Annotated in this window: 107 protein-coding genes, 1 tRNA gene and 1 other RNA gene; 46 read left to right on the top strand and 63 right to left on the bottom strand. The window is 63.7% G+C overall.

The window, feature by feature from the left end; genetic code table 11:
- The first annotated feature begins 18 nt into the window (after positions 1-18).
- From OCA5_RS04315 to OCA5_RS04290, 6 genes are all read left to right on the top strand, one after another.
- Entirely contained in the window at positions 19-2,181 is a 2,163-nt protein-coding gene (locus OCA5_RS04315) for a TonB-dependent receptor (protein WP_244396089.1), read from the top strand.
- Between the two features lie 153 nt (positions 2,182-2,334).
- A complete protein-coding gene (locus tag OCA5_RS04310) occupies positions 2,335-3,486 on the top strand; it encodes an ATP phosphoribosyltransferase regulatory subunit (protein WP_013912866.1) in 1,152 nt (383 codons plus the stop codon).
- A complete protein-coding gene (gene hisG / locus OCA5_RS04305; RefSeq protein WP_012564393.1) occupies positions 3,483-4,460 on the top strand; it encodes an ATP phosphoribosyltransferase in 978 nt (325 codons plus the stop codon). Before OCA5_RS04310 ends, hisG begins: the two co-directional genes overlap by 4 nt.
- 105 nt (positions 4,461-4,565) lie before the next feature.
- Positions 4,566-5,621, top strand: coding sequence for a glycosyltransferase family 2 protein (locus OCA5_RS04300; RefSeq protein WP_012564394.1), 1,056 nt, complete (start codon positions 4,566-4,568; stop codon positions 5,619-5,621).
- Positions 5,618-6,451, top strand: a complete 834-nt coding sequence (locus tag OCA5_RS04295; RefSeq protein WP_012564395.1) for a ChbG/HpnK family deacetylase — start codon at positions 5,618-5,620, stop codon at positions 6,449-6,451. Before OCA5_RS04300 ends, OCA5_RS04295 begins: the two co-directional genes overlap by 4 nt.
- 123 nt (positions 6,452-6,574) lie before the next feature.
- Positions 6,575-7,384, top strand: coding sequence for a DUF2076 domain-containing protein (locus OCA5_RS04290; protein ID WP_012564396.1), 810 nt, complete (start codon positions 6,575-6,577; stop codon positions 7,382-7,384).
- Positions 7,385-7,518: 134 nt separating this feature from the next.
- Here OCA5_RS04290 and OCA5_RS04285 read toward each other — a convergent pair whose 3' ends face one another.
- A complete protein-coding gene (locus OCA5_RS04285) occupies positions 7,519-8,292 on the bottom strand; it encodes a L,D-transpeptidase (RefSeq protein ID WP_012564397.1) in 774 nt (257 codons plus the stop codon).
- 292 nt (positions 8,293-8,584) lie between these two features.
- Here OCA5_RS04285 and OCA5_RS04280 point away from each other — a divergent pair, with 292 nt between their 5' ends.
- Positions 8,585-9,352: a protein phosphatase CheZ gene (locus OCA5_RS04280; protein WP_012564398.1), complete on the top strand. Its 768-nt coding sequence runs from the start codon at positions 8,585-8,587 to the stop codon at positions 9,350-9,352.
- A 63-nt stretch (positions 9,353-9,415) separates the two neighbouring features.
- Here OCA5_RS04280 and OCA5_RS04275 read toward each other — a convergent pair whose 3' ends face one another.
- Both OCA5_RS04275 and OCA5_RS04270 read right to left on the bottom strand, forming a co-directional pair.
- The gene (locus OCA5_RS04275) at positions 9,416-10,621 is read right to left on the bottom strand and encodes an MFS transporter (protein WP_012564399.1); all 1,206 of its coding nucleotides are present in this window, start codon (positions 10,619-10,621) and stop codon (positions 9,416-9,418) included.
- A 134-nt stretch (positions 10,622-10,755) separates the two neighbouring features.
- Entirely contained in the window at positions 10,756-11,253 is a 498-nt protein-coding gene (locus tag OCA5_RS04270) for a hypothetical protein (protein WP_012564400.1), read from the bottom strand.
- Between the two features lie 307 nt (positions 11,254-11,560).
- Between OCA5_RS04270 and groES the strand changes: the two genes are divergently transcribed.
- The 4 genes from groES (at position 11,561) to OCA5_RS04250 (ending at position 16,628) form a co-directional block, all read left to right on the top strand.
- Positions 11,561-11,857 carry a co-chaperone GroES gene (gene groES, locus OCA5_RS04265; RefSeq protein WP_012564401.1) on the top strand — a complete coding sequence of 99 codons (297 nt, stop codon included), beginning with the start codon at positions 11,561-11,563 and terminating at the stop codon, positions 11,855-11,857.
- Between the two features lie 136 nt (positions 11,858-11,993).
- Positions 11,994-13,643, top strand: a complete 1,650-nt coding sequence (gene groL, locus OCA5_RS04260) for a chaperonin GroEL (protein ID WP_012564402.1) — start codon at positions 11,994-11,996, stop codon at positions 13,641-13,643.
- A gap of 202 nt (positions 13,644-13,845) precedes the next feature.
- Positions 13,846-15,054 (top strand): hypothetical protein, encoded by a 1,209-nt coding sequence (locus OCA5_RS04255; RefSeq protein ID WP_012564403.1) that lies wholly within the window; start codon positions 13,846-13,848, stop codon positions 15,052-15,054.
- A 38-nt stretch (positions 15,055-15,092) separates the two neighbouring features.
- Positions 15,093-16,628, top strand: a complete 1,536-nt coding sequence (locus tag OCA5_RS04250) for a phytoene desaturase family protein (protein ID WP_012564404.1) — start codon at positions 15,093-15,095, stop codon at positions 16,626-16,628.
- Positions 16,629-16,656: 28 nt separating this feature from the next.
- Here the strand turns inward: OCA5_RS04250 and OCA5_RS04245 are convergent, their stop codons facing one another.
- Both OCA5_RS04245 and OCA5_RS04240 read right to left on the bottom strand, forming a co-directional pair.
- Complete coding sequence (locus OCA5_RS04245; protein ID WP_012564405.1) at positions 16,657-17,034, bottom strand: META domain-containing protein; 378 nt, start codon at positions 17,032-17,034, stop codon at positions 16,657-16,659.
- Between the two features lie 171 nt (positions 17,035-17,205).
- Positions 17,206-18,867, bottom strand: coding sequence for an L-lactate permease (locus tag OCA5_RS04240; protein WP_012564406.1), 1,662 nt, complete (start codon positions 18,865-18,867; stop codon positions 17,206-17,208).
- A gap of 332 nt (positions 18,868-19,199) precedes the next feature.
- Between OCA5_RS04240 and OCA5_RS04235 the strand changes: the two genes are divergently transcribed.
- Positions 19,200-20,951 (top strand): ABC transporter ATP-binding protein/permease, encoded by a 1,752-nt coding sequence (locus OCA5_RS04235; RefSeq protein ID WP_012564407.1) that lies wholly within the window; start codon positions 19,200-19,202, stop codon positions 20,949-20,951.
- Between the two features lie 56 nt (positions 20,952-21,007).
- On the opposite strand, the gene OCA5_RS04230 is transcribed toward OCA5_RS04235, so the two are convergent.
- The 15 genes from OCA5_RS04230 to tolQ all read right to left on the bottom strand — a co-directional run bounded on the left by OCA5_RS04230 (position 21,008) and on the right by tolQ (position 38,337).
- Entirely contained in the window at positions 21,008-21,991 is a 984-nt protein-coding gene (locus OCA5_RS04230) for a TorF family putative porin (RefSeq protein WP_340622488.1), read from the bottom strand.
- Positions 21,992-22,535: 544 nt separating this feature from the next.
- Positions 22,536-23,012 (bottom strand): hypothetical protein, encoded by a 477-nt coding sequence (locus OCA5_RS04225; protein ID WP_012564410.1) that lies wholly within the window; start codon positions 23,010-23,012, stop codon positions 22,536-22,538.
- Positions 23,013-23,090: 78 nt separating this feature from the next.
- A complete protein-coding gene (gene glcF / locus OCA5_RS04220) occupies positions 23,091-24,440 on the bottom strand; it encodes a glycolate oxidase subunit GlcF (RefSeq protein WP_012564411.1) in 1,350 nt (449 codons plus the stop codon).
- A complete protein-coding gene (locus OCA5_RS04215; protein ID WP_012564412.1) occupies positions 24,437-25,681 on the bottom strand; it encodes an FAD-binding protein in 1,245 nt (414 codons plus the stop codon). The genes glcF and OCA5_RS04215 overlap by 4 nt, the downstream gene beginning before the upstream one ends.
- Positions 25,682-25,738: 57 nt before the next feature.
- Positions 25,739-27,232, bottom strand: a complete 1,494-nt coding sequence (locus OCA5_RS04210; RefSeq protein WP_012564413.1) for an FAD-linked oxidase C-terminal domain-containing protein — start codon at positions 27,230-27,232, stop codon at positions 25,739-25,741.
- Positions 27,233-27,506: 274 nt separating this feature from the next.
- A complete protein-coding gene (locus tag OCA5_RS04205) occupies positions 27,507-28,181 on the bottom strand; it encodes a TetR/AcrR family transcriptional regulator (protein ID WP_012564414.1) in 675 nt (224 codons plus the stop codon).
- A gap of 134 nt (positions 28,182-28,315) precedes the next feature.
- Positions 28,316-29,551, bottom strand: a complete 1,236-nt coding sequence (locus tag OCA5_RS04200; protein ID WP_012564415.1) for an MFS transporter — start codon at positions 29,549-29,551, stop codon at positions 28,316-28,318.
- 97 nt (positions 29,552-29,648) lie between these two features.
- Positions 29,649-31,565: an ATP-dependent zinc metalloprotease FtsH gene (ftsH, locus tag OCA5_RS04195; RefSeq protein ID WP_012564416.1), complete on the bottom strand. Its 1,917-nt coding sequence runs from the start codon at positions 31,563-31,565 to the stop codon at positions 29,649-29,651.
- 261 nt (positions 31,566-31,826) lie between these two features.
- Complete coding sequence (gene tilS / locus OCA5_RS04190; protein ID WP_013912863.1) at positions 31,827-32,852, bottom strand: tRNA lysidine(34) synthetase TilS; 1,026 nt, start codon at positions 32,850-32,852, stop codon at positions 31,827-31,829.
- Positions 32,818-33,837: a tol-pal system protein YbgF gene (gene ybgF / locus OCA5_RS04185; protein WP_012564418.1), complete on the bottom strand. Its 1,020-nt coding sequence runs from the start codon at positions 33,835-33,837 to the stop codon at positions 32,818-32,820. Before ybgF ends, tilS begins: the two co-directional genes overlap by 35 nt.
- A 244-nt stretch (positions 33,838-34,081) precedes the next feature.
- Entirely contained in the window at positions 34,082-34,576 is a 495-nt protein-coding gene (gene pal / locus OCA5_RS04180) for a peptidoglycan-associated lipoprotein Pal (RefSeq protein WP_013912862.1), read from the bottom strand.
- Between the two features lie 243 nt (positions 34,577-34,819).
- Positions 34,820-36,169 (bottom strand): Tol-Pal system beta propeller repeat protein TolB, encoded by a 1,350-nt coding sequence (gene tolB / locus OCA5_RS04175; RefSeq protein ID WP_012564420.1) that lies wholly within the window; start codon positions 36,167-36,169, stop codon positions 34,820-34,822.
- Positions 36,170-36,207: 38 nt separating this feature from the next.
- A complete protein-coding gene (locus OCA5_RS04170) occupies positions 36,208-37,146 on the bottom strand; it encodes a cell envelope integrity TolA family protein (protein ID WP_012564421.1) in 939 nt (312 codons plus the stop codon).
- Position 37,147: 1 nt separating this feature from the next.
- Positions 37,148-37,600: a protein TolR gene (gene tolR / locus OCA5_RS04165; protein WP_012564422.1), complete on the bottom strand. Its 453-nt coding sequence runs from the start codon at positions 37,598-37,600 to the stop codon at positions 37,148-37,150.
- 23 nt (positions 37,601-37,623) lie between these two features.
- Positions 37,624-38,337: a protein TolQ gene (tolQ, locus tag OCA5_RS04160; RefSeq protein ID WP_012564423.1), complete on the bottom strand. Its 714-nt coding sequence runs from the start codon at positions 38,335-38,337 to the stop codon at positions 37,624-37,626.
- Between the two features lie 429 nt (positions 38,338-38,766).
- Here tolQ and OCA5_RS04155 point away from each other — a divergent pair, with 429 nt between their 5' ends.
- The gene (locus OCA5_RS04155; protein WP_013912861.1) at positions 38,767-39,417 is read left to right on the top strand and encodes a DUF6498-containing protein; all 651 of its coding nucleotides are present in this window, start codon (positions 38,767-38,769) and stop codon (positions 39,415-39,417) included.
- 56 nt (positions 39,418-39,473) lie between these two features.
- Here OCA5_RS04155 and OCA5_RS04150 read toward each other — a convergent pair whose 3' ends face one another.
- The 15 genes from OCA5_RS04150 to OCA5_RS04085 all read right to left on the bottom strand — a co-directional run bounded on the left by OCA5_RS04150 (position 39,474) and on the right by OCA5_RS04085 (position 49,859).
- Positions 39,474-39,956: a DUF2852 domain-containing protein gene (locus tag OCA5_RS04150; RefSeq protein WP_012564425.1), complete on the bottom strand. Its 483-nt coding sequence runs from the start codon at positions 39,954-39,956 to the stop codon at positions 39,474-39,476.
- A gap of 97 nt (positions 39,957-40,053) precedes the next feature.
- A complete protein-coding gene (locus OCA5_RS04145) occupies positions 40,054-40,704 on the bottom strand; it encodes a TetR/AcrR family transcriptional regulator (protein WP_012564426.1) in 651 nt (216 codons plus the stop codon).
- A gap of 51 nt (positions 40,705-40,755) precedes the next feature.
- Entirely contained in the window at positions 40,756-41,280 is a 525-nt protein-coding gene (locus OCA5_RS04140; protein WP_012564427.1) for a tol-pal system-associated acyl-CoA thioesterase, read from the bottom strand.
- A complete protein-coding gene (locus tag OCA5_RS04135; RefSeq protein ID WP_012564428.1) occupies positions 41,277-41,684 on the bottom strand; it encodes an NUDIX hydrolase in 408 nt (135 codons plus the stop codon). Before OCA5_RS04135 ends, OCA5_RS04140 begins: the two co-directional genes overlap by 4 nt.
- The gene (ruvB, locus tag OCA5_RS04130; RefSeq protein ID WP_012564429.1) at positions 41,681-42,721 is read right to left on the bottom strand and encodes a Holliday junction branch migration DNA helicase RuvB; all 1,041 of its coding nucleotides are present in this window, start codon (positions 42,719-42,721) and stop codon (positions 41,681-41,683) included. Before ruvB ends, OCA5_RS04135 begins: the two co-directional genes overlap by 4 nt.
- Entirely contained in the window at positions 42,718-43,209 is a 492-nt protein-coding gene (locus tag OCA5_RS04125; protein ID WP_012564430.1) for a hypothetical protein, read from the bottom strand. Before OCA5_RS04125 ends, ruvB begins: the two co-directional genes overlap by 4 nt.
- Positions 43,206-43,823 carry a Holliday junction branch migration protein RuvA gene (gene ruvA, locus OCA5_RS04120; RefSeq protein WP_012564431.1) on the bottom strand — a complete coding sequence of 206 codons (618 nt, stop codon included), beginning with the start codon at positions 43,821-43,823 and terminating at the stop codon, positions 43,206-43,208. Before ruvA ends, OCA5_RS04125 begins: the two co-directional genes overlap by 4 nt.
- 343 nt (positions 43,824-44,166) lie before the next feature.
- Positions 44,167-44,682 (bottom strand): crossover junction endodeoxyribonuclease RuvC, encoded by a 516-nt coding sequence (ruvC, locus tag OCA5_RS04115; RefSeq protein WP_012564432.1) that lies wholly within the window; start codon positions 44,680-44,682, stop codon positions 44,167-44,169.
- Positions 44,683-44,720: 38 nt separating this feature from the next.
- Positions 44,721-46,088, bottom strand: coding sequence for a magnesium transporter (gene mgtE / locus OCA5_RS04110; RefSeq protein WP_012564433.1), 1,368 nt, complete (start codon positions 46,086-46,088; stop codon positions 44,721-44,723).
- A gap of 287 nt (positions 46,089-46,375) precedes the next feature.
- Complete coding sequence (locus OCA5_RS04105) at positions 46,376-47,122, bottom strand: YebC/PmpR family DNA-binding transcriptional regulator (protein ID WP_012564435.1); 747 nt, start codon at positions 47,120-47,122, stop codon at positions 46,376-46,378.
- Between the two features lie 167 nt (positions 47,123-47,289).
- Positions 47,290-48,117, bottom strand: a complete 828-nt coding sequence (locus OCA5_RS04100; protein WP_013912859.1) for a TIGR00282 family metallophosphoesterase — start codon at positions 48,115-48,117, stop codon at positions 47,290-47,292.
- A 6-nt stretch (positions 48,118-48,123) separates the two neighbouring features.
- Positions 48,124-48,705: a 5-formyltetrahydrofolate cyclo-ligase gene (locus tag OCA5_RS04095; RefSeq protein WP_012564437.1), complete on the bottom strand. Its 582-nt coding sequence runs from the start codon at positions 48,703-48,705 to the stop codon at positions 48,124-48,126.
- A gap of 179 nt (positions 48,706-48,884) precedes the next feature.
- Positions 48,885-49,042: non-coding RNA, 6S RNA (gene ssrS, locus OCA5_RS18660), on the bottom strand.
- Between the two features lie 71 nt (positions 49,043-49,113).
- Positions 49,114-49,497, bottom strand: coding sequence for a cell division protein ZapA (locus tag OCA5_RS04090; RefSeq protein WP_012564438.1), 384 nt, complete (start codon positions 49,495-49,497; stop codon positions 49,114-49,116).
- On the bottom strand, positions 49,494-49,859 hold the full coding sequence (locus OCA5_RS04085; RefSeq protein ID WP_012564439.1) for a DUF4164 domain-containing protein: 366 nt from the start codon (positions 49,857-49,859) through the stop codon (positions 49,494-49,496). Before OCA5_RS04085 ends, OCA5_RS04090 begins: the two co-directional genes overlap by 4 nt.
- A 329-nt stretch (positions 49,860-50,188) precedes the next feature.
- Between OCA5_RS04085 and tkt the strand changes: the two genes are divergently transcribed.
- The 10 genes from tkt (at position 50,189) to OCA5_RS04030 (ending at position 61,268) form a co-directional block, all read left to right on the top strand.
- A complete protein-coding gene (gene tkt, locus OCA5_RS04075) occupies positions 50,189-52,195 on the top strand; it encodes a transketolase (RefSeq protein WP_013912858.1) in 2,007 nt (668 codons plus the stop codon).
- A gap of 98 nt (positions 52,196-52,293) precedes the next feature.
- Positions 52,294-53,301: a type I glyceraldehyde-3-phosphate dehydrogenase gene (gene gap, locus OCA5_RS04070; RefSeq protein WP_012564441.1), complete on the top strand. Its 1,008-nt coding sequence runs from the start codon at positions 52,294-52,296 to the stop codon at positions 53,299-53,301.
- Between the two features lie 110 nt (positions 53,302-53,411).
- Positions 53,412-54,611 (top strand): phosphoglycerate kinase, encoded by a 1,200-nt coding sequence (locus OCA5_RS04065; protein WP_012564442.1) that lies wholly within the window; start codon positions 53,412-53,414, stop codon positions 54,609-54,611.
- Between the two features lie 110 nt (positions 54,612-54,721).
- Positions 54,722-55,750: a class I fructose-bisphosphate aldolase gene (locus OCA5_RS04060; protein ID WP_012564443.1), complete on the top strand. Its 1,029-nt coding sequence runs from the start codon at positions 54,722-54,724 to the stop codon at positions 55,748-55,750.
- Positions 55,751-55,875: 125 nt separating this feature from the next.
- Positions 55,876-56,565: a thiamine phosphate synthase gene (locus tag OCA5_RS04055; RefSeq protein ID WP_012564444.1), complete on the top strand. Its 690-nt coding sequence runs from the start codon at positions 55,876-55,878 to the stop codon at positions 56,563-56,565.
- Positions 56,562-57,623, top strand: coding sequence for a tetratricopeptide repeat protein (locus OCA5_RS04050; RefSeq protein WP_012564445.1), 1,062 nt, complete (start codon positions 56,562-56,564; stop codon positions 57,621-57,623). Before OCA5_RS04055 ends, OCA5_RS04050 begins: the two co-directional genes overlap by 4 nt.
- A 127-nt stretch (positions 57,624-57,750) precedes the next feature.
- Entirely contained in the window at positions 57,751-58,539 is a 789-nt protein-coding gene (locus OCA5_RS04045) for an inositol monophosphatase family protein (RefSeq protein WP_012564446.1), read from the top strand.
- A 269-nt stretch (positions 58,540-58,808) separates the two neighbouring features.
- Positions 58,809-59,816 (top strand): MotA/TolQ/ExbB proton channel family protein, encoded by a 1,008-nt coding sequence (locus tag OCA5_RS04040; RefSeq protein WP_013912857.1) that lies wholly within the window; start codon positions 58,809-58,811, stop codon positions 59,814-59,816.
- Positions 59,817-59,820: 4 nt separating this feature from the next.
- Complete coding sequence (locus OCA5_RS04035; protein WP_012564448.1) at positions 59,821-60,834, top strand: peptidoglycan -binding protein; 1,014 nt, start codon at positions 59,821-59,823, stop codon at positions 60,832-60,834.
- Positions 60,831-61,268 (top strand): GNAT family N-acetyltransferase, encoded by a 438-nt coding sequence (locus OCA5_RS04030; RefSeq protein WP_012564449.1) that lies wholly within the window; start codon positions 60,831-60,833, stop codon positions 61,266-61,268. Before OCA5_RS04035 ends, OCA5_RS04030 begins: the two co-directional genes overlap by 4 nt.
- A 191-nt stretch (positions 61,269-61,459) precedes the next feature.
- Here the strand turns inward: OCA5_RS04030 and OCA5_RS04025 are convergent, their stop codons facing one another.
- Positions 61,460-63,343, bottom strand: coding sequence for an ABC transporter transmembrane domain-containing protein (locus OCA5_RS04025; protein WP_012564450.1), 1,884 nt, complete (start codon positions 63,341-63,343; stop codon positions 61,460-61,462).
- 175 nt (positions 63,344-63,518) lie between these two features.
- Between OCA5_RS04025 and rpmE the strand changes: the two genes are divergently transcribed.
- Positions 63,519-63,743, top strand: a complete 225-nt coding sequence (rpmE, locus tag OCA5_RS04020) for a 50S ribosomal protein L31 (RefSeq protein WP_012564451.1) — start codon at positions 63,519-63,521, stop codon at positions 63,741-63,743.
- A 193-nt stretch (positions 63,744-63,936) separates the two neighbouring features.
- Here rpmE and rcdA read toward each other — a convergent pair whose 3' ends face one another.
- Together rcdA and OCA5_RS04010 are read right to left on the bottom strand one after the other, a co-directional pair.
- Positions 63,937-64,440: a protease adaptor protein RcdA gene (rcdA, locus tag OCA5_RS04015; protein WP_012564452.1), complete on the bottom strand. Its 504-nt coding sequence runs from the start codon at positions 64,438-64,440 to the stop codon at positions 63,937-63,939.
- Between the two features lie 335 nt (positions 64,441-64,775).
- Positions 64,776-64,967: a DUF1192 domain-containing protein gene (locus OCA5_RS04010; protein WP_012564453.1), complete on the bottom strand. Its 192-nt coding sequence runs from the start codon at positions 64,965-64,967 to the stop codon at positions 64,776-64,778.
- A 139-nt stretch (positions 64,968-65,106) separates the two neighbouring features.
- Between OCA5_RS04010 and OCA5_RS04005 the strand changes: the two genes are divergently transcribed.
- Positions 65,107-66,105: an NAD(P)H-quinone oxidoreductase gene (locus OCA5_RS04005; RefSeq protein ID WP_012564454.1), complete on the top strand. Its 999-nt coding sequence runs from the start codon at positions 65,107-65,109 to the stop codon at positions 66,103-66,105.
- Positions 66,106-66,214: 109 nt separating this feature from the next.
- On the top strand, positions 66,215-69,169 hold the full coding sequence (locus tag OCA5_RS04000) for an EAL domain-containing protein (protein WP_012564455.1): 2,955 nt from the start codon (positions 66,215-66,217) through the stop codon (positions 69,167-69,169).
- A gap of 158 nt (positions 69,170-69,327) precedes the next feature.
- Here the strand turns inward: OCA5_RS04000 and OCA5_RS03995 are convergent, their stop codons facing one another.
- Positions 69,328-69,960 carry a YqgE/AlgH family protein gene (locus tag OCA5_RS03995; RefSeq protein ID WP_012564456.1) on the bottom strand — a complete coding sequence of 211 codons (633 nt, stop codon included), beginning with the start codon at positions 69,958-69,960 and terminating at the stop codon, positions 69,328-69,330.
- 123 nt (positions 69,961-70,083) lie between these two features.
- Between OCA5_RS03995 and OCA5_RS03990 the strand changes: the two genes are divergently transcribed.
- Entirely contained in the window at positions 70,084-70,923 is an 840-nt protein-coding gene (locus tag OCA5_RS03990) for a protein-disulfide reductase DsbD domain-containing protein (protein WP_012564457.1), read from the top strand.
- Positions 70,924-70,987: 64 nt separating this feature from the next.
- The gene (locus OCA5_RS03985; RefSeq protein WP_012564458.1) at positions 70,988-71,473 is read left to right on the top strand and encodes a peroxiredoxin; all 486 of its coding nucleotides are present in this window, start codon (positions 70,988-70,990) and stop codon (positions 71,471-71,473) included.
- Between the two features lie 149 nt (positions 71,474-71,622).
- Here OCA5_RS03985 and rnhA read toward each other — a convergent pair whose 3' ends face one another.
- From rnhA to ispH, 3 genes are all read right to left on the bottom strand, one after another.
- The gene (gene rnhA, locus OCA5_RS03980; RefSeq protein ID WP_012564459.1) at positions 71,623-72,072 is read right to left on the bottom strand and encodes a ribonuclease HI; all 450 of its coding nucleotides are present in this window, start codon (positions 72,070-72,072) and stop codon (positions 71,623-71,625) included.
- Positions 72,069-73,049, bottom strand: coding sequence for a homoserine kinase (locus OCA5_RS03975; RefSeq protein WP_012564460.1), 981 nt, complete (start codon positions 73,047-73,049; stop codon positions 72,069-72,071). Before OCA5_RS03975 ends, rnhA begins: the two co-directional genes overlap by 4 nt.
- Positions 73,050-73,183: 134 nt before the next feature.
- Positions 73,184-74,185, bottom strand: a complete 1,002-nt coding sequence (gene ispH / locus OCA5_RS03970) for a 4-hydroxy-3-methylbut-2-enyl diphosphate reductase (protein ID WP_012564461.1) — start codon at positions 74,183-74,185, stop codon at positions 73,184-73,186.
- 298 nt (positions 74,186-74,483) lie between these two features.
- Between ispH and OCA5_RS03965 the strand changes: the two genes are divergently transcribed.
- Positions 74,484-75,185: a DUF1013 domain-containing protein gene (locus OCA5_RS03965; protein WP_012564462.1), complete on the top strand. Its 702-nt coding sequence runs from the start codon at positions 74,484-74,486 to the stop codon at positions 75,183-75,185.
- A gap of 219 nt (positions 75,186-75,404) precedes the next feature.
- Here OCA5_RS03965 and OCA5_RS03960 read toward each other — a convergent pair whose 3' ends face one another.
- From OCA5_RS03960 to OCA5_RS03930, 7 genes are all read right to left on the bottom strand, one after another.
- Entirely contained in the window at positions 75,405-76,130 is a 726-nt protein-coding gene (locus tag OCA5_RS03960) for a DsbA family protein (RefSeq protein ID WP_012564463.1), read from the bottom strand.
- 44 nt (positions 76,131-76,174) lie between these two features.
- Positions 76,175-76,435, bottom strand: a complete 261-nt coding sequence (locus OCA5_RS03955) for a hypothetical protein (protein WP_012564464.1) — start codon at positions 76,433-76,435, stop codon at positions 76,175-76,177.
- A gap of 9 nt (positions 76,436-76,444) precedes the next feature.
- The gene (locus OCA5_RS03950; protein WP_012564465.1) at positions 76,445-76,651 is read right to left on the bottom strand and encodes a DUF6494 family protein; all 207 of its coding nucleotides are present in this window, start codon (positions 76,649-76,651) and stop codon (positions 76,445-76,447) included.
- An 80-nt stretch (positions 76,652-76,731) separates the two neighbouring features.
- Positions 76,732-78,651: a propionyl-CoA synthetase gene (locus OCA5_RS03945; protein ID WP_012564466.1), complete on the bottom strand. Its 1,920-nt coding sequence runs from the start codon at positions 78,649-78,651 to the stop codon at positions 76,732-76,734.
- 31 nt (positions 78,652-78,682) lie between these two features.
- Positions 78,683-79,324, bottom strand: coding sequence for a DUF1850 domain-containing protein (locus OCA5_RS03940; RefSeq protein WP_012564467.1), 642 nt, complete (start codon positions 79,322-79,324; stop codon positions 78,683-78,685).
- Between the two features lie 7 nt (positions 79,325-79,331).
- A complete protein-coding gene (locus tag OCA5_RS03935; RefSeq protein WP_012564468.1) occupies positions 79,332-81,461 on the bottom strand; it encodes a TRAP transporter permease in 2,130 nt (709 codons plus the stop codon).
- A 151-nt stretch (positions 81,462-81,612) separates the two neighbouring features.
- Positions 81,613-82,566, bottom strand: coding sequence for a TAXI family TRAP transporter solute-binding subunit (locus tag OCA5_RS03930; RefSeq protein WP_012564469.1), 954 nt, complete (start codon positions 82,564-82,566; stop codon positions 81,613-81,615).
- Between the two features lie 86 nt (positions 82,567-82,652).
- On the opposite strand from OCA5_RS03930, the gene OCA5_RS03925 reads away from it, so the two are divergent.
- The gene (locus OCA5_RS03925) at positions 82,653-83,873 is read left to right on the top strand and encodes a hypothetical protein (protein ID WP_013912856.1); all 1,221 of its coding nucleotides are present in this window, start codon (positions 82,653-82,655) and stop codon (positions 83,871-83,873) included.
- Between the two features lie 137 nt (positions 83,874-84,010).
- Here the strand turns inward: OCA5_RS03925 and OCA5_RS03920 are convergent, their stop codons facing one another.
- Complete coding sequence (locus OCA5_RS03920; RefSeq protein WP_012564471.1) at positions 84,011-84,460, bottom strand: hypothetical protein; 450 nt, start codon at positions 84,458-84,460, stop codon at positions 84,011-84,013.
- 516 nt (positions 84,461-84,976) lie between these two features.
- The gene (locus OCA5_RS03915) at positions 84,977-85,462 is read right to left on the bottom strand and encodes a disulfide bond formation protein B (RefSeq protein WP_042200935.1); all 486 of its coding nucleotides are present in this window, start codon (positions 85,460-85,462) and stop codon (positions 84,977-84,979) included.
- Positions 85,463-85,647: 185 nt separating this feature from the next.
- On the opposite strand from OCA5_RS03915, the gene OCA5_RS03910 reads away from it, so the two are divergent.
- The 8 genes from OCA5_RS03910 (at position 85,648) to ccoS (ending at position 92,261) form a co-directional block, all read left to right on the top strand.
- Positions 85,648-85,732: transfer RNA gene (locus tag OCA5_RS03910), tRNA-Leu, on the top strand.
- An 801-nt stretch (positions 85,733-86,533) separates the two neighbouring features.
- On the top strand, positions 86,534-88,102 hold the full coding sequence (ccoN, locus tag OCA5_RS03905; protein WP_422388719.1) for a cytochrome-c oxidase, cbb3-type subunit I: 1,569 nt from the start codon (positions 86,534-86,536) through the stop codon (positions 88,100-88,102).
- Between the two features lie 12 nt (positions 88,103-88,114).
- Positions 88,115-88,846, top strand: a complete 732-nt coding sequence (gene ccoO, locus OCA5_RS03900; RefSeq protein ID WP_012564474.1) for a cytochrome-c oxidase, cbb3-type subunit II — start codon at positions 88,115-88,117, stop codon at positions 88,844-88,846.
- A gap of 11 nt (positions 88,847-88,857) precedes the next feature.
- Positions 88,858-89,016 carry a CcoQ/FixQ family Cbb3-type cytochrome c oxidase assembly chaperone gene (locus OCA5_RS03895; RefSeq protein WP_012564475.1) on the top strand — a complete coding sequence of 53 codons (159 nt, stop codon included), beginning with the start codon at positions 88,858-88,860 and terminating at the stop codon, positions 89,014-89,016.
- Positions 89,013-89,882 carry a cytochrome-c oxidase, cbb3-type subunit III gene (gene ccoP / locus OCA5_RS03890; protein WP_012564476.1) on the top strand — a complete coding sequence of 290 codons (870 nt, stop codon included), beginning with the start codon at positions 89,013-89,015 and terminating at the stop codon, positions 89,880-89,882. Before OCA5_RS03895 ends, ccoP begins: the two co-directional genes overlap by 4 nt.
- Before the next feature lie 117 nt (positions 89,883-89,999).
- A complete protein-coding gene (gene ccoG, locus OCA5_RS03885; protein ID WP_012564477.1) occupies positions 90,000-91,559 on the top strand; it encodes a cytochrome c oxidase accessory protein CcoG in 1,560 nt (519 codons plus the stop codon).
- 2 nt (positions 91,560-91,561) lie between these two features.
- Positions 91,562-92,053 carry a FixH family protein gene (locus OCA5_RS03880; RefSeq protein WP_013912855.1) on the top strand — a complete coding sequence of 164 codons (492 nt, stop codon included), beginning with the start codon at positions 91,562-91,564 and terminating at the stop codon, positions 92,051-92,053.
- Positions 92,054-92,096: 43 nt separating this feature from the next.
- On the top strand, positions 92,097-92,261 hold the full coding sequence (gene ccoS, locus OCA5_RS03875; protein WP_012564479.1) for a cbb3-type cytochrome oxidase assembly protein CcoS: 165 nt from the start codon (positions 92,097-92,099) through the stop codon (positions 92,259-92,261).
- Between the two features lie 25 nt (positions 92,262-92,286).
- Here ccoS and OCA5_RS03870 read toward each other — a convergent pair whose 3' ends face one another.
- The 3 genes from OCA5_RS03870 to OCA5_RS03860 form a co-directional block, all read right to left on the bottom strand.
- The gene (locus OCA5_RS03870; RefSeq protein ID WP_012564480.1) at positions 92,287-93,015 is read right to left on the bottom strand and encodes a GntR family transcriptional regulator; all 729 of its coding nucleotides are present in this window, start codon (positions 93,013-93,015) and stop codon (positions 92,287-92,289) included.
- 66 nt (positions 93,016-93,081) lie between these two features.
- Entirely contained in the window at positions 93,082-94,455 is a 1,374-nt protein-coding gene (locus OCA5_RS03865; protein WP_012564481.1) for an acetate--CoA ligase family protein, read from the bottom strand.
- A gap of 93 nt (positions 94,456-94,548) precedes the next feature.
- Complete coding sequence (locus tag OCA5_RS03860) at positions 94,549-95,607, bottom strand: zinc-binding dehydrogenase (protein ID WP_012564482.1); 1,059 nt, start codon at positions 95,605-95,607, stop codon at positions 94,549-94,551.
- Positions 95,608-95,743: 136 nt separating this feature from the next.
- Here OCA5_RS03860 and OCA5_RS03855 point away from each other — a divergent pair, with 136 nt between their 5' ends.
- On the top strand, positions 95,744-96,706 hold the full coding sequence (locus OCA5_RS03855; protein WP_012564483.1) for a CoA transferase subunit A: 963 nt from the start codon (positions 95,744-95,746) through the stop codon (positions 96,704-96,706).
- A complete protein-coding gene (locus tag OCA5_RS03850; protein ID WP_012564484.1) occupies positions 96,699-97,472 on the top strand; it encodes a CoA-transferase subunit beta in 774 nt (257 codons plus the stop codon). The genes OCA5_RS03855 and OCA5_RS03850 overlap by 8 nt, the downstream gene beginning before the upstream one ends.
- 228 nt (positions 97,473-97,700) lie before the next feature.
- Here OCA5_RS03850 and OCA5_RS03845 read toward each other — a convergent pair whose 3' ends face one another.
- The 7 genes from OCA5_RS03845 to OCA5_RS03815 all read right to left on the bottom strand — a co-directional run bounded on the left by OCA5_RS03845 (position 97,701) and on the right by OCA5_RS03815 (position 105,344).
- Positions 97,701-98,915: a M20 family metallopeptidase gene (locus OCA5_RS03845; RefSeq protein WP_244396090.1), complete on the bottom strand. Its 1,215-nt coding sequence runs from the start codon at positions 98,913-98,915 to the stop codon at positions 97,701-97,703.
- Between the two features lie 5 nt (positions 98,916-98,920).
- Entirely contained in the window at positions 98,921-100,141 is a 1,221-nt protein-coding gene (locus tag OCA5_RS03840; protein WP_012564486.1) for a diaminopropionate ammonia-lyase, read from the bottom strand.
- 50 nt (positions 100,142-100,191) lie between these two features.
- On the bottom strand, positions 100,192-101,811 hold the full coding sequence (gene ggt / locus OCA5_RS03835) for a gamma-glutamyltransferase (protein WP_012564487.1): 1,620 nt from the start codon (positions 101,809-101,811) through the stop codon (positions 100,192-100,194).
- Between the two features lies 1 nt (position 101,812).
- On the bottom strand, positions 101,813-102,628 hold the full coding sequence (locus OCA5_RS03830; RefSeq protein WP_012564488.1) for a putative hydro-lyase: 816 nt from the start codon (positions 102,626-102,628) through the stop codon (positions 101,813-101,815).
- A gap of 23 nt (positions 102,629-102,651) precedes the next feature.
- On the bottom strand, positions 102,652-103,470 hold the full coding sequence (locus OCA5_RS03825) for an ABC transporter permease (protein ID WP_012564489.1): 819 nt from the start codon (positions 103,468-103,470) through the stop codon (positions 102,652-102,654).
- 15 nt (positions 103,471-103,485) lie between these two features.
- The gene (locus tag OCA5_RS03820; RefSeq protein ID WP_013912853.1) at positions 103,486-104,262 is read right to left on the bottom strand and encodes an ABC transporter ATP-binding protein; all 777 of its coding nucleotides are present in this window, start codon (positions 104,260-104,262) and stop codon (positions 103,486-103,488) included.
- A 128-nt stretch (positions 104,263-104,390) separates the two neighbouring features.
- Positions 104,391-105,344 (bottom strand): ABC transporter substrate-binding protein, encoded by a 954-nt coding sequence (locus tag OCA5_RS03815; RefSeq protein WP_012564491.1) that lies wholly within the window; start codon positions 105,342-105,344, stop codon positions 104,391-104,393.
- 271 nt (positions 105,345-105,615) lie between these two features.
- Here OCA5_RS03815 and OCA5_RS03810 point away from each other — a divergent pair, with 271 nt between their 5' ends.
- The 6 genes from OCA5_RS03810 (at position 105,616) to OCA5_RS03785 (ending at position 112,888) form a co-directional block, all read left to right on the top strand.
- A complete protein-coding gene (locus OCA5_RS03810) occupies positions 105,616-106,326 on the top strand; it encodes a GntR family transcriptional regulator (RefSeq protein WP_012564492.1) in 711 nt (236 codons plus the stop codon).
- A gap of 429 nt (positions 106,327-106,755) precedes the next feature.
- Complete coding sequence (locus OCA5_RS03805; protein WP_012564494.1) at positions 106,756-107,730, top strand: ABC transporter substrate-binding protein; 975 nt, start codon at positions 106,756-106,758, stop codon at positions 107,728-107,730.
- A gap of 138 nt (positions 107,731-107,868) precedes the next feature.
- A complete protein-coding gene (xdhA, locus tag OCA5_RS03800; protein ID WP_012564495.1) occupies positions 107,869-109,368 on the top strand; it encodes a xanthine dehydrogenase small subunit in 1,500 nt (499 codons plus the stop codon).
- Entirely contained in the window at positions 109,361-111,700 is a 2,340-nt protein-coding gene (gene xdhB / locus OCA5_RS03795) for a xanthine dehydrogenase molybdopterin binding subunit (protein ID WP_012564496.1), read from the top strand. The genes xdhA and xdhB overlap by 8 nt, the downstream gene beginning before the upstream one ends.
- A 3-nt stretch (positions 111,701-111,703) precedes the next feature.
- Entirely contained in the window at positions 111,704-112,519 is an 816-nt protein-coding gene (xdhC, locus tag OCA5_RS03790; protein ID WP_012564497.1) for a xanthine dehydrogenase accessory protein XdhC, read from the top strand.
- Positions 112,520-112,630: 111 nt separating this feature from the next.
- Positions 112,631-112,888 (top strand): DUF3551 domain-containing protein, encoded by a 258-nt coding sequence (locus OCA5_RS03785; protein ID WP_012564498.1) that lies wholly within the window; start codon positions 112,631-112,633, stop codon positions 112,886-112,888.
- 7 nt (positions 112,889-112,895) lie between these two features.
- Here the strand turns inward: OCA5_RS03785 and OCA5_RS03780 are convergent, their stop codons facing one another.
- Positions 112,896-113,930 (bottom strand): GGDEF domain-containing protein, encoded by a 1,035-nt coding sequence (locus OCA5_RS03780; protein WP_013912852.1) that lies wholly within the window; start codon positions 113,928-113,930, stop codon positions 112,896-112,898.
- Between the two features lie 283 nt (positions 113,931-114,213).
- Positions 114,214-114,609 (bottom strand): hypothetical protein, encoded by a 396-nt coding sequence (locus OCA5_RS19445; protein ID WP_012564500.1) that lies wholly within the window; start codon positions 114,607-114,609, stop codon positions 114,214-114,216.
- Positions 114,610-114,802: the final 193 nt, after the last annotated feature.

The raw sequence follows: 114,802 nt of genomic DNA, 5'->3' as shown, positions 1-114,802 counted from the left end.
TAATTGCATGTAGAGACCATGATCCGAACCGCCAGCCTGCTGGGATGCGTCGCCCTGACGGTCCTCCCCACGTCCGAGGCCACCGCGCAGACGGAGCTTCCGGCCATTACGGTGGCGGACACCAAACCCACCCGGAAGAAACGGCCCAAGCCGGTCCGGCGGCCGCCCGTCCAGCCTCAGGCCGCGGCAATCCCTGCGCCCGTTCCGCCCGGCGAGACCACCCCACCTCCACCGATCCCGCCGATACCTCCGACCTTCGCCTCCCAATCACAGACAACAAACGCGCAGATCCTCAGCCGCGGCGGGGCGTCGCTCGGCGACACGCTCGGAACCACCGCCGGCGTGTCGGCCACCTCGTTCTCACCGGTCGCGAGCCGGCCGGTCATTCGCGGGCTTGGCGGCTTTCGCGTGCGCACGCAGGAAAACGGCATCGGCTCCGCCGACATGGCCAATCTCGGCGAGGACCATGCCGTCACCATCGATCCGCTGACCGCGGGAAACGTGGAGGTCATTCGCGGGCCCGGCACGTTGCGTTACGGCTCGCAGGCGATCGGCGGTGTCGTCAGCGCCACCACCGGCCGCATTCCCACCGCGGTCCCTGCGAACGGCGTTGCCTTTGAAGCGCGCGGCGGCCTCAACAGCGTCAGCCGCGGCGCGGACGGCGCGGTGCTGCTCGATGCCGGCGGCGGCAATTTTGCGATCCACGCCGACGCGTTTGCGCGGCAGGCCGGCGACTACCGCATTCCCGGCGGCGTGCAGGAAAATTCAAGCTACCGCTCGGACGGACACGCTGTCGGCGGCTCCTACATCTTCGACAGCGGCTTCATTGGCGTCGCCTATCAGGAGATGGCGATGACCTATTTCATTCCGGGGATCGATTCCGCGAAGGTGAAAAACCACATCGACCTCCATCAGTCCAAATGGACGAGCCGCGGCGAGTGGCGCATCGGCGAATACGGCCTCGACGCCATCCGCTACTGGTTCGGCGCCACCGATTACAAGCACAACGAGATCAACGGCGTCGGCGCGGCCGCGCAGATCGGCTCGCGATTCAAGAACGAGGAACTGGAATCCCGCGTCGAGGTCAGCCACCTGCCGTTCATGACGGCGCTTGGCGAGTGGCGCGGCACCGCCGGCATGCAATGGGGCCAGCGCAATCTCTCCGTTGCCGGCGCGACCGAGCCGCTGCTCGCGCTCGCCAAAGCCCGCAACATCGCGGCTTTCGCGTTTGAAGAACTGCAACTCACCCACGCGTTGCGCGCGCAGGCTGCGGTTCGTATCGAGCGAACGCAGATCGACGGCACCGGCGCGCAGTTTCCCGCATCGTTTTTGCCGCCGCCCGATCAACCGATATTATTTCCTGTCGACCGCAGCTTCATGCCGGTCAGCGTCAGCACCGGCCTGCTTTACGAATTGCCGTCCGACATCGTGGCGCGCGTGACGCTGCAGCATGTCGAGCGCGCGCCCGACCCGATCGAGATGTTCTACAAGGGCCCGCACGACACCCCGCGCACGTTCGAGATCGGCGATCCGAATATGAAACTGGAAAAAGCCGACACCGTCGAGATCGGCATCTCGCGCAAGCGTGGCGCGACGCGGTTCGATGCCTCGATCTACGCGTCGCGCTATCGGAATTTCATCTTCAAGAATTTCACCGGCGTTCGCTGCAACGAGACCTTCGCCTCCTGCGGCACGCCGGGCGCGAGCTACGACCAGATCATCTATTCGCAGCGCGATGCGCGGTTCGTCGGCGGCGAGATCGAGATCGAGCACGATGTCGCGCGGCTCTGGAACGGCGTGTGGGGCCTCGGCGGGCAATACGACATCGTTCACGCCACATTCGCCGATGGCGGCTACGTGCCGAAAATTCCGCCGCAGCGCCTCGGCGGCAGTATCTTCTATCGCGACGCGGACTGGAGCGCGCGCGTGAGCCTGCTGCACGCGTTCGCGCAGACCCATCTCGGCGCCTTCGAGACACCGACGCCTGGCTTCAACCTCTTGAACGCCGAACTGAGCCACACCCATAAATTCGTCAAAGCGGGGCTGCCAGTCACCCTGACGGTCGGCCTCAAGGGCGAGAACCTGCTCAACGCCGACATCCGGCTACACCAGTCCTACAAGAAGGACGAGGTGCTGCAGCCGGGGCGAAACGTGCGCCTGTTCGCCTCCATGAAGTTCTGATCCGGGCTCCGCTTCCCACCGGAAAGGCCGACCCGGCCCCGGAGCGGGGTCCCCGGGCGTCGATTCCTGTTAAGGCACTTTGAGTTTTCTTCATCGAAATCCGGGCTTTGCCGTGTTAAACGGCGGCAAAATGGATCGCTGACGGACTTCCCGATGAATACCCCCCTCGCCTCGCCCATGCCCGGGTCCGCCACTCGGGCGGATGCCCTGCTGTCGGCGTTTGCCGGCGCCGGCTACCAGCAGGCCGCGCCCGCGATCCTGCAGCCGGCCGAGCCGTTTCTCGACCTCTCCGGCGAGGATATCCGCAAGAACCTGTATCTGACGAGCGACGCCAACGGCGAGGACCTCTGCCTGCGCCCCGACCTCACCATTCCGGTGGCGCGCGACTATCTCGCCTCGCAAGGCGCCGGCGAGGTGCGAAACTTCTACTACCTCGGCCCGGTGTTCCGCTTCCGCGGCGGCAAGCCAAGCGAATTCCTGCAGGCGGGCGTGGAATCATTCGGCCGCGACGACCGCGCTGCCGCCGATGCCGAGATGATGGCGCTGGCGCTCGAGGCGACCTCGGCGTTTGGCGTGAGCAATATCGAAATCCGCAGCGGCGACGTCGCGCTGTTTCTGGCGCTGATCGATGCCTTGAAGCTGGCACCGGTGTGGCGGCGCCGACTGATCAAATGCTTCAGTCGCAAAACGAGTATCGCCCGCGAGGTCGAAGGCCTCACGCAAAATGACGGATCGAGCGATTATGAAGGCGTGCTTGCGGCACTCGCAGGCTCCGACCGCAAGGCGGCGCTGGCGCTCGTCACCGACCTGATGTCGATCGCGGGCACCGAGAATGTCGGCGGCCGCACCACCGCGGAAATCGCCGACCGTTTTCTCGAGCAATCGACGCTGAAGGGCGGCACGCTGTCGCGCGAGACGCTGACGCTGATCGAGCGCTTCCTTGCGATTGCCGGCGAACCCGACGAGGCGCTGGCGCAACTGCGCAGCCTCGCCGCCGACGCAAAACTCGACCTCAACGCCGCGCTCGATGCGTTCGAGAGCCGCACCGGCTTCATGGCCGCGCGCGGCATCGACACCGGCAAGATCGCATTCTCGACCTCGTTCGGTCGCGGCGTCGATTACTACACCGGTTTCGAATTCGAGATCCGGCGCAGCAACAATGGCAGCGAACCGCTGGTTGGCGGCGGCCGCTACGACGGCCTGCTGACGCGGCTCGGGGCCACGCTGCCAATTCCGGCGGTCGGCTTCTCGGTGTGGATCGACGCGCTCGCCAAAGCCGGGGACTCGACGGGAGACGCCGCATGACGACCCCGTTCGTTCTCGCCGTGCCCTCCAAGGGCCGGCTTCAGGAAAACGCCGACGCCTTCTTCGGCCGCGCGGGCCTCACGCTCGCGAAACCTCGCGGTGCGCGCGACTATCGCGGCACCATCACGGGACTCGACAATGTCGAGATCGCCTATCTTTCCGCCAGCGAGATCGCGGCGCAGTTGGCGCGCGGGCAGGTCCACCTCGGCATCACCGGCGAGGACCTCGTGCGCGAGACCATCGCCGACGCCGACAAGCGCGTGATGCTGATCGAGGGCCTCGGCTTCGGTTACGCCAACGTCGTGGTTGCGGTGCCGCAGGCGTGGATCGACGTGCGCACCATGGCCGACCTCGACGACGTCGCGACCTCGTTCCGGGTCAAGCACAACCGCCGCATGCGCGTTGCGACCAAATACATCAACCTGACGCGCCACTTCTTCGCGCTGCACGGCATTGTCGACTATCGCATCGTGGAGAGCGCCGGTGCGACCGAAGGCGCGCCTGCCAGCGGCGCGGCCGAGCTGATCGTCGACATCACCACCACCGGCGCAACACTCGCGGCGAACGGGCTGAAAATGCTCGACGACGGCATGATGCTGCGCAGCCAGGCCAACCTCGTTGCCTCACGTGCTGCCGACTGGACGCCGGAGGCGCGCGAGACCGCACGCGTGATCCTCGACCACATCGCCTCGCGTGCCCGTGCGGCGAAGTACAAGGAAGTCCGCACCTGCCTTCCGGGCTGCGACGCCGCGCTGCTGTCCGAGATCGAACAGCATTTCGGCGCGCTCGCGCCGTTCGGCACGCCACCCGCCGGTGGCATCCTGACGCTGCACTGCCCGCCGGCGCAGCTTTATCCGCTCGGCACGCTCTTGCGCGCGCGCGGCGCGGAGACGGTGAGCATCGGCTCGCTCGACTACGTGATGGCGCGCGACAATCCGCTGTTCTCGCGGCTCGAAGCTTTTCTCGGAGCGTGAACCCATGAGTGCCACGTTCATGAACGCCGCGTTCATGAGGACCTCTTGGCGGCAACGGCTCCCTATCGCCATATTAGAACGGATGCCCCAGAGGGATTGACGCGCATGTCCGTGTCCGACGTTTCCGTCTCCATTCGCGACCGGCTGCCCGCCGCGGCGCGCGGGCTGTCCATCGTTGTGCCGTTGCTCAACGAAGCGCCCGGGCTGACGCTGCTGCACGAGCGGCTCTCGACGCTCGCGGATCGTCTCAAGGAACGCTACGGGATCGCCTGCGAAGCGATCTATGTCGATGACGGCTCGACCGACGAGACACTCACGGTCGCGCGCGATCTGCCCGCAGCGAAGCTCGACGTGCAGGTGGTGTCGCTGTCGCGCAATTTCGGCAAGGAGGCCGCGCTGATGGCGGGCCTCGACCATGCCCGCTTCGGCGCCGTGCTGTTCATGGATGGCGACGGCCAGCATTCGCCCGACCTTGCGGAAGAACTGGTGCGCCACTGGATCGAGGGCGGCTACGATGTCGTCTACACCGCGAAGGCGCACCGCCAAAACGAATCCATGCTGCGGCGCCTCGCCGTGCATAATTTCTATTCGCTGGTGAACTGGGGCGCGCGCCAGAAGATTCCTGAAGATGCCGGCGACTTCCGCCTCTTGTCGCCGCGCGCAGCCAAGGCGCTGCGGATGATGCCGGAGCGCAACCGCTTCTTCAAAGGCCTGACAAGCTGGATCGGTTTCCGCCAGAAGCGCATCGATTACGAACCGGAGCCGCGCGCCCACGGCACCACGACGTTCAACGCCCGCCGCCTGCTCGGCCTGTCGATCGAGGGCATCACTTCGTTCTCGGTCGCGCCGCTGCGGATGGCAAGCATGCTCGGGATGCTGATCGCGCTGCTCGCGCTGCTGTTCGGCCTGTCGATCCTGTGGGAGACCTTCACCACCGGCAAGTCGGTGCCGGGCTATCCGTCCGTGATCGTCGGCATGATGACGCTCGGCGGCGTGCAGCTCATCGTCATCGGCGTGCTCGGCGAATATATCGGCAAGATCCTTTCCGAACTGAAAGCACGGCCGATTTATTTCGTCGCCGAGCAGACGCTGCGCACCGCGAATGAAGCGACCGCGCCGGATGGCGCAGTGTCTCCTTCGCATACGGCGGACCCCGCGTGAGCGAGACGCGCCGCATCACGCTGTGCGCCGACGATTACGGCATCAGCGACGGCGTCAACCGCGCAATCCGCGACCTGATCGCGCAGCGCCGCCTCAACGCGACCTCGGTGATGGTGGTCGGCCCTGCCATCGGCCGCGAGGATGCGGATGCGCTGCGCGCTGTCGTGGACAATAATTGCGAGATCGGCCTGCACGTCACCCTCACCGCGCCGTTCTCGCCGCTGACGATGCATTATCGCCCGCTCGACGGTGGCATGTTCTGGCCGTTGCAGCGGCTGCTGCGCGGCGCGCTGCTGCGGCGGATCGATGCCGACTTCGTCGAGTCCGAGGTCAAGGCGCAGATCACACTGTTCCGCGACCTGTTCGGCGCGCCGCCCGCCTATCTCGACGGCCACCAGCACGTTCAACTGTTTCCGGGAATCCGCGACGGCTTCATCCGCGCCGCACGGGAGACTGCGCCGGACGCGTGGGCGCGGCAGTGCCGCCGCGCGCAGGCGTCCTCCCGTCTTGGCAACCCCAAGGCAATCCTGCTCGACACGCTGAGCACGACCTTCCGCAAGCGCTGTGCCGCGAGCGGGCTTCCCACCAACACGGCGTTTGCGGGTGCCTATGATTTTCGCAAGCTGCCGGATTTCGGCTCGCTGATGCGCAGCTTCCTCGCCTCGCTGCCGGAGGGCGGGCTTGTGATGTGCCACCCCGGTTTCGTCGATGACACCTTGCGGGCGCTCGACCCGTTGACCGACCAGCGCGCGCGCGAACACGCCTATCTCGCCAGTGAGGATTTTCCCCGGCTGCTGGCCGAGCTTCAGGTCAGCCTCGCGAAAGCGTGAGGGCGCTTTGCCGCAGGCAACTTGCCACCTTGGCGAAATTTAATCTGCCGTCCCGCTTACCCCGATCCAAAACCCGCCTAGATCGTTCCTAGAATCATCCGCCTAAACGTGGAGAGGACGACCATGACCCCGCAAGAGCGCCAGTTGATCGACGACCTGTTCGGCCGGCTCGAAAAGCTTGAAGCCAACCCGCGCGAGCCCGAGGCCGAAGCTGCGATCGCGCAGGGCCTGCGCCGCGCGCCGCACGCGGTTTACGCGCTGGTGCAGACCGTCCTCCTGCAGGACGAGGCGCTGCGCCATGCCACCACGCGGATCGAGCAGCTCGAGGCCGGGCAGCATCCGGAGAAGGAAGGCAGCTTCCTTGATTCGCTGCGCGACACGCTGTTCGGCGGCGGACAGGCGTCGCAAGGTTACGCGCAGGGCTCTACGCAAGGCGGTTCAGTGCCGAACGTGCCGCCCGGCACCGCGCGCCCGTCATGGAACACTGGACAGGTGCTCGGCAATCAAGGGCTTGGCGGTGACGCGCCTGGCCGTCGCGACGCTTTCCCCGATCCGCGCGCGGCACAAGGCTACGGCACGCCGCAAAGCGGCGGCGGCGGTTCGTCGTTCCTCGGCACCGCGGCGGCGGCCGCGGCCGGCATGATCGGCGGCTCGCTTCTGATGAACAGCCTTCGCGGCCTTGGCGGCGGCAGCCAGCAGCAGAGCTTCGGCAACACCGGTTCACCCTGGAGCGGTGGCAGCAGCAACGATGCGCTCGCACGCGATGCCGGCATCAACGATATCGGCAAGACCCAGCACGGCGGCGTCGAGGATCGCCGTAACGAGCATGCGGCCTATGACGACGCATCGTCGGACTACGATGACGACGATTATGATGACGACGACGATTTCGACGATGGCGATTTCGGCAGCGATCCGTCCGACTTCGCGTAACGCAATCGACATTGAAAACGAAAACGGCCGTTGCGACAGCGGCCGTTTTTATGTGCGCGAGAACAAAGATTCTCGATTTTTATTTTGACGCGTTTTCTTTAAGCGAACCGGTTCCCGCTTCGCTTAAAACCGCTTTAGAGCACCACCACGCGAGCACCGACCTTGACGCGGCCGTAGAGATCGATGACGTCCTCATTGCGCATGCGGATGCAGCCCGAGGAGACGTTAGTGCCGATCGTCCAAGGCTCGTTCGAGCCGTGGATACGATAGAGCGACGATCCGAGATACATTGCGCGGGCGCCGAGCGGATTGTCCGGCCCGCCTTCCATGTGACGCGGCAGATCGGGGCGACGTTTCAGCATTTCCGCGGGCGGGGTCCAGTCCGGCCACTCGCGCTTGGCGGTGATGGTTTTCACACCCGCCCAGGTGAAGCCCGGTTTGCCGACGCCGACGCCGTAGCGCAGCGCCTGGCCGTTGCCCTGCACGAGATAGAGAAACTTGTTCGGCGTATCGATCACCAGCGTGCCGGCCGATTCCTTGCCGTTGTAATCGACCACCTGCTTCTCATAACGCGGGTCGAACCCCGGCTGCGCCGCTTCAACGCCGCGCTCGCGATAGCCGCGCGTCTGCGGCGCGTAAGCGTCCTGTGGCGCATAGGCCCCCTGCGGGGGTTCACGATAGGCCGGCTCGGGCTGCGATCCGCCGCCGAACAGGAACTGGATGAAGCCGCCGCCGAGATTGCCATTGTCACGATAGGAATCGCGATAGGCAACGTCGCGGGCTTGCGGGGCGTAATCGGATTGCGAGGCGTAGACGACGTGAGGATGGCCGTCCTGCGCGAGTGCGGAAAAGCTCGTGCCGATCAGGCACGCGCCGGCAACAAGGGCGAAGCGGATTTTTGCAGGCATCGACGTACTCTGTACTGTTCGTCAGGACTAAGCGCAGCGAACCGCGCTGCCTTCGCGAGCTAACAGGACAACCGCGGAAGTTTTGGTAAACGCGACGGGCCCTCGGATTCACCATGTCGCGCGGGTGCCCGCGTTGTTGCGAACAGCGTTTATTTTCGATGAAGATCGCGCCCTCATGGTTAATCGCCGTTGAGCATGTTTGCAGGATTTCGGAACCCGTGCGGTGCGCATGAACCGGGCGTTAAATGCCCGCGCGTTACATGCCTGCGCATTGAGGTTGAGGAAGAATTCCATGAATGCTCAGCGCAAACGTTTTCGTATCGAGGAATTGCAGTTCGGCTCCCTGCCGGATTTGAACGACACTGCCAGCACCGACCAGATGCACGAGCGCATCATGACGGAGTTGCGCATCATCCGCGAACAGATGGGACGCATCGCCCCCCGCTCAGGCGGACAGGCCGAGCGGGAAGCCGCCGCGCAGGACGACGCCCACGCCAAGGCCGCGCTTGAATCCTATCGTGCGCAGATCGCCCAGTGCGAGAAGCTCAAGGTCGAACTCGATCTCATCCACGAGGCGATCAATCGCACCAAGGAAGAAATCGCCGTCCTCCACGGCACCAGCTTCAACGGCGACGAAATGTCGAGGGTGACGGGCGAGCTTGGCGCCATCGTCGGCGGTACCGAGGAAGCGACCGACCAGATTCTCGCAGCGGCGGAGGCGATCGACCAGGCGGCGAGCGCGCTTGCCAAGGGTCCTTCGGCCGACCAGCAGGAGCGCATGGTCGCCGACATTTCCGAGCGCGTCATCAGCATCTTCGAGGCCTGCAACTTCCAGGACCTCACCGGCCAGCGCATCAACAAGGTGATGAACACGATGAAGTTCATCGAGCATCACATCAACGTCATGATGGAAATCTGGGGCGGCGTCGACGCCATCAAGGTTCACGCCCCGGCCATTCTCGATACCCGCGAGGGCGACGCGCGCCTGCTCAATGGCCCGAAGCTCGACGGCGACGAGGGTCACGCCTCGCAGAACGATATCGACGCGATGTTCAATTAAACACCGCGCTCGTCAACTTGCTCCCACGCCCCCGCTTCGCCGGGGGCGTTTTTTTATCGAGGGTCACACCCGCCGCAGCAGCGCGAAGCAGACCAGCGCCGTCGCGGACGTCGCAATCATGATGTCGAGCGCAACCTGATCCGACCAGCGGTCGATGATGAAGGCGAGAACGAATGGCGCGAGGGCCTGCAGGATCTGCGCGGGTCGCGAGATGCGGCCCACCACGCGGCCGTAACCGAACGCGCCGAAGGTCGCGAGCGGCAACGCGCCGCGGGCGATCGTCACCACGCCATTCCCCGCTCCGAACAGAATGGCGAAACACATCGCGGGCAGCGGCGCGATGCCGGCGATGGCGAGCACCGCGAAAGCAAGCACCATCGTCCCCATCGAGACGCGTGCGACCCAGATCGGATGCATCCGTCCCCTACTCGCGAAATCGGCAAACCGCGCCAGAACCTGCGCGGGCCCGAACATCGCGCCGATCATCACCGCGGTGCCGGCATCGATGCCACCGCGCTGCAGGATCGGCAGGAGATGTGTGGTCGCGCCCGACATGACGAACGAATGCCCGGCAAAGCCCGCCGCCATCAGGATGAACGGCAGCCCGTGCGGCGGAATGAACCGCGCCTTCGCCGGCGGCGCATCCGTCACGGCCACAGGCGCCTTCTGCACCGGGGCTTTGCGCCGCGGTAGCGCGAACCAGTACAGCGGCGCGATCAGGAACGTGAACACCGCCGCCCAGGTGTAATAGACGCTCTGCCAGCCGAAATTCTCGATCAGGAAATGCATCAGCGGCCATCCCGCCGTCGAGGCGAGGCCACCGGCGAAGGTGATGATGGTGATCGGCCCGCGCGAGGCCATCCCGTAGATTCGCGTCAACGTGGTGAAGGCGGGGTCATACAGGCAGCAGGCGGTAGCAACGCCGATCAGGAGCCAGGAGATCAGATAGACCGGATAGTTCGGCGCGAGCGGCAGCAGCACGAGGCCGAGCGCGCCGATCAGCGCGCCGCCCGCCATCACCGGATTACCACCGTACCGATCGATCAGGCCGCAGGCATAAGGCGCGCACAGCCCGGAGGTGCCGAGCGCGATCGAAAATCCGGAGAGCGCAAGCGCGAGCGACCAGCCGTGCGCCTCGGCGATATAGGTCATGGTGAGGGCGGGCGGATAGAACAGTGCCGCCCATCCCAGAATCATGGTGACGCACAGTACCGCTACCGCGCGATGGGGCCCTGCGATCAGCGCAGCCGGTCCGGCAAGAATTCTCATGTTGCTAGTGTGGTGGTTCAGAAGTTCGCGATAGAAGGTGCTGCAAGTGGGGCGAACTTCGAATTCGGGACACTGGCATGATGTCAGGATTCGCGGATTAAAGAAGTGCCGCCCGCGCAGCCGGTTTTAATTTTCTATGCGCGCGGCGCGCAGCGCACATAAACCATCGTACCGTAGCGTGTCGCAGCATCCGGATCGAGGAAGCGGGTGGTCAGCACGCGGCCGTCGAAGGACAGAATCTCACGATCCTGCGGGCTGCCGACCGGGCCTTCGGGGCCGATATAATTCTTGCCGCTCTCGCTGCCCTTGAGGCGCAGCTCCTGCGGCGTCGCTTCGTCGGCGAGATGCATGATGACACCGCCGGTCGGACCCTTGCCGATGATGTAGGGCTGGCGGCACTGGCCGCGCGCGGCGTTCTCGGTCCGCGCCCGGTCTTCCGGCTTGTGGTAGGCGGCAAGGCCCCAGCGGCCGACCAGTTCGTCGGACCGGATGGATGAGGGGATTTCGCGCGGCGCGGGCGGTTCCTGAGCCGTCGGCGTGTTACCGTTCAGGCTGAAACTGCTGCAACCACCCATCAAGGCGGCAAGAAGCGAAACGGCTGCCAATGTCGGGACGGTGCGCAGACTGACCATGAATTCTCCTACCCGCATGTCATGAACCACGTTTGCCGGCATGGCAAGCAACGACGCCCCCAATGGGACCCCGAGGGGACCCGGCGGCTTTTCAACGTGGGATCGATCAAGCATCGTATCATGACGTCACCAAGGTCTTAACCTTCGGCGTTATGCATCAGCCACGTTGCTTGACAGGGCTTCCGCCAGCCCATATTTCCCGTCCGCAACCCCTTTAGCACTCCCAAATTGGGACTGCTAATCCTCCATGGGCGTCTTCGCCCTCTCGTTCCGAACAAGGCTGCAACCCAAGCTGAAGGACATCACCATGGCCAAGACCACGTTCCGCCCGCTGCACGACCGCGTCGTCGTCAAGCGCCTCGACGCCGAAGAAAAGACCAAGGGCGGCATCATCATCCCCGACACCGCCAAGGAAAAGCCCTCCGAGGGCAAGGTGGTGGCGGTCGGCCCCGGCGGCCGCGACGAGACCGGCAAGCTGATCCCGATCGACCTCAAGGTCGGCGACCGCGTGCTGTTCGGCAAATGGTCGGGCACCGAAGTGAAGCTCGACGGCGAAGACCTCCTCATCATGAAGGAGTCCGACATCATGGGCGTGCTCGCCTAAATCGACTGAGTTCCACCGTCATGCCCGGCTTTATGCCGGGCATCCACGTCTTTTCATCAGTCCAACAACAAGACGTAGATGGCCGGGACAAGCCCGGCCATGACGATCAACAAACCCCCATCAGGAGTTACTCCCCATGGCCAAAGACGTAAAATTCTCTGGCGACGCGCGCGAACGGATGCTGCGCGGCGTCGACACCCTCGCCAACGCGGTGAAGGTCACGCTCGGCCCCAAGGGCCGCAACGTCGTCATCAACAAGAGCTTCGGCGCTCCCCGCATCACCAAGGACGGCGTCACCGTCGCCAAGGAGATCGAGCTCGAGGACAAGTTCGAGAACATGGGCGCGCAGATGGTGCGCGAAGTCGCTTCCAAGACCAACGACACCGCGGGTGACGGCACCACCACCGCGACCGTGCTCGCCCAGGCGATCGTTCGCGAAGGCGCCAAGGCGGTTGCCGCCGGCATGAACCCGATGGACCTCAAGCGCGGCATCGACATCGCCGTCACCGCCGTCATCAAGGACATCGAGAAGCGTGCGAAGCCGGTTGCGGCATCCTCGGAAGTCGCCCAGGTCGGCACCATTTCCGCGAACGGCGACAGCACCATCGGCAAGATGATCGCGCAGGCGATGCAGAAAGTCGGCAACGAGGGCGTCATCACCGTCGAGGAAGCGAAGTCGCTCGACACCGACGTCGATATCGTCGAGGGCATGAAGTTCGACCGCGGCTATCTCTCGCCGTACTTCGTCACCAACGCCGAGAAGATGACGGCCGAGCTCGAGGACGCCTACATCCTCTTGCACGAGAAGAAGCTCTCCGGTCTGCAGGCCATGCTGCCGGTGCTGGAAGCCGTCGTGCAGTCCGGCAAGCCGCTCCTCATCATCGCCGAGGACATCGAGGGCGAAGCGCTCGCGACCCTCGTCGTCAACCGCCTGCGTGGCGGCCTCAAGGTTGCCGCCGTCAAGGCGCCGGGCTTCGGCGATCGTCGCAAGGCGATGCTGGAAGACATCGCGGTGCTGACCGGCGGCCAGGTGATCTCCGACGATCTCGGCATGAAGCTCGAGAACGTCACGCTGAAGCAGCTCGGCCGCGCCAAGAAGGCGGTGATCGACAAGGAGAACACCACCATCGTCAACGGCGCCGGCAAGAAGGCCGACATCGAGGCGCGCGTCAACCAGATCAAGGCGCAGATCGAGGAAACCACCTCGGACTACGACCGTGAGAAGCTGCAGGAGCGCCTTGCCAAGCTCGCCGGCGGCGTCGCGGTGATCCGCGTCGGCGGTGCGACCGAGATCGAGGTCAAGGAGAAGAAGGATCGCGTGGAGGACGCGCTCAACGCCACCCGCGCCGCGGTGCAGGAAGGCATCGTTCCGGGCGGCGGCACCGCTCTCCTTCGCGCCAAGAAGGCAGTCGGCCGCATCAACAACGACAACTCCGACGTGCAGGCCGGCATCAACATCGTGCTGAAGGCGCTGGAAGCTCCGATCCGCCAGATCGCCGAGAACGCCGGTGTCGAGGGCTCGATCGTTGTCGGCAAGATCCTCGACAACAAGACCGAGACCTTCGGCTTCGACGCCCAGAACGAAGAGTATGTCGACATGGTCGCCAAGGGCATCATCGACCCGGCCAAGGTGGTTCGCACTGCGCTGCAGGACGCGGCCTCCGTCGCGGGCCTCCTCGTCACCACCGAGGCGATGGTTGCCGAGCTGCCGAAGGACGCCGCACCGGCGATGCCCGCCGGCGGTGGAATGGGCGGCATGGGTGGAATGGGCGGCATGGGCTTCTGAGCCCGGCCTTCCCTTTCACAATCAATCCGGAAAGCCGCCTTCGGGCGGCTTTTCTTTTGCCTTGCTCGCAGACGTGTCCCGGGCGCGATGCCTGCCGGAACAGCGGCGTTTCCCTTGCCGGGGGTGCACATTCGGCCGAGAAGCGTTTATGGTCCGCGCGCCATCTGCAATCCAATCCCGGCAAGCAGCAGGATACCCATCGATGCGCCTTTCGACCGTGCTCTGTTCAGCGCTTGTCGCCAGTCTTGTCACTTGTCTTGCCGCCACCTCCGCCGGTTTTGCGCAGACCGCCAAGGGAGCCGCGAGCGCCTCGGACAACCGCTACTTCACCGGGCTCGGCGATATCCTGGGCGATCTGCCGGTCGATGCCTTCATTCGAGAGAGCATGGACGGCGGCAAGGTGGTCTCGACTGTGCTCGACGTCTGCTATTCGGCCTCCATCACCTCGGAACGCAAGGATCGCTTTGCCATCGAGTTGAAGCCCGACGGAAAGGCTCTCACCGGCACCGGGCAGACGACGGAAGAGAAGCTGCCGGTCAGCATCAGCCTGACGCGCAAGCCCGAGAACAGGGCCATTACGTTTGAAGGCAAGATCACGATCGGCGACAAGACCTCTGAGGTTCTGTCGACCGACAACACCGAATCCGACCAGCGCGAATTCGATGCCGCACAGGCGATCGACGACAATACCGCCGACATGCCCGCGGACTTCACCGAGCTGTCGCCGCAGTCGCTTGCGGTGAAGGTGAAGCGCGAGAATTTCGCCGACCTGCTGAAGAGCCTGCGCAACGATAATGTCGAACTCACGCTCGACAGCCTCACCACCGATTGCGCGGCACTGCGCAACGGCACGCAGTTCGTCCGCTTCGATGTCGACCCTCAGCGCGCGGAAGCGCTGATTGCGCGGCTGAAGGGTCTGCCGGGCGTGGTCGCAGCCGGCTGGACCACCGGCAGCTACGAGACCGAACGCGCGATCCGCCTGCCCGCCGCGCCCTGGCACAAGGACGGCAAGCTCGACCGCGAGCGCATCGCGACCGCACTCTCCGCCAGCATTTCCAAAATCATGTCGGCACAACCTGCGGGCGCGAAATGGAGCGACACCACGGGCGAACTGACGCTCACCTTCAAACGGCCCAATACGCTCGTGCCCGCGCTCAACCTCACCGACACGCTGGAGCTCTCCGTACTGGTCGGGCCCGACAAGCCCGGCACGACCGAACGGCTGGTGGTCTGGCTCGGCGTGCCCGCCTCGATCACCCGCGACGAGGCTCCGGGGCCGCACCTTAATTTCGCCGACACTTCGCCGGGTGACGACGAGGCGGTCTACACCGATGACGATGGCCTCGTGCGCAGCGTCGCGGCCGATCTCAAGGGCCAGCGCTGGGACGCCGATCAGGCGGCGTGGAAATGATGGCCGCACTTTTTCGCTGCAATACGGTTCAACCTTAAATGCCATACGACATCATTATCGTCGGCGCCGGTCTCGGCGGCCTGACCAGTGGCGCGCTGCTCGCGCGCGCGGGCCGCAAGGTGCTCGTCATCGAGAAGAGCAACTCGGTCGGTGGCGCGGCGTCGAGCTACAAAGTCGGCGACCTGTTCGTCGAAGGCTCGCTGCACGAAACCGGAAACCCGCACGACCCGCGCGACCCCAAGCATGATACGCTGTCGCGCGCGGGTATTCTCGATACGCTGAAGTGGACCCGCGCCGACGCACTTTATGAAGTTCGCGGCGGGCCGCTGTCCGCGCCGCTTCGCGTGCCGGACGATTTCGACGGTGCGCTTGAGGCACTTAGCGAACGCTTTCCCGAGGCGCGCGATGCGATCGCCCGGTTGCTCGACGAGATGAAGCAGATCGCCTCCGCTGCCGGCGCACTGGCGCAGGGCGACGCAGCCTCGCGGCGGCCCGGTGACATCTACAACGCGCTGATGTCGGTCGCGCCTGCGATCCGCGACTGGAAGCTGCCGCTTGCGAAGAAGCTGCAGCAGGCCTTCGGCGACAACGAGGCGCTGAAGTGCGCACTTGCCGCCAACCTCTGCTACTACCACGACGATCCGGCGACGCTGTGGTGGGTGTATTTCGCGATGGCGCAAGGCGGACTGCTGCTCGGCGGCGGACATTATGTCCACGGCGGATCGCAACGGCTCTCGAGCGCACTCGCGCGCGAGATCAAGAAAGCCGGCAGCGAAACCATTCTGCGCCGCGTCGTCACCGGCATCGAGAAGGACGGCGCGCTCTTCCGCGTTCATCACACCGCAAAGGACGGCAGCGACCCGAAGACCGCAGAAGGCACGCGCGTAATCTGCAACGCAGCGCCCGCCTCCGTCGCAGCGCTGCTGCCCGCAAAGCAGGCGAAACCTTTTCTCGCCCCTTATGAATCGCGCGCGAGTTCGATCTCGCTGTTTGCGCTCACGCTCGGGCTTGCGAAGCCGCCGCGCGAGTTCGGCGTCAGCGCCTATTCCACGCAATTGCTGCCGGAATGGATGACGCGGCTCGCGGATTACGCACAGGCAACGACGCTGATGGCCGATGAGCCCGGCGAGAAAATGCCGCCGATAGCGATCGCCGATTATGCCGCGATCGATTCGGGCGTGCCTGCACCGCCTTACGTCCTGTCGGTGATCGCGCCCGACAGTCTTGCGAACTGGGACGGCCTCGACATCGACAGCTACCGCGCCAAGCGTGCGCGCTGGCAGAACGCTATTGTCGCCCATCTCGACCGCCACTTCCCCGGCCTCGCCGCAGCGGTGGTGTCGGCCTCATTCAACACGGCGGTTTCGGTGCGGCGCTATCTCGGCGCACCGGGTGGCGCGGTGTATGGCTTCGCACCCGTTCCGCCGCGCTCGCTGTTCAACGGACCGAAGCGCACACCGATGACGCCGATCGAAGGACTTTACCTTGCCTCGGCCTATGCCGGGTTCGGCGGCTATAGCGGCGTGCTGCAGGCCGCGACCGATTGCGCGGATACGATCCTACGCGAGGCGTAAGCATCGCCTCTCAAGGCTTGCGCGCGCATCAATTGGTGTTGACGTGGAAGCGTAGCGTCGATTGGCCGATCAGCAGCACGGTGTCGCCCTGGCGCTTCCAGTTCGCGACATTGGCAAGATTGGCAAGTAACGCATCATCGGCCTGCGCAAGCTGCGGCGTGCAGACGTCCGCTGTGAGTTGGCCCGGCATGAAGATCACAGTGTCACCTGCCACCGAGAACTGGCCACGGCCGGTCTTGCACCACAAATCGAGCTTCGCCTCGCCATTGTCGCCGACCTCGATGGTCGGGCGACGGCGCGCGCCGGCCATCTGCGGCACATCGAGCGTGACTTCCAGTCCGAACGGAAATTCCTGAGCCTGCGCGGCGTCAGGCATCGCCATCAACGCCGCCATCACGGCCAACATCGCAATTCTCAAATCGGCATCCTCTTCGCATCGCGTGTCTCATCGCCTTCTAGCTGCGAATGGCGGCGATGGCGAGACCCGAGGACGATGCGCACATGACCGCGCGACAGCGTTCAACAAAAAATCCCCGCGGCAAGCCGCGGGGATTTGTATGTCGCAGAGCAACGAGGCTTACTTGATGACCATCGCCGAGAACGGATGGACGTAAGCCTGCAGCATCACGAGAATGCCGACGAGGCAGGCCAGCGTGATCGAGTGCTTGAACACGAAGCGCAGGATCGAGCCTTCGTGCCCGTACCAGTTGGTCGCGGTGGAGGCCACCACGATCGACTGGGCGTCGATCATCTTGCCCATGACACCGCCCGACGAGTTCGCTGCGCTCATCAGGATCGGCGACAGGCCGAGTTGTTCCGACGTGATCTTCTGCAGGTTGCCGAACAACACGTTCGAGGCGGTGTCCGAACCGGTCAACGCCACGCCCAACCAGCCGAGCAAGGTGCCGAAGAACGGATACAGCACGCCGGTCGCGGCAAAGGCGAGACCGAGCGTCGCGTCGATGCCGGACAGGCGGGTCAGCGTGCCGATCGCCAGCATCGCGCAGATCGTGATCAGCGAGTAGGCGCAGATCTTGAGGGTCTTGGCATAGACCCGCACCAGCCCGAACGGCGAGTAGCCCAACAGGAAGCCGGAGATGATCGCCGCGATCAACATGCCGGTGCCGGTGTACGACAGCCAGGTGAAGGCGAACACTGCGCCTTCGGGTGTCGGCTTCGCCACGATCGGCGCGACCTTCATGATCAGGCCGTCGAGACCCGGCACCGCATACTTGATCGTCGCCCAGGAGTTGACGGCATTCTTGAAGTGGTCGGTGCCCCAGATCAGCAGCACGATACAGACCACGATCCACGGCATCAGCGACTTCCACATTTCGGCGCGGGTCGGCTTCACGGTGTTCTGCACCACCGGCGCCATGGTGGCGGCGGATTCGTCATGCGCACCGAGGGTCGCCGAGGTCCAGATGTGCTTCGGCTGCCAGATCTTGAGGAAGCCAATCAACGCGCCCATCGAAATCAGCGACGCACCGATGTCGACAATCCATGGGTTGATGTAGTTCGAGATCAGGAACTGCGGAACGGCGAACGAAACGCCGGTGACGAGAATCGCCGGCCAGACTTCCTTCGCGCCCTTCCAGCCCGCGAACGCCCAGATCACCCAGAACGGGACGATCAGCGAGAACACCGGCAATTGGCGGCCAACCATCGCGCCGAGCAGGAACGGGTCGAGGCCGGTGACGCTCGAGAGGCCCGCGATCGGCGTGCCAAGCGCGCCGTAGGCGACCGGTGCGGTGTTGGCGATCAGCGACAGGCCCGATGCGGCGAGCGGCGAGAATCCGAGGCCGATCAGGATCGCGCCGGTCACGGCGACCGGAGTGCCGAAGCCGGACGCACCCTCGAAGAACGCGCCGAACGAAAATGCAATCAGCAGAATCTGCAGACGGCGGTCGCGCGTGACGCCGCCGATGGTGTTCTGCAGAATTTCGAAGACGCCCTTCTCCACCGTGAGGCGATAGAGGTAGATGACGTTGAGCACGATCCAGCCGATCGGGAAGAAGCCGATCACCACGCCGAGCAGCGAGGCGCGGATCGACATGTCCACCGGCATCGTGAAGAAGAAGACCGCAACGAGGTTCGCCACGATCAGCGCGACGATGGCTGCAATATGAACCTTGACCTTGTTGGACGCGATCAAGACAAGCAGCGTGACCACCGGAATGGCCGCTGCCAGCGTCGATAAAACCTGATTGTTGAATGGGTTATAGACTTGATTCCACATCGCGATCGCTCTCCCCCTGCCGTTTGTCGTCCGGTCGCTCTGCGATTCCGGACGGGAACGGCCGCCCGGAACCCGGCTGTTTTAGGGACAGCAATGCTCACGTCGGCGCCGCGTGTGAGCGCAGAAAGCCGCCGACCTGATCGTTCCCCAATCCTGCCTTATTGCCGCATGCTAAAATGTCACATTGCGTTTATGCAAGATGGCGAGGTGCACACTTCGCCGTGACTTTCGTCTTAATCAACAGGTTATTTATATCGCATCCTGTGTTGCGCCCGTTGTCGTTTCGCCGCTCTTTTGCCGGCTGAATACGACCTATCCTCAGGAGATCATTCGTGAAACGTATCGTATCGGCGCTCGCCACGATCTGGCGGCTCGCGAGTCCCTATTTCCGTTCGGAGGACAAGTGGGCTGGCGGCGTCCTGCTTGCGACTATCGTCGCAATCGAGCTCGTCACCGTGGCAATCGACGTCCTCATCAATCAGTGGCGCAATCGCTTTTTTAATGCACTGCAAGAATACAACTGGGCCGCCTTCGTTCACGAGGCGATCTATTTCTTCATTGTCGGCGGCATCTTCATCATCATTGCGGTTTATCAACTCTACCTCAACCAGTGGCTCCAGATCCGCTGGCGCAAATGGATGACGGAACGCTATCTCGGCGAATGGCTGGATGAGGCGACCCATTACCGGATGCAGCTTGCCGGCGATGTCGCCGACAACCCCGACCAGCGTATCGCCGAGGACGTACGGATTTTTATCGAGCAGTTCCTCACGCTCGGGCTCGGCCTTCTCAATTCGGTGGTGACGCTCGTCTCCTTCGTCATCATCCTGTGGGGCCTGTCGGAAGCAGCCCCGCTGCATCTGTTCGGGCTGTCGTTCAACATTCCCGGATATCTCGTATGGGCGGCGCTGATCTACGCGATCATCGGCACGCTGCTGACGCACCTGATCGGCCGCCCGCTGATCGGGCTTGATTTCCATCAACAGCGCTTCGAGGCCGACTTCCGTTTCAACCTCGTGCGTACGCGGGAGAACTCCGAACAGATCGCCCTGCTCAAGGGCGGCGACGCCGAACACGCGCGGCTTTCGGAACGGCTCGGCGCCATCATCCGCAACTGGCACGCCATCATGATCCGCACCAAGAAGGTCACCGCCGTCACCCAGAGCTACGGGCAGGCCGCCCAGATCTTTCCGTACGTCATGGTGGCGCCGGCTTACTTCGCGCACAAAACCCAGCTCGGCGGCATGATGCAGGCGGCCTCCGCCTTCCTCAGCGTACAAGGCGCGCTGTCGTTCTTCATCGGCGCCTATCGCCAGCTGGCCGAATGGCTCGCGGTGATCGAGCGTCTCGAGGGTTTCGAGCGATCGATGGCCGCCGCCCACGCCAGGCGCCACGGCGATATCCGTCTCGCACCGCAAGCGGCGCGCGATATCACGCTGACGGATTTGGACCTCGATTCGCCGGCAGGCGTACGGCTTGTGACAGCGGAGAATCTGACCTTGCCCGCACGGCAGTCCACACTGCTGACCGGCCCTTCCGGCTCCGGCAAGTCGACGCTATTCCGCGCCATCGCCGGCATCTGGCCGTTCGGCCGCGGCACCATCACGCTTCCGGCCGGCACGACGCTGATGGCGCTGCCGCAGCGGCCGTATTTCCCGATCGGAACACTCGCCGAGGCGATCACCTACCCGATCCTCCCGGATGGATTTACGCGTGCCGACCTCACCGCCGCGCTCGCCGACGTCGGCCTGCCCGCGTTGGCCGAACGGCTGGATGAAAACGGGCACTGGAACCAGATGCTCTCCCCCGGCGAGCAGCAGCGGCTCGCCCTCGCACGCGCGCTGTTGCACAAACCGCAGGTGCTTCTGCTCGACGAAGCCACGGCTTCGCTCGATGAGGCGGGCGAGGCAAATCTCTATCGCCTGATCACCTCACGCCTGCCCGAGACAACGATCGTCTCGATCGGCCATCGCTCCACGCTGCACGCCTTCCATCCGTGCCATGTCGCGATCGTGCGGGACAAAGGCGGCGCCCGCGAGGGATATGTTCTTGCCGAACAGACTCGCCCTGCCCCGGCAGGCTAGCCCAAGACAAAAAAAGGCGGCGGATTGCTCCGCCGCCCATTCGCTCAGGAGGAGACCTACTTGATGTTGCTCATCAAGGTGAGGTCGGCAGAGAGCTTGGCAATGAAGGCCGCGCCGCACCATGTCGAGCCGAAGCCCGGCGCGGCATTGATCGACGTCACGTAGCCGGTGCGGCTTGCGGTGTAATCGCTGGTGAAGGCGTTGCAATCGCCCTTGTTAAGATCGGTGTCGGAATAACGCAGGTCGAGCGTGAACACCTTGTAGGTGAAGCCGATGCCGACATTCCAGGTGTTGTAGTCCCTGTAGTTGGTATTGCCGTAGAACGAGTCAGAGACACCGAGCCACTGGCGGCCGAACTCACCCGAGACATAGGCGCCGACGCCGTTCGGCAGGAACGTGCCAGGCGCCGTCACCTTGGCGGTGACCGAAGCATAGGTGCCGTCCGCGCCGGAGTTCAGGAAGCTCGGCGTGTAGAACACGTTGCCGCCCATCGCGAAGCTGTCGTTGAAGGTGTAGGTCGCCTTGCCGTAGACCTCATAGAAGCTCACGTCCTTCTTCAGGAAGTTGCCGTTGGCGAGCACGATCTGGCTGTCGAACCCGCACGATCCGGCAACGCCGATCGAGCCGGGGATGCCGTTGCCGACGCAGGTGCCGCCCGGATAGAGATAACCCCAGACGCCGAAGTCGAGCGCCAGTGCGCCGAAGGTCGGACGGATACCGCCGTAGATATCGACTTCCGCCGCCGCGCGGTTCGGGAACGAGATGCTCTCGAACGAGGTACCGACGTAGATCTGCAAATCCTTGGTGAAATTGTAGCGCGGCTCGAAATAGGCGGTGACCGACGGCTTGTGGTTCGACTGCGTGATGCCGCGGAATACATAGTCGCTCATGACGCCGGCGCCGAAAGCGATGTCCCACGGATCGAACGCCACCACCGGCGGCGCCTTGGTGTAAACGGTGGCCGGCAGATCGGCCGCCGCCGCAGTCTGCACCGCAAGACCGGCAATCACCGCTGCCGCGGCGGGAAAGATCAACTTCATCACGACCCCCTTTTTGAAATCCGCGAGGCGCTCAAAGGCGCGGGCCCCACGGATACGATCCATCACAGAACCTGTGCGTGCAGTGTGGAAAGGGAGCGCGAAACGGGAAAGCAAAAATGCCGGGCAATTGCCGCCTTATTGGGCGAATGCAGCCTCTGGCCTGCTGGATCAGCGCCTTTGTTGCATTTCGACAACGGCCGAGCCGCGCCTAGAGCCGGGGCGATATAATCAGGCGCCGGAATATATCGTGTCTGCTATCGCGCTCCTGAGGGACGCGGGCCCATGATACCCGTTTGAAGGGCAGGCACGTTTCGCATCAGGAAACTGCACCGGAGCAGCTTGAGAACGCACGAGTACGCGACCGGATCGAAGGCGGCTCTGTCTGCCGTGGCGGGCGAGCCCCCGCCATCGCAGCTCACACCTCTCCACCCCGCCCCGCCAGAAGGGCGCACCTGCCCCGGCCTCTCCAACGCAGCCAACGCGTCCGCCCAAAACACAAAAGCCGCGCCCGAGGGCGCGGCTTCCGTCGAAGAGCTTGCTTCGATCAGGAATGGTGGCCGTCGTTGTCCTCGGGCGTGAACCAGTTCGAGGGCGACAGCGACGAGGATTCCGAGACGTTTGCCATCGGCTCGTCGTAGGACGGCGCGGGAGCCGGCGCTGCCGGAGCGGCGGGTGCCGCACGCTTCTTTGCAGCCGGCCGCCGCGCGGCCTTCTTGGGTGCAGCCTTCTTCGGAGCCGCCGCCTTGGTTGCTTTCTTGGCGGTTTTCCGGGCGGCCTTCTTGGCAGTCTTTTTCACCGCCTTCTTGGCACCCTTCTTCGCAGGCCGCTTGGCTTTGCTCGCAGCCTTTTTGGCCGACTTTTTCGTGGCGCGCTTGGCGGCCTTTTTCGCCGAGGATTTCTTCGCTGCCTTGCGGCCCGCCTTACGGGCGGATTTCTTCACCGCCTTCTTTGCTGTCTTCTTGGCCGACTTCTTTGCGGCCTTCGCTTTAGTCGCTTTCTTCCGCTTCTTGTCTTTCGCCATACCGTCCTCCTGTCTCCCACGAAGGGATTCTCCGGCCAGTCACCCCGACGCACAGGGACGCCCCGGCCTGCGGGCCGGTCACTTGTCCTGGGGCATGGCATTGTGCGGGGAAGGACCGCCGGTCATCCAGTCCAGCAATTCGATGGTGTGAACCACGGGGATTGGCGCGCCTTCGGCATTCTTCAGTTCACTGCCGATCTGCACCATGCACCCAATATTGCCTGCCGAAACGATGTCCGGCTTGACGGATGCGATATTGGCGACCTTACGCTCGCGCAATCTCCTTGCAATCTCGGGCTGGAGGATGTTGTACGTCCCAGCCGATCCGCAACACAAATGACCTTCCGGGATATCTTTCACCACGAATCCGCTCTTGGAAAGCAATTCTTTCGGAAGCTCCCGGATTTTCTGTCCGTGCTGCAACGAACATGCGGAGTGATAGGCGACGACGATCTCGCTCTTCGGCTGCGGCCACTGCACATCGAGCGTGCCGATGTATTCGGTGATATCCCGCGCCAGCGATGAGATCCGCGCGGCTTTCTCCGCATAGGCTTTGTCTTCGCGCAGCAGATAGCCGTAATCCTTGATGGTGGTGCCGCAGCCCGAGGTCGTCACCAGAATGGCGTCGAGCCCCTTGGCGTCGGCCTCACGCACCCAGACGTCGATGTTGGCCCGCGCGCGCCGCAGCGCGTCATCATCATGACCCATGTGATGCGTCAGCGAGCCGCAGCACTGTTCATCCGCCACCAGCACGACCTCGATGCCGAGCCGGGTGAGAAGGCGAATCGCCGCCTGATTGATGTTCGGTCCGAGCACCTGCTGCGCGCAGCCCTGCAAGAGCGCCACCCGTCCCTTCCGCGTCCCCTGTGCCGGAAACACGCTGCCCCCGGCCGGACCCGGCGGCGGCAACGCCCCCGGTGCCAGTGCAAGCATCGCCCGCATCCGGTCGAACACCGTCGGCGGATGGCTCGGCTTGGCGGAGCCCGGCAGCAGGCCGACGAACGGCTTGGCGAGCCGCGCCGCCATCATGCCCATACGAAACAGGCCGGGGCGCGGCAGCACATAGGCCAGCATCGCGCGGATCAGCCGGTCGGCGAGCGGGCGGGTGTAGTGTTCCTCGACCCGGACGCGCGCCTGATCGATCAGATGCATGTAGTTCACGCCCGAGGGGCATGTGGTCATGCAGGCGAGGCAGGACAGGCAGCGGTCGATGTGTTTCACCACCTCGGCCGTCGGCTTCTGGTCCTTCTCCAGCATCTCCTTGATGAGGTAGATGCGGCCGCGGGGGCTATCGAGCTCGTCGCCGAGCAGCACATAGGTCGGACAGGTCGCGGTGCAGAAGCCGCAGTGCACGCACTTGCGCAGGATGGTGTTGGCCTCCCCGATATCCGGATCGGCAAGCTGGGTCGGTGTAAATTCGGTCTTCATGGCAAATCGTCCCGGCGCATGCGGCCGCGATTGAGAATGTGGCGGGGATCGAAGTTCTCTTTGATGCGGCGGCTCAGCGCCGCAACCCCCGGGGCCTGCGGCTGGAACACGTCGATAGCAGCACGCACCTCTTTCGGTGCACGCAGCAGCATGGCATGGCCGCCGGCCGCCGCGGCATGAGCCCGCACGGTCGCGGCATGGGCGTCGGCAGCGGGCGAAAGCGCAGCCCATACGAGCCCCCCGCCCCAGTCGTAGATCACTTCGCCGCCGGTATCGCGCTTTAGCGCAGTACCGAGCACGGCTCCCGCGGTCGGTGGGCAAACGATACGCCAGACCACATGGTTGCCGAGGGGCGATGTTGCCGCGAACGGCACCACGTCGCGCAGGGCCTGCCAGATCTCGACGGACGCCTCGGTGTCGACCGACTCGGCTTTGCCGAACGGCAGCAGCAATTCAGCGAGCGAGCGGGCACGGTTGGCAACCGAAACATCGATGCCCTCGACGCGAACCAGCGTCAGTGCCTGTACCGGCGCGCCGAGCCTGGCGAGGGCATCGCCGGGCGCGCGGGTCTCGGACACCGGCAGATGCGCCGCGCTGGAGACGTCGAAGGAGGAGCCGAGCGCCTTGGTCATCGCACGGTTGGCGGTGGCATCATCGAGGCCTCGCAGAACCAGCGTCACCTGCGACTCTGCTTTCGGCACCAGCTTGATGGTCGCCTCGGTCAGCGCCGCGAGCGTGCCCCACGAGCCTGCAAGCAGCTTGGAAATGTCATAGCCGGTGACGTTCTTCACGACGCGGCTGCCCGCGACGAAGGTGTCGCCGAAACCCGAGACGGCCTTGCCGCCGAGCAGATGGTCGCGCACGCCGCCCGAGCGGATGCGCCGCGAGCCGGCAAGACCCGCCGCAATCATGCCGCCGATGGTGCCTGCCCCTGAGCTGGTGCCGAGCAGCACCGAGGTGTCCATCGGCTCGAAGGCGAACTGCTGGTTCTTGGCATCCAGCATGGAGATCACGTCGGAGACCGGCGCGCCGGCCTGCACCGTGACGATCAATTCATGGGGCTCGTAGCCCGTCACCGCATTGAGCGCGGAGAGGTCGATGACTGTCGCCGCTTCGGTCGGCTGGCCAATATCGCGCTTGCTGGCGTGGCCGACGATATCCACCGGCTGTTCCGCCGCGATCGCCTCCCGGATCGCCCCCTCGACGTCCGCGGCATCGCGAACCTTCAACGTCTGCACCACGTCAACATCCTCTCTCACGCCACGCCTGCGGCATGCCCATCTGCATCCCCGTCATCGTCAGAACCTCGGAATGTCGGGGAATGGCAGCTTGCCGCCGTGCACATGCATCCGCCCCAGTTCGGCGCAGCGATGCAGCGTCGGGAACATCTTGCCGGGGTTGAGCAGCCCCTTGGCATCGAACGCGCACTTGATGCGCTGGTGATGAGCGAGATCGATGTCGCTCAACATTTCCGGCATCAGGTCGCGCTTCTCGACGCCAATGCCGTGCTCGCCGCTGAGGACGCCGCCGAGCTTCACGCACAGCCGCAGAATATCGGCACCGAAATCCTCCGCCCGCTGCATCTCGTCAGCGACGTTGGCATCGTACAGGATCAGCGGATGCAGATTGCCGTCGCCCGCGTGGAACACGTTGGCGCAGCGCAGGCCGTATTTCTTGCCAAGCTCGCGGATGCCGGCGAGCGCTTCCGGCAGCTTGCCGCGCGGAATGGTGCCGTCCATGCAGAGATAATCCGGCGACAGCCGACCAACTGCGGGGAACGCGGCCTTGCGCCCGGCCCAGAACAGAAGCCGCTCCTGCTCGGAGTTCGATATCTGGCAGGTGGTGGAACGGCAATCGAGCGCGATCGCCTCGACACGGCGGATCAGTTCGTCGACCTCGATGCTCGGGCCGTCGAGTTCGATGATGAGCAGCGCCTCGACGTCGAGCGGATAGCCCGCCTTCACGAACGCTTCCGCGGCATGGATCGCGTCCTTGTCCATCATCTCCATGCCGCCGGGAATGATGCCCGCGCCGATGATCCGCGCGACGCATTCGCCCGCGGCTTCCACTTCGGCGAAACCGACCATCAGCGCGCGTGCGGTTTCCGGCTTCTTGAGGATGCGTACGGTGATCTCGGTGACGACACCGAGAAGACCTTCCGAGCCCGTGATGATGCCCATCAGGTCGTAGCCGTCGTTCTCCGGTGCGCGGCCGCCGATGCGCAGAATCTCGCCGGTGATCAGCACGAACTCGCAGCCCAGCACGTTGTTGGTAGTGAGGCCGTATTTCAGGGAGTGCACGCCGCCGGAATTCTCCGCGATGTTGCCGCCGATCGAACAGGCGATCTGCGAGGACGGGTCCGGCGCATAATAGAAGCCCTCATGCGCAACCGCCTCACTCACCGCGAGGTTGGTCATGCCGGGCTCGACCACCGCGACGCGGTTGTCAAAATCGATCTCGCGCACGCGCTTGAACTTCGACAGCCCGAGCAGCACGCCGTCCGCAAGCGGGAACGAGCCGCCCGACAGCGAGGTGCCGTTGCCGCGCGGCACCACGCGGATGCCGTTGTCGTAGCAATACTTCAGGACCTGCGCGACCTGCTCAGTGGTATCGGGCAGCACCACGACCATCGGCGGCTGACGATAGGCGGTCAGTGCATCCGACTCGTAGGGCATCATTTCCCGTTCACTATCGATCACGCCCTCGCCGGGCACGATCTCGCGCAAGGCAGCGATGATCTCATCACGGCGGGCGAGAATGCCCTCATCGGGCGCAGGCATCTTGATCGTCATCGAACATCTCCGTGCGCGAGGCATCAACTTTTAATATATCAGTGATTAGGACATGATATATCTCAGGTTGACGGCATTTCCCCGCATTTCCCGACAGGCAGCTTCTTCTTTATCCTTTTGCCGCCCTGAAAGCATCACGTGCGCGCGCATGGCTTTTGCGCAATTACAGAAAGCAGCTTTTATCCGCACACGATAGACGTCGCCAATGTTTTTTGGCGACCATTTTGGTTCGTTGTTTGATGTACGACAACTTTGGTGCCGCGCAAGGCGTGCGTCAGCCGCCTGCGGCCATCCGTATCGGCAGCACCGCCTGCACCACAAGGCCCCGCGCGCGCGCATCAAGCACGCCGGCCGCGCGCAGTGCGAACAGCGAAATGTTCTGCACGGCTTCGCGCAGTTTCGCCTCGTCGCCCGTCGCATCGACTGCAAGCGGGCCGACCAGCGCTTCATGCAGCGCGCCGATCAGCGCGGTTGCCGTCAGCGCGGTATCCTGAGCGGGCAAATGCCCTGCCTTGATCGCGGCTTCGATCCGCCCCTCGATCTCGGCCGAGATCGCGCGGCGGCTCATCAGGCGCGAGGCGGTGACATCGACGTCCACCGGCTCGGCGAGAATGCCCCAGGCGAGCTTGCGGTGCGACACGACATGAACGGCGACGGTGGTGATTGCCGCCGCCAGTGCTGAGGACGGACCGGGCGCCGCATCGGCCGCGCGGCGGATCGCTATCAGTTCCCGATCGGAGACATCGGCAATCAATTCCGAGATCAGGTCGGCCTTGGAGGGGAAATAGCGATAGACCGTTCCCGCCGCGACATTGGCGCGGGCGGCGACGGGCGCGATCTGCACCGCCGCCATGCCGCCTTCGGCCGCGGTTTCGCGGGCAGCGGCCAGGATTGCGGCGCGACGCGCTTCCAGGCGCTTCACGACCTGATGTGTGCGGCGATAAACCATTGCGAGGATTGGTCTCCGAGAAAGAGTGAACACCAATTCAAATATGTTGGCAAGGATTTCCGCATACCTCCATGCAAATTTGTAGAGCGATGTTCGCCCTTTGGGAGAAGCTTTGAACGCCGAGAAGCAATGTTTCAGCGATGTGGCAGGCGGTTGCGGACCAGCACGATGCCCGCCAAGGCTGCAACGGAGAAGCCCGCACCGGCGAGAAACGTGCCCTGCGCCCCGGTCTGATCCCACAACAGCCCGGCCAGCACACTCGCCGCAAGCAGCATCACGCCACCGAGCAAATTGACGACGCCGAAGGCGGTGCCGCGCAATTCAGCCGGTGCGGTATCGGCAACGAGAGCCGCCACCACGCCTTGCGTGCAGCCCATATGCAGGCCCCACAGTGCAACGCCGAACGCAACTCCGATAAGGCTGGTCGTAAATCCAAGCACAATGTCTGCAACGACAAGCACCACAAGCCCGAACGCCAGCAGATCGACGCGACTCATCCGGTCCGACAGGACGCCGATCGGATAGGAGGTCAGCGCATAGACGACGTTCATCAGCACGAGCACGAGCGGCACCAGAAAGATCGGCATGCCGACGGCCTGTGCCTTCAGGATGAGAAACGCCTCGCTGAAGCGGGCGAGCGTGAATACGGTGCTGATCGCGACCGTGATCCAGTACGCCGCACCAAGCCGCCGCATCGCCTCGACGCTGAGTGGAGAATGAACCGCACGCGCGGTGCCGTCGCGTTCCGGATCATGAACCGCGAAAATAATCAGCAGCACCGACAGCACTGCCGGGATGACGGCAATCCAGAACACCGTCTGGAAATGGTTCGCGGTGAGCCACATCAGACCGATGGCGAGACCCGGCCCGAGAAACGCACCGATGGTGTCGAGCGACTGCCGCAGGCCGAAGCTCGCCCCTCGCAAATGGGCCGGCGCAATATCTGCCACCAGCGCGTCACGCGGCGCGCCGCGAATGCCCTTGCCGATGCGATCGATGAAACGCGCGGCGACGAGCCAGCCGACCGACGACGCAAGCGGAAAGATCGGCTTGGTTAGCGCAGCGAGGCCATAGCCGAACGCGGCCAGCCATTTGCGCTTGCCGAGCCGATCCGACAGCGCGCCGGAAAACACCTTCATGATCGAGGCGGTGGCCTCCGCCACGCCCTCGATCACACCGACCGCAAGTGCGGACGTGCCGAGCACGGTCATCAGATAGACCGGCAGCAGCGCGTGGATCATCTCCGAGGAGATGTCCATCAGCATCGAGACGAAGCCGAGCGCCCAGATCCCGCCGGGGATATCCCGCAGCCGGGTCCGCCGGGGCAAGGCGGCCGCGGACGGGCTCTCTCCCTTCAAGGGGTCGGGCATGGTGGACGCTCGGATTGGAGGAGTCGGCACAAAGAAAAAGGCGCAGTGTCATACTGCGCCTTCCTCGAATCGTATAGCGGCGAAAACGCCAGAGCACTTAGGCCTGCGGCTGCGGCTCCATCCCGGCATCGGGGCGCGGACGCGGCTTGCCGGTCGGCGGCACTGCCGAGGTGCGGGGCGTCGCCGGTTCAAGCACCGACTCGCGATTCGGCTTCTTGCCGTTGAGAAGATCGGTGATCTCGTCGCCGGTCAGCGTTTCGAATTCCAAGAGGCCCTTGGCCAGCGTTTCGAGATCGTCGCGCTTCTCGGTCAGAATTCGCGTCGCCTCGTTGTAACCTTCCTCGACGAGACGCTTCACTTCCGAGTCGATCTTCTGCGCGGTGGCCTCCGAGACGTTCTGCTGGCGATTAACCTGCATGCCAAGGAACACTTCGTCATTGTTCTCGCCATAAGCCACAGTGCCGAGTTCGTCCGACAGACCCCAGCGCGTCACCATCATGCGGGCGAGCCGCGTGGCCTGCTCAATGTCCGACGATGCACCGGACGTGACCTTGTTACGGCCGAAGATCATCTCCTCGGCGACGCGGCCGCCCATCATGATGGCGAGACGCGAGGTCATCTGCTCGAGCGACATCGACATCTTGTCGCGCTCGGGCAACTGCATGACCATGCCGAGGGCACGGCCGCGCGGAATGATCGTCGCCTTGTGGATCGGATCGGTCGCGGGCACGTTGAGGCCGACGATGGCGTGGCCGCCCTCGTGATAGGCCGTCAGCATCTTCTCTTCCTCGGACATGACGAGCGATTTGCGCTCGGCGCCCATCATCACCTTGTCCTTGGCCTCCTCGAACTCCGCCTGCGTCACCATCCGCTTGTTGCGGCGGGCCGCGGTGAGTGCAGCCTCGTTGACGAGGTTCATCAGGTCGGCGCCGGAGAAGCCCGGCGTGCCGCGCGCGATGGTCTTGAGGTTGATATCGGGCGCCAGCGGCACCTTGCGGACATGAACCTTGAGGATCTGCTCGCGGCCGACGACGTCCGGGTTCGGCACCACGACCTGACGGTCAAAGCGGCCGGGACGCAGCAGCGCGGGATCGAGCACGTCGGGGCGGTTGGTCGCGGCGATCAGGATCACGCCCTCGTTCGCCTCGAAGCCGTCCATCTCGACCAGCAACTGGTTCAGCGTCTGCTCGCGCTCGTCATTGCCGCCGCCGAGGCCGGCGCCGCGATGGCGGCCGACCGCGTCGATTTCGTCGATGAAGATGATACACGGCGCGTTCTTCTTCGCCTGCTCGAACATATCGCGGACGCGCGAAGCGCCAACGCCGACGAACATCTCGACGAAGTCGGAACCGGAAATGGTGAAGAACGGCACGTTGGCTTCGCCCGCGACCGCACGCGCGATCAGGGTCTTACCGGTGCCGGGCGGGCCGACGAGCAGCACGCCGCGCGGAATCCGTCCGCCGAGCCGCTGGAACTTGCCCGGGTCGCGCAGGAACTCGACGATCTCCTGCAAGTCCTGCTTCGCCTCATCGACACCCGCGACGTCCTCGAAGGTGACGCGGCCATGCGCCTCGGTCAGCATCTTGGCGCGCGACTTGCCAAAGCCCATCGCCTTGCCGGCGCCGCCCTGCATCTGCCGCGACAGGAAAATCCAGACGCCGATCAGCGCGATGAACGGCAGCCACGACACCAGGAGCGACACGAACCACGGCACGTTGTCGCCCTGCGGCTTCGCGGTGATCGACACCTTGGCATCGTACAGACGCTTCACCAGCGTCGGGTCGCTCGGCGCATAGGTCTGGAACGTAGTGCCGTTCGTCAGGGTGCCGTGAATCTCCGGACCTTGAATGACGACATCGCGCACGCGGTTCTGATCGACCTCGGTCAGGAGCTGCGAAAATGAAATGTCCTGGGACGCCGCGCGCTGGGTCGGGTTCTGAAACAGCGTGAACAGCGCAAGCAGCAGGAGGACGATAATGACCCACAGGCCAAAATTACGCAGGTTGGCGTTCATTCGTTATCCTTCACCGGCCCGACAGCGGACCTCCCGCTTGAGGTCCACGCCTGCCTGGGTCCGTATCTGGGCTCATATCATCCACAGTCCGGCCTGCCGGACCGCATCAATCTATGTGCCGCTGTCCCCAATGCCAAGGGAACTGGGCAAGACTATTTACCGCAATTAAGGCGTTCTTGGCGGTCCTCGAAATGATCTTCCGACGCCGATTGCCGCTGTGGTTAAGGCGCCTTTTCCGGCTCCCTATTCGGCTTTTCACTCTCACCGCGTGCGGCGCGGCGGTGCCGCGCGGACGACGAGACGACCCTTTTCGACACCCACGGTCATACCGCCGAGGCTGCGCTTGAACCTGCGGCCCTCGCGCTCCGCCTCCGCCATGCCGCGCAGCAGCGCCTCGATCTGTCCGAGTTCCGGCGCATGAACCGAGACATGGGCGGCGAGCGCACGCCGCAGCAGCCGCACCTGGATCTCCTCCGTCAGGGTCGCAAACAGCGCGGCGTCAAACCCCTCGCCGCCTCCGCCGCGCAGCCGCAGATAGCGCTCCGCGCCATCGGTCATCCGCTCGAGCGCCGCATCGGCACGCGACAGCCGCATCGCCAGCCGCGCAAAGGTGTGGGCATCCGCGCCCTCGGAGGCGAGCACCGGCATCATCGCGCGCAGCCGCGAGCGCGTATAGGCCGGGTCGTGATTGGTCGGATCGTTGGCGTAAGCGATCTTTGCGCGATTGAGCGTCGCAACGAGCCGGGCTTTCGGCACATCGAGAAGCGGACGCAGCAGCGCAACGCCGTGACGCTCCGACTGCGCTGCCATGCCGGCGAGCCCGGTGAGGCCGCTGCCACGCGTGAGACGCATCAGAATGGTTTCCGCCTGATCGTCCTGAGTATGGGCGGTCGCAATCGCAACCGCCGAGGCCGAACGCGCCGCGCGGGCGAGCAATTCGTAACGCGCCTCGCGCGCCGCCTCCGGCACGCCGGTCTTCGGCTTGGTGCCGCGCCATGTCAAAGTGCGATGGGCAATCCCGAGCGCGGAGGCCAGCCGCTTCACCTCGCGCGCCTCATGCGCCGCCGCCGCGCGCAGGCCGTGATCGACAGTGACGGCGAGAAGATCGGGACCTTTCTTCAGCGACCGGCGCCAGCGTGCCGCAAGCCACAACAGCGCCACGCTATCCGGCCCGCCGGACACGGCGAGCACCAGCGCCGGAAGGTTCTTCCATCCGGCAAAGAGCTGCCGGGCCTCCTGCGCTGAGATCGGCTCAGCAGCCGATACGTTTCTGTCCACGCGCGACACCTTGCTTCACGCCGCTCGATGCCCGCGGATATTTCCGCGCGACTTCACCGAACGCTGCACAGGCCGCATCCTTTTCCTTCAGTGCGGCGAGCGATTCACCGAGCCGCAGCAGCGCATCCGGCGCCTTGGCCGACTTGTCGTATTTCGAGGTCACGGCCAGAAACGCCTCCGCCGCCTCGCGATACTGCTTGCGCTGATACAGGCTCTCACCGAGCCAGTATTGCGCATCGCCGACGAGGCGGTCACTCGGATATTTCGTCGTAAAGTTACGCATCGTCTCTTCGGCAAGCGCGTAATCCTTACGCTGCATGTAGCCGATGCCGAGATCGAACTCGTCCTTCGGCGATTGCGTCGGCGGGGCCGTGGTGATGCTGCCACCGCCAGCGGCCGGCGGCGCGGAAGGCGCGGCCATACCGCCCGGGGATTCCAGACTCATCGGCGCACCCGGCTGTGCACCCGGTTGCGTACTCGGCTCAACGAAATTGGATTGTCCACGCATGCTGCCGAGCGGCCGTGGCGCGCCGGGCGCATTCGGATTCTGGCTCGGGTCGAATGCATCGCCGCGGTTGCCGCCGCGCGGCGATTGCACCGGGCCGTCGCTGTAAGGCGCGGACTGCGGCGCACCCTGCTCGCCCTGATACGGAGACTGCTGCGGCTGCGCCTGATACGGCTGCTGACCTTGATAAGGCTGGCCTTGATAAGGCTGCGTCTGCTGCGGCGGCTGGCTTGGGGGTGCCGGCCCACGCCCCGGGGCGGGCGCGGCACCACCCTGCAACTGGCGAAGCTGCTCTTCGAGAATCCGGTTGCGATGCTGCAACTCTTCGTTCTGGCCCGTCAGTTTGCGCAACTGATCGGACAGACGATCAATCTCCATTTGCGGATCGGTATCGTAACCCTGTGCATGCGCCATCGGCGCTGTCAGCGGCAACGCAAGCCACGCGCAGGCCAAACCCGCACCGGCAACAATTCTCAATCTCGACGACATGATGACCCGACGTTGTTTCCCGCCTCAAAACAAGGCTGCGAAGGATGAGAGATTTAGTACGCCAAAAATGTGACTGCCGACAGGGCTAGCATCTATTGTTGAGGCGCGTTTTCTTCACGCGAACCGGCCCCCATCCTCGGGTCAGGCCCGAGGACATGCTTCGCTTGAAAACGCTTCCTGCCACTCCCGACAATAAAAACGGCGCCGCAAGGGCGCCGTTTCATTCCGGAGGAGGACCGGGAGATTACGAACTCGCGTTCAGCACCGTTACAGCGCGGCGGTTCTGCGACCAGCAGGAGATGTCATTACACACTGCAACCGGCCGTTCCTTGCCGTAGGAGATCGTGCGCATGCGGCTCGGGTTGATGCCGCGCGAAGCGAGGAAGTTGCGGACCGACTGGGCACGCTTGGCACCGAGCGCGATGTTGTATTCGCGCGTGCCGCGCTCGTCGGCGTGACCCTCGATGGTGAAAGTGTAGCGGGGATACTGCTGCAGCCACTGCGCCTGCTTTTCGAGGGTGTTGATCGCCTGCTGCGACAGCTCGGTCTGGTCGCTTTCGAAGAACACGCGGTCGCCGACATTGACCACGAAATCCTGCTGGCTGCCTGGCGTTGCTGCGCCGGCCATGCCGCTGCCGTTCAAGTCGCCGTTCTTGTTGGCGCAAGCGCCGACCGACAGGGCGACGACCAGCACGGCCGCCAATTTGAATCCTTGGAGGATACGCATTTGGGAGAACATTCCGGAGCCTCCACGCTCGGGTTTTTCAGAACAGGCTTCGGTCTACGCCCGCTTGGTTAAGCGAACGTTCCGTCAACCTTGATGGGTCGTTGCCAAAGTCGGTCAAATGCCCCTGAATCGCTTAAAGCAATGGCGATGGTTAATAGGGTGTAAATGTGGCGCGACATTGAAATCAAAACCGCCGGGCGAACAAAGCCGCCCGGACCCAACCCGGCATAAGTTTCGACTGAAACCGCCCTGCCGTCAGGACAGGAGCGGCGACCAGGCAGGATCGGAGGCGAAGCCCGGCGTCGGAACCTTGAGTTCATTGCGGCCGGAAATATCCACCGTGTAGAGGTTCGGCCCGCCGCCGAGATCGCGGAAGAACATCAGCACGCGGCCGTTCGGCGCGAACGTCGGACCTTCATTATGATAGCCCGAGGTGAGGATGCGCTCGCCCGAACCGTCCGGCTTCATGATGCCGATGGCGAACTGCCCGCCGCCCTGCTTGGTAAAGGCGATATAGTCGCCGCGCGGCGACCACACCGGCGTCGAATAGCTGCCATCGCCGAACGAGATGCGCTGAGCGGCGCCGCCGTTCGCGCCCATCACATAGATCTGCGGCTTGCCGCCACGATCGCTCTCGAAGCAGATGCGCGAACTATCCGGGGCATAGGACGGCGAGGTATCGATCGCCGGCGTATCGGTGAGGCGCGTCGTCGATTTCGAGCGCAGGTCCATCACATAGAGGTTGGAGTTGCCGCCCTGCTGCAGGCTCATGATGATGCGCTGGCCATCGGGCGAGAACCGCGGCGCGAACGACATGCCGGGGAAGTTGCCGACGATCTCGCGCTGGCCGGTCTCGACATTGAACAGATAAACGCGCGGATCGCCGCCGCCGAATTCCATGTAGGTGATTTCCTGCGTGGTCGGCGAGAACCGCGGCGTCAGCACGAGGTCGGCGCCACGCGTGAGATAGCGCACGTTGGCGCCATCCTGATCCATCATCGCGAGCCGCTTGACGCGCCGGTCCTTCGGGCCGGTCTCGTCGACGAACACCACACGGCTGTCGAAGTATCCTTTCTCGCCGGTGAGGCGCTCATAGATCTGGTCGGAAATGATGTGCGCCACGCGCCGCCAGGATTCCGGCGAGGTGAAATATTGCTGGCCGGTGAGCTGCTGCGCCGCCGGCACGTCCCAAAGACGAAACTCAGCCTTGAGGCGGCCGTCGCCCTGCCGCGTCGCGCGGCCGGTGACGAGCGCCTGCGCATTAATCTGCCGCCAGTTCTGAAACTGCGGCGCGACGTCGATGTTGGAGATACGCTCGATATAGGCCGCCTGATCGATCGGCGCGAACAGGCCGCTGCGACGCAAATTGTTGGTGATGACCGAAGCGATGCCGGTGCTGACTTCGTTGTCAGCCTGTCCACCCGCGACGAAATTCGGAATCGCGATCGGGATCGGCTGGAAGTTGCCTTCATTGATGCGCACGCGCGCCTGACCGAAAGCCCGGTCGAAAGGCGCAGCCATCATCAGGCCCGCCGTTGCGGCGCCGCCAAGCATCTGCCGACGCGTCAGAATGAAAGGGGTCGGAAAAACGTCGTCGTTATTCATCGTCAAATGTTTCCCACACGGCGCAATCAAGCCGCGTCTCAAGAGGTCCGTTCGGTGAAGACCGGCTCGAAGAATTTCCATTCCTCAAAATACGCCGCCGGCAGTTTATAAGGCTGGCATTCGATAATCGCGCGCCGCGCGCTTTCCTGATAGACGCGGAAGTAAGGCGAGTTGCTGCCCGGCAGCGGCACCGGCATCGCCTCGAGCGTGCCGTCGCGCTTCAAACGGATATCGAAGCTCGCCTCGATCTGCTGCGCTTCGATGCCGCCGTAAGGCTTCTTCCAGCACCGCTCGACCTGACTCTTGAACATCGCGCCCCAGGTCGCGGAGTTATCGGCCGCGCGCCCGTGCGAGAGGCCGAGTGCCGCCTGCGAATTCAATTCCGAGCCGGTGACAGAGCGGCGCGAGGGATCGCGCTTGTCGAGCAACGCTGCGATCTTCGACTGATCGAACACGCGGTCGCGCTTCGGCTCGGGCGGCTTCGGTGGCGCGGCCTTGGCCTGCTCCTTCGGCGCGGGCTTTTTCGCCTGCTCCTTCTTCAAGGCTTCCGCGATCGGATCGACCTTGGCAGGATCGGGCTTCTTCTCAGCGGGCTTGGTTTCTTCCTTCGGCTTTTCCTGCGCGACGGGCTTCGGCGGATCGGGCTTCTTCTCGACCGGCTTCTCCACCGGCTTCGGCGGCGGCTCGGGTGCCGCGTCGGTCACGACCGTCTGCTTCTTGTCGTCGACCTTGCCGACCGGATCGTCCTGCGGCGGAGACGGCTCGGCGACCTTCTCGACGAGCGGCTTCGTCACTTCCTTCTTGCCGGTCTTGATGCCCTGCGTGACCTTGGCGAGCTGGTCGGCGGAAATGATATCGACCGGCAGGGATTCCTCCGGGCTCGTCTCGTACATCCTGGTCGAGAACGACACGAGTCCCCAGCCGATCACCAGAGCGTGCAAAGCGACAGACGCAGCGAGGGTCCGGTCGATCTTCACCTCAGCCCCCCTGCTCGACCTCGGTGACGAGAGCAACGCGCTTGAAGCCGGCCGACGACAGGCGCCCCATCACCTTCATGATGGTGCCATAGTCGGCCTTGGTGTCGCCGCGCACGAAGATGCGCTCTTCGGTGCCGCCGCGCGCCTCGGTGATCGCCTTGAGTTTGGGAATGAGTTCGTCCGTCGTGATCTCGGTGTTGTTGAGGAAGATCTTGCCGCTGACCTGCACCGACAGCGTGAGCGGCTCCTTGTCCTGATCGAGGCTCTTGGCCGCAGTCTGCGGCAGATCGAGCGGCACGCCGACCGTAAGCAGCGGCGCCGACACCATGAAGATGATGAGCAGCACCAGCATCACGTCCACCATCGGCGTGACGTTGATCTCGGCCATGACGGCACCACGCTGATGGCGACGTCGTCCGCCGCCGCCCGCTGCTCCGCCCATGCTCATGCCCATGACAGTTTGCCCGCCGTTTGACTTCAGGCCCGCTCGTCGATCTGACGAGACAGGATTGCAGAGAATTCATCGGCAAACCCTTCCAGGCGCTGGGCCTGGCGGTTCACCTCGGACGTGAACTTGTTATAGAAAATTGTCGCCGGGATGGCGGCGATCAGGCCGATCGCGGTGGCGAACAGCGCCTCCGCGATGCCGGGCGCCACCACCGCGAGCGAGGTGTTCTTCGAGGCTGCGATCGACTGGAAGCTCGACATGATGCCCCAGACGGTGCCGAACAGACCGACGAACGGGCTTGCCGAGCCAACTGTTGCCAGCACCAAAAGCCGCCGGTCCAGCCGCTCGATCTCGCGCGCGATCGACACGCTCATCACCTTGTCGATGCGCGTCTGCAATCCGGCGAAGGAACGCGAGTGGCTCTCGAACGAGCGCTTCCATTCGCGCATCGCCGCGACAAACAGCGCCGACATCGAATGCGTGGGTTTCGCCGACAGCGCGCGGTAGAGCTCGTCGATCGATTGCCCGGACCAGAACGCCTGCTCGAAGCGATCCATCGCGCGCCGCGTGCGGGCGTAAAGGAACGTCTTGTCGATCGCGATCGCCCACACCCAGACGGAGCAGGCGAGCAGGCCGAGCATCACGATCTTGACGACGATGTGCGCCTGCCAGAACAGCGCGATCAACGACACGTCGGAGGAAGCCACCGGCAAGGCGGATTGTGCCACATCGGCTGGATTCATAATTGCGGTCCTCTCCCGGCCAGCATTGCCAAAATACTCTGCACCGCGGCCCTGCCACCGGTCGGGCAAAAGCGGGCCGCTGCGCAACACGGACGCCGCCCTGAAGCCCGGTTCAATTTCGCTTGGCGTGGACGGCCGTCCCCAGGCCGCGCTCGTAACTTCCCCGCCAACATGTCAAAATGAGGGCTTCCGGACCGGCGTCCCCCGCCACACCTGACGCCGAGCATGGTTAAGACAAGGTTACCAGCAAGCCGCACAGAGCCGGAAAATATCGAAATTACAGGAATGGATGCAAATGCTTGACCGCTTCCGCAAGGTTTCGGCCCGCTCGTCCCACCCCCGCTGCAACCGCCCGGCGAGGGTTGCTGCCGGTTCCCTGCAAATCCGATGACCACCACGGCCCAGACCACCCCCACGAGAGGCGAGAGCATGCCCGGCGAAACCGCCGCCGCCTCGCTCCTGATTCTCTCCAACCTCATCCCGATCGCCGGCATCGCGCTGTGGGGATGGGACGCTTTCGTGCTGCTCTGCCTCTACTGGCTGGAAACCGCGATCATCGGTTTCTGGATCATGGTGCGCTACATCTTGCTGAGCCACCCGCCGGGCTCCCTGACGGTGCGCGCCGTGCTCGGCGCGATGGCGATCTGCAGCTTCTTCGTTTTCCATGCCAGCATCTTCATGTCGGTGCACATGGGCTTCCTGTGGGCGCTGTTCGCCGGCGACTGGGCCAAACGCATTCACACACCCACTGAAGCCGTCCACCTTCTGCTGATCGGCGAGGCTCTCTGGATTCCGCTGGCGATGGCGATCGTCGGCCAGGGCGGGATGACGCTGATCGATCTCGTCCGGCGTTTCGTTCTGCGCAGACCGGTGACGATCGACACCGCAGGTCTCGTCACCGGCTTCTACAAACGCATTTTGCTGATGCACGCCGCGATCATGATCGGGGCCTTCGTCGCGCTGAAAATCGGAAGCACCGGGCCGCTGGTGGTTCTGGTGCTGCTCAAGACCATGGTGGAATTCGTCGTGCTGTTCCGAATGCGCCGCGACACCGGCACGACCGTCACGTCAAAGAAATAGCCCGCCCGCGGATGCGGACGGGCTGGCAGGTCATAACCTGAACTGCGCCGTAAGGGTTAGCTCTGCGGCTGGTCGCCGGCCGGACGCGGACGGTGCTGCGCCATGAAGGCGTCGAACTCTTCCTTATCCTTGGCGTGACGCAGACGTTCGAGAAATTCCTTGAACTCCTTCTGCTCTTCTTCGAGGCGGCGCAGCGTCTCCATGCGATACTCGTCGAACGCGCGGTTGCCGCTCGAAGGCCCCCAGAAGCCGCGGCCATCCATGCGGCTGCGCATGCGGTCCATTTTCCACTGCATGCGCTCCATCTTGTCGGCGAAGCGTCCGTGATAATTCCAGCAACCCATTTTCCTGCTCCAGAAGGTGTAGGCGAGCGCTGCAAGACCGAGCGGCCACCAGATGATGAAAGCGGCGATGATGACGAGGATCGATGCCGGATGGCAGCCCGGACGCCAGCCCTCATGCCGCCAGGCAAAATCGTCGTGGCGCGAACCGGCAAATGCCGGGCGGCCTGATCGGTCGAAGTCTGCGGTATTTGCCATGCGAGTCTCCTCGTCGTGAATGTAAATAACATTTACATAGCTAATCCATCCCGCCGGATTGTCAAGCGCGACACGTTTGCCTGCCTGCAAATTTAATCTACGGGGCGGGTTCCAGCCGCGCCGGGAAACCGAGACCCTTGAGGTAGACAAGCACGCCTGCCTCCAGAAGATCCTCCGCCGACATCGGCAGCTTGCGCGAGGTGGCATCGCCCCGCCCGAACAGCGACGCGATGCCGTGCGAGAGCGACCAGATGTGCAGCGCCATCATCAACGCCGGCGGGCGCGGCACGTTCGGCGGCGCGAGCGCCACCAGCCGCTCGGAGGCGGCGCGGATGATCGCAAACGCGCGTTCGCCCGCGATCAGCAACGCCGGATTGTCCTGCAATGGCAGGCCGGATTCGAACATCGCCGAGTAATAGGCCGGGTGCTCGCGCGCGAAGGCGAGATAGGCCTTGCCGACCCGCGAGAACGCCGCCAGCGTATCCGGGCGGCCGTCATCCCATGCCGCGGACAACTGCTTCTCGAACAGCTCGAACCCCTGCTGCGCGATACTCGCCAGGAGTTCGTCGCGATCGCGGAAATGCCGATACGGCGCAGCCGGGCTGACGCCGGCCGAGCGCGCGGCCTCCGCGAAGGTGAAGCCCGCAGGCCCCTTTTGCGCGATGAGGTCGAGGGCCGCTTCGATCAGCGCTTCCCTGAGATTGCCGTGATGATAGCCGCCTTCCCGGCGGCCGCGGTGCCAGCTCATGTGAATGTCTTTAACATGGGCAGCGGTGCGAGCGCCAGCGCGGGCCTTTCCCTAATCGCGCGCATCCGCGTCCTGATCGGCCTTCATCAGCAGCCGCAATGCCTTCGGGATCGGCCGCGCGCGGCCTTCCGAGACGAAGGCGACCTTCACTTTTGCCGCGATGAGCAACTCGTCGCCACGCCGCACCTCCTGCGTCAGCCCCATCGAGGCACCCTTCACTTCATGCGGGACGGTGGTGACGGTGAGGATGTCGTCCATCCGCGCGGGCTTGAGAAATTCGATCTGCATCGAACGCACCACGAAGGCAAAACTGGATTTTTGATTGGTCGCGTTTTCTTCACGCGAACCGGTGCCCACTTCGCTTGAAAACGCTCCGGATGCCTCCGCACTAGCTTCCGCAAACAGCGCGCTCTGCTCGGCGCCGAGAAGGCGCAGATAGTTGGTCCGCCCGCGCTCCATGAAGCGCAGGAAGTTGGCGTGATAGACGATGCCGGAGAAATCGGTGTCCTCGTAATAGACGCGGATCGCCATCACATGGCGGCCGTTCTGAATCTCGCCATCGAGCGCGGCAGTCATCGCGCTTCCCCCAAGGCAAGAGGCATAACGTGATCGCGCGTCAGCGGCGCGAGATGCAGGTCGGTCGGCTCACGCGGATCGAGCCAGCGAATCTCGTCGATTTCCGCAGCCGGCACCACGGCGCCATCAATCTCCACGGCATAGACCGCGGCGCGCACCTTGTAGCCCGGCTCGTTCGCGGCTGGCGCCTCGAACTGCCCCATCGGCCGCACACTCTCCGGCACCACGCGGCAGCCGAGTTCCTCGTCGATCTCGCGCATCAGCGCCGCGACATCGCCCTCGTCCGGCTCGCGCTTGCCGCCCGGCTGCATGAACGCTGCCGTACCGCGCTTGCGCACCAGCAGCATCCGGCCCACCGGATCGCGCACCACGGCGGCGACAACCTCGATCACCCGCGCGCTCATTCGTCGTCTCCCGCAAACAGGCCGAACTGCCCGGGATCACGCGAGGGCTCCGCCAGCCCGAGATGCTTGAACGCATGCGAGGTGAGAAGCCGCCCGCGCGGCGTACGCTGCAGGTAGCCGCACTGGATCAGATACGGCTCGATGATGTCCTCGATGGCGTCGCGCGGCTCGGAGAGCGCTGCCGCCAGCGTCTCGACGCCGACCGGTCCGCCGCCATAGTTGAGCGCGATGGTCGAGAGATAGCGGCGATCCATCGCATCCAGCCCCGCTTTATCGACCTCGAGCGCACCGAGCGCGTGATCGGCGACCTTGCGATCGATCGCTTCGGCGTCGAGCGCGGAGGCGAAGTCGCGCACTCGCCGCAAAAGCCGCCCGGCGATGCGCGGCGTACCGCGGGCACGGCGGGCGATTTCGTTGGCACCATCCGCTGTCATGCCGACGCCGAGCACGCGCGCGCCGCGGGTGACGATCTTCTCCAGTTCATCCTCGGTGTAGAAATTGAGCCGCAGCGGAATGCCGAAGCGATCGCGCAGCGGATTGGTGAGCAAGCCCGCGCGCGTCGTCGCGCCAACCAGCGTGAACTTCGCCAGATCGATTTTCACCGAACGCGCCGCCGGTCCCTCGCCGATGATGAGATCGAGCTGGAAATCCTCCATCGCGGGATAGAGCACTTCTTCCACTGCCGGCGAGAGACGATGGATTTCGTCGATGAACAACACGTCGCGCTCTTCGAGATTGGTGAGCAGCGCCGCAAGGTCGCCCGCCTTCGCAATCACCGGGCCCGAGGTGGCACGGAAGCCGACGCCGAGTTCGCGCGAGACGATCTGCGCAAGCGTTGTCTTGCCGAGGCCCGGGGGACCTACGAACAGCACATGATCGAGTGCTTCATTGCGCTTGCGCGCAGCCTCGATGAACACCGAGAGGTTGGCGCGCGCCTGCGCCTGGCCGACGAACTCCGAGAGGTTCTGCGGCCGCAGCGACGCATCGCCGATGTCATCGGCGCGGCGCTCGGACGTGACGAGGCGGGAGTCGGTCATGAGGTTGCTCCGGCGCGGGCGCGAACAATCGTCGGCAGATCCCAGCAGCGTACGATCGTCCAACAGGCAAGCGTGGCGATAGCGCAGGTGATGCCGAGCACAGGCGGCGCGATGTCCTCGCTGACACCCCACACCGTTGTCTGTCCGAGCACGATCTCCATCAGCCCTCCGACCGCAAGCGCAGCCGCCAGCGCGAGAAGCCATCCCATCCGGCCGAAGAAAGCAAGCCGCAAACCAATCAACGCGCCCGCCACCATCGCAGGCGGAAGACCAATGAGATAGCTCAGCGGCGCTGCATAGATCAACGAGAAGGCCGTCATCAGGAACATCGAACTGGCGTCGGGCTTCCAGTCCATACCGATAAGCGCGACAGTAAGCATGAAGATCACCGCACCGACCGGCGGCCCCACGATGCCGAACACGATCACGATCGCGACGAGACGCAAAGCACGCCGGAGCAATGTGGGCTGGACGGGATCGGCGCTCACTTCGCCAGTTCCTTCAGCCCGAGCCGGATGAGTTGCGCCGTCTCCGCGCCCTCGCCCGCGTCACGCGCCACGCTCGCAATCGCCGCCGCCGCCTGCGGCTGGCCGTAGCCGAGATTGACCAGCGCGGAGATCGCGTCCTTCACCGGGCGCGGCGCGCGATCATCATCAACCGCGCCGGCAAGATGCACCACCGCCGGATCGACATTCGCGAATGCAGGCGCCTTGTCCTTCAACTCGGTGACGATGCGCTCGGCAACCTTCGGCCCGACGCCCGGCGTGCGCGCCACTGCGGCCTTGTCGCGCAGCGCGATCGCGTTGGCGAGATCGGACGGCGGCAATGTCGAGAGCACCGCGAGCGCGACTTTCGCACCAACGCCCTGCACGGTCTGCAACAGGCGAAACCATTCGCGTTCGATGTCGCTGCGAAAACCGAACAGCTTGATCTGGTCCTCGCGCACATAGGTCTCGATCGACAGCACCGCCGCCTCGCCGGACGAGGGCAACGCCTGCAGCGTGCGCGTGGCGCAATGCACGAGATAGCCGACGCCTTGCACGTCGAGAATGACGTAATCCTCGCCGTAGGAATCGATCACGCCTTTGAGCTTACCGATCATGCGCAATCACCCAATGGCGCTTTCAACCCTCTCCCCTTGTGGGAGAGGGTGGCGAGAACAAGCAAAGCGCGTTCGAACCGGGTGAGGGTAAAAGCAAAATCACACAAACCCCTCACCCGCCCTCGTTGCACTCGGGCACCCTCTCCCACAAGGGGAGAGGGGAAAAAAGAGGTCATAGCCTGAACAGCAACGACGCAAAGTAACGACGTTGTTTTCACCTCTCCCCGCGAGCGGGGAGAGGTCGGAGCTTGAGCGCACGCGAAAGCTCCAGGTGAGGGGCCCCTCACCCCAACCCTCTCCCCGCAAGCGAGGCGAGGGAGCGCGTGTACGATGACGCTGCCCGTCATAACGCCGCCACCTTCCGCAGCAGCATCGCGCTCTGGCGGTGATGCGCGTGCGTAATGGCGATGGCGAGCGCATCGGCGGCATCCGGTGTCGGTGGCGCGGCTTTCGGCAGCAGAATTTTCAGCATCACCTGAATCTGGTTTTTGTCGGCATGGCCCGCGCCGACCACGGTCTTCTTCACGAGGTTCGGCGCATATTCAGCAACCGAGATACCCGACATCGCCGGAACCAGCATGGCGACGCCGCGCGCCTGGCCGAGCTTCAGCGTGCCGGCACCGTCCTTGTTGACAAAGGTCTGCTCGACCGCGGCTTCCAGCGGCCGGTGTTCGCTCACCACCCGCACGAGCCCTTCATGAATTGCAAGCAGCCGTTCCGACAGCGGCAGGCTTTCGCGCGATTCGACCGTGCCGCAAGCGACAAAGATCAGCCGGTTGCCCTCAACATCGATCACGCCCCAGCCAGTGCGGCGCAGGCCCGGATCAATCCCCAGAATGCGAATCGTGCGCGAAATCATCGCCTCATGATAGCCGAAACCGCCGCAAAGGTCCGGTGCTACAGCAGCGTGCCGCGCAGGATCAGCAGCGCCGCGCTGAAGTAGATCATGAGCCCGGTGACATCGACCAGGGTGGCGACGAACGGCGCCGACGCGCTCGCCGGGTCGAAACCCACCCGCTGCAGCGCGAACGGCAGCATCGAGCCGACCACCGAGCCGAACGTGACGACACCGATCAGCGCCGCGGCGACAGTGAGGCCGACCAACAGCCAGTGTTCGCCATAATCATAAATGCCGAGCTTCTGCCACGCCACCACCCGGATCATGCCGATCACGCCGAGCCCCGCGCCAAGCAGTAGCCCGGTCGGCAGTTCGCGCAACGCCACTTTCCACCAGTCGGAGAGCTTCACGTCATGCAGCGCCAGCGCGCGGATCAGAAGCGAGGTTGCCTGCGAACCGGAATTGCCGCCCGAACTCATGATGAGCGGAATGAACAGCGTCAGCACCAGCGCCTTTTCGAGCTCGCCCTCGAAATGCTGCATTACGCTTGCGGTCAGCATCTCGCTGACGAACAGCACGGCGAGCCACACGCCGCGCTTGCGGATCATGTCGCCGAGCTTGATCTGCATGTAAGGCTCTTCGATCGCCTCCATACCGCCGAATTTCTGCGCGTCCTCGGTGTTCTCTTCGATGATGGCGTCGATGACGTCGTCGAAAGTAACAATGCCGAGAAGATGCGCAGCCTTGTCGACCACCGGCACCGCGAGCAGATCGTGACGCGCGATCAGACGCGCGACGTCCTCGCGGTCGGCGAGCGGCAGCGTGGTAATCGGCGTCACCGCGAGCGAGCCGATGGTCGCATGCGGCTCACCCGCGATCAGGCGGCGCAGCGACACCGCGCCGACAAGACGGCGCGTGGTCGGATGCAGCACATAGATCGCATAGACCGTCTCGCGGGTGCGCTCGACCTGACGGATGTGCTGCAGCGTGCGCTCCACCGTCCAGTCGGCGGGTGCGCTGACGAACTCGATCGTCATCATCGCTCCGGCGGTGTTTTCCGGATAGGCGAGCAGGCTCTTGATCGCGTGACGCGAGGCGGAATCGAGCCCCTCCAGCAGCGCACTGCGCGGCGGATCCTGCAACTGCTGGATGAGGTCGGCCGCCATGTCCGACGACATGCCGGCGAGCAGCGGGACCGCGACATCCTGCGGCAGCGCCTCGATGATCTCCGGCCCGAACAAGAGCTCAGGCTTGTCGAGCACTTCGATCGCGGTCTCGCGCGGCAGTAGCCGCAGCACCTCGGCCGCCTGTTCAGGCGCGAGTTCGTTGAGGATATCGACCTTATCGGCTGCGTGCTCGTCGGTCAGGCTTGCCGCGACCACAGCGGCATTGAAGCCACCCTCGGAGATTGTGTGGATGTCCGTCATGACTCACCTTCGGGATCTGCCGGCAACGGCAGCGGGTGAGCCTCAGAAGCGCTCAGACCGCACGGGCCGCTGTCGGCAAAGTACGTTGACTGTCGCTTGGCATGATTGAGGGTTTCCAGTGACGCAGCGCATGGTTGAACACCATGCGCCACCTGACGCTGACATGAGCTTTCACCTCCGCGCCGTCAAGAAAAAATAGCCGGAGGCGAACCGAAAATGAAGGACGGGGAGGGCCCGATAGAAAGAGGCGCCGTGTTTAAGTCGTTTCGCCTTTGATGAAAACGCTCTCAGCCCGCCATCTTGGCGGCGAGCGTGTCGGAGACCTCGAAGTTGGCATAGACGTTCTGCACGTCGTCATGCTCGTTCAACTGATCAAGTAGCTTGAACAGCTTCTCGCCGACCTCGTCGCTCACCGCGATATTATTCTGCGGCTTCCAGATCAGCGCCGCCTTGCGCGGCTCACCGAACTTCGCTTCCAGCGCCTTGGCCGCCTCACTCAGCGAGGCCTGCGAAGTATAGATCTCGTGGCCTTCCTCGGAGGAGGCAACATCATCAGCCCCGGCCTCGATCGCCGCCTCGAGCATATCGTCGGCCGAGGCTTTGTCTGCGTCGTATTCGATCACGCCGACGCGGTCGAACATGAACGACACCGAGCCGGTCTCGCCGAGATTGCCGCCGGACTTGGTGAAGTAGGAGCGAATGTCGGAGGCCGCGCGGTTGCGGTTGTCGGTCAGCGCTTCGACGATGACGGCGACGCCGCCCGGGCCGTAACCCTCGTAGCGGATTTCATCGTAGTTCTCACTGTCGCCCCCGGCCGCCTTCTTGATGGCGCGCTCGATATTGTCCTTCGGCATGTTCTCGGCGCGAGCGGCGAGCACGGCGGCGCGCAGGCGCGGGTTCATCGCAGGATCGGGCGTGCCGAGCTTGGCGGCCACCGTGATTTCGCGCGCGAGCTTCCCGAACACCTTGGACCTCATGGCGTCCTGTTTGCCCTTGCGGTGCATGATGTTCTTGAATTGGGAATGTCCGGCCATGCGAATGGTCTCTCCGGGCGCGAGTGCGCCTTGCCTGGAAAATTGGGGTTGGGTGGCGCGTTATAGGCCCGCACTCGCCAAATTCAAAGATACCGGAGCCATTTTTCGGGCGGTTTGAGAGGACCGTCGGGGACCTCATTGCCCTTTGGTTAAGGCCTGACCGGGGCTCAGTTCCCGCGCCAGAAGGTGGGCTTTGCGGGCTCCAGCACCGGGCCGATCCGCACCGGGGCAACGACGCGTGCAAGCCCGCTCGCATCGTCGGTTTCCACCGCGAGGCCGCTCAGCGTGCCCGGCCCCTCACCCGCGGTGAAGCGCGCCGCCGGATAGCCACGCAGGAAGCGGCCGAGCGGCTCCTCGCGGTCCATGCCGATGATGCTCTCATAGTCGCCGCTCATGCCGACATCGCTCATGTAGGCGGTGCCGCGCGGCAGGATGCGATGGTCGGCGGTCGGTACATGGGTGTGAGTGCCGATAACGAGACTGGCGCGGCCGTCGCAATGATAGGCGATCGCCTGCTTCTCGCTCGTCGCCTCGCCGTGGAAATCGATGACGATGGCATCGACCGCCTCGCGCAGCGGACAGGCGTTGAGCTCGCGGTCGAGCGCGATGAACGGATCGTCGGAGGGCGCCATGAAGGTCCGGCCGATGGCATTGATGACGAGCGCGCGCTGGCCCTTCTTGGTTTCGATCATCGCGGCACCCCGCCCCGGCGTGCCCGGCGTGAAGTTCAAGGGCCGGATCAGCCGCGGCGCGCGCTCGATGAAGACGAGCGCCTCGCGCTGGTCCCAGGAATGATTGCCGAGCGTAACGGCGTCGGCACCGGCATCGATGAATTCTTGATAGATCGCCTCGGTGATGCCGAACCCGCCGGCGGCGTTCTCACCGTTGACGATGACGAGATCGAGCGCCCAATCGCGGATCAGCGTCGGCAGGGTTTCGGTCACGATGGTCCGCCCGCTGCGCCCCACCACATCGCCGACAAACAGAATCCGCACGCTCACCTACCCCCGAAAATCAATCACGTCCCGTTCCGTTAGCACGAGATCGAGCGGCTCGTCGTGCTCATCGGCGGGTAGCTCGTCGATTTCCTGCACCGAAAATGCAAGGCCCGCGGCCGTGATGCGGCGATTGCGGCGCAGGTGCGCGAGCGTGCGGTCGTAATAGCCGCCGCCATAACCGATGCGATGGCCGCGCCGGTCGAAGGCCGCGAGCGGCACCAGCACGATGTCGGGCTCAACCTCTTCCGCATCCGACGACGGCTCGAGAATGCCGTAGAGCCCGCGCACCAGCACGGTCTCCTTCGTCCATGCGCGGAAGATCAGTGGCTCGCCACGCCCCACTGCAACGGGCAGCGAAAGCCGTGCGCCACGCACGGCCAGCGCCTGCATCAGGGCGGCAGGGTCGATCTCGCTGCGGATCGCGGAGAAGCCCGCGACCACGCAGCCCGGCCCGACCTCGAATTGCGCCGCATATCGCGCAAGCGCGCGGGCCGCAGCGGCCCGCTCGTCACCGCTCAACGCATCGCGGCGGGCGAAGGCAACGGCGCGCAGGCTGTTTTTCGATGGCTGCAAGGAATCCGGCACAGGAGATCGCTTTCTTCACCTCGCTCCGCTTGCGGGGAGAGGTCGGAGGCAAGCGCAGCAAGCCTCCGGGTGAGGGGCAGATTGCAACGATAGCATGCAAGCCCCTCACCCGCTCGCCTGAAGGCTCGCGACCTCTCCCCGCAAGCGGGGCGAGGTAAGCTCATGCCAAATGTCGGAAGTGCGAAGCCACAGTCGCCGTTGAAGCGCTCGATCCCGGAGACCTACCTAAGTAGGTGGGCACCATATGTCCGGGTCCACGGACCCGGCCAGGGACAGTTCCCTTGAGATCGATAAGGCCCCGGGGAATTATGGCTCCTGACGCGCGCCATAGCCTCGCACCACCAATGTAGCGATGATCGGGCCGCACCGCCAGCGGGGGCGATGCAGCTTCCCCGAGAGGAAAAATTCTCAGCCGAGCGCGACGTTGGCCGCCAGCGGCTTGTTCAGTTCCTGCGTCATGCGCTCGATCCGCTCCGAGGCGGAGTTGAGCGCGTTGGCAATCGCGGACTGTGTGGCGCGGGCGCGGTCGGCAGCCGCCACGCGGCCCTCGCGCAGCACCTCGATTTCTTCCTCATAACCGCGGATGCGGCGTTCGGCGTCGTGCAGTTCATCGGCGATGGTGAGCGAGGCCATCACGGTCAGGCGCTGATCACCGATCTCGCCGAACTTGCCGCGCAGATCGGTGACGCGGCTCTCCAGCATCTCCGCAAGGCGTAGCAGCCGCGTCTCCTGCCCTTCCTCGCAGGCCATGCGATATTGCCGGCCGTTGATGGTGACGTTGACGTGGGTCACGAGGCATCCTCCTCGATCACCGAGCGGATCGTGCCGATCGCAACATCAAGACGCTCCGCGATCTCGCGATTGGTGCGCTCCAGTTCGCGCGAACGCACCAGCGTGCCGTCGAGCTCGTTGGCAAGCCGCGACCGATCGATACCGAGCGCCTGAATGCGGGCGGCGAGCTCGTCGCTGCCGCGATCGTATTCGCGGCGGCGCTCAACCGCGCTCTCCATCGCATCGAGCGCGGCCGCAAGCCTGCGGGTCGCCGCCGCGATCTTGTCCGCAGGGGACATCGATCCGGTCATGGAGCCAGTCGCGGGTCCCGCTGGCTCATCCGGCTCATGCCCGGAGAAGGCATTGGGCATGCGGTCGGTCATGTACGCACCATTCCGCGTCGGGTGTTGAACCATGGAAGACTGAATGGCCGATCTCATCGGAAAATCCCGGTTCAGCAAGTATTTAGTCTATGAATCTAAAGAGCGATTCGCCCCCTTGCAACGTCGCTTTCCCGCTATGCACCGTTATGCGCCACAGTCGCGCGCGGCGGATCGTCCGGCCATCCCCGATTTCCGCCGAGCTACGGATGATTCTCTGATCGATTCTTGGACTCGCGGGAGGCGGGGTGCTATCCACCGGCCCAAGAATCCACGCAGTCATCTGACTGCAATATCCCGCCTTTTTGGAAAAATTTTTCAGGTCCCGATCCATGACGTTTCAAGCGAAGACCCCGCGTGTCGATCCGTCCCGCATGGCCAACGCGATCCGCGCGCTCGCGATGGACGCCGTGGAGAAGGCGAAATCCGGCCACCCCGGCCTGCCGATGGGCGCCGCCGACATCGCCACCGTCCTGTTCACGCAATTCCTGAAATTCGATGCCCGCGCCCCGAAATGGGCGGATCGCGACCGCTTCGTGCTGTCTGCCGGTCACGGCTCGATGCTGCTCTACGCGCTGCTCTATCTCACCGGCAACGAGACGATGACGATCGAGGAGATCAAGAGCTTCCGTCAGCTCGGCTCGAAAACGCCGGGCCACCCGGAGAACTTCGTCACCCCCGGCATCGAGATGACCACCGGCCCGCTCGGCCAGGGCATTTCCACCGCGGTCGGCATGGCGCTCGCGGAGCGTCACCTCGCGGCTGAGTTCGGCGGCGATCTCGTCGATCACTTCACCTACGTGCTCGCCTCCGACGGTGACCTGATGGAAGGCGTGAGCCAGGAAGCAATCGCGCTCGCGGGACACCTCAAGCTCAACAGGATGATCGTGCTGTTCGACGACAACGGCATTTCCATCGACGGCGCAATCTCGCTGTCGGACTCGGTCGATCAGGTGAAGCGCTTCGAGGCCGCGGGCTGGGCCGCCTGCCGCATCGATGGCCACGATCATGACGCCATCGCCGACGCCATCGCGCGCGCGCAGAAATCGGATCGCCCGACGCTGATCGCCTGCAAGACCACCATTGCGTTCGGCGCACCGACCAAGGCCGGCAGCTCGAAGTCGCATGGCTCGCCGCTCGGCGCAGACGAAATCGCGGGCACCCGCAAGGCGCTGAACTGGGACGCGCCGCCGTTTGAAATCCCTGCGGACATTCTCGACGCGTGGCGCGCGGCCGGTTCGCGCGGCGCGGCTCTGCGCAGCGCGTGGGAGAAGAAGCTCGCCGCCGTGGACGCGACGCAGCGCGCCGAGTTCGAGCGCCGCATGAAGGGCGATCTGCCGGTCAAGGCGCTCACCGATGCCGTCGCCAACATGAAGGCCGCGCTCGCCGAGGCTCCGAAGGATATCGCGACCCGCACCGCCTCCGAGCAGGCGCTGGAAGCGCTGGTCCCGGTCGTGCCCGAGATGGTCGGCGGTTCGGCCGACCTTACCGGCTCCAACAACACCCGCACCAAGGCCATGGTCGCGATCTCCGCCAACAATTACGGCGGGCGCTACGTCAATTACGGCATCCGCGAGCACGGCATGGCAGCGGCGATGAACGGCATGGCGCTGCATGGCGGCATCATTCCGTATTCCGGCACCTTCCTCGTATTCTCCGATTACCTGCGGCCGTCGCTGCGGCTCGCCGCGCTGATGGGCGAACGCGTGATCCACGTGCTGACCCACGATTCCATCGGGCTTGGCGAAGACGGCCCGACGCATCAGCCGGTCGAACATCTTGCCGCACTGCGCGCCATCCCGAACCTCAATGTGTTCCGCCCCTGCGACACCGTCGAGACGCTGGAATGCTGGCAGCTTGCACTGGAGGCGAAAGACCGCCCGAGCGTGCTGGCACTAACCCGCCAGAATTTGCCGCAGCTTCGCCGCAGCAACGACGCGGCAAACCGCTCGGCCGCCGGTGCCTACGAGATTTCACCCGCGCAGGGCGAGGCCAAGGTCTCAATCTTCGCCTCGGGCTCCGAGGTATCGCTCGCAGTCGAGGCGCAGACACAACTTGTCGCGCGCGGCATTCCGACCCGCGTGGTGTCGGTGCCCTGCATGGACCTCTTCCTAGAAGCGCCGGAAGCTACGCGCTCAGCGCTGATCGGCAATGCACCGGTGAAGGTCGGCGTGGAAGCCGCGATTCGACAGGGCTGGGACGCCATCATCGGCGCGGACGGAATCTTCGTCGGCATGAGCGGATTCGGCGCAAGTGCCCCATATAAGGAACTCTACAACCATTTCGGCATCACCGCGGAGGCGATCACCGCCGCCGCAGAGGCCCGCCTCAAGCGGTAACCCTGCACGCGTATTGCCGTTTGGGATGATTGCATCAGGGCGTCATTCGGGGCAAAACCGCCTCGAAAAACGTCAATTCAGGCTTTGAGGAGAACGGAATGACCATCCGCGTCGCGATCAATGGATTTGGCCGCATCGGCCGGAACGTGCTGCGTGCGATTCACGAGTCGAAGCGCACCGACATCCAGGTGGTTGCGATCAACGATCTCGCACCGGTCGAGACCAACGCCCACCTGCTGCGCTACGACTCGGTGCACGGCCGCTTCCCTGGCGAGGTGAAGGTGGATGGCGATACCATCGACATCGGCAACGGCAAGATCAAGGTCACTGCGGTGCGCGATCCCGCGACGCTGCCCTGGAAGGAACTTGGCGTCGACATCGCGATGGAATGCACCGGCCTCTTTACCACGCGCGAGAAGGCAGCCGCCCATCTCACCGCCGGCGCAAAGCGTGTGCTGGTCTCCGCGCCTGCTGACGGCGCCGACGCGACCATCGTCTACGGCGTCAACCACGACAAGCTGACCCGCGACCACATGGTGATCTCGAACGGCTCGTGCACCACCAACTGCCTCGCGCCGGTCGCCAAGGTGCTGAACGACACGGTCGGTATCGAGACCGGCTTCATGACCACGGTCCACGCCTACACCGGCGACCAGCCGACGCTGGACACCATGCACAAGGATCTTTACCGCGCCCGCGCGGCGGGGCTCTCGATGATCCCGACCTCGACCGGCGCGGCCAAGGCGATCGGCCTCGTGCTGCCCGAACTCAACGGCAAGCTCGACGGCGTCTCGATCCGCGTGCCGACGCCGAACGTCTCGGTGATCGACCTCAAGATCATCGCCAAGAAGCAGACCTCCAAGGACGAGATCAACGACGCCATCCGCCGCGCGTCCGAGCAGCAGCTCAAGAACATCCTCGGCGTCACCGATCATCCGAACGTCTCGATCGACTTCAACGGCGACCAGCACTCCTCGATCTTCGCGATCGACCAGACCAAGGTGCAGGGCGGCAATCTCGTCCGCGTCATGTCGTGGTACGATAACGAGTGGGGCTTCTCCAACCGCATGGCCGACACCGCCGTCGCGATTGGCAAGCTGATCTGACCATTCCCTCCGGGCGCTGCGGCGCCCGGAACCGTTTCATGCGAACGGTGGTTCAACCCGACAGGCCCTTCCGCGATAACGGTCCATCGGGTTCTGGGACAAGGAGACCCATGACCAGCCTTTTCCGCACCCTCGACGACGTCGACGTCAACGACAAGCGCGTCCTGTTGCGCGTCGACCTCAACGTCCCGATGGACAATGGACGCGTCTCCGACGCCACGCGGCTTACGCGCATCACCAAGACCATCACCGAGATCGCCGAAAAGGGCGGCAAGGTCATCCTGCTCTCGCATTTCGGCCGGCCCAAGGGCGTGGTCAATCCGAAGGAATCGCTGAAGCCGGTCGCGATCACGCTCGCCTACATGCTGCGGCGGCACGTCGAGTTCGTCGACGACTGCGTCGGCAAGAAAGCGGAAGATGCCGTCTCCTGGATGAAGCCCGGCGACATCATCTGCCTCGAGAACACCCGCTTCCACAAAGGCGAAGAGAAGAACGATCCTGCTTTTGTCGCCGAACTCGCCAAGCTCGGCGATATCTGGATCAACGACGCCTTCTCGACCGCGCACCGCGCCCACGCCTCGACCGAGGGGCTCGGCCATGTGCTGCCCGCCTATGCCGGCCGCTCGATGCAGGCCGAGCTCGACGCGCTGACCAAGGCGCTGGAAGCACCGACGCATCCGGTCGCGGCGGTGATCGGCGGCGCGAAGGTCTCGACCAAGCTCGACCTTCTGGAAAATCTCGTCACCAAGGTCGATGCACTGGTGATCGGCGGTGGCATGGCCAACACCTTCCTGCATGCGCAGGGTGTCAATGTCGGCAAGTCGCTCTGCGAAAAAGAACTGGCGCCAACCGCGCTGCGGATTCTCGAAAAGGCGGAAGCGGCCAAATGCGCCGTGATCCTGCCGGTCGATGCCGTGATTGCGCGCGAGTTCGTCGCCCATGCGCCCTCGGAAGCCTGTGGGCTCGACGCCATTCCCTCCGATGCGATGATCCTCGACGTCGGCCCGAAATCGGTCGACCGCGTGCGCGCCGCTTTTGATGCCGCCAAGACGGTGGTGTGGAACGGCCCGCTCGGCGCGTTCGAATTGTCGCCATTCGACCGTGGCACCGTGCAGGCCGCGCGCCATGCCGCGGGCCTCACCCGCGAGGGCAAGCTGATCTCGGTCGCGGGCGGCGGGGATACTGTCGCAGCCTTGAACCACGCCGGGGTCGCCTCTGACTTCACTTACGTCTCGACCGCGGGCGGCGCGTTCCTCGAATGGATGGAAGGCAAGCCGCTGCCCGGTGTCGAGGTTCTGCGGGTGAAATGACAATCCCGCCCCGTTTGGCTAGATTGCAGCCAAATGGGGTGGAACCGGCCAAACCGCCTACGACTTACACAGCCAAACCCCTCTCAATCAGCCGTTTTCAGGAGAGCTCGATGAATCTCGCTGACCTCAACAAGGTAGCCAACGCCATGGTCGCGCCGGGACGCGGTATTCTGGCTGCCGACGAATCCTCCGGCACCATTAAGAAGCGCTTCGACGTGATCGGCGTGGAGTCCACCGAGGACAACCGCCGCGACTATCGCGAACTGCTGTTCCGTTCCAAGGAGGCGATGAGCAACCACATCTCCGGCGTCATCCTCTACGACGAGACGTTCTGGCAGAAGGCGAAGGACGGCACGCCGCTCGTGAAGCTGATCGAACAGGCGGGCTCGATCCCCGGCATCAAGGTCGATGAAGGCACGCAGCCGCTGCCCGGCTGTCCCGGCGAACTCATCACCGTCGGTCTCGACAAGCTCGCCGAGCGTCTGAAGAAATATTACGAAAACGGCGCGCGCTTCGCGAAATGGCGCGGCGTGTTCGACATCGGCAATGGCATTCCGAGCTATGCCGCGATCCGCACCAACACCCACGCGCTCGCCCGCTACGCCGCGCTGTGCCAGGCCGCGCAGATCGTGCCGATCGTCGAGCCGGAAGTGCTGATGGACGGCGATCACAGCATCGACCGCTGCTACGAGGTGACCGAGTTCATCCTGAAGGAAACCTTCCAGGAGCTCTACTACCAGCGCGTGGCGCTCGAAGGCATGGTGCTGAAGCCGAACATGGCGATCTCCGGCAAGAAGGCGGCGAAGCGCGCCTCGGTGCAGGAAGTCGCCGAGAAGACCATCCGCATGCTCAAGAATACGACGCCGTCGGCGGTGCCGGGCATCGCGTTCCTCTCGGGCGGCCAGTCCGACGAGGAGGCGACCGCGCATCTCGACGCCATGAACCGGATCGGCGGGCTGCCGTGGAAGCTCACCTTCTCCTACGGCCGCGCGCTACAGGCCGCGCCGCAGAAGGCATGGTCCGGCAAAACCGAAAACGTCGCCGCCGCGCAGGCCGCGTTCGGGCATCGCGCCCGCATGAACGGCCTCGCCAGCAAGGGCGAATGGAACGCCGATCTCGAAGGCAAGAAGGCGGCGTAAGGCCGCGATCCCGCCACCGAGCGGCCTGCATTTTAGAAGGCCTGCATTTTGAAATGCGCCGCACCCGCGGCGCATTTTTGCGTGAAGGCTTGTCGCTGTCCTGATCGTCCGCTACCGGTTTCCCCATGGCGCCCTCCCGCTCCTCTGCTCCTGCCCAACCCATGCCCCGCCTCTATCTGGCGACGCCCGCGCTCGACGACACCGCGGCGTTCGCGGCATCGCTACCGCCGCTTCTCACCGCATGCGACGTCGCGGCCGTGCTGCTGCGCCTCAACGAGGCCGACGAGCGCACGCTGACTTCGCGCATCAAGACGCTCGCAGGCCCGGTGCAGGCGGCCGGCACGGCGCTTCTGGTCGAAGGACGGCAGTCGCTTGCGGTGCGCGGCGGTGCCGACGGCGTCCACGTAGAGGGTCTGGAGCAGATGGAAGACGCCGCGTCGCTGAAGGCGCAGCGCATCGTCGGCGTCGGGCAATTGCACACGCGGCACGATGCGATGCTCGCGGGCGAACGCGGCGCGGATTATCTGTTGTTCGGCGAGCCTTCGCGGAACGGCGAGCGGCCCTCGCCCGAGGCGATCTTCGAGCGGCTGCAATGGTGGGCCGAATTGTTCGAGCCGCCCTGCGTTGGCTATGCCGCGACGCTCGAGGAGGCAACGCTGTTCGCGGGCTCCGGCGCCGACTTCATCATGGCGGCCGATTTCATCTGGAACGATGCACGCGGGCCAAAAGCCGCGCTGGAAGAGGCGCAGGCCGCAATCCGCGCGCGCTTTGAAGCGACGTTCAGTGCGGCCGCGGGACAGGTCACGCGTTCATGAGCCGGCTTCGATTCCGCTTCATCCTTACGGTCGCAGTAGCCGCGTTCTGCGTTGCAGGCGGTGAGAGCTTCGCGCAACTCGCGCTCCCCTCTGCACAGCCTGCTCCTGCACCCGCGCCCAAAGCTGCGCCAAAGCCTGCGGCCCCGAAAGCGCCAGCCAAGGCCGCCAAGCCCAAGGCCGACACTGCAAAGGAGGCTCCGAAAACGGAAGAGCCCGACGATCCGAACGTCGATCTCGCTTACGGCGCATTTCAGGAAGGCCGCTACAAGACCGCGCTCGCCATCGCCACCAAGCGCGCCACCGAGAAGGGCGATCCGAAATCGATGACGCTGATCGGCGAGATCTATTCCAACGGCTTCGGCGTCAAGCGCGACGAGCCGCTCGCCGCGAGCTGGTACAAGAAGGCCGCCGACCGCGGCGACCGCGAAGCGATGTTCGCGCTCGGCATGATGCGGATCGCCGGGCGCGGCGCACCTGCCGATCGCAACGAAGGTGCGAAATTGCTCGCCGCTGCCGCGAAGCTCGGCAAGCCGGAGGCCGCCTACAATCTCGGCCTCCTCTATCTCGAAGGTCAGGTGTTCCCACAGGACGTCAAGCGCGCAGCGGAATTGTTCACGCAGGCCGCGGAGGCAGGCAATGCCGAGGCGCAATACGCGCTCGCAACGTTCTACAAGGAAGGCCGCGGCGTCGAGAAGGATCTCACCAAAGCCGCGCGGCTCCTCGGTGCGGCTGCGCTTGCCGACAATCTCGATGCCGAAGTCGAGTACGCGATTGCGCTGTTCAACGGCACCGGCGTCGCCCGCGATGAGGCGACCGCCGTTGCGCTGCTCAACCGCGCCGCACGGCAGGGCAGCCCGATCGCGCAGAACCGTCTCGCGCATGTCCTGATCGACGGCCGGGGCGCGCCGCAGAACAAGGTCGAGGGCTTCAAATGGCACCTGATCGCCAAGACCAGCGGCGCGAGCGACCCGGGGCTCGACGCGCGCATGGCCGAGCTCTCCGCTGAGGATCGCGCCAAGGCGGAAGCCGCGGCCAAGACTTGGTTCGGCATCAAGTAGCGTAAACCGCCGCCTTTCCGGCACATTTGCGCTCCTGCCCTTGACCTTATGGGCCTTTGACGCCAATACCCTCGCCTGACGGCGTTGGCCCGTTCCCCTGTCCTTTTTTACCCCCGATCGCGCCCCCATGATTCATTCCGCTCTCATCAACGTCATGGTCAAGGCCGCGCGCCGCGCAGGCCGTAGCCTCAAGCGCGATCTCGGTGAAATCGAGAACCTGCAGGTGTCCCTGAAGGGCCCCGCCAATTTCGTTTCCGCCGCCGACCGCCGCGCCGAGGAAATGCTCTACGACGATCTCACCAAGGCACGGCCGGGCTACGGCTTCCTCGGCGAGGAAGGCGGCACCCGGGAAGGCACCGACAAGGCCAACACCTGGATCGTCGATCCGCTCGACGGCACCACCAATTTCCTGCACGGCATTCCGCAATTCGCGATCTCGATCGGCCTGCAGCGTGAGGGCGTCATTATCGCCGGCGTGATCTACAATCCCGGCAATGAAGAGCTCTACATCGCCGAGCGCGGCAAGGGCGCGTTCCTCAACGACATGCGGCTGCGCGTGGCCGGCCGCAAGAAGCTCGAGGATTGCGTGATCGCCTGCGGCCTGCCGCATATCGGGCGTGGCGATCATGAGCTGTCGCGCCGCGAGATGGCCGAACTGCAGCCGCGCGTCGCCGGTCTGCGCCGCTTCGGTGCGGCCTCGCTCGACATGGCGTTCGTCGCCGCCGGACGCCTCGACGGCTATTGGGAGCGCAACTTGCAGCCGTGGGACATCGCGGCGGGCCTCATCATGGTGCGCGAAGCGGGCGGCGTCGCCAGCGGCATCGAGGGCGGCGACACTGCGCTCGCGACCGGGCATGTCGTCTGCGGCAACGAGACCATTCATCGTGAACTGGTGAAGATTCTCAAACCGCTCTGACGAGCCGCGCAGCGTCACCACGCGAAGCATCCACGCTCGCACCAATATGGTTGCGACGATTCTCGTCACACCGCTGTAATTTCTCCATCGACCTCATACCATCGCACCGCGAAGCGGCCTTGCGCGCTCCGTCATCGCCCTGCAACATTCGCAAGGGCAATTGCGCATCGACATAAGTTCCGGAAAATGTCGATCGGCGCTGTTTTCCCGGCCGAGCCATGTCATATTAAGCGCCGGTTCGGCGTTTCAATGAGGAGCAACAGTCCCGCATGGCGAAGCACCCTCCTGTGACCGCTGACGACATCGTCGTCACGAAACTGTCCTCACCACGGATCTTTCTGGTCCGCATGGTGGTGTTCCTGGTGCTGTGCGCCCTGCTCTGCGTCATCCTCTACAAACAGATCTGGGAAGCCTTTCTCGCCAATCCCGGCCTCAACGCGCTGATCGGCGGCGTGTTGCTGATCGGCACGGTGCTGTCGTTCCGGCAGGTGATCCGGCTCTATCCCGAAGTGGCGTGGGTCAATCATTTCCGCGTCTCCGATCCCGGCCTCGCACTCGACCGGCGGCCGGTGCTGCTCGCGCCGATGGCGGCGATGCTCTCCAATCGCTCGGGCCGCATGAGCATCACGCAGCAGACCATGCGGCACATGCTCGATTCGATTGCGACACGCCTCGATGAGGCGCGCGACATCTCGCGCTACATGACCGGGCTTCTGGTTTTCCTCGGCCTGCTCGGCACCTTCTGGGGTCTGATCGAAACCGTCGGCTCCGTCGGCAAGGTGATCGACGGACTGAAAGTCGGCGGCGAAGCAGGCGCAATGTTCGACACGCTGAAGGAAGGTCTCGCCGCACCGCTCTCCGGCATGGGCATTTCGTTCTCGTCCTCGCTGTTCGGCCTCGCCGGTTCGCTGATCCTGGGCTTCCTCGATCTGCAATCGAGTCAGGCGCAGAACCGTTTCTACACCGACCTCGAAGACTGGCTTGCCGGCACCGTGCGCGAATATGCAGGCGAGCCTGCAGTCGCGGGCTCTTCGTCCGATCTTGCGCCGGTGATCGAGCGGCTGCGCACCGCCATCGAAGATACGAACTCCAATCGCGCCGGCACCGCGGCGATGGCGAACCTCGCCGAGGCGATCCAGGGTCTCGTCACCCACATGCGCGAGGAACAGAACCTGATCCGCGAATGGGCGGACTCGCAAGGCGAACAGAGCACGGAGATCAAGAAGCTTCTGGAACGCATCGCCCGCGCGCCGGGCCTCGTCGAACGGGAATCCTGACGCCATGGCGACGCGCACACGCCGCGGCGGCACGGGCCTCAATTACTGGCCGGGATTCGTTGACGCGCTGTCCACGCTGGTGCTCGCCATCGTGTTCCTGCTGTCGGTGTTTCTGGTGGTGCAATTCTATCTGTCGCAGGAAGTCTCCGGCAAGGACAAGGCCTTGGAGCGGCTTAACGCGCAGATCGCCCAGCTCACCAACCTTCTGTCTCTGGAGAAAGTCTCGAGCGGCACTCTCAACGATCAGATCGCACAGTTACAGGCGAGTCTCGCCACCACCGAGGCCGAGCGCGATCGCGCCAAGGGCATGGCGGAAAGCCTCACCAGCGGGGCGGCGGGCGGCGGCGACCTCAACAAGCAGCTTGCGACCGAGAAACAGATTTCCGAGCGCGCGCTCGCGCAGGTCGAGGTGCTGAACCAGCAGATCAGCGCGCTGCGCCGCCAGCTTGCGGCGCTCGAAGAAGCACTGAATGCCTCCGAGCAGAAGGGCAAGGAATCTCAGGAGAAGATCGCCGACCTCGGCCAGCGCCTCAACGTCGCACTGGCACAGCGCGTGCAGGAATTGTCGCGCTATCGCTCCGAATTCTTCGGACGGCTGCGTGCGATCCTTGGCGACCGTCCGGACATACGCATCGTCGGTGACCGCTTCGTATTCCAGTCGGAAGTGTTCTTCGACTCAGGCAGTTCTGGATTGCTGCCCGAGGGGCGCGGCGAGCTCGACCAGCTCGCAACCGCGATCACCGAGCTTGAGAAGAAAATTCCGGCGGAAATTCCGTGGGTGCTGCGGGTCGACGGCCATACCGACGTGCGCCCGATCAACAGCCCGCAATTCAAATCGAACTGGGATCTGTCGGCGGCGCGCGCGATCTCTGTCGTGCAATACCTGATCTCGCGCGGAGTCTCGCCGCAGCGTCTCGTGGCGGCGGGCTTCGGCGAATTCCAGCCGCTCGACACTGCGACCACGGATGATGCCTACAAGCGCAACCGCCGCATCGAACTCAAGCTTACCGAGCGATGAGGCTGCGCCCCTACCGCGCAACCGACGAAGACGCGCTGATCGCGCTGTGGCAACGCACCTGGCAATACGCCTATCCGTCGATCGACTTCGCCGAGCGGCTGCCGGGATGGCGACAGCGCTGGCGCACAGAACTCGTGCCGGCTTCACGCATCACGGTCGCGGAGAATGATGAGGGCGCGGTCGGTTTCGTCACCCTCGATGGCTCGGGCTATCTCGACCAGCTTGTCGTCGCGCCGGAAGCCTGGGGCTCGGGCGCGGCGGATGCTCTGGTCGATGAGGCAAAGCGGCAATCCTCTGGTGCGATCACGCTCCTGGTCAATGCCGACAACGCCCGCGCTATCCGCTTCTATGAGCGCCACGGCTTCCGCCACACCCATGACGACGTGAACCCGACATCGGGCCGCAAGGTGCATGGCATGAAGTGGGAGAAGTAAGCTTGCTTTCTTCCCCTCTCCCCTTGTGGGAGTGGGTGGCGATGGCGAGCGAAGCGAGACAAAGTCGGGTGAGGGGTGAAAGCTTGCGGCGAGGTATACCCCTCACCCACTTCGCGGCTTTGCCGCTCAGCACCCTCTCCCACATAAGAGCGTTTATGCTCGTCTTCGTCGAGCTACGGGGAGAGGGGAAGCTAACCGCCCTCGAACTGCAGCCGCGCCAGCCGGGCATAGAGACCGTTCGCGGCAACCAGCGAGGCATGGGTGCCTTGCTCGACGATACGGCCCTGCTCCATCACCAGAATGCGATCGCAGGAGAGCACCGTGGCAAGGCGATGGGCGATGACGAGCGTGGTGCGCTGCTGCATCAATTCCTCGAGCGCAGTCTGCACCAGTGTCTCGCTTTCGGCATCAAGCGCGGAGGTCGCCTCGTCGAGCAGCAGCAGCGGCGCATCGCGCAGGATCGCACGCGCGATCGCGATGCGCTGGCGCTGGCCGCCGGAGAGCGTGACACCACGCTCGCCCAGTTGCGTCTCGAAACCGTTCGGCAGGCGGCGCAGAAACTCGGTGGCATGGGCCTGTTCGGCCGCGCGCTCGACCTCGGCATCCGAGGCATCGGGCCGGCCGAAGCGGATGTTCTCGCGCGCGGTCGCAGCGAAGATCGCCGAATCCTGCGGCACCAGCGCGATGCGCGAGCGCAGATCGTCCGGCGCGACCTCGTCGATCGGCACGCCGTCGAACGAGATCAGACCGCTCTTCGGATCGTAGAAGCGCAGCAGCAGATGAAACAGCGTGCTCTTGCCCGCACCTGACGGGCCGACCACCGCGATCTTCTCGCCCGCGCGCACGGAGAATGACACGCCATCGACCACGAACGCCTCGGGCCGCGTCGGATAGGAAAAGCGCACGCGATCGAACACGATGTCGCCGCGCGCGGGCTGCGGCAGCAGCCGCGGATTGGCGGGCACCGTGATGTCGGATTTCACATTGAGAATTTCAAACAGCCGCTCGGCCGCACCGGAAGCCTGTGCGATCTCGCCCCAGACCTGGCTCAACTCGCCGAGCGCGCCCGCGGCGAATGCCGCATAGAGCACGAACTGGCCGAGCCGGCCGGCGGTGATCTCGCCGGTGATGATGTCGTGCGAGCCGACCCAGAGGATCACCACCACGCTCGAGAAGATCAGGAAGATCACGACCGCGGTGAGCCATGCGCGCGCGCGCGTCGAGGCACGCGCGGCCTCATAAGCGCGCTCCACCTCGCCACCGAAACGTGCCTGCGCCAACAGTTCGTTGGTGAAGGCCTGCAACGTGCGGATCGCGCCGATCAGCTCAGAGGCATAGGAAGAGGCTTCCGCGAGCGTGTCCTGCGCGCCGCGCGAGAGTTTGCGCACGCGGCGGCCGAAGCCGACCAGCGGCAGCACGATCAGCGGAATCGCCGCGAGGACGAAACCGGAGAGTTTCGGGCTCGACACCACCATCATTGCCGCCGCGCCGACGAACAGGACGACGTTACGCAACGCAATCGAGACGGACGCCCCGACCGCAGATTTGATCTGCGTGGTGTCGGCGGTGAGCCGCGAGACCAGTTCGCCGCTATGAGCCGTGTCGAAGAACGAAGGTGACAGACGGGTGAGGTGGCGGAACACGTCACTGCGCAGATCGGCGACGATGCGCTCGCCGATGGTGATGACGAAGTAGTAGCGCATCGCGCTCGACGCCGCGAGCACCGCCACGACGAGGATCATGAGGCCGAAATAGCTGTTGATCATCGCCACGCTTTCGGGACTGAACCCGAAATCGATCATGCGGCGAACGGCGAGCGGCACGGCCAGTGTCGCGAGCGAGGCAATGATGAGAGCAATCAGCGCCGCGATGGCGCGGCCGCGGTAGCGGACGACGTAAGGCGCGAGCGCCAGCAGAGGACGCAGGCTCGAACGGCGCGCCTTGGTCTCTGCTCCCCGATCGGCCTCTTTGGTCAGACCGTTGGCCTGAGACGCCGGGACCACTCCTTCGGCCGTCTCACCGGCGGACGCGGGCACGGCCTGCCCCTCTGCCGGGATGCGTTCCACCACGTTCATCAAAACCCTGCCGCTATTGTCCCCGCCTTCCAATAGGCTGCAGTTAGGGCGCTGGCAAATGCCATGCTCTGCGCTGGGTCAAAGCTTGTCTGAAACCGCCTCGTGCGGTATAGACCCGCCGAATTCACCCGACAAATGATCGACCAGCCGGGCGCCGTGCGCCGAAGGATTTTCCATGAAACCCGAAATTCACCCGGATTATCATACGATTAAGGTCGTTATGACCGACGGAACCGAATACTTCACGCGTTCGACCTATGGCGCGGAAGGCGACACGCTGAACCTCGACATCGACTCCAAGTCGCATCCGGCCTGGACCGGCGGTACCCAGCAGATTCTCGACCGCGGCGGCCGTGTGTCGCGGTTCCAGAAGAAGTTCTCGGGCTTCCTCAAGAAGTAAGCCTGCTCGGATATCCCAAATCAAAAAACGCCCCGTGCTCGCGCCGGGGCGTTTTTCGTTGGAGTCTGGGTGATCGGGGCTGAGTTAGTTTTTCTATTGATCGTCCCCGCGAAGGCGGGGACCCAGTCTTTCCAAGTGTGGACTCCCCGCTTTCGCGGGAATGACGGGCAGAGAACCTGCCCATCCGAAAACTCTAGTTCTCAAACGCGGCGCGCAGCCGGTCGAGCTGCGGCATCAGCGGATTGCCGGCCACATCATCCTTGCGCTCGGCATGCATGGTGGCATCGAGGCGACGCACCTTGGTCTGCAACTCCATCGAACGCGTGATCAGTTGCTGCAGCCGCTCCGGCAGCCGCGTGATGAGATCGGCAGCACCCGGCTCGGCCGCGGTGAGCCTCACCTTGGTCTTTTCGCGGTTCGCCTGATTGAGCGTCATCTCGCCTTCGCGCACCGCACGATGCAGCAGAAGCCACGACGCAAGCTGCATTAGCCGCGTGGTGAGACGCATGCTCTCGGTCGCATAGGTGAGGCCGACCGCGCGCTCAAGCGCCTTCGCCTCGATGCGGCCGTCGCCGTCGAGATAAGCCGCCGTCTCTTCGACAAGATCCATTCCGTCGCGGAACAACTCCTGGAACGCGGGCGAATTGGTAAAGTGCTCACTGAGCAGGATGAGCCCATCCTGCGCCTGATCCGACATGGTTAACGCCTTAAGCCTGTTACGCTTGGATGCGCCTTGTGATGCAGCGCTTTCTTATAATGAACAAATCATTGCCCCTCGCGGCGCCGGAGTCCAGCCGGTCGCACGATCAAATCGGGATATGGTTTCCGTGACATCTGCGTGAACAAAAAAAGAGCCGCCGGAAACCGGCGGCTTTTGAAAGTTGATAACAGGGAGGCGTCAAACAGAGTGGACAGGAGCCACTCGGCGTCCAAACAAGGACACTCTGGTCATAAACGCGAAAGCTTAATGTGTCGTAAATGAACGAAATCGTTCACCATTCATTGGCGAATGCGACCGCCTCGATACGATGTTTACGATTTGAAGAAACTTGCCGCCGCGTCGCGCGAGGCGCGTTTCTTCGCAGCCTCCGTCTTCAGCCGTTCGATCTCGCCCTCAAGCGCGGTGATACGCTCATTCAGATCGTCAAGCGACAGAAGCGACAAATCCTGCCCGATCTGGTGAATGAGTTTCGGCCGCGGCCGGTCGTCATCGTCAATCGCCATGATCCCTCCATGTCGGTCGTCTCGCTCGCGCCGGAGCCTGCCACAAAGCCGCGCATCCGGTCGAGCCATCGGGGCTGACTCGCTTGCCGTTCGGTGGCATATCGTGCTGACCCGACGTCACCTTCCAAGGATTGTTTTCATGGACAAGCTGCCCACCCACATGACCGTGATCGCCATTTCCCAGCCGGGAGGGCCGGATGTGCTGGTGCCGGAACAGCGCGAGGTGCCGAAGCCCGCGGCCGGCGAGATTCTCGTCAAGGTGGAGGCTGCCGGCGTCAACCGGCCCGACGTGCTGCAGCGCATGGGCAAGTATCCCGTGCCTCCGGGCGCAAGCGACCTGCCGGGTCTGGAAATCGCCGGCACCGTGGTGGCGCTCGGCGAAGGTGCCCGCAAGCACAAGATCGGTGACAAGGTGATGTCGCTCACCGCCGGCGGCGGCTATGCCGAATATTGCGTCGCGCCGGATGCGCACGCGATCACCATTCCTGCCGGATTGTCGATGAAAGAAGCCGCGACGCTTCCCGAAACGGTGATGACGGTGTGGCACAACGTGTTCGAGCGTTGCGCGCTCAAGCCCGGCGAAACCTTCATGGTGCATGGCGGCTCGTCAGGCATCGGCACCACGGCGATCCAGATGGCGAAGGCGCATGGCGCCAAGGTGATCGTCACCGTCGGCTCACAGGAAAAGGCGGACGCCTGCGTCACGCTCGGCGCCGATGTTGCGGTGAACTACAAGACCCAGGATTTCGTCGCCGAGGCCAAGGCCGCGACCGGCGGCAAGGGCGTCAACGTCATCCTCGATATGGTCGGCGGCGAGTATGTCGACCGCAACTACGATGCGTGTGCGACCGAGGGGCGCATCGTCCAGATCGCGTTCCTCGGCGGGCCGAAGGCGACCGCCAATTTCGGCAAGCTGATGATGAAGCGGCTCTGGCACACCGGTTCGACGCTGCGGCCCCGCTCAAACGAGGATAAGGCAGCCATGGTTAAGGCCATCGAGGCCACCGTCCTGCCCTGGATTGTCGCGGGTCGGCTGAAGCCCCTGATCGATAGCGAGTTTTCCCTGAAAGACGCCGCCAAGGCCCATGCCCGGATGGAAAGCGGCCAGCATATTGGCAAAATTGTGCTCACGGTTTGACGGGACAAAGCGCCTGTAAAGCCTTTGATTCATCTCGCTTTCGTGTCATTGATCGCGCTCCCGCCGGGCCCCTTGAAGGGGCCCGCGCCCGACCGCGGAGAGACAGATCTTGCGCTCGATCAGATGCTATGCGCTGCTCGCGCTCAGCTTCCTGATATTGGCCGCCGCGCAGCCGGCACACGCCGTTGACGCCATCAGCGTCCGCACCGACGCGCCCGCGATCGACCTGACCGGCGTGCTGGAATTCCAGCACAGCGACACCGACCGCATCCAGGTTTCCACCGCGCCCGGTCCCGACGGCATCGTCCGCCGCATCGAGGTGCGCGCGCGCGAGGGCGGCAAGAACTGGCTGGTCTTCGCCCTGACCAACACCACCGACGAGCAGATCGACCGCCTGATCGTGGTGCCGCATTATCGGATCGTCGCATCGGGCCTGTTGTGGCCTGACCTCGGCCTGTCGCGCATCGCAACCATCACGCCTTCGGCCGGCGACCGCCCCGACCGGCAGGACAGCGCCACCGCCGACATCTTCCGCATCACGCTCGATCCCGGCGCGGTCGTGACCTACGTCGCGGAACTGCGCACCGATGCCATTCCGCAGCTCTATCTGTGGGAGCCCGAGGCCTACAAGGACAAGGTCAACTCCTTCACGCTGTACCACGGCATCGTCATCGGCATTTCCGGCCTTCTCGCCCTCGTGCTGACGATCCTGTTCGTGGTGAAGGGCAGCATCATGTTCCCTGCTGCTTCCGCGCTCGCGTGGGCGGTGCTGGTCTATATCGGCATCGACTTCGGGTTCTGGGGCAAGGTGTTCGACATGTCAGTCGACGCCGAACGGGTCTGGCGTGCCTCGGGCGAGGCGATGCTGACGGCAGCGTTCCTGGTGTTCCTGTTCGCTTACCTCAATCTGTCGCGCTGGCATGTGCGCTATTCGCATATCACGCTCGGCTGGCTCGTCTTCCTCGGCGCGCTGGTCGGCCTCGCGCTGTTCGATCCCGCGGTCGCCTCCGGCATCGCGCGCATCTCGCTGCTTCTGATCGCCGCCGCAGGCTTCGTGCTGATCGTCACGCTTTCGACGCAGGGCTTTGATCGCGCGGTGCTGCTGATCCCGACCTGGTTCCTGTTCCTGATCTGGGTGATCGCGGCCGGCATGACCGTCACCGGCGCGGTGACCAACGATATCGTCGGCCCGGCATTGCTCGGCGGCCTTGTGCTGATCGTGATGCTGATCGGCTTCACGGTGATGCAGCACGCCTTCGCAGGCGGCGCGACCACCGGCATCGTCTCCGATGTCGAACGTCGCGCGCTGGCACTCACCGGCTCGGGCGATCTGATCTGGGATTGGGACGTCTCCGCCGACAAGGTATTCACGAGCCCCGAGACAGAGGGCCTGCTCGGCCTGAAACGCGGCACGCTGGAAGGCCCTGCGGCGCGCTGGCTCGAAGTGCTGCATCCGCTCGATCAGGATCGCTTCCGCGCCGCGCTCGACAGCGTGCTCGATCAGCGCCGCGGCCGTCTCGTGCAGGACTTCCGCCTGCGCACGCCGGACGGCCACTTCATGTGGTTCGCGCTGAAGGCACGCCCGGTCGTCGGCTCCGACGGCGAAGTCGCGCGCGTGGTCGGCACCCTTTCCGACGTCACCGAGATCAAGAATGCCGAGGAGCGCATGCTCCATGACTCGGTGCACGACAACCTCACGGGTCTGCCGAACCGGCAATTGTTCATCGACCGCCTCACCGCGCTTGCGGGCTTCATCAAGACTGCGCCGAACCTGCGCCCCACCGTGATGGTGATCGACCTCGACCGCTTCAAGCAGGTCAACGATTCCGTCGGCATCGCGGTCGGCGACTCCATCCTGCTGACGCTGGCGCGCCGCCTCACCCGCATCCTCAAGCCGCAGGATACGCTGGCACGGATCGGCGGTGACCAGTTCGGCCTGCTGCTCACTTCCGAGCACGAGCCTGCGCGTATCACCGCGCTCGCCGAAACCATCCGCAAGACCATCCGCGCGCCGATCGCCTTCAACGAGCGTGAGATCTTCCTCACCGCTTCAATTGGCCTCGCGCTCAGCGACCCGCAGGCGCCGCTGACCGATGAGATCATCAAGGATGCCGAGCTTGCGATGTATCATTCCAAGCGGCTCGGCGGCGATCGTATCGACGTCTACAAGCCGCCGATGCGCTCGCGCAAAACCGACCGGTTGACGCTTGAATCCGATCTGCGCCGTGCCATCGAGCGGCAGGAGATCGCGATCCTGTATCAGCCGATCATGCGGCTCGAGGATCGCACCGTCGCAGGCTTCGAGGCGTTGGCACGTTGGGATCACCCGCGGCTCGGGCGGATGTCGCCATCCGAATTCATCTCCATCGCGGAAGAGATCGGCCTGATCGTCGATCTCGGCCTGTTCGTGATGGACGCGACTGCGAAGCAGCTCAGCACCTGGCAGCGCGCGACGCGCACCCGCGTGCCACTGTTTGCAAGCGTCAACGTCTCCTCGCGCCAGTTGCTGCGCCACGACCTGATCCACGACGTACGCGGCGTGCTGTCACGCTCGGCGGTCGCGCGCGGGTCGCTCAAGCTCGAACTCACCGAGTCGCTGGTGATGGAGAACCCCGAGCACGCCGCCCAGATGCTGCAGCGGATCAAGGAGCTCGGCACCGGATTGTCGCTCGACGATTTCGGCACCGGCCATTCCTCGCTATCCTATCTGCAGCGCTTCCCGTTCGATACCATCAAGATCGACCAGTCGTTCGTGCGCACGACGCGCAACGGCGCACGGCCGACGCTGCTGAAGTCGATCATCGCGATGGCGCACGATCTCGGCATGGAAGTCGTCGCGGAGGGCGCGGAGACGGATTCCGATGCAGTCGAGCTCTACCAGCTCGGATGCCAGTATGCGCAGGGCTTTGCCTTCGGCGAGCCGATGGACGCCGCAAGCGCCACGCGCCTTCTCACCGGCGACAAGACCGAGGCGCCGCGCGCTCGCCGCTACAGCCTGCGCACGCCACCTGCACCGGCCGCGCCTGCAGCCCCCGCGACCGCAACGCCGCAGCAAGGGCGCTAGGCTTGCGTCTTCCCAGAAAAATTTAGGCTTACAAATTTAGGCTTGCTCGGAATCGTCATGCGCGGACTTGATCCGCGCATCCATCTAAAAAAGGGTTTCTTCAAGAAGATGGATTGCCGGGTCAAGCCCGGCAATGATACCCCGGATGGCGATCCACCTTACGCATGCCCTGCGCTATTGGACAGCATGCCGAGATCGATGCCGATCTTCTGCAGCGCGCGTTGATACTTGTCGTCCATGTCGCGGCCGAACACGATGTCAGGATCGGCGGGGCAATGCAGCCAGCCGTTGTGCTGGATTTCGCTTTCAAGCTGCCCCGGCGCCCAGCCGGCATAGCCGAGCGCAAGCACCGCCCGTCGCGGCCCGGTGCCTTGGGCGATGGCTTTCAGGATATCGAGCGTCGCGGTGAGGCAGATGCCGTTGTCGATCGGCAGCGTCGCATCCTCGATCGCATAATCGGACGAATGCAGGACGAAGCCGCGGCTTGTCTCCACCGGTCCACCACGAAGAATCTTCACCGTTTCGCCATCATCGGGCAGTTGGATCGGTACGCCGTCTGCGACGATATCGAGCTGGCGAAGCAATTGCGGAAAATCGATACTGCCCGCAGGGCGATTGACGATAATGCCCATTGCACCATCGGGGGAATGGGCACAAACATAGATGACCGAGCGTGCAAACCGCTCATCCTGCATGACCGGCATCGCAATAAGGAGCTGCCCGTCGAGATAAGTCGTTCCCGAAGATGAAGCCTTTTCCGGAAGTCCATCAAGACCGATCGGCTGTGTCATGGAAGCGCGCCTCTCGTCCAACAAACCATCTCTTTGTTCTGTACCCAATCCTGATATCGGGTGTCGTCTCTGTCAATCAACACAAGCCCTTCTTCACTATTCCTGCTTATGTAAAGACGTCGCATGAATGACATTGTTCCGCTAACGCGCCGCACGCTTTTGTTAATCGCGGCCACACTCCCCGCCACGGCATCGCTGGCGCGCGCGCAGGACGCCTCGCCCTGGACGAAGGATGCGCATGCGCAGCTTCGCCTGCTCGCAGGCTCGCGCAACGGCCCCGTGCTGCTCGGCGGCATCAACATCAAGCTCGATCGCGGCTGGAAAACCTATTGGCGCACGCCCGGCGATTCCGGCGTGCCGCCGCGCTTCGATTTCTCCAAGTCCGACAATGTCGAAGCCGTCACCGTGTTGTGGCCCGCGCCGAAGGCCTTTCCCGATGGCGCGGGCGGCACCGCACTCGGCTATCATGACGAAGTCGTGATCCCGCTGCGCATCGCGGTGCGTCATCCCGAGCAGCCGACCACGCTGCATGCAGACATCCAGTATGCGGTGTGCGAAAAGCTCTGCGTCCCATCGCAGGCTGTATTGACGCTTCCCTTCACCAGCGCCGCCAGCACGGAAGACAGCACGCTCAGCGCCGCACTCGACCGCGTGCCGAAGCCCGCCAATGTCGGCGATTCCAATCCGCTGACCATTCGCGACGTCAAGCGCGTCGGCGACAAGGGCGTCGAGGTCGACACCGTCGTGCCGGAAGGCAAGACGCCCGCGCTGTTCGTCGAAGGCCCCACGCCGGACTGGGCACTGCCGGTGCCGAAACTCGTTGCGCGTCACCCGCCCGGCGTGAAGCGCTTCCACTTCGATCTCGATGGCGTGCCGCCCGGCGTCAATCCCGATGGCGCGGCGCTCAAGTTTACCTTGACCGACACCGAGCGCGCCTACGAATTCAACGTCAGCCTCAACTGAGCGAGGCGGCACTGCCGCCCGCTTTCCTTCCAACCCACCCCCACATTTTCAAAGGGAGATTCTAATGACGATTAAAGTTGGCGACCGTCTGCCGCAGGCCAAGTTCACCGTAATGACGGAGGAAGGCCCGAAGGCGAAAACCACCGACGACATTTTCAAGGGCAAGAAGGTCGCGCTGTTCGCTGTGCCGGGCGCCTACACCGGCACCTGCCACAAGATGCACATGCCGAGCGTGTTCCAGAGCGCGGCGGCGATCAAGGCGAAGGGCATCGACACCATCGCTGTGGTCGCAGTGAACGACGTGTTCGTGATGAACGCCTGGAAGCGCGACACCGACTTCAACAACGAGGCGATCTACCTCGCTGACGGCAACGCCGAATTCACCAAGGCCGCCGGTCTCGACTTCGATGGCTCGGGCCACGGCCTCGGCCTGCGCTCGAAGCGCTATTCGATGCTGGTGGAAGACGGCGTGGTGAAGAAATTCAACCTCGAAGCCAACCCCGGCAAGGTGGAAGTCTCCGGCGGCGATACGCTGCTTGGGCAGCTTTAAGAGCTCAAGTGTCCCGGACGCGGTGCAGCGTTGTTGACGCTGCTCCGCAGAGCCGGGACCGTTACAAACTTCGTATGACGCGAAGGTCCCGGATCAGCAGCGCAACGCTTCGCGCTGCGCAGCATCCGGGACACGCATCCACACCGAGACTACCTATTCTCCGCCAATCCTTCGCGCGCCAATTCATCGGCACGTTCGTTCTCGGCGTGACCGGCGTGGCCCTTGATCCAGTGCCAGCGCACTTCATGCGGCTTCAACGCCGCGTCCAGCCGCTGCCAGAGATCGACATTCTTCACAGGCTTCTTGTCAGACGTGCGCCAGCCGTTTTTCTTCCAGTTAAAGATCCAGCTCGTGATGCCCTGACGGACGTACTGGCTATCGGTGGTGAGATCGACGATGGCCGAGCGCTTCAACGCTTCGAGCGCGGAGATCGCCGCCAGCAATTCCATGCGGTTGTTGGTGGTCGGGTTTTCGCCACCCTTCAGCTCTTTTTCGATTTCACCGAAGCGCAGGATCGCGCCCCAGCCGCCCGGGCCGGGATTTCCCGAGCAGGCGCCATCGGTAAAGATCACGACGTGAGGACGCTGCGGCTCGCTCACGTCACGCTTTCCGAACGGGCAAGGCCGTAACCGGCGATCGTCCGCACGCCCTGATGAAAACGCAGCTTGCGGACATATTCGAGCGGGTCCTTCGGCTTCACCAGTGCGCCCGGTGGCACGTTGAGCCAGTCGACCAGCCGCGTCAGCAGAAAGCGCAGCGCAGCGCCCCGCGCGAGAAGCGGCAACGCTGCCTGCTCCGGCTCGCTCAACGGACGCACCTTGCCGTAGGCGTTGAGAAACGTGCTGGCCTTGGTGACGTTGAAGGAATGATCGGCCTCGAAGCACCACGCGTTGAGGCAGATCGCAACGTCATAGGCGAGAAGATCGTTGCAGGCGAAATAGAAGTCGATCAGGCCCGACAGGGTGTCGCCGACGAACAGCGCATTGTCGGGAAAGAGATCGGCATGGATGATGCCGCGCGGCAAAGCCTGCGGCCAGTTCGCTTCGAGATGCGCAAGTTCAGTGGCGAGAAAATCGCGCAGGCCCGCCTGCACGGTGTCGGCGCGCGCTACCGCCGCCTCGAACAAGGGCCGCCAGCCCGCGACCGAGAGCGCATTGGCGCGCGTCATTTTGAAATCCGCGCCGGCCAGATGCAGCTTGGCGAGTGCCTCGCCGATCGCCGCACAGTGCGGAACGCTGACCTTGCGCGGCCACACGCCTTCGAGAAAATCGATGATCGCGGCCGGCCGCCCGGCCAGCGTGCCGAGCGTCTCGCCGCCTCGGTTCGCGACCGGCTGCGGACAGGTGATGCCGCGCGCGGCAAGATGACCCATCAAGTTGAGGAAGAACGGCAGGTCCGCTTTTGCGACGCGCTTTTCATAGAGCGTCAGGAAAAAATGGCCGCGCGTGGTGTGCAGCAGGAAGTTGGAGTTCTCGACGCCCTCCGCGATGCCCTTGTAGGATAAGAGGTCGCCAAGGTCGTAACCGGAGAGGAAGTCCGCAAGCTCGTCGGCGGCAACGTCGGTATAAACCGCCATCTGGTGGTCCGATGTCCGGGGTTGAAATCATTGCCCCGACACCGCGACGGAATCAGGGGGCGGCGCGATCATATCATCGCAAGCACACCGGGTTGAAGGCGAGGCGGCGGCAAATCGGCCGCGCTCCCCTCTTGTCAGCCGGCGGCTTTCTCCGCCGCCTTGGCAGCCGCGGCAGCCTGGTTGCGCAGCGGGCGCGGCAGCGGGAAGAACTCGTCTTCCTCGGCGGCCGAGACGGTTTCGACGTGCAGCTTATAGTGCGCGGCGAACGCGTCCATGATCTCCTCGACGATCACTTCCGGCGCTGAAGCGCCCGCGGTAATGCCGAGGCGGCTGATGCCCTCGAACTTCGACCAGTCGAGTTCGGCGGCGCGCTGCACCAGCACCGAGACCTTGCAGCCCTCGCGCTCGGCGACCTCGCGCAGGCGCTGGGAATTCGAGGAGTTCGGCGAGCCCACCACGACCATGGCGTCGACCTTCGGCGCCACCTTCTTCACCGCGAGCTGGCGGTTGGTGGTGGCGTAGCAGATGTCTTCCTTGTGTGGGCCGTCGATTTCGGGGAAGCGCTCCTTCAGCACCGCGACGATTTCCTTGGTATCGTCGATCGACAGCGTGGTCTGCGTGACGAACGCAAGCTTCGAGGCATCCTTGGGCTCGAACGAACGCGCAGCATCCATGGTCTCGATCAGCACCACGGCGCCCTTCGGCAACTGGCCGAGCGTGCCCACGACTTCCGGGTGGCCGGCATGGCCAATCAGCAGGATCTCGCGGCCGCGCTTGAAGTGGATCGCCGCCTCGCGATGCACCTTGGTCACCAGCGGGCAGGTCGCGTCCAGCGTGAAGAAGTTCCGCTTGTCGGCCTGGGAGGGGATCGCCTTCGGCACGCCATGGGCCGAAAACACCACCGGGGCGTCGGTATCCGGGATTTCGTCGAGCTCGGCGACGAAAATCGCACCCTTGTCGCGCAGACTCTCGACCACATAGCGATTGTGCACGATCTCGTGACGCACATAGACCGGCGCGCCGTAGAGTTTCAGGGCGCGTTCGACGGTATCGATGGCGCGGACCACCCCGGCACAGAAACCGCGGGGGGAACAGAGCACGATCGAAAGCGGCGGTTTCTCGGTTTCCAGTGTCATTTTCCAGCCGAAACAGTGGTTTAGGGCGAACCAGACATGGCCCGACCCTCATATAGGGATGCGGCCCCGCAAGGCCAGACCACCGGACATACCAAACTAGGCGGCGAAGGAATAGGAGCCGGGCCACCCGCGCTGTCAAGGCCCGCCTTCGCAGCCCCGGATGTTGCCGCCGCAAGGCCCTATCGCCGGTTGCGCGGCAAGGTGGTGACGGATTATATAGTTGTGAATTCCCGTCATCGCCGATGACCAGACGACTTCGCCCCTGAAAAAGGCGGGCGAAGCACAAAGGAGATTTGCCATGAGCAATGCCCCGCTGATGCCGAAAGCGACGGCCGTGTGGCTCGTCGACAATACCGCGCTGTCGTTCGACCAGGTTGCAGACTTCACCAAGATGCACCCGCTCGAGGTTCGCGCCATTGCGGACGGCGACGCGGCGCAGGGCATCAAGGGCATGGACCCGATCTCCACCGGCCAGCTCACCCGCGAGGAAATCGAGAAGGGCGAGAAGGATCCGAACTACCGGCTGAAGCTGCAGGAATCCAAGGTGGTACTGCCGACGGCCGCCAAGAAGAAGGGCCCGCGCTACACGCCGGTGTCGCGCCGCCATGAGCGCCCGAGCGCCATTCTCTGGCTGGTGCGTAACCACCCTGAACTGAAAGACGCGCAGATCATGCGCCTCGTCGGCACCACCAAGACCACGATCGCGAGCGTGCGCGACCGCACCCACTGGAATGCCTCGACGCTGACGCCGATGGACCCGGTGACGCTCGGCCTCTGCACCCAGATCGAACTCGATTTCGAGGTGCAGCGCGCCGCCAAGGAAAAGCCGGCGAAGCAAGAATATGGCGGCGTCACGCTGCTGCCCGCCGCCGAGACCACACGCCGCGAGGCCGAGCACGAGGCGCCCCTCTCCGCCAAGGAGCAGGACGACATGAACGTCGACGCGGTGTTCGCCAAACTCAAGACGCTCGGCCACGACAAGAAGTCCGACGAGGAATAAGCGAGCCGCCGAGCAAGCCTCGGCTCGTCATTGCGAGCGTTAGCGGTGTTCTCCTTCACCTCTCCCCGGTGGGGAAAGGTCGCGAACGAAGTGAGCGGGTGAGGGGGCTACCAAAAGCGACTTCAGGCACCGTACGCCCTCACCCCGAGGCGTTCGCTATCGCTCCGCCTCCGACCTCTCCCCACGGGAGAGGTGAAGAAAGAAACAAGAAGCGTCGCGTTATTTCGCCGGCGCTTCTTTTGTTTTTGACGGGCTCTTTGCAGGCTTCGCCTTGCCGGAAGGCTTTGCACCGCCCTTCCCCGCCTTGTCGTCCTCTTTCGCCTTGGCGCGCGCATCGGCGATCGCGAGCTTGAATAGCTCCGGCTTCATCACGCCCGGAATGCGAAACGTGCCGACAATGAAGGACGGCGTGGAGTTGAAGCCGAGCGCTTCGGCCTGCTCGTTATTGCGCGCAAGCAATGCATCGATATCGGCCTTGTGGGCTTCGAGATCGCTTTTCGCCCGCGCCACATCGACGCCTGCCTTCGTAAGCGCCTCCTCAAGCGTGCCGCTCGTCAACCGGCCAACACGGGTCATCAACGCCTTATGCGCCGCCTCGAACTTGCCCTGATACTTCGCGGCGATCACGAGGCGCGATGCCTCCGGCGACGGCGGGCCGAGGATCGGCCAATCCTTCAGCACCAGCCGGACCTTACCGTCTTCCTTGATGATCTTTTCAAGTTCGGGCGAGAGCGTCTTGCAGTACGGACACTGATAGTCGAACCACTCGACAATGGTGACGTCGCCATCGGGGTTGCCGAGCGGCGGAATCTCCGGGTCGCGCAGAATGCGCTCACGGCTCGTGACATTGTCGTCCTGCGCAGACGCAGGCGGCGGCGCCATCGCAACCACGGCAAGCATCAGGGAAAGGGTGGCCGCGCAAAGCCCCAGCAATCGCGTCATCATGTTCCGTTCTACGGCACGCCAAGGTGCCGCGTTACGCCAAAGCCTCAGCGCCCGTTCAACATATCGTCAGCAAGATTCTTGTGGGCACGCTCGACGCCTGCATTCGAGTTGCCACGCAGCGCGCCGACATCGCGATCGCGCCGGCAGGCCACATAGGCCGATGAGCCCGGTTCGCCGCGCTGCCGGCAGATGGCATCATCATCGGTCATCGCCGCCGCCGAAGGCGCAGGCGTCCGCTCAAACTGCGCGCAGGCCGAGAGCAGAAGGCTCGCGGCCAGCCCTGCCAGGACAATCGTTGATTTCACGCGGGTCGCCTACTCCAGATTGATGTTCGCTTCCACGACATGCGACAGCCCGACGCCATCGATCGTCAGCGTCATCTTGACGGGAAGCTTCTCGTTGCCTTTCAGCTTTCCGCTCGCGAGTGCGCCGCGGATCGACTGTTCGATCTCACGCTGGCTGGTAATTCCGACTTTCTTGAGAAAGCCGCGCAGGCTGATGTTGAATGCGTCTTCGTTCATCGTAGTGGGCCCTATGCCAAGAGAGCGCCGCCACTTACGGTGGCGGTTCTCTGTCTGGCTAGGCCGGATAGCAGCGCTTCTCAAGCCTTTTCTGGCGTCTTGACCTGCAGCGCGGTGCTGATGTCGTCGAGCGCCTTGGGGTCCTCGATGGTGGCGGGCATGGTCCAGGGCTCGCCATCCGCGATCTTTTTCATCGTGCCGCGCAGGATCTTGCCGGAACGCGTTTTCGGTAGCCGCGGCACGATCACCGCCCGCTTGAATGCCGCGACCGGGCCGATCTTGTCGCGCACCATGCCGACCACCTCGCTCTCGACCTCGTTGGCGCCGCGGGCCGCACCCGATTTCAGCACCAGGAAGCCGCAGGGAATCTCACCCTTGAGATCGTCCTTGATGCCAAGCACGGCGCATTCGGCAACGTCCGGATGCGAGGCAAGGATTTCCTCCATGCCGCCGGTCGACAGGCGATGGCCCGCGACATTGATGATGTCGTCGGTGCGACCCATCACGAAGACATAACCGTCGTCGTCCTTGTAGCCGGCGTCGGAGGTTTTGTAGTAGCCGGGGAATTCGCTGAAATAGGCTTCCCTGCAGCGGTCCTCCTGTTGCCACAGCGTCGGCAGGCAGGATGGCGGCAACGGCAGCTTGACGACGATCGAGCCCGTGGTGCCCGCGGGCACGGGCTTCGCTGCCTCGTCGACGATATCGACCTGATAGCCCGGCATCGGCACCGTCGCCGAACCGGGCTTCACCGGCAACACGCCGATGCCGACCGGGTTGCCCACGATCGCCCATCCGGTTTCGGTCTGCCACCAGTGATCGATCACCGGCCGCTGCAGCCGTGCCTGCGCCCATTCCACCGTCGGAGGGTCTGCGCGCTCACCCGCAAGGAACAGCGTGCGGAAACACGACAGGTCGTATTTCTTCATCAGAGCGCCGTCGGGGTCTTCCTTCTTGATAGCGCGGAACGCGGTCGGCGCCGTGAACAGCGCGGCCACCTTGTGCTGGGAGATCACTCGCCAAAATGCGCCGGCATCCGGCGTGCCGATCGGCTTGCCTTCATAAAGGATCGTGGTGTTGCCGTGGAACAGCGGCCCGTACACGATATAGCTGTGGCCCACCACCCAGCCGATATCGGAGGCGCTCCACCACACCTCGCCCGGCTCGACGCCGTAATGATTGAACATCGACCATTTCAGCGCGACCATGTGGCCGCCATTGTCGCGCACCACACCTTTCGGCACACCGGTCGTGCCTGACGTGTAGAGAATGTAGAGCGGATCGGTGGCGAGCACCGGCACGCAGTCCGCGCGCTTGCCGGCATCGAGCGCCTTCTGGCGCAGGCTCGCCCAGTCATGATCGCGCCCGGCGGTGAGGTCGCATTCGTGCTGCGGTCGCTGCAGAATGATGCAGGCATCCGGCTTGAACGACGCGAGCCTGATCGCCTCGTCGAGCAGCGGCTTGTATTGCACGATCCGGCCCGGTTCGACGCCGCAGCTTGCGGAAAACACCAGCTTCGGTTTCGCGTCATCGATGCGGGTGGCAAGCTCCTTGGACGCGAAGCCGCCGAACACGACCGAATGGATCGCCCCGATGCGCGCGCAGGCGAGCATCGCGATCGGCGCTTCCGGCACCATCGGCATGTAAATGACGACGCGGTCGCCCTTGGTGACGCCAAGATCTTGCATCACCGCACCGAGCGCCTCGACCTCGCGCTGCAGCTCGGCATAGGTGAGCGAGGTGATCTTATCGGTCAGCGGGGAATCGTAGATGATCGCGGGCTGGTTGGCGCGGCCGTTCTTGACGTGGCGGTCGACGGCATTGAAGCAGGTGTTGACGACACCGCCTGCGAACCAGCGGCCGTAAATCCCCATCGACGGATCGAACACCTTCTTCGCCGGCTCGAACCAGTCGATCTCGCGGGCGGCCTCTCCCCAAAAACCCTGCGGGTCGCGCAGCGAGCGCTCATGGATTTCGGCATAGCGGGTTTTTGCATCACTCATCGGCGGGCCTCCAAACCTGTTCTTGCTATCTTCATTGACGGACGCAGTCCTTTATACCGGCCTCGCAGGTGGGTTTTGTATGCGGCTTTCGCACCAGCACCGCGGCAAACCGCGCAATTTGCATGGGCGCACCGGAACCGGATTGAGCCGCTCTATCCTCCCACGCAGTGGATCGCGGCGCGATTGAAAGCCCGCCGGCAAGGGACGAAGTCGGCACATGCCGGATTGCCGCATACTTTCGGACAGGTCCGTCAGAAGGCGCGATCTCGCCCTTGAGACCGCCTGCGGCCTTCGGTGGGGCCTTGTCGCACACCGTCATCACCGTCGCCTGCGCCCCGAGAGGATGCCCGATCACATCGGACAAGGTGCGACAGCCCTGATCGGTGCAGAGCCGCCACTCCCCGGCGAGGCCGGAATTGCCCAGCACCACCTCGGAAAGCGGGGCCATCGACGGCGACCACTGAAACCAGCCGTTGACGAGGCGCGCTTCCGGCGGCGGCTCCATGCCCGCGCCGGAGCCCTTCACCCTTGCGGTGACAATCTGCAGCCCCTGCGGCGTGACGTGCCAATCCTCCTGCCATTCGATCTTCTCGATCGAATGGGTCCACACCAGAGTGAACGCGGCAACCGACAGCATCTTGACGATGCCGGCGGCGGCAAAGCAAACGCCCAAAATTCCCTCACGCAGACGATTGCGGCGCAACCTCCAGCGGCGGCGCCGGCCGCTTCCGCCATTGCCAGAAGAAGACGACAAGCGCGACCGCAAAGCCCAGTTCGTCACTGTAGGTGAACTCGCCGAGCAGGAAGAGCGCCGCGATGAACGACACGATGCGTTCGATGACCGTCATGCGGGTGAACAGGAAGCCGATCGCCACCATGCCGAACAACCCGATCGCGATCGTCGCCTTGACCGTCGCATAGACGACCGCGCCGTAGAACCCGATCTTCGCTTCCATCGGGTCGCCCGTCTGCAGCATCAAGGCTGGCGAATACACCGCGATGAACGGGATGACGTACCCCGCAAGCGCGATGCGCATCGCCTCCCAGCCGATCTTGTCGGGGTTCTCCTTGGCGATCGGCGCTGCCGCGAACGCCGCGAGCGCCACCGGCGGCGAGAGATCCGCCATGATGCCGTAGTAGAACGCGAACATATGGCTGACGATCAGCGGCACATCGAGCTTCGACAGCGCGGGTGCTGCGAGCGCCGCGACGATGATGTAGGTCGGGATCGTCGGGATGCCGGTACCGAGCAGGATCGACAGGATCATGGTGAGCACCAGCGCCAAGAACAGGCTGTGCTCGCCAAGGCCGATCACCCAGCTTCCGAACACGGTGCCAACGCCGGTCTGCGTCATCATGCCGATGATCACACCGACGATGGCGCAGGCCATGCCGACGGTGAGCGACGACTTGGCGCTGTCGGCCAGCGAGTCGCGGCAAGCGACGAGCGTCGCACGGCCGCCGCGGGTGATGGCGCTGATTCCGACCAGCACGCCGACGATCGCCGCGACATAGCGGATATCGACATTGCTGCCGTTGCGGAATAGCGAGCCGACGATGAGCGCGAGCCCGATCCAGAAGATGTAGCGCAGCACCTTGTGCGGGAAGCCCGCCACGATGCTGGCGCCGAGGATCAGCGCCACGGTAAGCGCGAGACCCATGCTGCCGGCATAGAGTGGCGTAAAGCCCTCGAACAGCATGAAGATCAGCGCAATCAGCGGCAGCACCAGGAACCAGCCATTGGCCAGTGCCTTCAGCGCGCTCGGAATCTCTTCCTTCTTCATGCCGACGAGGCCGTGCTTGCCAGCCTCGAGATGCACCATCCAGAACGCCGAGGCGAAATAGAGGGCCGCCGGGATCACCGCTGCTTTCACGATCACCGCGTAATCGACACCAAGCGTCTCCGCCATGATAAAGGCGACCGCGCCCATCACCGGCGGCATGATCTGCCCGCCCATCGAGGCCGTCGCCTCAACGCCTGCGGCGAACGCGCGACGATAACCGAACTTGATCATCAGCGGGATGGTGAACTGGCCGACGGTGACGACGTTGGCGACGCCCGAGCCGGAGATGGTGCCCATCATGCCCGACGCGACGACGGCGACCTTGGCCGGGCCGCCGCGGGTGCCACCGAAAGCGCCGAGCGAGACATCGGTGAACAGCTTGATCATGCCCGCACGCTCGAGAAACGCGCCGAACAGGATGAAAAGGAAGATGTAGGTCGCCGACACATAGATCGGTACGCCGTAGAAGCCTTCGGTGCCATAGGACAGATGCGTGATGATCTGGTCGAAATCATAGCCGCGATGGTTGAACGGCGATGGCAGATACTGGCCGAAGAACCAGTAGAGTAGACACGCGCCGCACATGATCGGCAGCGCCGCACCCATCAGGCGCCGGGTGCCGTCGAAGATCAGGAGCCCAAGAATCGTACCGATAACAAGATCGAGGTTGGTCGGGTCGCCGTCACGCGCCACGAGGTCGGCGTAGTAGAGCCACTGGTAGAGGCCGCAATAGAACCCGACAGCGCCGATCGCCCAGCCGAAAGCCCGCTGCCAATTGGTCTTCGCGGTGAAGTTGGTGACGAGGCCATACGACAACAGAATGATGAAGCCGACATGGATGCCGCGCACCGCCTGGCTCGGCAGGAAGTTCCACGCCGCAATGATGATCTGAAAGGTCGCGAACGCGATGCCGATGAGATAGGCGAGATGGCCCCACCGGCCGGGGCCGAAACCATCCGGGAATCCGTGCTCGAAATTATCGAGCTCGACCTTCACATGTTCCTGCGTTCCGTATTCCTGCAGCATCGGTCTCCCCGCTTCCACTCGATGCAGCGGGCGATTCTCCGCCACGCTGTGACCCGGCTTCACGGCGCGTGACGCGCTCTTTTATCGAAGCCGAGAGATGATGGCCGGGACATCGCCCGGCCATCTGTCAGATCGGTTGCCGCAATGGCGCTTACTTCAGGACTCCCTTTTCCTTGTAGTAGCGGATTGCGCCCGGATGCAGCGGCGCCGGACTTCCGGCCGCGGCCGATTCGAGCTTGATGCTCTTGCCGGCGACGTGAGCGTTCACGAGCTCAGGCAGATTTTCGAAAATCTGCTTCGTCATCTGGTAGGCGAGGTCATCCGACACCGCCGAGCTGGTGACGAGATAGTTCACGACAGCCGCCGTCTCCACATCCGCCGTCTGGCCGGAATAGGTGTTGGCCGGGATCACAACCGCGATGAACGGAGGGCCGATCTTTTCCACGATCGCCTTCGGCACGGCCACAACGTTGATCGGGGACGAACTCGACAGGTCCTTCAGCGAGGCCACGCCGAGACCGGCCGACTGCAGGGTCGCGTTCAACTGGCGGTTCTTCATCAGGTCGACCGACTCGGCGAACGGCAGATATTCGACCTTGCCGAGATCGTTGTAGCTCATGCCCGCCGCCTTCAGGATCGCGCGCGAGTTGAGCTCGGTGCCGGACTTCGGCGCACCGACGGAGAGCGTCTTGCCCTTGAGGTCGGCGAGCGTCTTGATGCCGCTATCGGCGGTCGCGACGATCTGGATGTAGTTCGGATAGATCGCAGCCAGCGTGCGCAGCTTGCCGAGCTTCTTCTTGAAGCCCGCTTCCTCGTCGCCATCGACCGCCGCCTTCAGCGAATCGCCGAGCGTAAAGGCCAACTCGCCGCGGCCCTGCTCGATCAGGTTGAGGTTTTCGACCGAGGCCTTGGTGGCCTGGACCTGCGTCTTCACGGTCGGGATTTTCTCGCCGTAGATTTTTCCGATCGCAACGCCGAGCGGATAATAAACGCCGGAGGTGCCGCCGGTGAGAATGTTGATGAACTGCTGCGCCTGAGCTTGCGGCGGGGACACAGCCATCGCCATGGCGGCAGCGGCGAGCGCGGATACGAATTTGAACCTCATGATTCCTCCCTGGGTCTTTTTGTCGTTGCCGAAAGGTTGAACGGGCGCGCGCCTTCGGTCAACTTCTTCTAATGGCGAGGATTCGTATGCCGTTAGACATTCGTATCAGACGACACCGCCGTTCTCGCAGAGAGCACAACGTGTCCTGCGCGATACTTCGCACTGTGCCGCTGCTCGCTCTCCTGACCATCTGCAGCGCACTGCCTGCCGCCGCCCAGCCGGGTAGCCGCGCGGGGAATGTCTCCGCGCAACAAATAACCGAATATCGTCAGAAACTTGCTGCCTACGAACAGGCTCGGGCACAGTTCGAGGTCAAGGCCGAGGCGTATTGGTCGGCGATTGCCGAGAAGCGCCGAACCCGTAACGCCCGGCGCCGCGACGGGCATGCGATCGGCCCCGAACATTACGTGCTGACCCAGCCCCCGATATATTCCGGCCCCGCACGACCGATCGACCCGACCGCGCCGACCAAGCCGCCACCGGCGCGGACGCCGCTGCCGGTGGTGGCCGACTTCCTCCGCCACGCCGCGGGTGAGTTTCAGTTCACCCCACGCCGGCCGCAAAGCGAGACCGAGTTCAAGGCGGCTTATGCAAAGGTCGCGGCCGCCCATGGACTCACCCGCGAGCAGGCGGTGCGGATTTACTCCTTCGAGGCTGGTGGCAACGGCAAATACGACGTGCAGGCCGGGCTCGAATCATCCCGGCCCAATGCACGCGCGATCTCGACCGCGCTGGGTTACAACCAGCTTCTGACCGCGAACACGGTCGAGGTGCTCGCCGAACAGGGCGACGCCATCCTCTCGGGGCTGACCGCCGCGATGCATGCCGCGCCGGAGCCACGCCGCCGGCAGCTTGCAGCCAAGATTCCGACGCTGCGCAAAATGCTTGCCTTCGCACGCTCCGTGCCGAACGCATGGAGTGCGCATGTGCAACTCGCCAAGACCCCGAAGGGGCTCGCGATCCACGCGCTCAATCTCGATGTCGATATCGGCCCGTGGCTGCAGACCCATAAGCTTCTGACCTCGGTCCGCTTCGCCGCGCGCAAGGGTTACACCCGGCCGCTCACCGCCGCCGAGCTCGAAATGATGAACCTGACCGGTGACGGCAACGGTTTCGACATGGTGACGATGCCACAGGCCCTGCGTGCGCAGGTGCCGACATCGAATTTTTTCCAGCGCGGCGGCTATGAGCGCAACCCGGTCGCGATCCGCAACAATACCGTGGCGAAACTGATCGCGGCAACCGATGCGCGGATGGACAAGGAAAGCACCTTGCCCGGCGCCCGCGCGCTCGCCACCGCCTTCTGACGGGCAAGGCTCGCACCCTGCAACTCCGCGCCCTGATTATATCGGTAACCGACATTATAAGAGTGTGAGCTGAATGCCCATGTAGGGCCTGAGCCCGCATCCCCTCCCCCGCATGGCAGGGGAGGGTCGGATGAGGCCTAACCGCCCTTCAGGCGCTTGTTGCACGCGCTGTAATAGCCGCCACCCTTCTGAATCCACTTCATGCCGCCGTTGGCGTTCTTGCCCTTGTTGGCATTGAACTGGTCGACGCAGGTGTGCATGCGCGCCTTGCCGGGGGTCTCGGAGGCATATTTCGGATTGACCGCGGTGGGGAAAACCGCCCCGCCCGCAGCGGCAGTTGCAGCCGATGCCGCAGGCTTTGCCGCGGATTTCGCCGACGTCGCCGCCGTATCGTCCGTGCCGCACTTCGTCTTGCGGAAATCGTTCCAGCTTTGACCGCCGAGCGAGCCGTCCGCCTTCGCCGCCTTGTACTTCGCGCTGCATTCCTGCATCGACAGCGCGCTCGCAGGACCCGTTGCAACAAGGCCGATGAAACCCGCCAGTCCTGCAGCGGCAACGGTCAAAAGCAATTTCGATTGGAAAAACATCGCTTGCCTCCAGAAATGAAGAAACCCGATCCTAGCGCCGCGCCGGAAGGTTTCAACGAAGATGGAACAGCAACGCTCGCAATTTGTCGCGAACGCGGCAAACGGCGACATCGCCGTTCATGCGTAGTTCATCCATACAGGCTCAGGGTGATGTCAGGCTTGAGGCTAACCATGACTGCCCGTCATTGCGCTCTTGGGCCCGCGTTCGCTTGCAACTGACTTCAGCACTGGGTTTGCCGAGACAGGCCGGTTTGCCTGTCGTTCGCGAAGGCCAAGGCTGGAGTTGCGTGCCGCATTTCGCCGCCTGCTCATGGCAGGCCGACGCAGAGACGGCACCGCAGAAGCGTTACGGCAAGGAGCCGCAAGGCTTGCGCTCCCGAGTCTGCGCGCTTCCAGGTCTGCGCTCCGCAAGCCGATGCGCCTGGATCTTAGCGTTGCGTGCGTACCTCACCTGCCCTGAAACTTGAGCCGGCGGCCATACCGCCGGCTTTTTCGTAACCGCGTTCGAAAGCGGCTTTACGCGCCGCGGCGGCAGAGGGCGAACAGGCCCAGCCCCGACAGCGCCGCCATCAGCGCGGAAATCAGCGCGTTGTAGCCCGCAAGCGACAGGCCGAGAAAACGCCACTGCACCTCGTCGCAACGCACGATCTTCACGGCGTTCAGGCTTTCCAGCAACTTTCCGGGATCGCCGAAATCGACCGCCGAGCCAGTGCATTCGGTCGGGCCCGGCCACCAGCCCCATTCGACACCCGCATGAAAGACGCCGAAGGCGGCATTGAACAGGGTGGCACAGAACAGCACCGCGAAGCCCGCAACCAGCGGCGCACGCCCCGCCCCCTTTGCCGCGCCAAGCGCCACCACGGCCGCAAGCGGAATCGCAAGGTAATAGGCATAGCGTTGCTCGAGGCACATCGGGCACGGCTTGATGCCGAGCACGAGCTGGAAGAACCATGCCCCAGCGATGGTGGCGAGCGCGATCACGCAGATCGCGAGCGCGAGCATCGAGGACGCCGCATACGGCGAGCGGTCGGTCGGTGAGAGAGCGTCGGACAAGGGTCTATCTCCAGTCTAAAGCGCTCCTAGCCTGCGCTCCGCCCGGTGTCGAGATGCGTGGAGTCACAGCCGGTTGACCCGCCGTCGCCGCCCGCTATAGTCCGCCCGCTTCGCCGCGCCACCCGCGCGCAAGCGCCCCTGTGGCGGAACTGGTAGACGCGCTCGACTCAAAATCGAGTTCCGCAAGGAGTGCTGGTTCGATTCCGGCCAGGGGCACCACCCCTTATATTTCAATATCTTACATAAGATCTGACGGCATTTTGTGTCGCCGGGTCGCTCCGGGTAGCCTCAATGGCAGCCTGGATCGCCTCAGCGATTGGCCGGCACCCGTTGAGACGGGATGAGCCGAGTCGGGACCGCACAGGCTGGCGGCAACCTCAATCGAGATCGAGAGCCTTTTAAGAGCATTGGGTAAGAGCTTTGGGCTCCTGCGTATCCGCAGCGCGGGCCGGGGGCCGGCCTGTTAGCTTTCATGGGCAGATCGGGAAGCCCCGCGCATCAGCAATGGTCGCGTTTTTTTCGATTCGATACGCTGGTCGGCAACGAAGGTGCTGCAGACATCCATCGCAACGTCGTCTCACCAGTCGGGAAAACCAAGAGACACTCTCAAGGGCGAGAAAGTATCGTCTCCGCCAATACGCCATGTCGCTTTATGTCGCACCGACGCGATTCATCGCGCATCGCTGCTATATCCGCTCCGATATTTCTCCGGCTCGCAGCAAATCGGCGAACTTTCAACCGAATCCGTCAACGAACCGACGTTCTCACCCGATATATCGTATGAGCCGCGCGGACTTCCGAGACGGACGATCCATCGGCAAATGTGGATACATTCAGCCCAATGCGAGCGGGTTTTCTGCGACTTGACTTGAATCAACGCATCCGTTCGCAAAACACGAAGAACGTCGCTACAAGGTCGGCGCCTGAAGGCGCCGGCCTTCGTGAATCATGTCAGGGGACCACTCCATGAAATACGGCCAGGGGATCATCCTCGCTGGAGCGCTGTGCTACCTCACATTTATGGGCGCCGCTTTTGCGGTCGATGAGCCGTTCCAGCAGCATATGTGGATCGCGTTCTTCGTGCTCGTGGCCTTCACGATTGCTCTGATGCGCAAGACAAGCTTCACGCCGGAGCCCCCTGTCGACGATACGACCTATATGGACGAGCCGATCCGCTACGGCATGATCGCCACCGTGTTCTGGGGCGTCATCGGCTTTCTGGCCGGCGTGTTCATCGCCGTGCAACTCGCCTTCCCCGACCTCAATTTCGAGCCTTTGCTGAATTTCGGCCGCGTCCGCCCGCTGCACACCTCCGCGGTTATCTTCGCGTTCGGCGGCAACGCCCTGATCGCGACCTCCTTTTATGTCGTCCAGCGCACCTGCCGCGTCCGCCTGTTCGGCGGCGACCTCGTCTGGTTCGTGTTCTGGGGCTACCAGTTCTTCATCATCATGGCGGCGACGGGCTATTTGCTCGGCATCACGCAGTCGCGCGAATACGCCGAACCCGAATGGTACGTCGATCTGTGGCTCACCATCGTCTGGGTCGCGTATCTCATCGTGTTCATGGGCACGCTGCTGCGGCGGCGCGAACCGCACATCTACGTCGCGAACTGGTTCTACCTGTCGTTCATCATCACCATCGCGATGCTGCATGTGATCAACAACATGGCGATCCCGGTCTCGATCGCCGGCTCGAAAAGCTATTCGGCTTTCGCGGGCGTGCAGGATGCGGTGACGCAGTGGTGGTACGGCCATAACGCGGTCGCGTTCTTCCTGACCGTGCCGTTCCTCGCGATGATGTACTACTTCGTGCCGAAGCAGGTGAACCGGCCGATCTATTCGTATCGCCTGTCCATCGTCCACTTCTGGTCGATCATCTTCCTCTACATCTGGGCCGGCCCGCACCACCTGCACTACACGGCCGTGCCCGACTGGGCGCAGACGCTCGGCATGGTGTTCTCGATCATGCTGTGGATGCCGTCATGGGGCGGCATGATCAACGGCCTGATGACGCTGTCGGGTGCGTGGGACAAGATCCGCACCGATCCGATCGTGCGCCTGATGGTGGCGGCCATGGCTTTCTACGGCATGGCGACATTCGAAGGCCCGATGCTGTCGATCAAGTCGGTCAACTCGCTTTCGCACTACACCGACTGGACCATCGCCCACGTTCACGCCGGTGCACTGGGCTGGAACGGCATGATCACCTTTGCCGCCGTCTACTTCCTCGCGCCACGTCTGTGGGGCCGCGACCGGCTCTACTCGATCCGCATGGTCAACTGGCACTTCTGGCTCGCGACGCTCGGCATCGTGCTCTACGCCGCCTCGATGTGGGTGTCCGGCATCATGCAAGGCCTGATGTGGCGCGAATACGATGAGCAGGGCTTCCTCGTCTATTCGTTCGCCGAAACGGTGGCCGCGATGCATCCCTATTACGTCATGCGCGTCACCGGCGGCGTGTTCTATCTCGCCGGCGGATTCCTGATGGCGTGGAACGTCTATCAGACCATCCGCGGTCGCGTGCGCGACGAACGGCCGATGGATATGGCGCTGCCGACCCCTGGCGCCGCCGCACAGCCTGCCGAGTAAGGAATACGGTCCATGTCGATTCTGAAGAACCACTCCAAGCTCGAAAAGAACGCGACGCTGCTGCTGATCGCCTCGCTCGCCGTGGTCACGGTCGGCGGCATCGTCGAGATCGCGCCGCTGTTCTATCTGCAGAACACCGTCGAGAAGGTCGAGGGCATGCGGCCCTACACGCCACTCGAACTCGCCGGGCGCAACATCTACGTCCGCGAGGGTTGCTACGCCTGCCACTCGCAGATGATCCGTCCGTTCCGCGATGAGGTCGAACGCTACGGGCATTACAGTCTCGCGGCGGAGTCGATGTACGATCACTCCTTCCAGTGGGGATCGAAGCGCACCGGACCCGACCTCGCGCGAGTTGGCCAGCGCTATTCGAACGAATGGCATGTCCAGCACATGATCGAGCCGCGTTCGGTCGTGCCTGAATCGGTGATGCCGAGCTACGCCTTCCTCAAGGACAAGCCACTCGACACCAGCGGGATCAAGGCACACCTCGTCGCCAACAAACGTGTCGGCGTGCCCTACACCGACGACATGATCGCCAACGCCACGGCGGATATGCGAGCGCAGGCCGATCCGGATGCGGATACGAGTGGTCTCGAATCCCGCTATCCCAAGGTGAAGGCCTCCGATTTCGACGGCGACAAGAAGCGCCTCACCGAGATGGACGCGCTTGTCGCCTACCTGCAGATGCTCGGCACGCTGGTCGATTTCTCGACCTACGACGAAGCCGCCGGCTATCGCTAAAGGAGGCCGCGATGGAAACCTACACCACCATGCGGCTGATGGCCGATAGCTGGGGCCTCCTGTGCATGGCGCTGTTCTTCATTGGCGCCGTGATCTTCGCCTTCCGCCCGGGCAGCCGCGCTCTCGCCGATGACGCCGCCAGCATTCCCTTCAAGGACGACGCACAATGAGCGAAAAGCAGATCGACGAGTTTTCCGGCGTCTCCACCACCGGCCACGAGTGGGACGGCATCAAGGAACTCGACAATCCGATGCCGCGCTGGTGGCTGATCATCTACTACGCGACCATCGTGTGGGCGGGCGCGTACGTGATCGCCTATCCGGCCTGGCCTCTCATCAGCACGGCGACGACCGGCCTCCTCGGCTATTCCAGCCGTAGCGAGATGAAGGCGGAGTTCGCCGCGGCGAACGCGGCCAAGGCCGACTACATCGCGGCCATTGCGTCGAAGTCGGTCACCGAGATTCTGGCCGACGACAAGCTGCGCACCTTTGCGGCGGCGGCGGGCGCGGCAGCGTTCAAGGTCAACTGCGTGCAGTGTCACGGCTCCGGCGCACAGGGCTCGCCCGGCTATCCAAATCTCAACGACGACGTATGGCTGTGGGGTGGCAAGCCGCAGGACATTCAGCAGACCATCGCGCACGGCATCCGTTTCACTGAAGATTCCAACACCCGGGTGTCGGAAATGCCGGCGTTCGGCGACATGCTGAAGCCGCAGGAAATCACCCAGGTCGCAAATTATGTCGCCTCGCTATCGGGCAAGGCCGGCGACACCAGCGCAACCGATATCGCCGCCGGCAAGGAGCTTTACGCGCAGAACTGCAGCTCCTGCCACGGCGACGAAGGCAAGGGCAATCAAGAGGTCGGCGCGCCGAACCTGACGGATGCGATCTGGTTCTACGGCTCGACGCCGGCGGCCATCGCCGCGCAGATCAAGGCGCCGAAGCACGGCGTGATGCCAGCCTGGGGCGTACGTCTCGGCGACACCGCCGTGAAGGAATTGACCGTTTACGTCCACTCGCTCGGAGGTGGCGAATAAACGGCCATGCTAGTGCCGACACCGACACGCCCGGATTGACCGGATCGTGCCGGGTCCCGGCGTTGGCATCAGAAGTGAGACCGGCGTTTCAGAAGAGCGCTGCGGGAGACGATTGCAATGCTCGACACGCCGGAGATCGAAACATTTGACGCGACGGCCGTAAACTCGGCGCGCATGCGTCAGCCGCTCTACGCGGCTCGCAAGAAGGTCTTCCCCAAGCGAGCCGAAGGCAGCTTCCGGCGCTTCAAGTGGATCGTGATGCTGATCACCCTCGGCATCTACTATCTGACGCCGTGGCTGCGCTGGAATCGTGGTCCCTACGCGCCCGATCAGGGCGTGCTGGTCGATCTCGCCAACCGGCGCTTCTATTTCTTCCCGATCGAAATCTGGCCGCAGGAATTCTACTTCGTCGCCGGCCTCCTCATCATGGCGGGCTTCGGGCTGTTCCTCGTGACTTCGACGGTCGGGCGCGCCTGGTGCGGCTACACCTGCCCGCAGACCGTGTGGGTGGACCTGTTTCTGGTGATCGAGCGCGCCGTCGAAGGCGACCGCAACGCCCGCATCAAGCTCGATGCCGCGCCGTGGTCGGCCGGCAAGCTCATCAAGCGCGTGACCAAGCACCTGATCTGGTTGATCATCGCCGTGCTGACCGGCGGCGCGTGGATCTTCTACTTCGCGGACGCCCCGACGCTGCTGCGCAATCTGGTGACGGGCCACGCCGAGCCGGTCGCCTACATCACGATCGCGATCCTGACCGGCACCACTTACGTGTTCGGCGGGCTGATGCGCGAGCAGGTCTGCACCTACATGTGCCCGTGGCCACGCATTCAGGCAGCGATGCTCGACGAGAACTCGCTCACCGTCACTTATAATGACTGGCGTGGTGAGCCGCGCTCGCGGCACGCCAAGAAGGCCGCTGCCGCAGGACAGGCTGTCGGCGATTGCGTCGATTGCAACGCCTGCGTCGCCGTCTGTCCGATGGGCATCGACATTCGCGACGGCCAGCAGCTCGAATGCATCACCTGCGCGCTGTGCATCGACGCGTGCAACAGCGTCATGGACAAGATCGGCCGGGAGCGCGGGCTTATCTCGTACGCGACGCTCGCGGAATATCAGGCCAACATGGCGCTCGCGACCGCCGGCGGCACCTCCACGATCGATCCGCGGCGCGTGCACGACGCCAATGGCAGGCTGTCGGACAAGGTCGCCACCTTCCATCTGAAGAAGCTGATGGGTCCGCGCACACTGATCTATCTCGCGGCATGGACGCTGGTCGGACTTGGCCTTCTCTATGCGCTGCTGACGCGTGACCGCTTGCAGGTCAACGTGCTGGCAGACCGCAACCCGCAGTTCGTCGTGCTCTCCGACGGCTCGATCCGCAACGGCTACACCATCAAGCTTCTCAACATGATCCCGGAGCCACGCACGATCACCGTGACGATGCAGAACCTGCCGGGCGCGGACATGAGCGTCGTCGGCATGGATCAGCACGTGGAACGCTCCTTCGTGGTCGAGGTTGAACCGGACAAACTCAAGACGCTCAAGGTTTACGTACGCCAGCCGCGCGAGAACATCGCAAGCTCCAGGCAGCACTTCACGTTCGTGGTCGAGGACAAGTCGAGCCACGAAAGCGATCGCTATGAGGCGACCTTCGACGCACCGGAGACAGGGAAATGAACATGGCAGACCGGAAACGCGAGCTGACGGGCTGGCATGTGCTGGCCATGCTGGTGGCGTTCTTCTCGGTCGTCATCGTCGTGAACCTGACGATGGCGCTGCTCGCCCGTTCGAGCTGGACCGGCTTCGTTGTCGAAAACACTTATATCGCAAGCCAGAAGTTCAACGAGAAGGCGGCGGAGGGTCGCGCGCAGGCGGCTCTTCACTGGAAATCGGACCTCGTCATTGCCGATGGCAAGGTGAGCTATCGTCTGCTCGACAGCGTCGGCAATGTGGTTGCGGCCAAGCGCGCGACCGCGAACTTCCGCCGCCCGGCTTACGCGTCCGAAGATCAAAATGTGACGTTGACTCCGCAAGCGGACGGCTCGCTGGCCGCACCGGTCGATGTGCGCGACGGCATGTGGATCGTCGAGATCCACACCGATGTCGCGAACCGCGAACATCCCTACCGCGACACGCGCCGGCTCACGCTTCTCAACGGAGCGATCAAGTGACCGGCTGCGTGCTCATCGATCGCTCATTGATAGGAGGGAGCGCATGAACGCCCTCGTCTATCTGATCCCGGTGTCGCTGGTTTTCGGATGTGTGAGCCTTGCCGCCTTCCTCTGGGCGCTGCAGAGCGGCCAGTACGAGGACCTCGAGGGCGCGGGCGAGCGGGTTCTGCTCGACAACGACTCCGACGGCAAGGCCGGGAGCCACTGAGGCGCAGTCCCGCTCCTGTCGAAGTCTATTTAGATGACGACGACATCCGCTGAAGCTCGAGCCGCAGCACGAGCGCATTGCCGACATGCTCGCGCGCGCGCTGCCCCGCAAGCGCCGCGTCACCGGCCCGGATTGCTTCGAGAATGCCGAGATGCTCCTGACGCGCCTGCTCGATGCTGCCCTTCAGAACAAAGGATGAGTGGCGGACAAGCCCCAGCGTATCGACAACCGAATGCAGCGAGCGCAGCAGATAGCGGTTGTGTGACGCCTCATAGATCGCCGAGTGTAGATCCGAATTGATCTGTACCAGCCTGTCCGGATCGTCGGCGGACGCCGCTTCCTGCTCGGCAATTCGAAACAGGTTCTCAATCTCGGCACGCGATGCATGCATGGCGGCGAAGCTCGCTGCCGCGCCTTCCAGCACTTCGCGCACGGCATAAAGCTCGACCAGTTGCTGGTTGTCGAGTTCGGCAACCTTCGCGCCATTCCAGGGGCCCGCCACAAGGAGGCCCTCGGAGATCATGGTGTGAAATGCCTCACGCACCGGCGTGCGGCTGATTCCCAGCCAGTCCGCGAAATCGGCTTCCCGCAGATGCCCACCGGGGCGAAGCTTTCCGGTGCGGATCGCCTCGCGCAGAATCCGCGCGGCGAAGTCTCCCAGCGCCTCGCCCGGATTCCGCGCAACGCCCTCCAGCCCTTCCGGCTTGGGGCGCTCGTTTTTCTGGAAGCGGCGTTTTTGAGTTTGGACTGCCAAGGTCGTTCCTGCGATTCCCTTAGAGTAGATATCCTCATCCGGCTTCCCTGCAAACGCGTATCTTGCTCAGGCAGGCTCCTGAGCAATCAGCGACAGCGTCCGCACACCGGCCCGCACGTTCGAGAACACCGGAATTCCGGCGCCTTCGATTTCCTGGGTCCAGCGCGCCGCGGCGCTGCCATAGAGCACGAGCGCGACCGGCTTGTCGTAGGTCTCGCGCAGGCGGCGCAGCAGAGCGCCCATCTCCGGGAAGTCCGCGTTCGGCGGCGCCAACAGCGTGCACAAAACAAGGTCGACATTCGGGTCGGCGAACGCAGCCTCTAGGCCGATCTCGTGCGCCTCGCGCGGCCCCTTGACGTCGATGCCGATCCAGAAATCGAACGGATTGGCCGCTCTCAACCAGTCTGGAAACACCGTCTCCATCTTGTTGAGCGTCGCCTCACTGTACTGCGCCAGCTCGAAACCGAAATCGGACGCATAGTCGCTGGCGATGACGCCGAGCGCGCCACTTGTCGTCGCGATGCCGAGACGACGGCCCTTGGGGCGCGGCAGATAGGCCAGCGCGCGCAGCACGTTGACGAACTCCTCCTCGTCGTCGACGCGCAGGATGCCGCTGCCCTTCAGCGCGGCAGTGACCTCAGTGTCGTCGGAGGGCGGCGAACCGGTGTGACATGCAGAGGCCATCTTGCCGAACGCGGTCCGGCCCGGCTTCAGCATCACCACCGGCTTGGTGCGGCTGATCTCCTTCACCTTGGCAGCGAAGCCCGGCAGGTCGCGGATGCTTTCGATGTAGAAGCCGATGACCTTGGTGCCTTCATCCTTTTCAGCGAAGTGCAGGAAGTCGAGTTCATCGACGTCGATCTTGTTGCCGACATCGATGCTCTTGGAAATCGGCGGGCGCTGGACGTCGCTGTCCATGATCTGGCGCATCACCGCGCCGGTGAAAATGCCGGTCTGGGTGAATAGCGAAATGCCGCCCTCTTCCCAGCGCGGAAAATTGACGAAGCTGCCCATCATCCGGACATCGGTGTTGACCATGCCGATGGTGTTCGGTCCGGCCATCAGCAAACCGCCCTTGCGGCCGATCTCACGAATCTTGTCCTGCAGCGCGATGCCCTCGGGGCCCGCTTCCGCAAAGCCCGCGGTGATGATGCAGGCGGCCTTCGCCTTCGCCTCGACGCACTGGACGATGGAGCTTTCCATGTGCTGGCTCGGCAGCACGATATAAACGAGGTCCACCGGCTCCGGCACATCGGCGAGGCTCGGATACGCCTTGCAGCCCAGGATTTCCGTGGCCTTCGGATTGATCGGATAAAGCCCGCCCTTGAAGCCGCCGCTGACGAGGTTGCTGAACAGAATGCCTCCGGACTTTGCCGTATTGGTCGAGGCGCCGATCACAGCAATGGAACGGGGAGCAATGAGAGGTTGAACATCGCGCATGGCGGAAAACTTCCTGACGAGAGACGGCTGACGAAGGAGAGGCGATAACGAGACAAGCGTGGCGACCGCGAACAGCCGCCACGCTCTCTGAGGTTAATGCTCGATGCGCAGCAGGACCTTGCCGAACTGCTTCGCCGATTCGAGATAGCGATGGGCTTCCGCCGCCTCGCTCAGCGGGAACACCTTGTCGACGATAGAGCGCAGCTTGCCGCTCGCCAGCATCGGGATCATCGCGTCGAGATCGAGCTTGGTGGCACTGTTGGAGCCGACCAACTGCAGCTCCTTGTGGAAGACGTAGTTGACGTCGATCTCGCACTTGTAGGAGCGCGTGCCGCCAACCGTCACCACACGGCCGCCGCGGGTGAGGCAACGGATCGATTTGCCGAGGAAGTCGCCGCCGACATGCTCGATCACGACATCGACGCCGCGCTTCTTGGTGCGCTTCATGATTTCCTCGGGGAAATCAACCTCGTTGTAGTTCAGCACCTCATCGGCGCCGAGCTCGATGGCCTTGTCGAGCTTCCACTGCGCGCTCGAGGACGCATAGACGTAAGCGCCGAGATTCTTGCAGATTTGAATCGCCGCCATGCTGACGCCGGAGCTTGCCGAGTTGACCAGCACGGTTTCGCCGGGGCGCACCTGCCCGCGCACGACAACCATGTGCCAGGCCGTACCGAAAGCGTTGGCGAAAGAGGCCGCCTGCTCGTCGGTCACCGAATCCGGAAGAGCGATCAGGTGATGTGCCGGCAGCTTCACATACTGCGCGTAGGCACCCGGCAGATGCGCGCCGAGATAGCGATAGTTGCGCGAGCAGCGGTTCGGGAAGCCGCCCATGCACTGCTCACAGGTGCCGCACGGCACCACCCACCAGCTCGTCACACGCGTGCCGATGGCGATGTCGCTCGTCGTCTCCGGCCCGAGCGCTACGAGTTCGCCGCCAAAGTCGCCGCCCAGAACGTGGGGAAACTTGCCCTTGTTCGGCTTGTAGCGACCGGAGCGAGCCATCAGGTCGTAGCCGTTGAGGCCGACCATGTTGACCTTCACCAGTGCTTCGCCACGGCCAGGCACCGGGGTCGGAAGCTCGCCGTATTTCAGCACGTCCGGCTCGCCATACTCTTGATAATACGCGGCTTTCATCTTTGCAGGGATCATCTGTGTCTCCGTTGGCTTTCCCATTTTTGGCTTCGTCGCCGGTCCTGCCTGGACCTTCTTGCCGAGCTTGGTATTATTTAGTATACAAATTTATACATAAGTAAAGCCGGGTTCGCACAAGAAATTTGGTGCCGTGATGATGAGCAATGAATCGCCTTCGCAACTGCGCGCGACCCAGAAGCGCCGGGACCGCAGCCTGCGCGACAGGACCATGAGCCTGGAAGCTGCCGCGGCGCTGATTGCCGATGGCGAGCATGTCGGCGTCGGCGGCAGCATGATGTCGCGCACGCCAATGGCGATGATCTGGCAACTGGTGCGATCGCGCCGGAAGGATCTCGTCTGCTATCGGCCGATCGCAACAAGCGAAGGCGATATCCTTCTCGCCTCCGGTCTCGCGCGGCGCGTGGTGACGAGCTGGTTCAGCCAGGGCATCATGTGGGGCGTGTCGCGCGTGATGCGGCAACACGTCGCGAACGATCCATCAAGCTTTGAGGAATGGAGTCATCTCGCGCTCGGCATGCGGCTGAAAGCAGGCGCGATGGGCGTGCCGTTCATGCCCGTGCGCACCATGCTCGGCTCCGACGTGCAGGCGGAGCGCCCCGAGGTGCACGAGATGAATTGCCCGTTCACCGGCGACAAGGTTCTGCTCGTGCCCGCGCTCAATCCGCAGACCGCGATCATTCATGTGCAGCGTTGCGACAAATACGGCAACGCGCAGATCGATGGCATGACTTTTATGGACCTCGACATGGCAATGGCGGCAGACCGCGTGATCCTCACCACGGAAAAGATCATCCCCAACGATGATATCCGCGATGCTCCGGACCGCACGGTGATTCCGTTCCTGTGCGTCGATGCCGTTGTGGAAGTGCCCTATGGTTCGATTCCGCATGAATGTTACGGTCTCTATGAGCCGATCATGTCGCATCTGGACGCCTACGCCAGAGCGGCTAACCTCGACCCGGCGAAAGCGCTACACGACTATCTCGATCGCTACTTCTATTCGCCGTATAATTGGGACGATTATCTTTCTCTCATCGGCAAGGACGCCATCGCCGATGCGGAGCAGGCCGTAGAAAGACCGACGCCTAATGCTTGACAGGATCGCCTGTACCGATCGGGAGTTGATGACCGTTCTCAGCGCGCGCAGCTTGAAAGACGGCGAGGTCGTTTTTGCCGGAATCGGCATTCCGCTGCTCGCGGCGTGCCTTGCGCAGAAGTCACACGCACCGGGGCTCACCATTCTGTTCGAAGGCGGCGTGGTCGGTGCGGCGATCGAGCCCGGATGGATTCCGCCCTCGACGAACGATCAACGCGGCGCCCATCGCTCCAACATGGTGCTCGGCAGCACCGAGGTTCTGCTGCTGTTGCAGCGCGGCCATGTCGATGTCGGATTCGTCGGCGGCGCGCAGATCGATCCCTACGGCAATCTGAACAGTTCGCTGATCCGCGCGACTGATGAGAAACCTGCGGCGCGTTTGCCGGGCAGCGGCGGCGGCAACGACATCGCCAGCCTGACCGATCTGATCGTGACGATGAAACACGAGCGGCGCCGCTTCGTGGAGAAGGTCGAGTTCATCACCAGCCCCGGCTGGCTTCGCGGCGGCACCAGCCGGCACGACAGCGGCCTGACCCTCGGCGGCCCGTGGCGGGTGATCACCGATCTCGCCATTCTTGGATTTGCGCCGGACACCAAGCGCATGCGCGTCGAGGCGCTTCATCCCGGCGTGACGCGCGAGCACATTCAGGCCCAGACCGGCTTCAAGCTCGACTTCGCCGACAACGTCACCACCACCGAAGCGCCGCGCGCGCAGGAGCTGGCCCTGCTCCGCGCGCTCGATACCGAACGGCTTTTGACGGGCTGAATTTTCACGTCCGATTTTCTGAGAAGCAATCTTCTTCAGAAAACTTCACGTTCCCACGAAAATAGAGGGGCCCGCCATGGCCGGGCATAGCCACCCGAAGAGCGTCATCGCTTCCGTTCGCCCATGCTCCGGCCATCCACGCCTTTCCTTATTGATTTTCTAGGACGTGAATGCCCGGCATAACGCCGGGCATGGCGAGTAGCTGATTTCGTCTAACCTGAATTTGCTCTATCCGTGCTTCATCAGCCGCAACGCGGCGCGCGCGTAGACGCGGGCGCAGTCAAGCACCGCTTGCTCCTCGGCGTAATCGTCGACACCAGCCGAGAGCGTCGGCTGCGGACCGTAACAGACGGACGGCACGCCGAGGTCGCGCCAGCGCCGTGCATCGCTGCCCGGCAGACGCACGACCATATCGGGCCGCGCGCCCCGCACCGTGGTGGCAGCCGCCATCATCTCCGTGACGACCGGATTGGACAACGAGGTCCAGCTTGCGTCCCAGCCTTTCACCGCGCGCACGCTGATGCCATCCGTGGAGCCGAGTGCGCGCACGCGCTGCTCGATCTCCTTCCCAGTGATGCCGGGCGGCAAACGCACATCGATCTCGGCCCGCGCCGAGGTGGCGATAAGGCTGCGCACGCCATCGGCACGCACGACGCCCGCGCTGAACGACAACCGCAGGCCAGTATTCTCCGGCCCACCCGTCACGCCATTAATCTCGGCGGGAATTTCGGCATAGACATCGTTCAGCGCATCGGCCTTGGTGAGCAGCGCCACGAGCTTGCCGACCGCCGTCTCGCCATTCATCGCGCGCGAGGAATGACCGCCATCACCCGTGGTCTCGACATCGAGCCACAGCAGCCCCTTCTCGGCGGGCGCCATGTTCATGAACCCCGGCCCTTCGCCGCTGATCATGTAATCGCCATGCACATCGGGGCGCGCAGCAAGAAGATGCACCGCACCACGGTCGCCGAACATCACCTCGTCGCAGACGGCCGTCATCGTCAGACGGCCGGGCAGTTCCTTGCGATGCCGCGCGAGAACGGCGGTGGCGAGGCACATCGCGGCCAGGCCGCCTTTCATATTGCCCATGCCGAGCCCGTAAAGGCGGCCATCCTTCCGCGTCAGCTCAAGGATCGGCACGCTCCAGCAGCTTTCATCGCCGGGGCGCATCGTATCCATATGCGCGTTGTAGACGATATGTCGTCCTGCCCCCTCGCCGAGATGCGCCACGAGATTCGGCGCATTCGGATCGCACGCGACCACCTCGGACGCGACGCCGTGTTCGCCAAGATACGCCTGCACCACCTTGGAGACACCGAGCGTCTCGCCGGGTGGGCTTTCGCTCGGCTCGCGCACCAGCCGGCCGCAGAACGCGATCAGGTTGTCACGCTCCGCGGAAATTTCCGCGTCGATCTTGTCGAGAAAGGTTTGCTCCTCCGTCATCGCCATCACGCCACCGCGAGAATGTCTTCTGGTGTGCGGCCGACGATCTGCTTGTAGACCGCAGCGTCGGTCGCACCTTCGGTGCCGTAGAACAACAGAACGCTGTCCTCGGTAAGGCCGAGCCGCGCGCGCGCATCGGCATCGCTCGCAGCGAGGATCGCACCCGCAAGACCGGCAACCGCGGACTCGCCGGCGACGATCGGATCATCACCGTAAGGCGCGGACGCCAGAACGCGCATGGCTTCGGCCGCAGCGGAATCCGGAATGGTCATGAAGGCGTTGGCGCCCCTGGAAAGAATTTCCCAGGCGATGATCGAGACTTCACCGCAGGCAAGGCCCGCCATGATGGTATCGAGCGCACCATGCACGGCGACCGGCTTGCCAGCCTTCGCACTCTGATAAAGGCAATCGGCGCGGTCGGGCTCGACCACGACATAATAAGGACGCGCCGCACCCTGCTGTTCCCAGAAATACGCGCAGATCGCAGCGGCAAGTCCGCCAACACCGCCCTGAACGAAAATATGCGTCGGCTTCTCGCCGATCTGCTCGACGCTCTCTTCGGCCATCACGGTGTAGCCCTGCATGACGTCGCGCGGCACGCTGGTGTAACCCTCATAGGACGTATCGGATACCACGAACCAGCCGTTCTCGGCCGCATCCTGCGCCGCCTTGCGCACGGCATCGTCATAGTTGCCGGGCACGACGCGCACTTCGGCGCCATACTTCGCGATAGCATCCTGACGGCCCTTGCTGACGGTCTCGTGCACATAGATCACGCACTTGCAGCCGAACAGGTTCGCGCCCCACGCCACCGAACGGCCGTGGTTGCCGTCCGTCGCGCAAGTCACGGTGATGCCGGAGACGATGTCAGCGAACGAGCGATCGACGATCGCCTTCGAGCGCACCACCTGCCCCGTCTTGGTTTCGATTTCCTTCTGCAACAGGCGCAGAACGGCGTAAGCACCGCCAAGCGCCTTGAAGCTGCCGAGATTGAACCGGCTGCCTTCGTCCTTGTAGAAAATATTCTTCACCTTGAGCGCACGCGCAAGCCCCGGCAATTCGCACAGCCGCGTCTTCTGATATCCGTTCCAGGACGTGATCTCCTGCTTGGCGAAATCGAAAGCGGCTCCACCCAGAATGGTCTCGCGAACGCCGTTGGCGTAGCTCTCGTCGCGCTTCGCCTTGGGGTTCTCCACGAGCTGGATCGACCCGGGGATAATCGTCATGTCAACACACTCCTCAGCGGCTGCTGGTGCAGCTCTGTGTTCCAGGGATTTCAGTAAGCAAGAGCAAGGCCGTCGCGACGGCCGTCGGCGCCGCCGCGAAGAATGCCGCGCTCGCGATCGATGAAGATCGCCTGCGCAGTGCCGAGCGGATTCACGGGGCGGGTGATGCTGTGGCCCATCGCCTGCAGCTTCGCGCCGACCTCATCAGGAATGGCGCGTTCAAGTTCAAACGTATCGCCCATCGCAAACATGCGCGGGAAATCGATCGCGGCCTGGATCGGCATGCCGTAATCGACGACGTTCGTCAGAATCTGCACCTGCCCCATCGGCTGAAAATGCGCGCCGGTGACGCCGAACGACATCACCGCCTTGCCATCCTTGGCAAGGATTGCCGGGATGATCGTGTGCATCGGCCGCTTCCGCCCCGCGAGCGCATTCGGGTGACCTTCTTCCAGCGAGAACGAGCAGGCGCGATTGTGGAAGATGACGCCGGTGTTCGGGCAGGCGATGCCGCAGCCGAAATCGTCGAAGATCGAATTGATCAGCGAGACCATGGTGCGGTCGCGGTCCACCACCGAGACAAACACCGTGTCGCGATGCGGCACCTGCACAAACGGCTTGATGTCCGCGATGCGCTGCTTCAGCGAGATCGCGCCGCGCAGCTTGCCGATATTTGCATCCGACAGCAGGCTCTTAACCGGCACCGCGCCGGTGCGCGGGTCCGCCATGAACAGGTCGCGCTCGGCATAGGCCATGCGCGCTGCTTCCGCCTGAACATGCAGACGCTCCGCGCCCATCGGATTCCAGTCGCCGAGCGGAAAGCCTTCCAGCACACGCGCCATCGACAGAACCGCAAGGCCCTGGCCACTCGGCGGGCATTCCCAGAGATCGTAGCCGCGATAATTGGCCGAGATCGGCGTCACGTACTCCGGCACGAATTCGGCGAAGTCTTCAACCTCATGCAAACCACCGACGGCCTGCAACGTCGACACCATGTGCTCAGCGAGTTCGCCTTTATAAAAGACATCGCTGCCGCGCTTTGCGACCGCGCGCAGCGTCGCTGCAAGCAGCGGCTGCTTGTGCACGTCACCGGGGCGCGGCGGCTTGCCGTGCTTCAGGAAGATCGCGTTTGCAGCCGGGTTGGCCTTCAGCTTGTCGGTCTGCCGCTCCCAATCGCGCGCGAGGCGCTCGGGCACGCAGCAGCCCTCTTCGGCAAACTTGATTGCCGGTGCGAGCACGCGCGCGAAATCCATCGTGCCGTGATCCGCGAGCAGCTTCTCCCATGCCGCGATCGAGCCGGGCACGGTCACTGCGTGCGGCGAACGCGGATCGATTGCCGTCTCCTTGCGGGCGCGATGATGTGCTGCATCGGCCTTTGCAGGCGACCAGCCCGATCCGTTCAACGCCGTCGGGGCCGTTTCAGTCTCGCGCTGGATCAGCGCGAAGCAATCGCCGCCAATGCCGGTTTGCGTCGGCTCGACAACAGCCTGCACGGCGGCGGCGCACACGGCGGCATCGATGGCGTTACCACCCGCGCGCAAGATATCGAGTGCGGCAATCGTCGCCTGCGGATGCGACGTCGCGACCATGCCGTTCTCGCCGAACGCCTCAGACTTCCCCGGCCGCTCGAAATCCCGATACGGCGCGTCGGACATGCGCTTCGACAACATCTCACATCACCGCAAGGCTGGAGTTGCGCAGATCGGTGACAAGCATCGAGGAAGGCGCATGCGTGATGCAGAACGGCGGCTTCGCCTTCATCACGGCAAACTGTGGCGTCAGCCCGCAGGCCCAGAACACCGGAATCTCGCCCTCGCCGACCGTGGGATCGCCGACATTCTGGTAGCGCTTGGCGAGATCGACGCCGATCTGCGCTGGATCGCCGATGTGCACCGGCGCGCCATGCACGTTCGGAAAACGCGAGGTGATCTGGATCGCGCGGATCGCATTCTGCGGCGTGAAAGAGCGCATGGTGACGATCAACGGCGCTTCAAACGGCCCCGCCGCTTCGGTCGGCATGGTCGAGACATAAACGCCTGCGACATTATTATTGGCGAGAAACCGCAGCGGAATGCCGTCGTCCTGCAACGCTTCCTCAAACGAGAACGAGCAGCCGAACGCAAACGTCACGAGATCGTCGCGCCAGTGGCTACGGATATCCGTCACCTCTTCGGTGAACTCGCCGTTACGGAAGATCTGATAGCGCGGCACGTCGGTGCGGATATCGATGTTGTCGGACAGCGCCGGCAACGACGGATCGCCGACATCCGAGCGGGTGAGCAACGGACAAGGTTTTGGATTGCGCTGGCAGAACAGCAGAAAATCCTCGGCCCAATCCTTCGGCAGGATGCAGATATTCGCCTGGACAAAGCCCGGCGCGAGACCCGCCGTGTAGCCGGTGTATCCGCGCTCGCGAATGGAACGCCGGACTTCATTGGGGTTCGCCCGATCCCATGACGGATCGTAAACGGGGCGCGGTGCTGACATGGCTGACATTCCCAATCGACTTGTTAGTTACGCGGAGCCCACGGCACCAGGATCTTCTCTACGAATTCGACGATGTAGTAGAGAATGACGCTCATGACCGTCAGGAGGACGAGAGCCGCGAAAGCGAGCGGCGTGCGCGCCTGCGAGGACGAGACGAGGATGATGTAACCAAGCCCCTCTTCCGAGCCGACGAACTCGCCGATCACCGCGCCGATGACGGCCAACGTGATAGCGATCTTCAGACCGACGAAGATGTGCGGCATCGCCGTCGGAAAGCGGATCTTGATGAAGGTCTGCATCTGCGTCGCGGACAGCGAGCGGATCAGGTCCATCACCGCGGGCTGCACGGAGGCCAGTCCGGTCGTCGCACCCACCACGATGGGGAAGAAGCAGATCAGGAATACGACGAGCACCTTCGACAGAGTGCCGAAGCCGATCCACAGCGCGAGGAGCGGCGCCACGGCGACTTTCGGAACGGACTGCAAGGCAAGGAGAACCGGATAGACCGTCCTGCGCAAGATCGGCGACCACACGATGATGACCGCGAGCGGCAACGCCACGGCGATGGAGAGCGCGAAGCCGACCAGCGTTTCATAAAGCGTGATCAGCGAGTGCCCCCACAATTCGTGGCCGGACTCGCGGAACGCCTGATAGATGTCCGCTGGCGACGGCAGCAGCCAGCGCGGAATCTCGAAATAGCGGCAGCTCGCTTCCCAGAGAATGAGAAGCCCGACAAACGTCAAGACAGGCGGAGTCGCGTCGCGAACCCTCGGTCCCGTAATCAGCACCTCGTCCTCACCCTTCGAGGCGGGGGCGGTCTTTGCGGCTGTGTTCTGTGACAACGGATTCTTCCTTACTCAATGACCGATTTTGTCGCGGATGAAATCGGAATACGCCTTGAACTCCGGCGTGAATTCCATGCCCTGCGTGCGCGGGCGCGGCAGATCGATTTCAATGATTTCGGAAATTCGTCCCGGCCGCGGCGACATCGCAACGACGCGGTCCGCGAGCAGGATCGCTTCCGGAATGTTGTGCGTGACGAAGATGATCGTCTTCTTCTCGATGTCCCAGATGCGCAGCAGTTCAAAGCCGAGTTCTTCACGGGTCATCGCGTCGAGAGCGGCGAACGGCTCGTCCATCAGAAGCATCGAGGGATTGTGCACCAGCGCGCGGCAGATTGCGGCGCGCTGCTGCATGCCGCCCGACAGCTCGTTCGGACTGCGCTTCTCAAAACCTTCGAGGCCAACCATTTTCAGAAGCTGATAGGCCCGCTCGCGCGCCTTCTTCATATCGAGGCGCAGGATTTCCGCCGGCAACAGCACGTTGTCGAGAATGTTGCGCCAGGGCAGCAGAACCGCCTGCTGAAAGACGATGCCGATATCGCGACTCGGTGCGAGAATCTGCTCGTCGCTGATCAGCACCTTGCCGCTGGACGGCTTGATCAGGGCGCTGATAATCCGGAGCAGAGTCGACTTGCCGCAGCCGGAAGGCCCGAGCAAGGCAATGAACTCATCTTTGCCGATAGTCAGGTTCACATCCTGAAGCGCAACCGTACGCCCGCCTTTGACGAGGTACGTCTTGTGCAAATCTTCAATGCGAACTTTGCTATTGGAGATCTCGGTTGCTGTATTCATGCGATCGAGTTCCATCATCAAGAGACTGTTGGTTTCGGCCACATCGACTCATGCGACCGGCGTGCTGGACGAAGCAGGGACACGCATGTCCCTGCCCGTTCGTTTCAAAACGCGTTGTGACGCGCGCCTTAGAGCTTGGAGCGGAACACGTCCTGCGCCTTGACCTTGGATTTCATCTCGTAAGCACCCGAGACGATATCCACGGTCTTCTGCATCCGCGCTTCGTCGATCGCACCCGCAGCGTTCATATCGACGAGGCTTGCCACGGCACGCACTTCCGCGGCGCCGACATCAACGTCGATCTGGCTGTGATACTTGTTCAGGATTTTCGCCGCTTCTTCGGGATTGGCGGCAGCATCCTTCAGCCCGCGCCAGGTCGCCTCGACGAAGCGACGGACCAGATCGGGATTCGACTGGAGGATCTTTTCGCTGGCGATGATGCCGTTGCTATAGAAGTCGAGGCCCGCATCGGCGTATTTGAGCTGCACCAGTTCCTTGTTGCCGGCGGACTTCTTCAACAGCGCCTCGCTGATCGAATAATATCCAACAGCGTCGGAGCGGCCGAGCGCAAGGCTCGCGGCGATCGCATCGCTCGAGACCACGCTCCACTTCACCTTCGCGGAATCGATTCCGGCGGCCTTGGCATAAGCCTCGAACAGACGCGGGATCGCGCTGTTGGGCGCATCGGCAATCCGGCGGCCTTCGAGATCCTTCGGTGTCTTGATGCCGGAATCCTTGAGCGCGAAGATCGCGTGCGGCGCCTTCGAATAGATCATCGACACCATCTTGACGGGGATGTTGTCGTTGCCGCGGCCGAGGATCACCGCAGCCGCATCGGCAAAGCCGAACTCCGCGGAGCCCGATGCCACCTGCTTCACCGCATCGGCCGAGCCCTGCCCGCGAACGATGTTCACGTCGAGACCGGCCTCCTTGTAGTAGCCCTTCTCGAGAGCCACGAAGTAATAGGCGTGACGGCCGAGATAGCCGAAATCCGTAACGAACGAGACTTTATCAGCAGCGTTGGCCGCAGTTGCTGTGGCAACCGCAAGCCCGATGGTGAGCCATTTCACGATGGACTTCATCAGCGTACTCCCTCCCCAACCCCGGAGCTTTGGCCTTCACAAGCGAAGGCACTCATTGATGCATGCGCTCGTTGACGGCATGCACATGGATCGCGTGTTTTCTTGACGTCGATTTTTGGGATCATGTATCCAAAAATTCAATTTGGCAATCCCCTCATCCACAGTCGGAAAAATCGTCCTTGTTACAGGTAAGATAGTGTATTAGCTCTGTAATCGATGTGAAGTGCGACGCGCCGTCCCACTGATCTGACGATTTTCATCTGGATACAAAATGACGGACGCATCCAATTTGCGACCAGCGTCAACGGTCTCCTGGCTGGTTGAGACGCTGCGGGAATCGATCCTGAGCGGCGCGCTTCCGGCTCATAACGTCATCCGGCAGGACGAAATCGCCGAACAACACGGCGTTAGCCGCACGCCTGTGCGCGAGGCCATTCGCCTTCTTGAAGCCGAAGGACTCGTCATCAGCCGGCCGAACCGCAGCGCGGTCGTTGCGCCGCTCGACCCCGAAGACGCGATCGAGATTTTCGAAATCCGCGCCGCGATGGAAGCACTGGCACTGCGCCGTTCGATCCCGCGCTTCACGGAAGAGCACAAGGAGGTCGCCATTCAGGCGCTGGAGGCGCTCGAAGAGGTGCGGCATGATGCCTCGACCGAAGCGCACAAGGCCTTCCACCTTGCTCTCTATGCCGCGGCGGGCTCGCGCCTCCTGAGATTGATCAGCCAGCACATCGATGCCGCCGGACGCTACCTGCGCGTCGAGGCAACGCTCGCAGGCACAATGGATGAAGACCGCTACGAACACCGCAGCCTGCTGGAAGCTGTACTCGCCAATGACGTTCCGGGCGCGACGCGGCTGATCGAGCGCCATCTGCGCAGCACCGGCCTCGAAGTCGCGGAAGTTCTGCGCAACAAGAACCCGCATCGGCAGGACCAGCGGCAAATGGCCCGGCTTCGCATCAACGCGCGCACGCCGTCGTAACAGGCCGTTCGTCACATCGGCGGGGCCGCGTTACTTACCATCCGTTGATACAAGCTTGCGTCAGTTCGCCGGGTAAAACGGCAATCGCATCGCAATCGATACTGACCGGCGACGGCACCTGCGCGACGCAAAGTCGCGCCACGCGCCCCATGGCGGCCGAACATACCGTGAGGATCGGGCGCGCACGCCTCCCTGCCACCGCAGGCAGCCCACGCATTGACCGCCAGCGCGCCATCATCCTGATTTTTCGCGGCGAAATGAATTCGCACGCCTTCCCGGGAAACGCTCGTCCGACGCCCTCCGAAGCGATCCGGGGGCCTGCGCAAGCAGCGTCAGTGTGCTTCCTTGACAATTGTATCCAGTATGAATTTGTATACCTAAAAGCAAGAAACGACAGCCTGATCGACAGTTCAACGGGAGGTTCCCATAATGAAATCAATATCAAAGCTCGCAATATGCCTTGCAGCTTTCTCCGCGCTGGTGCCTCAACCGGCCGCCGCACAGGAGAAAATCACCTTCACCACCGACTTTGGATACATGGGCCGCCACAGCTATTACTTCGTGGCACGAGAGAAAGGCTTCTACAAAGACGTCGGTCTCGACGTGAACATCGTCCGCGGACAGGGCTCCGCTGACTCGGTGAAGCAGGTCGCCGCAGGCACCGCGCAGCTCGGCTTTGCGGACGCCTCGATCGTCATTCTCGGACGCGGCAACGACGGCGCGCCGGTGAAGCTCGTCTCGATGGTCTATCACAACCCGCCGCACGCGATTTTCACGCTGGAGTCGTCGGGCATCAAGAAGCCGAAGGATCTCGAAGGCAAGCGGATCGCCGACACCGCGGCGAGCGCGCTCAAGAACCTGTTCCCGGCCTATGCCAAGGCCGCCGGCATCGACGACAAGACCATCAACTGGATCATCATCACGCCTGACGCCCGCGCGGGCACGCTGTCGCTCGGCCGCGCCGATGCGGTGCCGGACTATCTGATGGGCCAGGCGCTGTTCCAGAAGACCATCGGCGACAAAAAGATGCTGCGCTTCACCTATGCCGAAGCCGGCATGAAGTTCTACAGCAACGGCATCATCGCAAACGACAACTTCATCAAGTCCAATCCGGACACGATCAAGCGCTTCCTCGCCGCAACCTATCGCGGCCTGAAGTATTCGCTCGCCCATCCGGAAGAGGCTGCGCAGATTCTGAAGAAGAACCACTCGCACATCGATCTCGATATCGGCGAGGCGGAGACCCGCACCGTTGCGACGCTGGTCCAGAACCCGGAGAACCCGACCGGCGCGATCGATCCCGAACTTCTGCAGAAGACCATCGACCTCGTGTCCAACGCTTTCGATCTGAAGTCGAAGGTGACGGTCAACGACGTCTACGCGCCTGGCTTCATCGGAAACTGAGCGCACGAAACGCACCGACGCCAGTGCGGTACGACATGACCGCCGGGCCTGAGGGACAAACGCCTTCAGGCCCGGCATCAATGATGAAGACGGCCACCTGATCTAGATGGCCGTATCTGACCGGATGGAACGGCCCCGATGGGTAACAGTGGCCCGCGCACCTGCATTCGCTTCATCCTGAACGGCCACGATGTCGTGCTGTCGGATGTCGCAGCCAGCGACACGCTGCTTGATTATCTGCGCCTGCGCAGAGGCATGGTTGGCAGCAAGGAAGGCTGCGCGGCGGGCGATTGCGGTGCCTGCACCACGCTGATCGGCAGGCTTCGCGACGGCCGGCTCGTTTATGAAGCCGTCGATTCCTGCATCCGCCTTCTCGCCTCCATTGATGGCTGTCACGTCGTCACCGTGGAGCATCTCACCAAGCCTGATGGCCGGCTCAATCCTATTCAGCAGGCGATGGTCGATACGCATGGCTCGCAATGCGGCTTCTGCACGCCGGGCATCGTCATGTCGCTTTATGCGATGTGGCTCGCAAGCCCCTCCCCGTCCGATGCAACGATCGAGCGCACGCTGCAAGGCAATCTCTGCCGCTGCACCGGCTATGAGCCGGTCATGAAAGCTGCGCGCACGATCTCGCATTACGGCTCCGTCGCAGACGATCCTCTCAAGCAGACGTATGACGAAATTCAAACCCGGCTCGACAAGCTGCACGACAACCGCCGCGTCGAGATCGAGCATGGCGGCAGCCGCATCATTCTCCCCGCGAATGTCGATGATCTGGCGGATGCGATCGCGACCGAGCGCAACCCGACCATCGTCAGTGGCGCCACCGATGTCGGCCTGTGGGTCACCAAGGACATGCGCGCCATCTCCCCGGCAATCTTCACCGGCCATCTCGACGAGCTGAAGCGCGTCACGGAGAACGACGCATCGATCACCATCGGCGCGGGGCTGACCTACAGCGAGGCGTTTGCGATTCTGCCGAAGCACTTTCCCGCTTTTAGCGGCCTGCTCAAGCGCATCGGCGGCGAGCAGGTTCGCAACATGGGCACGATCGGCGGAAACATCGCCAACGGCTCGCCCATTGCCGACACCCCGCCGACGCTCATCGTGCTCGGCGCGCGGTTGATCCTGCGCAAAGGCAAGTCGCGGCGCACGCTTCCGCTCGAAGACTTCTTCATCGACTACAAGGTGCAGGATCGCCAGCCGGGCGAGTTCGTGGAAGCGATCGAAATTCCGAAGCTCAACCCTGCGAGCCGGTTTGCGGTCTACAAGATCTCCAAGCGCCGCGACGAAGACATCTCCTCGGTGCTCGGCGCTTTTCATCTCACTCTCAATGACGCCAACTGCGTCGAGACGATCCGCATCGCCTATGGCGGCATGGCCGGAATCCCGAAGCGGGCGAAGGCGGTCGAGGATTCGCTGCTCGGCCAGCCGTGGACGGAAGACACCGTGCAGGCGGCCATCGGGAACTTTGCCAAGGACTTTGCGCCGCTGACCGACATGCGCGCCAGCGCGGAATATCGTATGCTGGTCGCGCAAAATCTTCTACGCCGTTTCCATGCGGAGACCGAAGGGGCCGGAGAAGCGGTTCGGCTCGTGCGCCATCCCGACAGCGAGGCGATGCATCATGGATAAAACCGCGGCTGAAGTTCTGCCCTCCCAGGCTTTCGGCGCCGTTCACACCAGCGTCGCGCATGAATCCGCCGCACGCCACGTCAGCGGCACCGCCGTCTACATCGACGACATGCCCGAGCCAGCCGGGCTGCTGCACGCCTATCTCGCGCTCTCGAACATCTCCCACGGAATGATCCGCGCGCTCGACCTCTCGGCTGTGCGTGCCGCGCCGGGCGTGGTCGGCGTGCTCACGGCGAGCGACATTCCGGGCCTCAACGACATGAGCGCGATGAACCGGAAGGACGAGCCTATCCTTGCCAAAGACAAGATCGAGTTCGACGGTCAGGCCCTTTTCGCCGTGATCGCGCAGACCCGCGAGCAGGCACGGCGCGCCTGCTCGCTCGCGAAGATCGACTACGACGAGCTACCCGCCGCGATCGACTTCGCCGATATCGACACCAGAAATGGCAAGCTCGTCACCGAGCCGCTGGTGCTCACGCGCGGCGATACCGAGGCAGAAATCGCATCCGCGCCGCACAGCCTGTCAGGCGAAATTCGCATCGGCGGGCAGGAGCATTTCTACCTCGAAGGGCAAATCGCAATGGCGATGCCCAACGACGGTGACGAGATCATGGTCTATTCGTCGACGCAGTATCCCGCCGAGGTGCAGCGGACCGTCGCGCACGCTCTCAACGTGCCGTTCCATGCCGTCGAGATTCATACCCGCCGGATGGGCGGCGCGTTCGGCGGCAAGGAAACCCAGGCGACACAGTTCGCGGCGATTGCCGCGCTCGCCGCACAGAAGTTCAACAAGCCGATCAAGATCCGCCCGGATCGCGACGACGATATGCGCCTCACCGGCAAGCGGCACGACTTCAACGTCAGCTATCGTGTCGGCTTCGATGACGACGGCCGCATTCGCGGCGTGGACTATCACTATGCGCTGCGCTGCGGCTATTCCGCGGACCTGTCCGGTGCCGTCGCCGACCGCGCGCTGCTCCACTGCGACAACACCTATTACTATCCCGCGGTGCATGCGGTGTCCGCGCCGCTCTACACCAACACGGCGTCCAACACCGCATTCCGTGGCTTCGGCGGGCCGCAGGGCGTGCTCGGCTGCGAGCGCGTAATGGAAGAGATCGCATTCGCGCTCGGCAAGGACCCGCTTGAAGTCCGCAAGGCGAATTTCTACGGCACGCGCGATTGCAACATCACGCCGTACCGGCAAGAGGTCGAAGACAACATCATCGGCCGTCTGGTGCGCGAGCTGGAAAAGACCTCGGAGTACGCGCGTCGCCGCCGTGAGATTCGTGCGTTCAATGCGCAGAATCGTTTCATCAAACGCGGGCTCGCGCTGGTGCCGGTGAAGTTCGGAATGTCGTTCACCAACACCAATTCCAATCAGGCCGGCGCGCTGCTGCACGTCTATACCGACGGCTCCGTGCAGATCAATCACGGCGGCACCGAGATGGGCCAGGGCCTTTACATCAAGGTCGCACAGGTCGTCGCGCAGGAATTGAACATCGACATTTCGCAGATCAAGGCGACTGCGACCACTACCGGCAAGGTGCCGAACGCATCGGCCACCGCGGGCTCGACCGGCTCGGACCTGAACGGCATGGCGGCGCGCGATGCCGCGATCAAGATCCGCAAGCGCCTCGCCGCCTTCGCCGCCAAGACCTATGGCGGCACACCGGACGACGTCGCCTTCCTGCCGGGCTGCGTGCAGGTCGGCAGCACGCGCATCACCTTTGCCGATCTGGTGAAGCAGGCGCAGTTCGCCCGCGTGCAGTTGTCCGCCACCGGTTTCTACAAGACGCCGAAGATCAGTTGGGATCGCACCAAGGCATTCGGCAAGCCGTATTATTACTTCGCCTACGGCGCGTCGTGTTCGGAGGTCAGCATCGACACTCTGACCGGCGAATATATCGTCGAGCGCGTCGATATCCTGCACGATGCGGGAAAGTCGCTGAACATGGCGATCGATATCGGCCAGATCGAAGGCGGCTTCATTCAGGGCATGGGTTGGCTCACCACCGAGGAGCTGATCTGGGGCCGCAACGGATTCCTGCGCACCCATGCGCCCTCGACCTACAAGATTCCGCTGGCCTCCGACCGGCCGAAGATTTTCAACGTCGCGCTCACCGGCTGGTCGCGCAATCATGAGGCGATCTCCTATCGCTCGAAAGGCGTCGGCGAGCCGCCGCTGCTGCACGGCATCTCCGTGCTGCACGCGTTGTCGGACGCGGTTGCAAGCGTCGCGAACCACTGCATCTGCCCGCGGCTCGATGCGCCGGCGACGCCGGAGCGGGTGCTGATGGCGATCGAGCGGCTGCGCGCCCAAAGCGGCTGAGCCATGTTCACGCATGACGATCTCCGGGCCTTCCTCGCGTGCACCGGCGCGTATGCGGTTGTGCGGATCGTCGAAGCGAAGGGGTCGACGCCACGCGAGCGCGGCACCATCATGCTGGTCTCACCCACGGAGATTCTAGGCAGCGTTGGCGGCGGGCGGCTCGAATTCGTGGCGATTGCGCGGGCGCGTGAATTGCTGGCGCAAGGCGGCGCGCCGGTCACGCTCGCCATTCCGCTCGGTCCCGAAATCAGCCAGTGCTGCGGCGGGCATGTCACGCTGCAGATCGCAAGCGCAACGCCCGACACCACTGCCACTCTGCTCGCGGAGGCCGCCCATGCCGACGCAACCGCGCCGTCGGTCTACATCTTCGGCGCCGGCCATATCGGCATCGCGCTGTCGTCCATTCTTGCGATCACGCCGGTGCGCGTCGCTCTCATCGACACGCGTGACGACGTCTTCGCCGGCGTGCCGGCGCGCGTCGACATCCACCAGAGCGCCCTGCCCGAACAGATCGTCCGCGAGGCAGCACCGGGCGCAGCCTTCGTGATCGTGACCCACGATCACAGCCTCGATTTCCTGATCGCGGCGGAAGCCTTGAGGCGCACCGACGCCACCTATGTCGGCATGATCGGATCGCGGACGAAGCGCCAGACTTTCAAGACCTGGTTTTTGAAAGAAGCCGGCGGCGATATCCCGACTTATGAGCGGCTGGTCTCGCCGATCGGTCGCGGCGTCGTGCAGGACAAGCGCCCTGCCGTCATCGCCGCACTGGTCGCAGCGGAGGTTTTGACCGCGCTCGACGGCGCCGGCCGGACATAAGGCGATCCCGCGCCGCATTCTTGACGCGCGCCGTGCGCGGAGGGAACATTTTCCCGTCACCGTGCTTTAAGTCGCCGTGCTTTAAGGTGTCGGCCACCCGAGGAGGATCACATGCGCATCCCCGCTGCATTCGTACTGGCTTGCGCCGCGATGGGGCTGTTCTGGAGCGCGTCTCCGGCAGAGGCGCGGGACTATCGCTATTGCCTCTATGAAGGTTTTGATACCGCAGGCGACTGCTATTACAGCACCTACGCGCAATGCATGGCCTCAGCCTCGGGCCGCGTCGCCTATTGCAACATCAATCCGATGTATAGCGGCGAGCCCGCGAAGCCGCGCCAGCGCCGCAAGGCGCGCCCGCATCGCTATTAAGCTTGGCTCAAGCCGCGCAGTCAGCGTCGGTGAGATCGTCTTCGGTGATGACGCAGTTGCGGCCGGACGCCTTCGCCTTGTAGAGCGCGCGGTCGCAACGCTCGATCAGCGAGGCCATGGATTCGCCGGGGCGGAATTGCGCCACGCCGACCGAGACGGAAATGTCCGGCAGCGATTCCCCGGTCGAGCGGCGGGTGAGATGGCAACCCGCGACGGTCTCGCGAATCCGCTCCGCCACCGCGCGGCAGGTCGCAAGGTCGGCACCCGGCAGAACCGCGATCAACTCCTCGCCGCCGTAGCGTGCCGGCAGATCGTTCTCCCGCACCCGCTCGCGCAGCACGCTCGCGATCAGGCGGATGACCTGATCGCCGACATTGTGGCCGTAGGTGTCGTTGAACTTCTTGAAGTGATCGATATCGAGCATCAACAGGCTCAGCGGGTCCTCGACCTCCATCGCCCGCATCTGTGCGGCACGGAAGAATTCCTCCAGCGCCCGGCGGTTCGGCAGCGAGGTCAGCGTATCGGTCTTGGCGCGCTCCTCGGCATCGCGCAGCGAGCCGCGAATGGTGTCGAGCTCCTGCGAGGCTTCGGTGAAATTGGTCTCGAGGATCGAGGCGCGGCTTGCGGCGCTTGCCAGTGCCGCCATCAACGCCTCGATCAGCGCGCGCGGATCGATGCCCTGATCGGCGCGGGTGGCGACGCCGTCGATCTCGCGGATGTGGTCGCGGTTGTCGGTGATGGCAGTCGCGAGATATTGCTGCGCCTGAGCCATCACCTGACTGAGCTGCTCGGAGATGTTCTGCGCCGCGGGCGCGTGAACACCGGGCGTCGCCATATACATCGTACGCAGGTCGTCGCAGACAAAGCTGTCGAACTTGCGCTTGTTGCCGACCAGAATGTCGATGGTGCGCTTCAGATCGGGCGGCGTGCCGAGGCAGTAGTTGAACCAGACGGTGAAATTGTTCGGCGTGGCCGGGACGTTTTCCCGGAGCATATGAAGCATGGCACGCTCCGCGATCTCCTTCGCGGACTCGAAATCCATGTCATCCTGCGCAATTCTTGCCATGACCCGCGGTCTGAAACTGTCAAATGATCCCCGCGCGAAATCTGCGCGCAGGACGCCAGAAGGCCGGTTTGCGCGAGTTGAGCACCCGCATGCGCCCGAAACCGCTGCAGGCCCCGGACTCACTATAAGTAAGTGTATGCATATACCCATGCGGTTTAGGAAGTGTTGCGACGCACTCGCGCATTGTCATGACCGTTCGTGCTGCAATGCGGAATAACAGGACACCGCCGAGGGACGCGCGTTCACCCGCCGCGACTGCCTACTGGCATAGCGCCCGCGTCACAAAATTCTCGGTGCGGCACTCGCCCGGCGCGCCGGTGCGGCCCGAGATGTAGACCCGCGCCGAGCATTTTTCGGCGGTCTCGATATCGAGGCTCTTGCCGTGGGCGAACCCCTTCGCCTTGCACAACGTCTCGGCGGCCGTGTTGCAATCCGGCGCGCCGTTGGCCGCGACAGGACAGGCCGCGCGGCCGGTCGTGACCGATTGCATTTTCGTCAGGCCATCGGTTGCGGACTTGGTTTTGGCGTTGAAGTCTTCCAGCGTCTTCTGCGACCCCTTCAGGCCCGAGGAGAGGTGCGAAGCCGAATCCTTGAGAAGCTTGCCGAGCTCTTCGACAAATCCCGAACTGCCGGAGCGCGGAGGGGGTGTCCCCATTTGAGGCGCGGGAGGCTGAGGCGCAGGAGGCGGAGCCGCCTGTGTCAGGGGCGCTCCGGCTTGAGGAGCTGGCGATGCAGGCGCGCCCGTCACCGGCGCCAGTGGAGCGGACGTGACCGGTGCATTCGCAGCCGGAGCCGCCGACTCTGCACCCGGTGCGAAGGACTGCGAAAGCGCAGGGAGAGCGCCACCC

This window comes from Afipia carboxidovorans OM5 (genome assembly GCF_000218565.1).
GTDB lineage: Bacteria > Pseudomonadota > Alphaproteobacteria > Rhizobiales > Xanthobacteraceae > Afipia > Afipia carboxidovorans.
Note: the sequence above shows the minus strand (reverse complement) of the source record. Positions and strands in the feature narration are given on the sequence as shown.

Excerpts from the sequence above, each read along its gene's own strand:
- OCA5_RS04315 (WP_244396089.1), top strand. The coding sequence starts at position 19 with ATGATCCGAACCGCCAGCCTGCTGGGATGCGTCGCCCTGACGGTCCTC.
- OCA5_RS04310 (WP_013912866.1), top strand. The coding sequence starts at position 2,335 with ATGAATACCCCCCTCGCCTCGCCCATGCCCGGGTCCGCCACTCGGGCG.
- hisG (WP_012564393.1), top strand. The coding sequence starts at position 3,483 with ATGACGACCCCGTTCGTTCTCGCCGTGCCCTCCAAGGGCCGGCTTCAG.
- OCA5_RS04300 (WP_012564394.1), top strand. The coding sequence starts at position 4,566 with ATGTCCGTGTCCGACGTTTCCGTCTCCATTCGCGACCGGCTGCCCGCC.
- OCA5_RS04290 (WP_012564396.1), top strand. The coding sequence starts at position 6,575 with ATGACCCCGCAAGAGCGCCAGTTGATCGACGACCTGTTCGGCCGGCTC.
- OCA5_RS04285 (WP_012564397.1), bottom strand. The coding sequence starts at position 8,292 with ATGCCTGCAAAAATCCGCTTCGCCCTTGTTGCCGGCGCGTGCCTGATC.
- OCA5_RS04280 (WP_012564398.1), top strand. The coding sequence starts at position 8,585 with ATGAATGCTCAGCGCAAACGTTTTCGTATCGAGGAATTGCAGTTCGGC.
- OCA5_RS04275 (WP_012564399.1), bottom strand. The coding sequence starts at position 10,621 with ATGAGAATTCTTGCCGGACCGGCTGCGCTGATCGCAGGGCCCCATCGC.
- OCA5_RS04270 (WP_012564400.1), bottom strand. The coding sequence starts at position 11,253 with ATGGTCAGTCTGCGCACCGTCCCGACATTGGCAGCCGTTTCGCTTCTT.
- groES (WP_012564401.1), top strand. The coding sequence starts at position 11,561 with ATGGCCAAGACCACGTTCCGCCCGCTGCACGACCGCGTCGTCGTCAAG.
- groL (WP_012564402.1), top strand. The coding sequence starts at position 11,994 with ATGGCCAAAGACGTAAAATTCTCTGGCGACGCGCGCGAACGGATGCTG.
- OCA5_RS04255 (WP_012564403.1), top strand. The coding sequence starts at position 13,846 with ATGCGCCTTTCGACCGTGCTCTGTTCAGCGCTTGTCGCCAGTCTTGTC.
- OCA5_RS04250 (WP_012564404.1), top strand. The coding sequence starts at position 15,093 with ATGCCATACGACATCATTATCGTCGGCGCCGGTCTCGGCGGCCTGACC.
- OCA5_RS04245 (WP_012564405.1), bottom strand. The coding sequence starts at position 17,034 with ATGTTGGCCGTGATGGCGGCGTTGATGGCGATGCCTGACGCCGCGCAG.
- OCA5_RS04240 (WP_012564406.1), bottom strand. The coding sequence starts at position 18,867 with ATGTGGAATCAAGTCTATAACCCATTCAACAATCAGGTTTTATCGACG.
- OCA5_RS04230 (WP_340622488.1), bottom strand. The coding sequence starts at position 21,991 with ATGAAGTTGATCTTTCCCGCCGCGGCAGCGGTGATTGCCGGTCTTGCG.
- OCA5_RS04225 (WP_012564410.1), bottom strand. The coding sequence starts at position 23,012 with ATGGCGAAAGACAAGAAGCGGAAGAAAGCGACTAAAGCGAAGGCCGCA.
- glcF (WP_012564411.1), bottom strand. The coding sequence starts at position 24,440 with ATGAAGACCGAATTTACACCGACCCAGCTTGCCGATCCGGATATCGGG.
- OCA5_RS04210 (WP_012564413.1), bottom strand. The coding sequence starts at position 27,232 with ATGACGATCAAGATGCCTGCGCCCGATGAGGGCATTCTCGCCCGCCGT.
- OCA5_RS04205 (WP_012564414.1), bottom strand. The coding sequence starts at position 28,181 with ATGGTTTATCGCCGCACACATCAGGTCGTGAAGCGCCTGGAAGCGCGT.
- OCA5_RS04200 (WP_012564415.1), bottom strand. The coding sequence starts at position 29,551 with ATGCCCGACCCCTTGAAGGGAGAGAGCCCGTCCGCGGCCGCCTTGCCC.
- ftsH (WP_012564416.1), bottom strand. The coding sequence starts at position 31,565 with ATGAACGCCAACCTGCGTAATTTTGGCCTGTGGGTCATTATCGTCCTC.
- ybgF (WP_012564418.1), bottom strand. The coding sequence starts at position 33,837 with ATGTCGTCGAGATTGAGAATTGTTGCCGGTGCGGGTTTGGCCTGCGCG.
- pal (WP_013912862.1), bottom strand. The coding sequence starts at position 34,576 with ATGTTCTCCCAAATGCGTATCCTCCAAGGATTCAAATTGGCGGCCGTG.
- tolB (WP_012564420.1), bottom strand. The coding sequence starts at position 36,169 with ATGAATAACGACGACGTTTTTCCGACCCCTTTCATTCTGACGCGTCGG.
- tolR (WP_012564422.1), bottom strand. The coding sequence starts at position 37,600 with ATGGGCATGAGCATGGGCGGAGCAGCGGGCGGCGGCGGACGACGTCGC.
- tolQ (WP_012564423.1), bottom strand. The coding sequence starts at position 38,337 with ATGAATCCAGCCGATGTGGCACAATCCGCCTTGCCGGTGGCTTCCTCC.
- OCA5_RS04155 (WP_013912861.1), top strand. The coding sequence starts at position 38,767 with ATGCCCGGCGAAACCGCCGCCGCCTCGCTCCTGATTCTCTCCAACCTC.
- OCA5_RS04150 (WP_012564425.1), bottom strand. The coding sequence starts at position 39,956 with ATGGCAAATACCGCAGACTTCGACCGATCAGGCCGCCCGGCATTTGCC.
- OCA5_RS04145 (WP_012564426.1), bottom strand. The coding sequence starts at position 40,704 with ATGAGCTGGCACCGCGGCCGCCGGGAAGGCGGCTATCATCACGGCAAT.
- OCA5_RS04140 (WP_012564427.1), bottom strand. The coding sequence starts at position 41,280 with ATGACTGCCGCGCTCGATGGCGAGATTCAGAACGGCCGCCATGTGATG.
- OCA5_RS04135 (WP_012564428.1), bottom strand. The coding sequence starts at position 41,684 with ATGAGCGCGCGGGTGATCGAGGTTGTCGCCGCCGTGGTGCGCGATCCG.
- ruvB (WP_012564429.1), bottom strand. The coding sequence starts at position 42,721 with ATGACCGACTCCCGCCTCGTCACGTCCGAGCGCCGCGCCGATGACATC.
- ruvA (WP_012564431.1), bottom strand. The coding sequence starts at position 43,823 with ATGATCGGTAAGCTCAAAGGCGTGATCGATTCCTACGGCGAGGATTAC.
- ruvC (WP_012564432.1), bottom strand. The coding sequence starts at position 44,682 with ATGATTTCGCGCACGATTCGCATTCTGGGGATTGATCCGGGCCTGCGC.
- mgtE (WP_012564433.1), bottom strand. The coding sequence starts at position 46,088 with ATGACGGACATCCACACAATCTCCGAGGGTGGCTTCAATGCCGCTGTG.
- OCA5_RS04105 (WP_012564435.1), bottom strand. The coding sequence starts at position 47,122 with ATGGCCGGACATTCCCAATTCAAGAACATCATGCACCGCAAGGGCAAA.
- OCA5_RS04085 (WP_012564439.1), bottom strand. The coding sequence starts at position 49,859 with ATGACCGACCGCATGCCCAATGCCTTCTCCGGGCATGAGCCGGATGAG.
- tkt (WP_013912858.1), top strand. The coding sequence starts at position 50,189 with ATGACGTTTCAAGCGAAGACCCCGCGTGTCGATCCGTCCCGCATGGCC.
- gap (WP_012564441.1), top strand. The coding sequence starts at position 52,294 with ATGACCATCCGCGTCGCGATCAATGGATTTGGCCGCATCGGCCGGAAC.
- OCA5_RS04065 (WP_012564442.1), top strand. The coding sequence starts at position 53,412 with ATGACCAGCCTTTTCCGCACCCTCGACGACGTCGACGTCAACGACAAG.
- OCA5_RS04060 (WP_012564443.1), top strand. The coding sequence starts at position 54,722 with ATGAATCTCGCTGACCTCAACAAGGTAGCCAACGCCATGGTCGCGCCG.
- OCA5_RS04055 (WP_012564444.1), top strand. The coding sequence starts at position 55,876 with ATGGCGCCCTCCCGCTCCTCTGCTCCTGCCCAACCCATGCCCCGCCTC.
- OCA5_RS04050 (WP_012564445.1), top strand. The coding sequence starts at position 56,562 with ATGAGCCGGCTTCGATTCCGCTTCATCCTTACGGTCGCAGTAGCCGCG.
- OCA5_RS04045 (WP_012564446.1), top strand. The coding sequence starts at position 57,751 with ATGATTCATTCCGCTCTCATCAACGTCATGGTCAAGGCCGCGCGCCGC.
- OCA5_RS04040 (WP_013912857.1), top strand. The coding sequence starts at position 58,809 with ATGGCGAAGCACCCTCCTGTGACCGCTGACGACATCGTCGTCACGAAA.
- OCA5_RS04035 (WP_012564448.1), top strand. The coding sequence starts at position 59,821 with ATGGCGACGCGCACACGCCGCGGCGGCACGGGCCTCAATTACTGGCCG.
- OCA5_RS04030 (WP_012564449.1), top strand. The coding sequence starts at position 60,831 with ATGAGGCTGCGCCCCTACCGCGCAACCGACGAAGACGCGCTGATCGCG.
- OCA5_RS04025 (WP_012564450.1), bottom strand. The coding sequence starts at position 63,343 with ATGAACGTGGTGGAACGCATCCCGGCAGAGGGGCAGGCCGTGCCCGCG.
- rpmE (WP_012564451.1), top strand. The coding sequence starts at position 63,519 with ATGAAACCCGAAATTCACCCGGATTATCATACGATTAAGGTCGTTATG.
- rcdA (WP_012564452.1), bottom strand. The coding sequence starts at position 64,440 with ATGTCGGATCAGGCGCAGGATGGGCTCATCCTGCTCAGTGAGCACTTT.
- OCA5_RS04010 (WP_012564453.1), bottom strand. The coding sequence starts at position 64,967 with ATGGCGATTGACGATGACGACCGGCCGCGGCCGAAACTCATTCACCAG.
- OCA5_RS04005 (WP_012564454.1), top strand. The coding sequence starts at position 65,107 with ATGGACAAGCTGCCCACCCACATGACCGTGATCGCCATTTCCCAGCCG.
- OCA5_RS03995 (WP_012564456.1), bottom strand. The coding sequence starts at position 69,960 with ATGACACAGCCGATCGGTCTTGATGGACTTCCGGAAAAGGCTTCATCT.
- OCA5_RS03990 (WP_012564457.1), top strand. The coding sequence starts at position 70,084 with ATGAATGACATTGTTCCGCTAACGCGCCGCACGCTTTTGTTAATCGCG.
- OCA5_RS03985 (WP_012564458.1), top strand. The coding sequence starts at position 70,988 with ATGACGATTAAAGTTGGCGACCGTCTGCCGCAGGCCAAGTTCACCGTA.
- OCA5_RS03975 (WP_012564460.1), bottom strand. The coding sequence starts at position 73,049 with ATGGCGGTTTATACCGACGTTGCCGCCGACGAGCTTGCGGACTTCCTC.
- ispH (WP_012564461.1), bottom strand. The coding sequence starts at position 74,185 with ATGACACTGGAAACCGAGAAACCGCCGCTTTCGATCGTGCTCTGTTCC.
- OCA5_RS03965 (WP_012564462.1), top strand. The coding sequence starts at position 74,484 with ATGAGCAATGCCCCGCTGATGCCGAAAGCGACGGCCGTGTGGCTCGTC.
- OCA5_RS03960 (WP_012564463.1), bottom strand. The coding sequence starts at position 76,130 with ATGATGACGCGATTGCTGGGGCTTTGCGCGGCCACCCTTTCCCTGATG.
- OCA5_RS03950 (WP_012564465.1), bottom strand. The coding sequence starts at position 76,651 with ATGAACGAAGACGCATTCAACATCAGCCTGCGCGGCTTTCTCAAGAAA.
- OCA5_RS03945 (WP_012564466.1), bottom strand. The coding sequence starts at position 78,651 with ATGAGTGATGCAAAAACCCGCTATGCCGAAATCCATGAGCGCTCGCTG.
- OCA5_RS03935 (WP_012564468.1), bottom strand. The coding sequence starts at position 81,461 with ATGCTGCAGGAATACGGAACGCAGGAACATGTGAAGGTCGAGCTCGAT.
- OCA5_RS03930 (WP_012564469.1), bottom strand. The coding sequence starts at position 82,566 with ATGAGGTTCAAATTCGTATCCGCGCTCGCCGCTGCCGCCATGGCGATG.
- OCA5_RS03925 (WP_013912856.1), top strand. The coding sequence starts at position 82,653 with ATGCCGTTAGACATTCGTATCAGACGACACCGCCGTTCTCGCAGAGAG.
- OCA5_RS03920 (WP_012564471.1), bottom strand. The coding sequence starts at position 84,460 with ATGTTTTTCCAATCGAAATTGCTTTTGACCGTTGCCGCTGCAGGACTG.
- OCA5_RS03915 (WP_042200935.1), bottom strand. The coding sequence starts at position 85,462 with ATGCTCGCGCTCGCGATCTGCGTGATCGCGCTCGCCACCATCGCTGGG.
- ccoN (WP_422388719.1), top strand. The coding sequence starts at position 86,534 with ATGGGCGCCGCTTTTGCGGTCGATGAGCCGTTCCAGCAGCATATGTGG.
- ccoO (WP_012564474.1), top strand. The coding sequence starts at position 88,115 with ATGTCGATTCTGAAGAACCACTCCAAGCTCGAAAAGAACGCGACGCTG.
- OCA5_RS03895 (WP_012564475.1), top strand. The coding sequence starts at position 88,858 with ATGGAAACCTACACCACCATGCGGCTGATGGCCGATAGCTGGGGCCTC.
- ccoP (WP_012564476.1), top strand. The coding sequence starts at position 89,013 with ATGAGCGAAAAGCAGATCGACGAGTTTTCCGGCGTCTCCACCACCGGC.
- ccoG (WP_012564477.1), top strand. The coding sequence starts at position 90,000 with ATGCTCGACACGCCGGAGATCGAAACATTTGACGCGACGGCCGTAAAC.
- OCA5_RS03880 (WP_013912855.1), top strand. The coding sequence starts at position 91,562 with ATGGCAGACCGGAAACGCGAGCTGACGGGCTGGCATGTGCTGGCCATG.
- ccoS (WP_012564479.1), top strand. The coding sequence starts at position 92,097 with ATGAACGCCCTCGTCTATCTGATCCCGGTGTCGCTGGTTTTCGGATGT.
- OCA5_RS03865 (WP_012564481.1), bottom strand. The coding sequence starts at position 94,455 with ATGCGCGATGTTCAACCTCTCATTGCTCCCCGTTCCATTGCTGTGATC.
- OCA5_RS03860 (WP_012564482.1), bottom strand. The coding sequence starts at position 95,607 with ATGATCCCTGCAAAGATGAAAGCCGCGTATTATCAAGAGTATGGCGAG.
- OCA5_RS03855 (WP_012564483.1), top strand. The coding sequence starts at position 95,744 with ATGATGAGCAATGAATCGCCTTCGCAACTGCGCGCGACCCAGAAGCGC.
- OCA5_RS03850 (WP_012564484.1), top strand. The coding sequence starts at position 96,699 with ATGCTTGACAGGATCGCCTGTACCGATCGGGAGTTGATGACCGTTCTC.
- OCA5_RS03845 (WP_244396090.1), bottom strand. The coding sequence starts at position 98,915 with ATGACGGAGGAGCAAACCTTTCTCGACAAGATCGACGCGGAAATTTCC.
- OCA5_RS03840 (WP_012564486.1), bottom strand. The coding sequence starts at position 100,141 with ATGACGATTATCCCCGGGTCGATCCAGCTCGTGGAGAACCCCAAGGCG.
- ggt (WP_012564487.1), bottom strand. The coding sequence starts at position 101,811 with ATGTTGTCGAAGCGCATGTCCGACGCGCCGTATCGGGATTTCGAGCGG.
- OCA5_RS03830 (WP_012564488.1), bottom strand. The coding sequence starts at position 102,628 with ATGTCAGCACCGCGCCCCGTTTACGATCCGTCATGGGATCGGGCGAAC.
- OCA5_RS03820 (WP_013912853.1), bottom strand. The coding sequence starts at position 104,262 with ATGAATACAGCAACCGAGATCTCCAATAGCAAAGTTCGCATTGAAGAT.
- OCA5_RS03815 (WP_012564491.1), bottom strand. The coding sequence starts at position 105,344 with ATGAAGTCCATCGTGAAATGGCTCACCATCGGGCTTGCGGTTGCCACA.
- OCA5_RS03810 (WP_012564492.1), top strand. The coding sequence starts at position 105,616 with ATGACGGACGCATCCAATTTGCGACCAGCGTCAACGGTCTCCTGGCTG.
- OCA5_RS03805 (WP_012564494.1), top strand. The coding sequence starts at position 106,756 with ATGAAATCAATATCAAAGCTCGCAATATGCCTTGCAGCTTTCTCCGCG.
- xdhA (WP_012564495.1), top strand. The coding sequence starts at position 107,869 with ATGGGTAACAGTGGCCCGCGCACCTGCATTCGCTTCATCCTGAACGGC.
- xdhB (WP_012564496.1), top strand. The coding sequence starts at position 109,361 with ATGGATAAAACCGCGGCTGAAGTTCTGCCCTCCCAGGCTTTCGGCGCC.
- xdhC (WP_012564497.1), top strand. The coding sequence starts at position 111,704 with ATGTTCACGCATGACGATCTCCGGGCCTTCCTCGCGTGCACCGGCGCG.
- OCA5_RS03785 (WP_012564498.1), top strand. The coding sequence starts at position 112,631 with ATGCGCATCCCCGCTGCATTCGTACTGGCTTGCGCCGCGATGGGGCTG.
- OCA5_RS03780 (WP_013912852.1), bottom strand. The coding sequence starts at position 113,930 with ATGGATTTCGAGTCCGCGAAGGAGATCGCGGAGCGTGCCATGCTTCAT.
- OCA5_RS19445 (WP_012564500.1), bottom strand. The coding sequence starts at position 114,609 with ATGGGGACACCCCCTCCGCGCTCCGGCAGTTCGGGATTTGTCGAAGAG.